General features: G+C 68.0%; 93 protein-coding genes, 2 tRNA genes and 1 rRNA gene. 43 read left to right on the top strand and 53 right to left on the bottom strand.

The window, feature by feature from the left end:
- Positions 1-18 precede the first annotated feature (18 nt).
- The 8 genes from rrf to H610_RS23175 all read left to right on the top strand — a co-directional run bounded on the left by rrf (position 19) and on the right by H610_RS23175 (position 9,075).
- Positions 19-134 (top strand): 5S ribosomal RNA (gene rrf / locus H610_RS0103350).
- A gap of 509 nt (positions 135-643) precedes the next feature.
- Positions 644-1,018: a MerR family transcriptional regulator gene (locus H610_RS0103345; protein WP_028238359.1), complete on the top strand. Its 375-nt coding sequence runs from the start codon at positions 644-646 to the stop codon at positions 1,016-1,018.
- A gap of 53 nt (positions 1,019-1,071) precedes the next feature.
- A complete protein-coding gene (locus H610_RS0103340) occupies positions 1,072-2,235 on the top strand; it encodes an isovaleryl-CoA dehydrogenase (RefSeq protein ID WP_028238358.1) in 1,164 nt (387 codons plus the stop codon).
- A gap of 89 nt (positions 2,236-2,324) precedes the next feature.
- A complete protein-coding gene (locus tag H610_RS0103335; RefSeq protein ID WP_028238357.1) occupies positions 2,325-3,932 on the top strand; it encodes a carboxyl transferase domain-containing protein in 1,608 nt (535 codons plus the stop codon).
- Positions 3,933-3,984: 52 nt separating this feature from the next.
- The gene (locus H610_RS0103330) at positions 3,985-4,785 is read left to right on the top strand and encodes a gamma-carboxygeranoyl-CoA hydratase (RefSeq protein ID WP_028238356.1); all 801 of its coding nucleotides are present in this window, start codon (positions 3,985-3,987) and stop codon (positions 4,783-4,785) included.
- Complete coding sequence (locus tag H610_RS0103325; protein WP_028238355.1) at positions 4,782-6,674, top strand: acetyl/propionyl/methylcrotonyl-CoA carboxylase subunit alpha; 1,893 nt, start codon at positions 4,782-4,784, stop codon at positions 6,672-6,674. The genes H610_RS0103330 and H610_RS0103325 overlap by 4 nt, the downstream gene beginning before the upstream one ends.
- A 16-nt stretch (positions 6,675-6,690) precedes the next feature.
- The gene (locus H610_RS0103320) at positions 6,691-7,590 is read left to right on the top strand and encodes a hydroxymethylglutaryl-CoA lyase (protein WP_028238354.1); all 900 of its coding nucleotides are present in this window, start codon (positions 6,691-6,693) and stop codon (positions 7,588-7,590) included.
- Positions 7,591-7,713: 123 nt separating this feature from the next.
- Complete coding sequence (locus H610_RS23175; protein ID WP_051231466.1) at positions 7,714-9,075, top strand: esterase-like activity of phytase family protein; 1,362 nt, start codon at positions 7,714-7,716, stop codon at positions 9,073-9,075.
- Positions 9,076-9,078: 3 nt separating this feature from the next.
- Here H610_RS23175 and H610_RS0103310 read toward each other — a convergent pair whose 3' ends face one another.
- Genes H610_RS0103310 through H610_RS25670 form a run of 3 tightly spaced genes read right to left on the bottom strand, consistent with a single transcriptional unit; the run spans position 9,079 to position 11,064 of the window.
- Positions 9,079-9,747, bottom strand: a complete 669-nt coding sequence (locus tag H610_RS0103310) for a type 1 glutamine amidotransferase (RefSeq protein WP_028238353.1) — start codon at positions 9,745-9,747, stop codon at positions 9,079-9,081.
- Positions 9,747-10,934, bottom strand: coding sequence for an aspartate aminotransferase family protein (locus H610_RS0103305; RefSeq protein WP_028238352.1), 1,188 nt, complete (start codon positions 10,932-10,934; stop codon positions 9,747-9,749). The genes H610_RS0103310 and H610_RS0103305 overlap by 1 nt, the downstream gene beginning before the upstream one ends.
- A complete protein-coding gene (locus tag H610_RS25670; protein WP_161630454.1) occupies positions 10,927-11,064 on the bottom strand; it encodes a hypothetical protein in 138 nt (45 codons plus the stop codon). Before H610_RS25670 ends, H610_RS0103305 begins: the two co-directional genes overlap by 8 nt.
- Before the next feature lie 237 nt (positions 11,065-11,301).
- Between H610_RS25670 and H610_RS0103295 the strand changes: the two genes are divergently transcribed.
- Positions 11,302-12,177: a LysR family transcriptional regulator gene (locus H610_RS0103295; protein WP_028238351.1), complete on the top strand. Its 876-nt coding sequence runs from the start codon at positions 11,302-11,304 to the stop codon at positions 12,175-12,177.
- A gap of 4 nt (positions 12,178-12,181) precedes the next feature.
- On the opposite strand, the gene H610_RS0103290 is transcribed toward H610_RS0103295, so the two are convergent.
- Positions 12,182-13,162: an aldo/keto reductase gene (locus H610_RS0103290; protein ID WP_028238350.1), complete on the bottom strand. Its 981-nt coding sequence runs from the start codon at positions 13,160-13,162 to the stop codon at positions 12,182-12,184.
- A 315-nt stretch (positions 13,163-13,477) separates the two neighbouring features.
- Here H610_RS0103290 and H610_RS23170 point away from each other — a divergent pair, with 315 nt between their 5' ends.
- The 3 genes from H610_RS23170 (at position 13,478) to H610_RS23165 (ending at position 17,843) form a co-directional block, all read left to right on the top strand.
- On the top strand, positions 13,478-15,724 hold the full coding sequence (locus H610_RS23170; RefSeq protein WP_051231464.1) for a DUF6351 family protein: 2,247 nt from the start codon (positions 13,478-13,480) through the stop codon (positions 15,722-15,724).
- A 718-nt stretch (positions 15,725-16,442) separates the two neighbouring features.
- Positions 16,443-16,892 carry a cyanase gene (gene cynS, locus H610_RS0103280; RefSeq protein WP_028238349.1) on the top strand — a complete coding sequence of 150 codons (450 nt, stop codon included), beginning with the start codon at positions 16,443-16,445 and terminating at the stop codon, positions 16,890-16,892.
- A gap of 114 nt (positions 16,893-17,006) precedes the next feature.
- Complete coding sequence (locus H610_RS23165; protein ID WP_236614262.1) at positions 17,007-17,843, top strand: MBL fold metallo-hydrolase; 837 nt, start codon at positions 17,007-17,009, stop codon at positions 17,841-17,843.
- 4 nt (positions 17,844-17,847) lie between these two features.
- Here the strand turns inward: H610_RS23165 and H610_RS0103270 are convergent, their stop codons facing one another.
- The 11 genes from H610_RS0103270 to H610_RS23155 form a co-directional block, all read right to left on the bottom strand.
- Positions 17,848-19,086 (bottom strand): Zn-dependent hydrolase, encoded by a 1,239-nt coding sequence (locus H610_RS0103270; RefSeq protein ID WP_043237484.1) that lies wholly within the window; start codon positions 19,084-19,086, stop codon positions 17,848-17,850.
- 21 nt (positions 19,087-19,107) lie between these two features.
- Positions 19,108-20,271, bottom strand: a complete 1,164-nt coding sequence (locus tag H610_RS0103265) for an amidase (RefSeq protein ID WP_028238347.1) — start codon at positions 20,269-20,271, stop codon at positions 19,108-19,110.
- Positions 20,272-20,320: 49 nt separating this feature from the next.
- Entirely contained in the window at positions 20,321-21,337 is a 1,017-nt protein-coding gene (locus H610_RS0103260) for an ABC transporter ATP-binding protein (RefSeq protein ID WP_028238346.1), read from the bottom strand.
- Positions 21,330-22,403 (bottom strand): ABC transporter ATP-binding protein, encoded by a 1,074-nt coding sequence (locus tag H610_RS0103255; protein WP_051231462.1) that lies wholly within the window; start codon positions 22,401-22,403, stop codon positions 21,330-21,332. The genes H610_RS0103260 and H610_RS0103255 overlap by 8 nt, the downstream gene beginning before the upstream one ends.
- A complete protein-coding gene (locus H610_RS0103250) occupies positions 22,400-23,284 on the bottom strand; it encodes an ABC transporter permease (protein ID WP_152529040.1) in 885 nt (294 codons plus the stop codon). The genes H610_RS0103255 and H610_RS0103250 overlap by 4 nt, the downstream gene beginning before the upstream one ends.
- Before the next feature lie 10 nt (positions 23,285-23,294).
- Complete coding sequence (locus tag H610_RS0103245; RefSeq protein WP_028238343.1) at positions 23,295-24,248, bottom strand: ABC transporter permease; 954 nt, start codon at positions 24,246-24,248, stop codon at positions 23,295-23,297.
- Positions 24,249-24,309: 61 nt separating this feature from the next.
- The gene (locus H610_RS0103240; RefSeq protein ID WP_236614261.1) at positions 24,310-25,983 is read right to left on the bottom strand and encodes an ABC transporter substrate-binding protein; all 1,674 of its coding nucleotides are present in this window, start codon (positions 25,981-25,983) and stop codon (positions 24,310-24,312) included.
- Positions 25,984-26,150: 167 nt separating this feature from the next.
- The gene (locus H610_RS0103235; RefSeq protein ID WP_028238341.1) at positions 26,151-26,963 is read right to left on the bottom strand and encodes an IclR family transcriptional regulator; all 813 of its coding nucleotides are present in this window, start codon (positions 26,961-26,963) and stop codon (positions 26,151-26,153) included.
- A gap of 118 nt (positions 26,964-27,081) precedes the next feature.
- Positions 27,082-27,309 (bottom strand): DUF2790 domain-containing protein, encoded by a 228-nt coding sequence (locus H610_RS0103230; protein WP_028238340.1) that lies wholly within the window; start codon positions 27,307-27,309, stop codon positions 27,082-27,084.
- Between the two features lie 88 nt (positions 27,310-27,397).
- Positions 27,398-28,387: a LysR family transcriptional regulator gene (locus H610_RS23160; RefSeq protein ID WP_043237483.1), complete on the bottom strand. Its 990-nt coding sequence runs from the start codon at positions 28,385-28,387 to the stop codon at positions 27,398-27,400.
- A gap of 347 nt (positions 28,388-28,734) precedes the next feature.
- Positions 28,735-29,073: a hypothetical protein gene (locus H610_RS23155; RefSeq protein ID WP_043237500.1), complete on the bottom strand. Its 339-nt coding sequence runs from the start codon at positions 29,071-29,073 to the stop codon at positions 28,735-28,737.
- A 218-nt stretch (positions 29,074-29,291) separates the two neighbouring features.
- On the opposite strand from H610_RS23155, the gene H610_RS0103215 reads away from it, so the two are divergent.
- Positions 29,292-29,483: a hypothetical protein gene (locus H610_RS0103215; RefSeq protein WP_028238339.1), complete on the top strand. Its 192-nt coding sequence runs from the start codon at positions 29,292-29,294 to the stop codon at positions 29,481-29,483.
- Positions 29,484-29,657: 174 nt separating this feature from the next.
- Here H610_RS0103215 and H610_RS0103210 read toward each other — a convergent pair whose 3' ends face one another.
- Positions 29,658-30,686: an AbrB family transcriptional regulator gene (locus H610_RS0103210; protein WP_051231476.1), complete on the bottom strand. Its 1,029-nt coding sequence runs from the start codon at positions 30,684-30,686 to the stop codon at positions 29,658-29,660.
- A gap of 446 nt (positions 30,687-31,132) precedes the next feature.
- Between H610_RS0103210 and H610_RS0103205 the strand changes: the two genes are divergently transcribed.
- From H610_RS0103205 to H610_RS0103190, 4 genes are all read left to right on the top strand, one after another.
- Positions 31,133-32,092 (top strand): TAXI family TRAP transporter solute-binding subunit, encoded by a 960-nt coding sequence (locus tag H610_RS0103205; protein ID WP_084166365.1) that lies wholly within the window; start codon positions 31,133-31,135, stop codon positions 32,090-32,092.
- A gap of 69 nt (positions 32,093-32,161) precedes the next feature.
- A complete protein-coding gene (locus tag H610_RS0103200; protein ID WP_028238336.1) occupies positions 32,162-34,039 on the top strand; it encodes a TRAP transporter permease in 1,878 nt (625 codons plus the stop codon).
- A gap of 111 nt (positions 34,040-34,150) precedes the next feature.
- Complete coding sequence (locus H610_RS0103195; RefSeq protein ID WP_043237470.1) at positions 34,151-35,035, top strand: LysR substrate-binding domain-containing protein; 885 nt, start codon at positions 34,151-34,153, stop codon at positions 35,033-35,035.
- Positions 35,036-35,076: 41 nt separating this feature from the next.
- Positions 35,077-36,435 (top strand): MmgE/PrpD family protein, encoded by a 1,359-nt coding sequence (locus tag H610_RS0103190; protein ID WP_028238334.1) that lies wholly within the window; start codon positions 35,077-35,079, stop codon positions 36,433-36,435.
- Between the two features lie 167 nt (positions 36,436-36,602).
- On the opposite strand, the gene H610_RS0103185 is transcribed toward H610_RS0103190, so the two are convergent.
- From H610_RS0103185 to H610_RS0103175, 3 genes are read right to left on the bottom strand one after another with little or no spacing between them, the layout of a single operon-like run.
- Positions 36,603-38,678, bottom strand: a complete 2,076-nt coding sequence (locus H610_RS0103185) for a 3-hydroxyacyl-CoA dehydrogenase NAD-binding domain-containing protein (protein ID WP_028238333.1) — start codon at positions 38,676-38,678, stop codon at positions 36,603-36,605.
- Between the two features lie 10 nt (positions 38,679-38,688).
- Positions 38,689-40,779, bottom strand: coding sequence for an acetate--CoA ligase family protein (locus H610_RS0103180; protein WP_028238332.1), 2,091 nt, complete (start codon positions 40,777-40,779; stop codon positions 38,689-38,691).
- 11 nt (positions 40,780-40,790) lie between these two features.
- A complete protein-coding gene (locus H610_RS0103175) occupies positions 40,791-41,945 on the bottom strand; it encodes an acyl-CoA dehydrogenase family protein (protein ID WP_028238331.1) in 1,155 nt (384 codons plus the stop codon).
- A 157-nt stretch (positions 41,946-42,102) separates the two neighbouring features.
- Between H610_RS0103175 and pcaF the strand changes: the two genes are divergently transcribed.
- Positions 42,103-43,305 (top strand): 3-oxoadipyl-CoA thiolase, encoded by a 1,203-nt coding sequence (gene pcaF, locus H610_RS0103170; protein ID WP_028238330.1) that lies wholly within the window; start codon positions 42,103-42,105, stop codon positions 43,303-43,305.
- Positions 43,306-43,525: 220 nt separating this feature from the next.
- On the opposite strand, the gene H610_RS0103165 is transcribed toward pcaF, so the two are convergent.
- Positions 43,526-43,601 (bottom strand) — tRNA-Thr (locus H610_RS0103165).
- Positions 43,602-44,495: 894 nt separating this feature from the next.
- Here H610_RS0103165 and H610_RS0103160 point away from each other — a divergent pair.
- From H610_RS0103160 to H610_RS0103140, 5 genes are all read left to right on the top strand, one after another.
- Entirely contained in the window at positions 44,496-46,619 is a 2,124-nt protein-coding gene (locus tag H610_RS0103160; RefSeq protein WP_043237469.1) for a TonB-dependent siderophore receptor, read from the top strand.
- Between the two features lie 79 nt (positions 46,620-46,698).
- Entirely contained in the window at positions 46,699-48,195 is a 1,497-nt protein-coding gene (locus H610_RS0103155) for an ABC transporter substrate-binding protein (protein WP_236614260.1), read from the top strand.
- Positions 48,192-49,130: an ABC transporter permease gene (locus H610_RS0103150; RefSeq protein ID WP_028238327.1), complete on the top strand. Its 939-nt coding sequence runs from the start codon at positions 48,192-48,194 to the stop codon at positions 49,128-49,130. The genes H610_RS0103155 and H610_RS0103150 overlap by 4 nt, the downstream gene beginning before the upstream one ends.
- A complete protein-coding gene (locus H610_RS0103145; protein ID WP_043237468.1) occupies positions 49,127-49,924 on the top strand; it encodes an ABC transporter permease in 798 nt (265 codons plus the stop codon). The genes H610_RS0103150 and H610_RS0103145 overlap by 4 nt, the downstream gene beginning before the upstream one ends.
- Entirely contained in the window at positions 49,921-51,324 is a 1,404-nt protein-coding gene (locus H610_RS0103140; protein WP_028238325.1) for an ABC transporter ATP-binding protein, read from the top strand. Before H610_RS0103145 ends, H610_RS0103140 begins: the two co-directional genes overlap by 4 nt.
- A gap of 11 nt (positions 51,325-51,335) precedes the next feature.
- Here the strand turns inward: H610_RS0103140 and H610_RS0103135 are convergent, their stop codons facing one another.
- From H610_RS0103135 to H610_RS26070, 7 genes are all read right to left on the bottom strand, one after another.
- A complete protein-coding gene (locus tag H610_RS0103135) occupies positions 51,336-52,544 on the bottom strand; it encodes a methyltransferase (protein WP_028238324.1) in 1,209 nt (402 codons plus the stop codon).
- Positions 52,545-52,584: 40 nt separating this feature from the next.
- A complete protein-coding gene (locus tag H610_RS0103130; RefSeq protein ID WP_028238323.1) occupies positions 52,585-53,274 on the bottom strand; it encodes an ABC transporter permease in 690 nt (229 codons plus the stop codon).
- Positions 53,271-53,966, bottom strand: coding sequence for an ABC transporter permease (locus tag H610_RS0103125; protein ID WP_028238322.1), 696 nt, complete (start codon positions 53,964-53,966; stop codon positions 53,271-53,273). Before H610_RS0103125 ends, H610_RS0103130 begins: the two co-directional genes overlap by 4 nt.
- 50 nt (positions 53,967-54,016) lie before the next feature.
- The gene (locus H610_RS0103120; protein ID WP_028238321.1) at positions 54,017-54,769 is read right to left on the bottom strand and encodes an ABC transporter substrate-binding protein; all 753 of its coding nucleotides are present in this window, start codon (positions 54,767-54,769) and stop codon (positions 54,017-54,019) included.
- 17 nt (positions 54,770-54,786) lie between these two features.
- The gene (locus H610_RS0103115) at positions 54,787-55,560 is read right to left on the bottom strand and encodes an ABC transporter ATP-binding protein (protein WP_028238320.1); all 774 of its coding nucleotides are present in this window, start codon (positions 55,558-55,560) and stop codon (positions 54,787-54,789) included.
- 395 nt (positions 55,561-55,955) lie between these two features.
- Entirely contained in the window at positions 55,956-58,022 is a 2,067-nt protein-coding gene (locus H610_RS0103110; RefSeq protein ID WP_028238319.1) for a BCCT family transporter, read from the bottom strand.
- Between the two features lie 138 nt (positions 58,023-58,160).
- Positions 58,161-58,289: a hypothetical protein gene (locus H610_RS26070; protein WP_256380895.1), complete on the bottom strand. Its 129-nt coding sequence runs from the start codon at positions 58,287-58,289 to the stop codon at positions 58,161-58,163.
- Between the two features lie 132 nt (positions 58,290-58,421).
- Between H610_RS26070 and H610_RS0103100 the strand changes: the two genes are divergently transcribed.
- Positions 58,422-59,789, top strand: a complete 1,368-nt coding sequence (locus tag H610_RS0103100) for a GntP family permease (protein ID WP_028238318.1) — start codon at positions 58,422-58,424, stop codon at positions 59,787-59,789.
- A 288-nt stretch (positions 59,790-60,077) separates the two neighbouring features.
- On the opposite strand, the gene H610_RS25665 is transcribed toward H610_RS0103100, so the two are convergent.
- From H610_RS25665 to H610_RS0103070, 6 genes are all read right to left on the bottom strand, one after another.
- Positions 60,078-60,230: a hypothetical protein gene (locus tag H610_RS25665; protein WP_161630453.1), complete on the bottom strand. Its 153-nt coding sequence runs from the start codon at positions 60,228-60,230 to the stop codon at positions 60,078-60,080.
- 97 nt (positions 60,231-60,327) lie between these two features.
- Positions 60,328-62,298 (bottom strand): BCCT family transporter, encoded by a 1,971-nt coding sequence (locus H610_RS0103090; RefSeq protein WP_028238317.1) that lies wholly within the window; start codon positions 62,296-62,298, stop codon positions 60,328-60,330.
- An 815-nt stretch (positions 62,299-63,113) separates the two neighbouring features.
- Positions 63,114-64,109: a TRAP transporter substrate-binding protein gene (locus tag H610_RS0103085; RefSeq protein ID WP_028238316.1), complete on the bottom strand. Its 996-nt coding sequence runs from the start codon at positions 64,107-64,109 to the stop codon at positions 63,114-63,116.
- A gap of 130 nt (positions 64,110-64,239) precedes the next feature.
- Positions 64,240-65,169: a ketopantoate reductase family protein gene (locus tag H610_RS0103080; protein WP_084166363.1), complete on the bottom strand. Its 930-nt coding sequence runs from the start codon at positions 65,167-65,169 to the stop codon at positions 64,240-64,242.
- A complete protein-coding gene (locus tag H610_RS0103075) occupies positions 65,162-66,247 on the bottom strand; it encodes an isocitrate/isopropylmalate dehydrogenase family protein (RefSeq protein WP_028238314.1) in 1,086 nt (361 codons plus the stop codon). Before H610_RS0103075 ends, H610_RS0103080 begins: the two co-directional genes overlap by 8 nt.
- 85 nt (positions 66,248-66,332) lie before the next feature.
- Positions 66,333-67,046 carry a GntR family transcriptional regulator gene (locus tag H610_RS0103070; RefSeq protein WP_028238313.1) on the bottom strand — a complete coding sequence of 238 codons (714 nt, stop codon included), beginning with the start codon at positions 67,044-67,046 and terminating at the stop codon, positions 66,333-66,335.
- Positions 67,047-67,102: 56 nt separating this feature from the next.
- Between H610_RS0103070 and H610_RS0103065 the strand changes: the two genes are divergently transcribed.
- Positions 67,103-68,809, top strand: coding sequence for a sensor domain-containing diguanylate cyclase (locus tag H610_RS0103065; protein WP_330216809.1), 1,707 nt, complete (start codon positions 67,103-67,105; stop codon positions 68,807-68,809).
- Between the two features lie 75 nt (positions 68,810-68,884).
- Here H610_RS0103065 and H610_RS0103060 read toward each other — a convergent pair.
- From H610_RS0103060 to H610_RS0103040, 5 genes are all read right to left on the bottom strand, one after another.
- Positions 68,885-68,960, bottom strand: a tRNA-Phe gene (locus H610_RS0103060).
- Positions 68,961-69,045: 85 nt separating this feature from the next.
- Positions 69,046-69,318 carry an oxidative damage protection protein gene (locus H610_RS0103055; RefSeq protein WP_028238311.1) on the bottom strand — a complete coding sequence of 91 codons (273 nt, stop codon included), beginning with the start codon at positions 69,316-69,318 and terminating at the stop codon, positions 69,046-69,048.
- Positions 69,315-70,382 carry an A/G-specific adenine glycosylase gene (gene mutY / locus H610_RS0103050; RefSeq protein ID WP_028238310.1) on the bottom strand — a complete coding sequence of 356 codons (1,068 nt, stop codon included), beginning with the start codon at positions 70,380-70,382 and terminating at the stop codon, positions 69,315-69,317. Before mutY ends, H610_RS0103055 begins: the two co-directional genes overlap by 4 nt.
- The gene (locus H610_RS0103045) at positions 70,379-72,601 is read right to left on the bottom strand and encodes an AsmA family protein (protein ID WP_028238309.1); all 2,223 of its coding nucleotides are present in this window, start codon (positions 72,599-72,601) and stop codon (positions 70,379-70,381) included. Before H610_RS0103045 ends, mutY begins: the two co-directional genes overlap by 4 nt.
- Positions 72,602-72,728: 127 nt before the next feature.
- The gene (locus tag H610_RS0103040) at positions 72,729-73,127 is read right to left on the bottom strand and encodes an acetyl-CoA sensor PanZ family protein (protein ID WP_028238308.1); all 399 of its coding nucleotides are present in this window, start codon (positions 73,125-73,127) and stop codon (positions 72,729-72,731) included.
- A gap of 122 nt (positions 73,128-73,249) precedes the next feature.
- On the opposite strand from H610_RS0103040, the gene hisB reads away from it, so the two are divergent.
- The 5 genes from hisB (at position 73,250) to H610_RS0103015 (ending at position 77,995) form a co-directional block, all read left to right on the top strand.
- A complete protein-coding gene (hisB, locus tag H610_RS0103035) occupies positions 73,250-73,843 on the top strand; it encodes an imidazoleglycerol-phosphate dehydratase HisB (RefSeq protein ID WP_028238307.1) in 594 nt (197 codons plus the stop codon).
- Positions 73,843-74,481, top strand: coding sequence for an imidazole glycerol phosphate synthase subunit HisH (gene hisH / locus H610_RS0103030; protein ID WP_028238306.1), 639 nt, complete (start codon positions 73,843-73,845; stop codon positions 74,479-74,481). The genes hisB and hisH overlap by 1 nt, the downstream gene beginning before the upstream one ends.
- 126 nt (positions 74,482-74,607) lie before the next feature.
- Positions 74,608-75,351, top strand: a complete 744-nt coding sequence (gene hisA / locus H610_RS0103025; protein WP_028238305.1) for a 1-(5-phosphoribosyl)-5-[(5-phosphoribosylamino)methylideneamino]imidazole-4-carboxamide isomerase — start codon at positions 74,608-74,610, stop codon at positions 75,349-75,351.
- Between the two features lie 109 nt (positions 75,352-75,460).
- A complete protein-coding gene (hisF, locus tag H610_RS0103020; protein ID WP_028238304.1) occupies positions 75,461-76,231 on the top strand; it encodes an imidazole glycerol phosphate synthase subunit HisF in 771 nt (256 codons plus the stop codon).
- 1,017 nt (positions 76,232-77,248) lie between these two features.
- Positions 77,249-77,995, top strand: coding sequence for a substrate-binding periplasmic protein (locus tag H610_RS0103015; RefSeq protein ID WP_028238303.1), 747 nt, complete (start codon positions 77,249-77,251; stop codon positions 77,993-77,995).
- A 33-nt stretch (positions 77,996-78,028) separates the two neighbouring features.
- Here the strand turns inward: H610_RS0103015 and H610_RS0103010 are convergent, their stop codons facing one another.
- The 3 genes from H610_RS0103010 to gpmI form a co-directional block, all read right to left on the bottom strand.
- Positions 78,029-79,378, bottom strand: a complete 1,350-nt coding sequence (locus H610_RS0103010; protein ID WP_028238302.1) for a S41 family peptidase — start codon at positions 79,376-79,378, stop codon at positions 78,029-78,031.
- 23 nt (positions 79,379-79,401) lie between these two features.
- On the bottom strand, positions 79,402-80,655 hold the full coding sequence (locus H610_RS0103005) for a murein hydrolase activator EnvC family protein (RefSeq protein WP_028238301.1): 1,254 nt from the start codon (positions 80,653-80,655) through the stop codon (positions 79,402-79,404).
- A gap of 196 nt (positions 80,656-80,851) precedes the next feature.
- A complete protein-coding gene (gene gpmI / locus H610_RS0103000; RefSeq protein ID WP_028238300.1) occupies positions 80,852-82,387 on the bottom strand; it encodes a 2,3-bisphosphoglycerate-independent phosphoglycerate mutase in 1,536 nt (511 codons plus the stop codon).
- A gap of 138 nt (positions 82,388-82,525) precedes the next feature.
- Between gpmI and H610_RS0102995 the strand changes: the two genes are divergently transcribed.
- The 3 genes from H610_RS0102995 to secB are packed head-to-tail and all read left to right on the top strand — an operon-like array spanning position 82,526 to position 83,730.
- Positions 82,526-82,939, top strand: coding sequence for a rhodanese-like domain-containing protein (locus tag H610_RS0102995; RefSeq protein WP_028238299.1), 414 nt, complete (start codon positions 82,526-82,528; stop codon positions 82,937-82,939).
- Between the two features lie 2 nt (positions 82,940-82,941).
- Entirely contained in the window at positions 82,942-83,196 is a 255-nt protein-coding gene (grxC, locus tag H610_RS0102990; protein ID WP_028238298.1) for a glutaredoxin 3, read from the top strand.
- Between the two features lie 36 nt (positions 83,197-83,232).
- Positions 83,233-83,730 carry a protein-export chaperone SecB gene (secB, locus tag H610_RS0102985; RefSeq protein WP_028238297.1) on the top strand — a complete coding sequence of 166 codons (498 nt, stop codon included), beginning with the start codon at positions 83,233-83,235 and terminating at the stop codon, positions 83,728-83,730.
- Positions 83,731-84,445: 715 nt separating this feature from the next.
- Here secB and egtD read toward each other — a convergent pair.
- The gene (egtD, locus tag H610_RS0102980) at positions 84,446-85,414 is read right to left on the bottom strand and encodes an L-histidine N(alpha)-methyltransferase (RefSeq protein ID WP_028238296.1); all 969 of its coding nucleotides are present in this window, start codon (positions 85,412-85,414) and stop codon (positions 84,446-84,448) included.
- Between the two features lie 349 nt (positions 85,415-85,763).
- On the opposite strand from egtD, the gene H610_RS0102970 reads away from it, so the two are divergent.
- Complete coding sequence (locus H610_RS0102970; RefSeq protein WP_028238295.1) at positions 85,764-86,219, top strand: DUF305 domain-containing protein; 456 nt, start codon at positions 85,764-85,766, stop codon at positions 86,217-86,219.
- A gap of 198 nt (positions 86,220-86,417) precedes the next feature.
- Here H610_RS0102970 and H610_RS0102965 read toward each other — a convergent pair whose 3' ends face one another.
- Positions 86,418-88,724, bottom strand: coding sequence for a xanthine dehydrogenase family protein molybdopterin-binding subunit (locus H610_RS0102965; protein ID WP_028238294.1), 2,307 nt, complete (start codon positions 88,722-88,724; stop codon positions 86,418-86,420).
- A gap of 234 nt (positions 88,725-88,958) precedes the next feature.
- On the opposite strand from H610_RS0102965, the gene H610_RS0102960 reads away from it, so the two are divergent.
- From H610_RS0102960 to H610_RS0102950, 3 genes are all read left to right on the top strand, one after another.
- The gene (locus tag H610_RS0102960) at positions 88,959-89,384 is read left to right on the top strand and encodes a DUF2267 domain-containing protein (protein ID WP_236614259.1); all 426 of its coding nucleotides are present in this window, start codon (positions 88,959-88,961) and stop codon (positions 89,382-89,384) included.
- Positions 89,385-89,424: 40 nt separating this feature from the next.
- On the top strand, positions 89,425-89,838 hold the full coding sequence (locus tag H610_RS0102955) for a CBS domain-containing protein (protein WP_028238292.1): 414 nt from the start codon (positions 89,425-89,427) through the stop codon (positions 89,836-89,838).
- 232 nt (positions 89,839-90,070) lie between these two features.
- Positions 90,071-92,221, top strand: coding sequence for an FAD-dependent oxidoreductase (locus H610_RS0102950; protein WP_028238291.1), 2,151 nt, complete (start codon positions 90,071-90,073; stop codon positions 92,219-92,221).
- A 9-nt stretch (positions 92,222-92,230) separates the two neighbouring features.
- On the opposite strand, the gene H610_RS0102945 is transcribed toward H610_RS0102950, so the two are convergent.
- Positions 92,231-93,706 carry an FAD-dependent oxidoreductase gene (locus tag H610_RS0102945; RefSeq protein ID WP_028238290.1) on the bottom strand — a complete coding sequence of 492 codons (1,476 nt, stop codon included), beginning with the start codon at positions 93,704-93,706 and terminating at the stop codon, positions 92,231-92,233.
- A 177-nt stretch (positions 93,707-93,883) separates the two neighbouring features.
- Here H610_RS0102945 and grxB point away from each other — a divergent pair, with 177 nt between their 5' ends.
- A complete protein-coding gene (grxB, locus tag H610_RS0102940; protein ID WP_028238289.1) occupies positions 93,884-94,528 on the top strand; it encodes a glutaredoxin 2 in 645 nt (214 codons plus the stop codon).
- A 185-nt stretch (positions 94,529-94,713) separates the two neighbouring features.
- Here grxB and H610_RS26100 read toward each other — a convergent pair whose 3' ends face one another.
- Positions 94,714-95,784 (bottom strand): phosphoribosyltransferase, encoded by a 1,071-nt coding sequence (locus H610_RS26100; protein WP_330216808.1) that lies wholly within the window; start codon positions 95,782-95,784, stop codon positions 94,714-94,716.
- Between the two features lie 131 nt (positions 95,785-95,915).
- On the opposite strand from H610_RS26100, the gene H610_RS0102930 reads away from it, so the two are divergent.
- From H610_RS0102930 to H610_RS23150, 3 genes are all read left to right on the top strand, one after another.
- Entirely contained in the window at positions 95,916-96,578 is a 663-nt protein-coding gene (locus H610_RS0102930; RefSeq protein ID WP_028238287.1) for a dienelactone hydrolase family protein, read from the top strand.
- A gap of 97 nt (positions 96,579-96,675) precedes the next feature.
- Positions 96,676-97,449: an SDR family oxidoreductase gene (locus H610_RS0102925; RefSeq protein WP_028238286.1), complete on the top strand. Its 774-nt coding sequence runs from the start codon at positions 96,676-96,678 to the stop codon at positions 97,447-97,449.
- A 214-nt stretch (positions 97,450-97,663) separates the two neighbouring features.
- The gene (locus H610_RS23150; protein WP_043237464.1) at positions 97,664-98,689 is read left to right on the top strand and encodes an L-dopachrome tautomerase-related protein; all 1,026 of its coding nucleotides are present in this window, start codon (positions 97,664-97,666) and stop codon (positions 98,687-98,689) included.
- 151 nt (positions 98,690-98,840) lie between these two features.
- Here the strand turns inward: H610_RS23150 and H610_RS25660 are convergent, their stop codons facing one another.
- The 5 genes from H610_RS25660 to H610_RS0102895 all read right to left on the bottom strand — a co-directional run bounded on the left by H610_RS25660 (position 98,841) and on the right by H610_RS0102895 (position 104,471).
- Positions 98,841-98,993, bottom strand: coding sequence for a hypothetical protein (locus H610_RS25660; protein WP_161630452.1), 153 nt, complete (start codon positions 98,991-98,993; stop codon positions 98,841-98,843).
- 531 nt (positions 98,994-99,524) lie between these two features.
- Positions 99,525-100,007, bottom strand: a complete 483-nt coding sequence (locus tag H610_RS0102910) for a DUF1641 domain-containing protein (RefSeq protein ID WP_028238285.1) — start codon at positions 100,005-100,007, stop codon at positions 99,525-99,527.
- Positions 100,007-102,967, bottom strand: coding sequence for a formate dehydrogenase subunit alpha (gene fdhF, locus H610_RS0102905; RefSeq protein ID WP_028238284.1), 2,961 nt, complete (start codon positions 102,965-102,967; stop codon positions 100,007-100,009). The genes H610_RS0102910 and fdhF overlap by 1 nt, the downstream gene beginning before the upstream one ends.
- 221 nt (positions 102,968-103,188) lie before the next feature.
- Positions 103,189-103,467: a hypothetical protein gene (locus H610_RS0102900; RefSeq protein ID WP_152529039.1), complete on the bottom strand. Its 279-nt coding sequence runs from the start codon at positions 103,465-103,467 to the stop codon at positions 103,189-103,191.
- Between the two features lie 14 nt (positions 103,468-103,481).
- Positions 103,482-104,471, bottom strand: a complete 990-nt coding sequence (locus tag H610_RS0102895; protein WP_028238282.1) for a bile acid:sodium symporter family protein — start codon at positions 104,469-104,471, stop codon at positions 103,482-103,484.
- 188 nt (positions 104,472-104,659) lie between these two features.
- On the opposite strand from H610_RS0102895, the gene H610_RS0102890 reads away from it, so the two are divergent.
- Positions 104,660-105,331: an HAD family hydrolase gene (locus tag H610_RS0102890; RefSeq protein ID WP_028238281.1), complete on the top strand. Its 672-nt coding sequence runs from the start codon at positions 104,660-104,662 to the stop codon at positions 105,329-105,331.
- Between the two features lie 7 nt (positions 105,332-105,338).
- Here H610_RS0102890 and H610_RS0102885 read toward each other — a convergent pair whose 3' ends face one another.
- The 3 genes from H610_RS0102885 to H610_RS0102875 all read right to left on the bottom strand — a co-directional run bounded on the left by H610_RS0102885 (position 105,339) and on the right by H610_RS0102875 (position 107,745).
- A complete protein-coding gene (locus H610_RS0102885) occupies positions 105,339-105,656 on the bottom strand; it encodes a DMT family transporter (protein ID WP_028238280.1) in 318 nt (105 codons plus the stop codon).
- 118 nt (positions 105,657-105,774) lie between these two features.
- Complete coding sequence (locus H610_RS0102880) at positions 105,775-106,596, bottom strand: AraC family transcriptional regulator (protein WP_028238279.1); 822 nt, start codon at positions 106,594-106,596, stop codon at positions 105,775-105,777.
- Positions 106,597-107,238: 642 nt separating this feature from the next.
- A complete protein-coding gene (locus tag H610_RS0102875) occupies positions 107,239-107,745 on the bottom strand; it encodes a tRNA (cytidine(34)-2'-O)-methyltransferase (protein ID WP_028238278.1) in 507 nt (168 codons plus the stop codon).
- Here H610_RS0102875 and H610_RS0102870 point away from each other — a divergent pair.
- The gene (locus H610_RS0102870) at positions 107,744-108,196 is read left to right on the top strand and encodes a hypothetical protein (RefSeq protein WP_028238277.1); all 453 of its coding nucleotides are present in this window, start codon (positions 107,744-107,746) and stop codon (positions 108,194-108,196) included. The two genes, H610_RS0102875 and H610_RS0102870, sit on opposite strands and share 2 nt — an antisense overlap.
- Positions 108,197-108,745 lie beyond the last annotated feature (549 nt).

The following is a 108,745-nucleotide window of genomic DNA, read 5'->3' as shown; positions in this document are numbered from 1 at the left end:
GGGTCCCCAACCGAATTGCTTGACGATCATAGAGCGTTGGAACCACCTGATCCCATCCCGAACTCAGTAGTGAAACGACGCATCGCCGATGGTAGTGTGGGGCTTCCCCATGTGAGAGTAGGTCATCGTCAAGCTCCTATCCCAAACGCCCTGGCCCGAAACGGCCGGGGCGTTTGCTTTTGCGCGGTGGAAAAGTGGATGGCTGCGCCCGGCATCCCTGGAGCGGGCCGGCCCTCAGGCGTGCGGCCGGGCGGCGGCGTGGCCCCCACTGGGCCCCGGCGCAGGCCGGGGCGACGGGATGGGGGTAAGGAGTCTGGACGCTGCGCCAGAGCCCGTCACGCCGGCGCAGGCCGGTATCCACGGAGGGCGGCTGAGTGCCAGGCCAATGGGCGCCGGCTTCAGGCCTTCACAATATGCTCGCTGCAATCCGGTTGACCTTCGGCCCGAGGTAGCGGGCAGATCCGGATCTGCCTGTCAGCGCCTCCGCCGTTTCCAGGGCGGGTCCCTCTCTCCGGCTGCTTCTCCGACTCGACCATCCGATACATGACGCCTTCGGGCGGGTCGATTCCCGTGTACCGATCGCCCGGGCGGTTGACCAATAGTCATCGCTGGCTTACGTTAACGTAAACGTAAGAGGTGGCGCATGCCGTACAGCATTTCCGACCTGGCCCGCGAGTTGGACATCACGCCCCGGGCGATCCGCTTCTATGAGGAGCAGGGCATGCTCAGCCCCGAGCGGCGTGGGCAGGAGCGTGTCTACTCGGGCAAGGACCGGGTCACGCTCAAGCTCATCCTGCGCGGCAAGCGCATCGGTTTCTCGCTGGCCGAGTGCAAGGAGCTGATCGAGTTGTACGACCCGGAAGGCGGCAACCGCAAGCAACTGGAGACCTTCATGCACAAGATCGCCGAACGCCGCGAGCAGCTCGAGCAGCAGCTGCTCGATATCCGCCAGATGCAGCTCGAGCTCGATACGGCCGAAGAGCGCTGTCGCGCCGCGCTGGAGGCCACCACCGTCTAGCCTCCAGGTAGCCCGTCCACTCGCACCCGACAAGAACAAGCACAGGTGACCGAATGAACTACCCCAGCCTCAACTTCGCCCTCGGCGACACCGTCGACATGCTGCGCGAGCAGACCCGCGCCTTCGTCGCCAGCGAACTGGCGCCCCGCGCTGCCCAGATCGATCGAGACAACGAATTTCCCCAGGACCTCTGGCGCAAGTTCGGCGAGATGGGCCTGCTGGGCATCACCGTCGAGGAGGAATACGGCGGCTCGGCCCTCGGCTACCTCGCCCATGCGGTGGCCATGGAGGAGATCAGCCGCGGTTCGGCCTCGGTGGCGCTGTCATACGGGGCGCATTCGAACCTCTGCGTTAATCAGATCAGGCGCAACGGGAGTCCCGAGCAGAAGCGCCGCTACCTGCCCGGGCTGGTCAGCGGTGAGCAGGTGGGGGCGCTGGCGATGAGCGAACCCAACGCCGGCTCCGACGTGGTCGGCATGAAGCTGCGTGCCGAGCGGCACGGCGATCGCTATGTGCTCAACGGCAGCAAGACCTGGATCACCAACGGTCCCGACGCCCATACCTACGTGATCTACGCCAAGACGGAGCCCGAGAAGGGCGCGCACGGGATCACCGCCTTCATCGTCGAGCGCGACTGGAAGGGTTTCAGCCGCAGCAACAAGTTCGACAAGCTCGGCATGCGCGGATCGAACACCTGCCAGCTGTTCTTCGATGACGTCGAGGTGCCGGAAGAGAACGTGCTCGGCGTCGTCGACGGCGGGGTGAAGGTGCTGATGAGCGGGCTCGACTACGAGCGCGTGGTGCTCGCCGGCGGGCCGGTCGGCATCATGCAGGCATGCATGGACGTGGTGGTGCCCTACATCCACGACCGCAAGCAGTTCGGCCAGAGCATCGGCGAGTTCCAGCTGATCCAGGGCAAGGTCGCCGACCTCTACACCCAGCTCAATGCCAGCCGCGCCTATCTGTACGCAGTGGCACAGGCCTGCGACCGTGGCGAGACCACCCGCAAGGACGCCGCCGGCGTCATTCTCTACACCGCCGAGCGCGCCACCCAGATGGCGCTGGAGGCAATCCAGATCCTCGGCGGCAACGGCTACATCAACGAATTTCCCACCGGGCGCCTGCTGCGCGACGCCAAGCTGTACGAGATCGGTGCCGGCACCAGTGAAATCCGCCGCATGCTGATCGGCCGCGAGCTGTTCAACGAGACCCGATAGCCAAGGCACTGGAGGCTCGAGGCTTGAGGCTGAACGGAAAGACAGCCGCAGCCTCGCCCAACCTCAGGCGTACTTTTCGAGGAGCTTTGATGGCCATCCTGCATACCCAGCTCAACCCACGCTCGCCGGAATTTGTCGCCAACCGCGAGGCGATGCTCGCCCAGGTGAACGAACTGCGCGGCCTGCTCGAGCGCATTCAGCAGGGCGGCGGCGAGAAGGTGCAACAGCGCCACCGCGCGCGCGGCAAGCTGCTGCCTCGCGAACGGATCGACGCGCTGCTCGACACCGGCTCGCCCTTTCTCGAGATCGGCCAACTGGCGGCTCACGACGTCTACGGTGAAGACGTCCCGGCTGCGGGGCTGATCGCCGGCATCGGGCGCATCGAAGGTGTCGAGTGCATGGTCATCGCCAACGACGCCACGGTGAAGGGCGGCACCTACTACCCGCTGACGGTGAAGAAGCACCTGCGGGCGCAGGCGATCGCCCTGGAGAACCGCCTGCCCTGCATCTACCTGGTCGACTCCGGCGGGGCCAACCTGCCGCGCCAAGACGAGGTGTTTCCCGACCGCGAACACTTCGGGAGGATATTCTTCAACCAGGCCAACATGAGCGCGCGCGGCATCCCGCAGATCGCCGTGGTCATGGGCTCCTGCACCGCCGGCGGCGCCTACGTGCCGGCGATGAGCGACGAGACCATCATGGTGCGCAACCAGGCGACCATCTTTCTCGCCGGGCCGCCGCTGGTGAAGGCGGCGACCGGCGAGGTGGTCACCGCCGAAGAGCTGGGCGGCGCCGACGTGCACTGCCGCACCTCCGGCGTCGCCGACCACTATGCCGAGAACGACGAACACGCGCTGGCCATCGCCCGGCGCTGTGTGGCCCATCTGAACTGGCGCAAGCTCGGCCGGCTCGAGCAGCGCCAACCGCTGCCGCCGCGCTATCCGGTCGACGAGCTGTACGGGGTGGTCCCCGCCGACCCGAAGCAGCCCTTCGAGGTGCGCGAGGTGATCGCCCGGCTGGTGGACGATTCGGCCTTCGACGAATTCAAGGCACTGTTCGGGACCACCCTGGTCTGCGGCTTCGCCCACCTGCACGGCTACCCGGTGGCGATCCTGGCGAACAACGGCATCCTCTTTGCCGAGGCCGCGCAGAAGGGCGCGCACTTCATCGAGCTGGCCTGCCAGCGCGGCATTCCGCTGCTGTTCCTGCAGAACATCACCGGCTTCATGGTCGGGCAGAAGTACGAGGCCGGCGGGATCGCCAAGCATGGCGCCAAGCTGGTCACCGCTGTGGCCTGCGCGCGGGTACCCAAGTTCACCCTGATCATCGGCGGCAGCTTCGGCGCGGGCAACTACGGCATGTGTGGCCGCGCCTACGACCCGCGCTTGCTGTGGATGTGGCCGAACGCCAGGATTGGCGTGATGGGCGCGCAGCAGGCCGCCGGGGTGCTGGTCCAGGTCAAGCGCGAGCAGGCCGAGCGGGCCGGCGAGCCGTTCGGCGACGAGCAGGAGGCGCGGCTCAGGCAGCCCATCGTCGAGCAGTACGAGCGCCAGGCCCATCCCTGGTACGCCAGCGCCCGGCTGTGGGACGACGGCGTCATCGACCCGGCGCAGACCCGCGAGGTGCTGGCCCTGGCGATCTCCGCCAGCCTCAACGCAGCGGTCGAAGAGAGCCGTTTCGGCGTGTTCAGAATGTGATGCGGCGCCCTCTCCGTGGAGAGGGCGCAAAAGGCCTGCCTGGGAGTCCCCGATGAGCGATTTCACCACCGTCCAACTGGAATACGAACCGCGCGGCTTCGCCACGCTCTGGCTGAACCGCCCGGAAAAGAACAACGCCTTCAACGCGCAGATGATCCGCGAACTCATCCTCGCGCTGGACGAGGTCAAGGAGAATCGCGACCTGCGCTTTCTGGTCCTGCGTGGGCGCGGGCGGCATTTCTCCGCGGGCGCCGACCTGGCCTGGATGCACCAGGCCGCCGGGCTCGACTACAACGCCAACCTCGACGACGCCCGCGAGCTCGCCGAGCTCATGTACAACCTCTACCACCTCAGGCTGCCGACCCTCGCCGTGGTGCACGGGGCGGCCTACGGCGGCGCGCTCGGGCTGATCGCCTGCTGCGACATGGCCATTGGCGCGGCCGACGCGCAGCTGTCCCTGTCCGAGGTGCGCATCGGCCTGACGCCGGCGGTGATCAGCCCCTTCGTCGTCCAGGCGATCGGCGAGCGCGCGGCCCGGCGCTATGCGCTGACCGCCGAGCGCTTCTCCGGCGAACGTGCGCACCAGCTCGGGCTGTTCGCCGAATGTGCCAGCGCCGAGGCCCTGGAGGATGTCTTCGCCGACTGGGTGGACAACCTGCTGCTGAACAGCCCGCAGGCGATGCGCACCACCAAGGACCTGTTCCGCGAGGTCGGCAGCGGCGCGCTGACTCCGGCCCTGCGCCGCTACACCGAAAGCGCCATCGCGCGCATCCGCGTCAGCGCGGAAGGCCAGGAGGGCCTGCGCGCCTTCCTCGACAAGCGCAAGCCCGGCTGGCAGGAGCCGCGCTCATGAGCACCATCAGCCGCCTGCTGGTGGCCAACCGCGGCGAGATCGCCTGCCGAGTGATGCGCACGGCGCGCGCCCTGGGCCTCGAGACGGTCGCCGTCTACAGCGAGGCGGACCGCCAGGCGCTGCACGTGCACGAGGCCGATCAGGCACTGCCGCTGGGCGGCACCAAGCCGGCCGACAGCTACCTGCGCATCGAGCGCATCCTCGAGGCGGCCCGGCGCAGTGGCGCGCAGGCGGTGCATCCGGGCTACGGTTTTCTCTCGGAGAACGCCGGGTTCGCCCGTGCCTGCGAGGACGCCGGGCTGATCTTCCTCGGTCCGCCGGCGTCGGCGATCGAGGCGATGGGCAGCAAGTCGGCCGCCAAGCGCCTGATGGAGGCGGCCGGCGTACCGCTGGTACCGGGCTACCACGGCGAGGCGCAGGACCTCGAGACCTTCCGCCAGGCGGCTGAGCGCATCGGCTACCCGGTGCTGCTCAAGGCAGCCGCCGGCGGTGGCGGCAAGGGCATGAAGATCGTCGAGGACGAAGGCGAACTGGCCGAGGCCCTGGCATCGGCGCAGCGCGAGGCCCAGGCAGCCTTCGGCGACGCGCGCATGCTGGTGGAGAAGTACGTGCTGCGCCCGCGCCACGTGGAAATCCAGGTGTTCGCCGACCGCCACGGCCACTGCCTGTATCTGAACGAGCGCGACTGCTCGATCCAGCGCCGCCACCAGAAGGTGGTCGAGGAAGCGCCGGCCCCCGGGCTGAGCGCCGAACTGCGCCGCGCCATGGGCGAGGCGGCGGTGCGCGCGGCCCAGGCGATCGGCTACGTCGGCGCCGGCACCGTGGAGTTCCTGCTCGACGAGCGCGGCGATTTCTTTTTCATGGAGATGAACACGAGGCTGCAGGTCGAGCACCCCGTCACCGAGGCGATCACCGGTCTCGACCTGGTGGCCTGGCAGATCCGTGTGGCGCAGAGCGAGCCGCTGCCGATCACCCAGGCGCAGGTGCCGCTGCACGGGCATGCGATCGAGGTGCGGTTGTACGCCGAGGACCCGGACGGTGGCTTCCTGCCGGCCAGCGGCAGCCTGCGGCTGTACCGCGAACCGGCGCCCGGGCCGGGGCGGCGGGTCGACAGTGGCGTGCGCGAGGGTGACGCCGTGTCGCCGTTCTACGACCCGATGCTGGCCAAGCTGATCGCCTGGGGCGAGAGCCGCGAGGAGGCGCGCCTGCGGCTGCTGGCCATGCTCGGCGAGACGCGGGTGGGCGGGGTGAAGACCAACCTCGCCTTCCTGCGCCGCGTGCTCGGCCATCCAGCCTTCGCCGCCGCCGAGCTCGACACCGGTTTCATCGCTCGTCACCAGGCGGCGTTGCTGCCGCCGCGCCCGGCGCTGTCCGAAGCGTTCTGGCAGGCCGCCGGGCGCGCCTGGCTGGCGCAGCTGCCGACGCAGGGTCGCGACGACGATCGCCACTCGCCCTGGGCTGCGGGCAGCGGCCTGCGCCTCGGCCTGCCGGCGACGGTCAGCCTGCACCTGTGCTGCAGCGGCGAGGACCGGCGCCTGTCGCTCAGGCTGCCGACGGACGCCGCGCCGCCGGCAATCCGCCAGGGCGAGCTGCTCTACGTCGAATGGGAAGGCGAGACCCTGGCGGTGAGCGCCTTCGACCCCATCGCCTCGGCCGAGGCCGCGCACGCCCACTCCGGCGGCCTGAGCGCACCGATGAACGGCAGCATCGTCCGCGTACTGGTCTCCGTCGGGCAGGCGGTGGAGGCCGGCACGCCGCTGGTGGTGCTGGAAGCAATGAAGATGGAGCACAGCATCCGCGCCGCCACGGCGGGCACCGTCACCGCGCTGAACTGCCGCGAGGGTGACCTGGTCGGTGAAGGCGCCGTGCTGGTGGAGGTACAAGACTGATGAACGGAGGTCGCCGATGAGCCTGCCCGAGCGTGTCCGCCTGGTGGAGGTCGGCCCGCGCGACGGGCTGCAGAACGAGCAGACGCCGATCGCCGTCGCCGACAAGGTGCGGCTGGTGGACGAGCTCGGCGAGGCCGGGCTCGGCTATATCGAGGCCGGCGCCTTCGTCTCGCCCAAGTGGGTGCCGCAGATGGCCGGCAGCGCCGAGGTGTTCGCCGGCATTCGGCGCAGGCCGGGCGTGGTCTACGCGGCCCTGGCGCCGAACCTCAAGGGCTTCGAGGCGGCCCTGGCGGCGGGCGTCGAGGAGGTGGCGGTGTTCGCCGCGGCGTCCGAGGCCTTCTCGCAGAAGAACATCAACTGCTCGATCGCCGAAAGCCTGGAACGCTTCGCGCCGGTCGCCGAGGCCGCGGCCCGGCACGGGGTGCGCGTGCGCGGTTACGTCTCCTGCGTGCTCGGCTGCCCCTACGACGGCGAGGTGGCGCCGGAGCAGGTCGCCAGCGTGGCGCGCGAGCTGATCGGGATGGGCTGCTACGAGGTGTCGCTGGGCGACACCATCGGCGTCGGCACCGCCGGCGCCACCCGCCGGCTGATCGAGGCGGTCGCCCGCGACATCCCGCGCGAGCGTCTGGCTGGGCACTTCCACGACACCTACGGGCAGGCGCTGACGAACATCTATGCCAGCCTGCTGGAAGGCCTCGCGGTGTTCGACAGCTCGGTCGCCGGCCTCGGCGGCTGCCCCTACGCCAGGGGCGCCAGCGGCAACGTGGCCACCGAGGACGTGCTCTACCTGCTGCAGGGGCTGGGGATCGCCACCGGCGTCGACCTGGACCGGCTGATCGCCGCCGGGCAGCGCATCTGCGCGCTGCTCGGCCGGCCCAACGGCTCGCGCGTGGCCCGCGCGCGGATCGACCGTTGATCGGTTGGGGCCTGCTGGCCTGGCTGTCGCCACGGCGCTGACACACGCGCTGCGTAAGGTTCGGGTTGCCGCAGTACCGGCGTGCCCGTCGGTGGCATTGTCCCGAATGGATGGAGACTTCCGATGCGACGCGCGAACCACGCCCATACCCTGGCCCTCACCCTGGCCCTGGCGGCCGGACTCTCGAACGAGGCCCTGGCGGCCGGCGGCACCCTCGTCGGCTGGGCCGTCATGGCCCCCGACACCTTTTCCGACGGCCCCACCTCCGGCCAGATGATCAGCGGCAATCCCTACGGCACCCACCTGCCGCCTTACCCGGACCGCCAGCCGGTGCAGGGATTCTCCGCCGTGCTACCGGGCGAGAACGGCAGCTTCCTGTTCCTCAGCGACAACGGCTTCGGCGCGCGGGGCAACTCCGCCGACGCGCTGTTGCGGCTGTACAGCCTGCGCCCGGACTTCCGCACCGCCGAGGGCGGCACCGGCACCGTCAGTGCCAGCGGCCTGCTCACCGGCCTGCCGCTGGCGCGCTTCACCGAGCCGGCGCGGATCACCCTCAACGATGCCAACGAAAGGCTCGGCGTGCCGATCCAGGCCGAGCACGCCTATTACTACGACAGCGCGGCCAACCCGGAAGTGGCCCCGTCGATCCGCTTCGGGCGCCTGCTCACCGGCGCCGATTTCGACGTCGAATCGGTGCGTCAGGATGCCAACTGCAACTTCTGGTTCGGCGACGAATTCGGCCCCTATCTGATCAAGACCGACCGCGCCGGCACCGTGCTGCGCAGCGAAATCCCGCTGCCGGGCGTCTATGCGCCGGAGCACCGCGACGTGGTCGCCGGCCGCGCCCGCGCCAACCTGGCCGGCTCCGGCGGCGTCGAGGGCATGGCGATCAGCCCGCGCGGCGACCGCCTATACACCTTGCTGGAGAAGCCGGTGGCCGGCGACCCGGTCGACCGGCTGCGCATCGACGAATTCGACATCGAACAGGAGCGCTACACCGGGGTGCGCTACTTCTACCGGCTGGAGGCGCCGGAGCATGCCATCGGCGACATGACCGCGGTGGACGACAGCCGCTTCCTGGTCATCGAGCGCAACGGCTCGACCGCTACCAGCGGCGTGCCCTTCAAGAAGATCTACCTGATCGACACCCGCCGTGTGGTGTCTGGCGGCCTGGTGAGCAAGACCGAGCTGGTCGACCTGATGAACATCGCCGACCCGCACGACCTGAACGCCGACGGCAGCACCCTGTTCACCTTCCCCTACGTGACCATCGAGAGCGTGCTGCCGCTCGACCCCTGGACGCTGCTGGTGGCCAACGACAACAACTTCCCCGGCGGCGGCGGGCGAGAGCTGGCCGCCGACGCCACCGAGCTGCTCAAGGTGCGCCTGGCCGCGCCGCTGGCCGGCCTGCGCCTGGAAGGCCCGGCCGAACGCCAGCGGCGGCTGATGCGCTGCGCACGTGTCGAGCCCGAGACGCGGTCCTGACGCTCAGCGCAGCAGCGCGTGCGGCCCGGAGACGTAGTCGAGGATGCGGTAGAGGCTCATGCGGCAGTCCGGCACCTGGGCCGCTTCGTTGCGCAACGGCGCCTCGCCCGAAGCCTGCCGCAGGGCCTCGAGGCAGTCCGGCGTGCTTTCCAGGTGGCACTGCAGGCCAATGGCGCGTTCGTTCCAGATGAACCCCTGGCAGGCGCCGCGCGCCGAGGTGTAGAGCGGCACCGCGCCGGCGGGCAGCTCGAAGCCTTCCCGGTACCAGTGCGGGGCCAGCAGCCGCTGCGGCAGCATGCGCCCGAGCGGCGAGCGCTTGGCCTGGGCCGCCAGCTCCAGGGCCAGCCAGCCGATGCCGGCGCTCTCCAGCCGTCGGCGCGCGCCCAGCGCCTCGGCCAGCAGGCGGGCGCCCAGGCCGATGCCGAGCAGGCGTTTGCCGTCGGCGAGCGCCGCGCGGATCAGCTCGCCTTCGGCCTCCAGCCAGGGATAGCCGGCGTCGTCCGCCTCGGCGGTGCCGCCGAGGATCAGCAGCAGGTCGAAGTCATCCAGCGCCGGCAGCGCCGCGTCCTCGTAAAGCGGATGGATCCGCGCTGGCAGGCCGCGCCAGGCGAGCCAGTCGCCGATGCGGCCGGGGCCGCTGAACGCGGCGTTGCGAAGAATGGCGATGCGCATCAGCGGGTCTCCGATGAAGGTTGCGTAACCTTGGCGAATGCCGGGGCCAGGCGCCTGAGCATTTCTTCCACGTTGGCGTGGCTGACCGTAAGCGCCGGGGTGAAGCGCAGGCAGCGGTCGGTCGGCGCGCTGATCAGCAGCCCCTCGGCCAGCGCCGCCCGCGCCAGCGCTGCGGCGTCCGGCGCATGCAGCGGCAGCCCGACCAGCAGGCCATGGCCGCGCAGCGGACCGTGGCCGTGCTGGCCAACCAGACCGGCGAGACCGCTGCGCAGATGGTCGCCGAGTTCCCGCACCCGCTCGATGAAGCCCGGCTCCAGCACCGCCTGCAGCACCGCCAGGCCGGCGCTGGCCATCAGCGGGTTGCCGTGCAGGGTCCCGCCCAGTTCGCCGGGCTCGAAGCAGCAGGCATTGCCGCGGGCGAGCAGGCCGGCCAGCGGTACGCCGCCGCCGAGCCCCTTGCCGAGGGTGACGATATCGGCGCGCACGCCGTAGAGCTCCTCGGCCAGCAGCGCGCCGCAGCGGCCCATGCCGGTCTGGACCTCGTCGAGGATCAGCAGCAGGCCGTGCTCGCGGCACAGGCGCTCGGCGCCCTGCAGGTATTCGAGGCTCGCCGGGATGATCCCGGCGTCGCCCTGCACCGGCTCGAGCAGGATGGCGGCGGTGTCGTCGTCCACCGCCGCCTGCAGGGCAACCAGGTCGTTGAAGGGCACCGAGCCGAAACCGGACACGGCCGGCGCGTTGCCGCCCGTCTGCGCTGGCAGCGACAGGGCGCCGAAGGTCAGGCCGTGGGAGCTCTGCCGGGCGCTGATCACCCGGCTGGCGCCGCCGCGATGCAGCCGGCCCCACTTGCGCGCCAGCTGCACGGCCGCCTCGTTGGCCTCCGCGCCGCTGTTGAGGAAGTAGGCCTGGTCGCTGCCGGTGGCCTGGCACAGGCGCGCGGCCAGCTTGATCAGGCTGCGGTTGTAGAAGTTCGGCCCCGGGTTGAGCAGGTTCTCCGCCTGGCGCTGCAGCGCCTCGACGATCACGTTCGGGCTGTGTCCGAGGCTGTTGGCCGCGCCGCCCTGGTTGAAGTCCAGGTAGGCGCGACCGCCGCTGTCCCACAGCCACGAGCCCTGGCCGCGCAGGAACACCTGCTCGGGGCGCTCGACGGTATTCATCAGCCGCAGGCGGGCCTGGATGTCACGCATGGAACAGCGCCTCCGGCAGGGCCGGCTCGCTGGCCGCGACCAGGGCGGCGGGCCGGTTGCGGTAGATGTGCAGCACGAAGCCCTGGTCCGCCGGGCAGCCCTGGCGCAGCAGCCGGCAGACTTTGGCCACGCTTGCCGCGCCGACGCGGAACTCCGCCAGGGTGCTGCCGTTGAGCTTGAGTTCGATGAGATACTGCTGCGTGCCCGCCGTCCTGGCCGAAGTTTCGCTTTCCCTATGGTTAGGCCCCGATCGGTGACCTGCTTCATTGCCGGCGCTCCACGCTGGTCATGCTGGTGAGCGCTACACTAAGCGCCCCGGTGCACCGGAACCATTTCGATTTTCCAGCTTTTTTGATAAGCGCAACTTATGGATTTTCGCCAGCTACGCTACTTCGTCGCGCTCTACGAGGAAGGTCACGTCGGCCGCGCTGCGGAACGCCTCAGCCTGTCCCAGCCGGCCCTGTCGCAACAGATCCGGCAGCTCGAGCGGGACCTCGACGTCAGCCTGTTCCAGCGCAGCGGCAAGCGTCTGCTGCCGACGCTGGCGGCGCAGACGCTCTACAGCCATGCGGTGCCGCTGCTCGACGGCCTCGAGCGCGCCCGCGAGGCGCTGCGCAGCTTCCGCGGACAGGCGCCGCGCAACCTGGCGATCGGCGTGCTGCAGACGGTCAACGCCAGCGTGGTGCCGCTGCTGCTGGAGCGGCTGCGCGAGGCCCAGCCGCAGATGGTGGTGCAGATCTACGAGCTGTCCGGCTTCGACATCGAGCGGCGCCTGCTGACCGGCAACCTGGACGTCGGCATCGGCTTCCTGCCGCCGCGCCAGCCGGGCCTGCACGCGCTGCCGCTGTACGAGGACGAGCTGCAGCTGGTGGTCGGCCTCGAGCATCCGCTCAAGGCGTTCAGGAAGGTATCCCTGGCGCAGGCCGCCGAGCTACCGATGCTGCTGCTCGGCGAGGAATTCAGGATCCGCCAGCTGTGGCAGGAGCAGCTCGCCGCGATCGGCCGCCGGCCGCAGGTGCAGGCCGAGCTCAACCACATGGGCGGGATCCTCGACAGCCTGCCGCACAGCACCCTGGCCACCGTGCTGCCGGGCCGGGCGCGGCAGCTGCACAGCAACCAGAACCTGCTGTGGAAGCCGATCAGCGAGCCGCGCATCCCGCTGCACGTGGGCCTGGTGTACCGCGACGCGCAGCGCCAGCAGGCGGTGATCGAACTGTTGCGCTCGCTGCTCGAGGGCGCCTGACAGGCTACTGGAAGCCCACCACCGGGTGCGGCACGTAGGGTGCTTCCAGCTCGGCGCGTTCCTCGTCGGAAAGCTGCAGGCTCAGCGCCGCCAGCGCGTCGTCGAGGTGCTCCGGACGCGAGGCGCCGACGATCGGCGCGGTGACCTCGGCCTTCTGCGCCAGCCAGGCCAGCGCCACCTGCGCGCGTGGCACGCCGCGGCGCTCGGCTACCCGCGCCACCGCCTCGACCACCTGCCGGTCGCTGGATTCGACCTGCCCGTACAGGCTCCGGCCGAAATCGTCGGTGCGCTCGCGCTCGCTGCCGGCCGCCCAGTCGCGGGTCAGGCGCCCGCGCGCCAGCGGGCTCCAGGGGATCACCCCGATGCCGCGATCGGCACACAGCGGCAGCATCTCGCGCTCCTCCTCGCGGTTCAGCAGGTTGAGGTGGTTCTGCATGCTGATGAAGCGCGTCCAGCCGTTCAGCTCGGAGGTGTGCAGGGCCTTGGCGAACTGCCAGGCGAACATCGAGGAGGCGCCGATGTAGCGTGCCTTGCCGGCCTTGACCACATCATGCAGGGCCTCGAGGGTTTCCTCGATGGGCGTGCGATAGTCCCAGCGGTGAATCTGGTAGAGGTCGACGTAGTCGGTGCCGAGCCGCGCCAGGCTGGCGTCGATGGCCTGCATGATCGCCTTGCGCGACAGCCCGCCCTGGTTCGGCCCCGGGCCCATCGGCATGTAGACCTTGGTGGCCAGGACGATCTCGTCGCGGCGGGCGAAGTCCTTCAGCGCGCGGCCGACGATCTCCTCGCTGGTGCCGTCGGAATAGGCGTTGGCGGTGTCGAGGAAGTTGATGCCCAGGTTCAGCGCCTTGCGCAGCAGCGGCCGGCTGGCCGCCTCGTCGAGGGTCCAGGGGTGCTTGCCGCGGTCGGGCACGCCGTAGGTCATGCAGCCCAGGCACAGGCGCGAGACCCGCAGCCCGCTGCGTCCGAGATTCACGTAGTCCATGCTGGCTCCGTTGGTGAGTGGCTGCAGCAAGCTTTGTCGGCGAATCGCCGCTGCGCAAGTTCTCGTCCAAATGCAATGCGGGCGGTTCGCGCAGGAGTGTTCGTCTGCCTGGGAGGGGGTGTGGCTCCGCCGCCCTCGATACTTCTTGCGTCGCCCGGAATTCTCCACGGCCAGCGCGCGATGCCGGCGGTCGGTCTTTTGGTCTGGCCGGCGCCTGGGTTCTACGCTGAACGACAGGCAGGCAGCCAGGCCTTTCGGCCAATCGGTGCAGGGACGCCACAGCGCACTTCCCTAGCAGGAACCGAGGACACACCCATGAAAACAACAAAAAAGGGCGAACGCCCCCTGCGCACTACCCATGCCTTGCAATTCGGTCTGGCTGCACTGGCGCTGGCCGTTTCGGCGGGCTCCGTCCAGGCGGCCCAGCGCCTGAGTATCGAAAGCCTGTCGAACCGGCCCGACAAGCTCAGCGGCGGCGATGCACTGATCCGCATCAACCTGGCTGACCGGGCCAGCGCCGAGGAGGTCAGCATCACCCTCAACGGCACCGAGATCCGTTCGGTCTTCAGCCTGGCCGAGGACGGCCGTTCGCTGATCGGCCTGGTCGAGGGGCTGCAGGACGGCCGCAACAAGCTCATGGCCCGCGCCCGGGGCGCCGGCACCGCCAGCCTCGAGCTGGTCTCCCATCCGCTGTCCGGCCCGGTGTTCGCCGGGCCCAAGCAGGAGCCCTTCGCCTGCGAGACCAGCGAGTTCCAGGTCTACCCGGGCGGCGGTACCCTGGGCGCGCCGCTGGACGAGAACTGCACCGTGGCGCGCCGGGTCGACTACGTCTACCGCACCACCTCCGGCCAGTTCCGCAAATACGATCCGGCGCTGCCGCCGGGCGACCTGGCGATGACCACCACGCTCGACGGGGTGACCGTCCCCTACGTCGTGCGGCTGGAGACCGGCACCCTCAACCGCGCCATCTACCAGACCGCCGTGCTCGACAACCCGGCGCTGCCGGGGCCCGCGATCGATCGCCGCGACGGCGCCTGGAACGGCCGGCTGGTCTACAACTTCGGCGGCGGCTGCCGCTCCGGCTGGTACCGCCAGGGCAACGGCACCGGCGGCGTGCTCGACCACCGCGAGCTGTCGCGCGGCTTCGCCACCGCCTCGGCCTCGCTGAACGTGTTCGGCAACAACTGCGACGACCTGCTCGCCGCCGAGACCATGATGATGGTCAAGGAGCGCTTCATCGAAGCCTACGGCCGGCCGCGCTACACCATCGGCTGGGGCTGTTCGGGCGGCTCCTACCAGCAGCACCAGATCGGCGACAACTACCCCGGCCTGCTGGACGGCATCATCCCATCGTGCAGCTTCCCCGAGGTGGCCTTCGGCACCGCCCACACGCTGGCCGATTCGCGCCTGCTCTGGCACTACTACCAGAATCCCGGCGTGCCCTGGACCGAGGAGCAACTGCGCGCGGCCTCCGGCTTCGGCCTGTTCGCCACCATTCCCAACCTCGACAACGGCGCCGCGCGTCTCGACCCGGTGCCCGGGCGCACCGATCGCGCCTCGGCGGAATTCGACGCCTCGGTGCCGGCCTCGCTGCGCTACCACCTGCAGGACAACCCCGACGGCGCGCGGCCGACCATCTACGACCATGCGCTGAACAGCTTCGGCGTCGACCGCCAGACCGGCTTCGCCCGCCGTCCGCTGGACAACGTCGGCATCCAGTACGGCCTCGAGGCGCTGAACGCCGGGCAGATCAGCAAGGCGCAGTTCCTCGACCTGAACGAGAAGATCGGCGGCATGGACATCGATGCCAACTTCACCCCCGAGCGCATGGTCGCCGACCGCCAGGCCACGCGCGCCGCCTACGAGACCGGGCGCATGCTCAACGGCGGCGGCGGGCTGGCCGAGATGCCGATCCTCGACTACGACCAGATGTACACCGACCTGCAGGCCGGCGGCGACATCCACCTGAAGTTCCATCACTTCTCCACCCGCGAACGCCTGCGCGCGGCCAACGGGCACATCGACAACCACGTGATGTGGAGCGGCGGCGGCAACAATGTGGACAACGCCGCCTATCCGGGGCGCGTGGGCTACATCCAGGACCGCGCACTGGAGGCCATGGACCGCTGGCTGGCGCGCATCGAGGCCGACCCGAGCCTGGCGCCGAGGGCCGAGAAGGTGGTGCGCAACAAGCCCGCCGACCTGCAGGACGGCTGCTGGACGCGCGAAGCGACCCCGCAGTTCCTGCCCGAGCCGCAGCGCTTCGGCGGGCCCGGCAGCTCGGCCTGCAACGACCTCTACCCGGCGTTCCCCTCGCCGCGGATGGTAGCCGGCGGGCCGCTGGCGTCGAACGTCGTCAAGTGCCAGCTCAAGGCCGTCGACCCGCGCGACTACGTCGTGGCCTTCAGCCCCGAGGAATACGCACGGCTGACTCGCATCTTCCCCTCGGGCGTGTGCAACTGGGAGGTGCCCGGGGTGGGGCAGACCGGGCTGGTCGGCACCTGGCTGGAGTACACCGACGTCGGCCGCTACCGGCGCGACCGGCTGCCCGGCAGCCGCTGAGGCAGGCGCGTCCTTCCTCCGGTGGCCACACCGGGGGAGGGGTGGTTGGTAGGCGCGAGCCCTTGCAGGGCTGGCGACCACGTCAGGCACAAGCGCCTCGCACGCGTCGCTGTGATGGCTCAGCCTCGCTCCAGTCGCACCGGTCCGGTGCGGGCCATGTCGCACAGACCGGGCAGTTAGCACGCTTTCGGCGACAAATATTTTGCGAACCGGTCGGCAGGCCGGCCTGCGCTATCGAGTAGTCAACACGGGCGCTGATGAAGACGCTTGCGCTATCGACCGTCTTCCATGGCATGCGTCATGCGGGCTGCAATGTCAGGGTTATGCAGGTTGCGAGACTTTGTACCCATGGAACGACACATGCATGGCAATAGTGCGTCGCTAAGACAGGCGTATCGAAATGAATGAGCAACTGTCTTGATCAGGTGGTAGCGCCAGCGCCGTAGGGTGGGCTAAAGCCCACCCTGCGCGGAACGCCGCCCGGCCCGCCCTACTAGATCGGCACCGACTTCCTTCTCCCTCAGGAGAAGGGGGGAGGCCGGACAAGGGCACGGTCAAACGAGAGCCACGAACCAGAGCGATGAAATTTTTCGCCCCGATTTGATGCGACCTTCTTGCCTCTGCATCAGCAAACTGCGCGGCAGCCAGCGGATCTCTCCGAAAAAGCTGCCACCCGTAGGCGCATTCATGCCATCTAAGCCACCCACGGAGAAAGACAATGATCACCGATCGCGCGCAAGTCACCCAGATGATCGTCTCGGCGAAGGTCGCCAAGGGCATCAAGTGGAGCCAGGCCGCCGAGGCCATCGGCATGAGCAAGGAGTGGACCACGGCCGGCCTGCTGGGGCAGATGGCCTTCGACAAGGCCCAGGCGGAAACCCTCGGCAAGCTGTTCGAGCTGTCCGACGAGGCAGTGGCCTGGCTGCAGATCGTGCCGTACAAGGGCTCGCTGCCAACCGCCGTGCCGACCGACCCGCTGATCTACCGCTGGTACGAGATCGTCAACGTCTACGGCAGCACCATCAAGGAGCTGATCCACGAGGAATTCGGCGACGGCATCATGAGCGCCATCGACTTCTCCATGGACATCCAGCGCGAGCCCGATCCGAAGGGCGACCGCGTCAATGTCGTGCTCTCCGGCAAGTTCCTGCCGTACAAGAGCTACTGATGGATGCGGCCGTCCGGCCGCGACCTTTTCCTCTTCGCTGCGCAACCGCCCGAGGCCGCTAGGCCTCGCGGGGGTCGGCTGCGCGCCGCTTTCGTCATGCTGGAGGGCATCGGCATGAAACCGCTTCCGCCGGGCCATCCCTCGCCCGAGGCTTCGGCCATGCCTGCGACGGTGCGTTCGTTCTTCGATCCGGCCACTTCGTCCTTCACCCACGTGCTGCACGCCCGGGGCCAGGCGCCCTGCGCAGTGATCGACGCGGTGCTGGGCTACGACCCGGCCAGCGGCCGGACCGACACCCGCCTGGCCGACGCGGTGACGACCTACATCCGCACGAGCGGGCTGCGGCTCGACTGGCTGCTGGAAACCCACGTGCACGCCGACCATCTTTCCGCCGCCCGCTATCTGCGCGACCGGCTGGGCGGGCGCATCGGCATCGGCGCGCGGGTGTGGGAAGTGCGCCATGCCCTCGCCGGGCGCTATGGCCCGTTCGACGAGGAGCCGTACGATCACCTGTTCGGCGCGGACGAGCCTTTCCGCATCGGCTCGCTGGAGATCCGCGCCCTCGCGGTACCTGGGCACACGCCGGCGGACATCGCCTACCAGGTCGACGGCCAGCTGGTGTTCGTCGGCGACACGCTGTTCCCGCCGGACGTCGGCACGGCGCGCTGCGACTTCCCCGGCGGCAGCGCCCGGGCACTGTATCGCTCGCTGCGCAGGCTGCTGGAGTTGCCGCCGCAGACCCGGCTGTTCATGTGCCACGACTATCCGCCGCCCGGCCGCGCGCCGGTGTCCGAGTGCACCGTGGCCGAGCAGCTGGCGCACAACATCCACCTGCGCGCAGGCCTCGACGAGGAGGCCTTCGTGCAGATGCGCACCCGCCGCGACGCGACGCTGGCGGCACCGCGCCTGCTGGCGCCGTCGTTGCGAGCCAACCTCGGCGCGCGCCCCTGATGGGCTAGCGCGCCTGCCTGAGCACCGCGTTGAGCAGCACGTCGGCGCCGGCGGCGACGTGTTCCTGGGAGGCGTCCTCGATCTCGTTGTGGCTGATGCCGTCCTTGCAGGGCACGAAGATCATCGCCGTGGGCGTCACGTCGGCGAGGTAGACGGCATCGTGGCCGGCGCCGCTGACCACTTCCATGTTGCCCAGGCCGAGTTCCTCGGCGGCTTGGCGCACGCTGGCGATGCACGCCGGGTCGAAGCGGCAGGGCGGGAAGTAGACGACCTGCTCGACCTCGATGGCCAGGCGCTCGTCGGTCGCGGCCAGCGAGGCGCAGGCGTCGCGCAGGGCGGCGTCCATGGCGGCGAGGGCGTCGTCGTCCAGCGCGCGGAAGTCCACCGAGAACTTCACCGTGCCGGGGATGGTGTTGCGTGAGTTCGGTGAGACCTGCATGAAGCCCACCGTGGCCCGACCGTGCGGGGCGTGGTCGAGGGCGATGCGGTTGACCGTCTGCACCAGCTGCGACGCGGCCAGCAGGGCGTCGTGGCGCTGGTTCATCGGGGTCGGGCCGGCGTGGGCTTCCATGCCGGTGACGGTCATGTCGTACCAGCGCTGGCCGAGGGCGCCGGGAACCACGCCGATCGGCAGCTGGTGCGCCTCCAGCACCGGGCCCTGCTCGATGTGGGCCTCGAAGTAGGCGGCGAACATCCCGCCCGGCACCTCGCCGGGCGCCTGTGGGCCGGCGTAGCCGATGCGGTCGAGTTCGCCGGCGACGGTGAAGCCGTCGACGTCCTTCTGCGGCAGCACGTGGTCGAGGCCGAAGGCGCCGGTGAACACGCCCGAGCCCATCATCACCGGGACGAAGCGCGAGCCTTCCTCGTTGGTCCACACCACCACTTCCAGCGGTGCCTCGGTCTCGATGCCGTGGTCGTTGAGCGTGCGCAGCACCTCGAGGCCGGCGAGCACGCCGAAGTTGCCGTCGAACTTGCCGCCGGTGGGCTGGGTGTCGATGTGGCTGCCCATGGCGATGGCGCGCCGCGTCGGGTCGCGGCCCTCGCGACGGGCGAAGATGTTGCCGATGGCGTCGACGCGTACCTCCAGGCCGGCGTCGCGGCACCAGCCGACGAAGAGGTCGCGGCCCTGGCGGTCGAGCTCGGTCAGCGCCAGGCGGCAGACGCCACCCTTGGCGGTGGCGCCGATCTCGGCCAGTTGCATGAGGGATTGCCAGAGGCGGTTGGAATCGATGTGCAGGGTCATGGCGTTCTTCCCAAAAGACTTTCAGGCCATCAGGTGACGGGCGAAGGCGATCAGCGAGCGGTCGCTGCCGCGCGGGCCGACCAGCGACAGGCCCAGCGGCGCGCCGTCGATCCGCAGCAGCGGCAGCGACAATTGCGGGCAGCCGGACAGCACCGACAGGCAGAGCATGCGGATCGACTGATTGCGGTAGTCCTCGAGGTCGGCCTCGGGGCTTTCCAGCAGCGGCGCGACGTCCGGCATGGTCGGCATCAGCAGCACCGCGTCGCTGCCGAGCAGCGCGTCGAAGTGCGCGGTGAAGGCCTGGCGGATCTCCCGGTACGGCGCCACGCGGGCTTCGTCCAGCTGCGACGACCAGGCGAAGCGTTCCTTGACGCCGGGGCCGAGCTGCACGTCGTAGCGGCGCAGGAACTCGCCCTGGTTCTGCCAGGCCTCCAGGCCCTGGATGTGGCGGAAGGCCCAGTACAGGTCGTCGCTCGGCAGGCCCATGGCGGCCACCGGCTCGGGCTGCAGGCCCAGGTGCTGCAGGAGCGCGCCGGTGGCATCACGCACCGCCGGGGCGGTCAGCGGCAGCAGGTCCTCGGCCAGCAGCAGCCGCGGGCGCTCGGGCAGCGTCACGGCATCCTCGCCCAGCAGCACCGCGCCGACCCGGGCGAACACCTCGAGGTCGCGGGCGAACCAGCCGCAGGTGTCGAAGCCGTGGGCGAGTTTCATGCAGCCGTCCAGGCTGACGCGCCCGTGGGTCGGGCGCAGGCCGATGACCCCGCAGTGGCTGGCCGGGGCGCGCACCGAGCCGCCGGTGTCGGTGCCCAGGGCGAAGTCGCACAGGCCGTTGGACACCGCCGAGGCCGAGCCGGAGCTGGAGCCGCCGGGAATGCGCCGCGGGTCGCCGCCGTTGCGCGGCGTGCCGAAGTGGGCGTTCTTGCCGTTCATGGAGAAGGCCAGTTCGTCGGTGACCGTCTTGCCGGCGAAGCGCGCGCCGGCCTCCAGCAGGCGCTGCACCGCCGGCGCATGGGTGGTCTTGATGCCCGACTCGGCGAGCTTGTGCGGGTTGCCGCAGCCGGTCGGGTAGCCGGCGACGTCGAAGATGTCCTTCACCGCGAAGGCGAGGCCGGCGAGCGGGCCCTCGGCGGCGTTCGGCACCGGGCTGTCGGGGTAGGGGACGAGGCAGTGGGCGGGAGCGGTCATGGCGGTTCCTCGGCAGGTTCGCCGCCGGCGCCGGGCCGGCGGCTGGGATTCAGGACGGAAGGGCTTCGTCGGCCCGGACCGCGAGCAGCGCGGGCAGCTCGTCCAGGCGCCGGCAGGCGGCGGCATGTCGCGCGCCCAGTTCGCGTCGTTCGGGTACCGCGGCGCGGCAGGCGTCGTCGGCAAAGGCGCAGCGTGCGGCGAAGGCGCAGCCGGCCGGCAGGCGGGCCAGGTCCGGCGGGGCGCCGCCGATGGTGTCCAGCCGCCGGCCCTTGCGCAGCGCGCCTTCGTCGCGGCTGCCGAGCAGTGCGCGGGTGTAGGGATGCCGCGGCCGGGTGAGCAGCTCGCTGGCCGGCCCTTCCTCGACGATGCGCCCGGCGTACATCACCGCCATGCGGTCGGCAACTTCCGCCGCGGCGCCGATGTCGTGGGTGACGAAGACGATGGACAGTCCCAGCTCGCGCTGCAGGTCGCGCAGCAGCAGGAGGATCTGGATCTGCACGGTGGCGTCCAGGGCCGTGGTCGGCTCGTCGGCCAGCAACACCTGCGGATTGCAGGCCAGCGCCAGGGCGATCATCGCGCGCTGGCGCATGCCGCCGGACATCTCGTGCGGGTAGGCGTCCAGGCGCCGCTCCGGGCTGGGGATGCGCACCCGCTCGAACAGCTGCAGCGCGCGTGCGCGGGCCTCAGCCCGGCCCAGCGGCTCGTGCCGGCGGATCGCCTCGACGATCTGCTCGCCGAGGGTATACACCGGGTCCAGCGCCAGCAGCGGCTCCTGGAAGATCATCGCCACGCGCTTGCCGCGCAGCTGCGACAGGGCGCCGCCGCCCATGCCGAGCACGTCCTGCCCGGCCACTTCCAGTGCGCCCGAGTAGCGGGTGGTCTTCTCCGGGTGCAGGCGCATCATCGCCCGCAGGGTAACGCTCTTGCCCGAGCCGGATTCGCCGATCAGCGCCACCACTTCGCCACGGTCGACCGTCAGGTCGACGCCGTTGACCGCCTGGATGCGCTTGCCCGGCGGGTTGAATTCCACGTACAGCTCGCGCAGACGGATCATCGGGTCAGACATGCGCCACCTCCTGGACGGGGATCAGCCGCCGGTCGTAGCCGGACTCCGGCTCGTGCCGCAGGCAGGCCACGGCGTGCCCGGGCAGCGCCTCGTGAAAGCGCGGCGCGCGCTCGGCGCAGACCGGCTGGGCATAGGCGCAACGGGTATGGAAACGGCAGCCGGACGGCGGATCGATGGGGTTCGGCGGGTCGCCGGCCAGCGGCGCCTGCTCGGTGCGCTTGAGCGGATCGGTGCTCGGCATCGAGCGCAGCAGCGCCTCGGTGTAGGGGTGCAGCGGGCGCTCGAACAGCGCCTCGGCCTCGCCCACTTCCACCACCTCGCCGAGGTACATCACCAGTACCCGGTCGGAGACGTAGCGCACCACGCCGAGGTCGTGGCTGATGAACAGGTAGGTCAGGCCGAAGTCCTGCTTGAGGTCCTGCAGCAGGTTGAGCACCTGCGCCTCGACCGACTTGTCCAGCGCCGAGACCGACTCGTCGAGGATGATCAGCCGCGGCTCCAGCGCCAGCGCACGGGCGATGTTGACCCGCTGGCGCTGGCCGCCGGACAGCTCGTGCGGGTAGCGCCCGGCGAAGCGCGCCGGCTCCAGGCCGACCCGCGCCAGCAGGTCGTGGGCGCGGGCCAGCGCCTCGCGCCTGGACACGCCGTGCACGGTGGGGCCGAAGGCGATGGAGTCCTCGATGGTCATGCGCGGGTTGAGCGAGGAGTAGCTGTCCTGAAACACCATCTGCGTCTGCCGCCGGTACTCGCGCAGGCTCAGGCCGGCGCCCAGCGCCTGGCCGTCGAACACCAGCTCGCCGCTGTCCTGGGCGGTGAGCTGCATCAGCAGGCGCGCGGTGGTCGACTTGCCGCAACCGGACTCGCCGACCACGCCGAGGGTCTCGCCCTTGAGGATCTCGAAGCTCACGCCGTCGACCGCGCGCACCGCCAGGCGCTCGCGGCGCAGGCCGAAGCCGGTCTTCTTCAGCGGGAAGTGCTTCTTCAGGTCACGGACGATCAGCAGCGGCTGGCGCGGCCCGCCGAGGTCGCGGCGGTCCTTCGGCAGCACCTGAGGGGTAGGGTTCATTGCTTGACCTCCATCGCCGAGCGCAGGCCGTCGGCCAGCATGTTGAAGGACACCGAGGTGATGAAGATCATCACGCCCGGCAGCGCCGCGACCCAGGGCTGGGTGTAGATGGCGGTGCGCAGGGTGTTGAGCATCAGCCCCCACTCCGGCTCCGGCGGCTTGACGCCGAGGCCGAGGAAGGACAGCCCGGAGGCGAGGATCATCGACACCGAGATCAACCCGGTGGCGTAGACGAAGATCGGCCCGATGACGTTGCCCAGCACGTGGCGGCGCACGATCAGCAGCGCCGAGGCGCCGGATGCGCGGGCGGCATCGACGTAGTCGCTGCGGCGCACGCCGGTGGTCACGCTCTCGGCGATACGCGCGATCTGCGGGATGAACACCACGGTCAGCGACACCAGCGCATTGACGATGCCGGCGCCCAGCGCCCCGGACAGGGCGATCGCCAGCAGCACCGAGGGGAAGGCGTAGAGCACGTCGATGCAGCGCATGATCAGGCTGTTCGCCCAGCCGCCGACGTAGCCGGCGAAGATGCCGATGGCGCTGCCGATGACGAAGGCGATGATCACCGGCGCGATGCCCATGAACAGCGACAGCCGGGCGCCGAGGATCAGCCTCGAGAGCAGGTCGCGGCCCAGCTCGTCGCTGCCCAGCGGCAGGCCCTCGGTGCCGATCGGCTTGAGGCGCTTGAGCATGGAGGTGGCGAAGGGATCCTGCGGCATCAGCCAGGGGGCGAACACGGCCATCAGGATCAGCAGCAGGATCACTGTGGCGGCGATCATCGCCACCGGGTTGCGCAGCAGCCGGCGCAGCACGTTGGCGGCGTGGCCGCGCGAGCGCTGCACGGGTGCGCGCTCGACGGAGATGGTTTCGGGATGCATGGCAGTCATCTCAGCCCCTCTCGATGCGTGGGTCGAGGACGGTCTGCAGCACGTCCACCAGCAGGTTCAGCAGCACGAAGAACAGCGCCAGGATCAGGATCGAGCCCTGCAGCAGCGGCAGGTCGCGCTGGAAGATCGCCTGGTTGAGCAGAAAGCCGGTGCCCGGCCAGGAGAACACTGTCTCGATCAGGATCGAACCGCCGAGCAGGTAGCCCAGCTGCAGGCCGACCACCGCCAGCGCGGTGGGTGCGCAGTTCTTCACCACGTGGCGCAGCACGCCGAGCTCGCCGAGCCCGCGGGCGCGCAGGCCGACCACGAACTCCTGCGACAGGGTGTCGGCCACCAGCGCGCGCACGGTGCGCGCGACTATGCCCATGGGGATGAACGACATGGTCAGCGCTGGCAGGATCAGGTACTGCACGTGGGCCCAGTCCCAGGCCCAGTCGCTGGAGCCGCCGGGGCCCGCGCCGGTGGCCGGCAGCCACATCAGCTGCGCGGAAAAGACGATCACCAGCACCATGCCCAGCCAGTAGTTGGGCAGGCTGACGCCGATCACCGAGACGAACGAGGCCAGGCGGTCGGCCCAGGAGTTGCGGAAGTAGCCGGCGACGAAGCCGAACAGCGAGCCCAGGCTGAAGCCGATCAGGCTGGCCAGCACGGCGATCATCAGGGTGTTGCCCACGGCCCTGAACACCTCGCCGGTGACCGGGCGGCTGGTGGCGATGGAGGTGCCGAGGTCGCCGTGCAGGGCGCGCCACAGCCAGCGCAGGAATTGCTCGAGCAGCGGCCGATCGAAGCCGTACAGCTGCATCATCTGCCGCTGCAGCTCGGCCGAGGCGTCGGCCGGCAGGATCGACACCAGCGGGTCGCCGGGCGAGAGGTGCACGAGCATGAAACACAGGAAGGACACGCCGAGCATGATCGGCAGGGCGTAGCCGAGACGGCGCAGGAGGTAGCCAGTCATCGCGAAACCTCTGGGTGGGAGCGGCCCTGGCGCGGTCTCGCGCCAGGGCCGGGGTGCGGCGTTACTCCATCGTCATGGTGGCGATGTCGATGAACCAGCTCTTGGGCTGCACCACGTTGCCGATCTTCGCCGACAGCGCGCGCGGCCCGACGTCATGGGCGACGAACAGGAAGGGCGCCTGATCGACGATGTTCGCGTGCAGTTCGCCGAGGGCCTGGTTGCGCGCCTGTTCGTCGAAGGTGGTGCGCGCCTTCTCGACCAGGGCATCGGTCTCGTCGCTGGTGAAGTAGCCCCAGTTGTTGGAGACCGGCGGCAGCGCCTTGCTGCTGACGAAGCGCACCATGGCGAAGAACGGGTCCATCACCGCGGCGCTGACGTTGGTGGCGTGGGCGCCGTGCGCGGCCGGGTCCTTGGCGCCCAGGCGCCAGCTGGAGAACAGCGTGTTCCACTCGACAACGTCGAATTCCACGTCGAAGTAGCAGTCCTTGAGGTTCTGCTGGATGTACTCGTTCATCGGCAGCGGCTGCATCTGCCCGGAGCCGGAGGCCGAGGTCTGCACCTTGACCTTCGCCGGCTTGGAGGCGGAATAGCCGGCCTCGGCCATCAGCTTCTGCGCCGCGTCGACGTCGTAGCGCACCTGGAAGGTCGGCGAGCCGCGCCACGGGTCGCCCGGCTCCACCACGCCGGTGGCCGGTTCCATCAGGCCGCTGAGCAGCGCCTTGAGCTCCTCGCGGTTGACGCACAGGTTGGCCGCCTGGCGCACCTTGAGGTCGCTGAATGGCGACTCCGGCAGCAGGGAGAACTGCCAGGGCCACAGGTGCGGCTGCAGGTTCGAGTAGAGCTTGTAGCCGCGCGCCTGGATGGCGTCGAGCGAATCCGGCGCCGGCGCCTCGATCCAGTCCACCTGCCCGGACATCAGCGCGGCGGTCCGCGCGCTCGCCTCCGGCAGCGGCAGCAGCACCACGCGGTCGATCTTCGGCCGGCGCTTGTCGTCCCAGTAGCCGGCGTTGGCGACCATTTCCAGGCGCTCGCGTGGGACGAAGCGAGCCATCTTGAACGGGCCGGTGCCGGAGGCATCGGCGGCGAACGCGGCCCAGGCCTGGCGCGAGCGTTCGGCCGGGTCGCTGACCGAGGCGGGCACGGCGTCGAACTTGGCCTGCCAGTGCTTCGGCGAGGCCATGAACAGGTTGGTGAGGTTGTAGGGCAGGAAGGAATCCGGCTCGGAGGTGGTCAGCTCCACCGTCAGCGGGTCGATCGCCCGCGCCGAACGCAGGGTAGGCATGCGCGAGGCGGTCACCCCTACCTGCGAGGCGTCGTAGTGCGGGGCGTCCTTGTTCAGCACCTTCTCGACGTTCCACACCACCGCGGCGGCGTCGAGCGGCGAGCCGTCGTGGAAGGTCACCCCCTCGCGCAGCTTGAAGATCCACTTGGTCTGGTCCGCCTCATCGACCGACCAGGACTCGGCTAGCCCGGGGATCAGCTCGCTGGCCTTGTCGGCGGAGCTCAGGTCCCACTGGGTCAGCGCGTCGTAGAGAGTGATGCCGGTGAAGCGGTTGCCCTCGTAGCCCTGGTCCGGCTGCCCCAGCGTGCGAGGGATGTCTCCGGCCGTCATGGCGATGCGGAGGATCTTTTCCTGGGCCTGGGCGGCGCCGGTGTGACCCAGTGCCAGGGAAAAGGCCAGTGCGAGTCCGGCAATCGCGAACACCGGACGTTGTTTCGGCAGCTTCATGCTCATCGGAGACCTCATCACAGGGAATCTGCTCGAGTTCTGCAACCAGCATGCCATTCGATTTTTATGTATCGATAATCGATTCAAGCGCCGTTAAGCTGCTCTCATGACAACCATTCTTCGTTCGAATGGCGCCTGTCCCGCGTGACCCACGAGGCGGCACGTGCGCCTGATCAGTGCGCCAGCGACTCGGAAATGCCCCGCGCGCACTCCACCACCAGAGGCGCGAGACGCTGCGTCGCCTCTTCCAGGCTCCAGCGGCTGGTCGGCGGCGCCAGGTGCACCGCGCCGACGGCCTCGCCGTGGCGGTCGACGATGGCCGCGGCGATGCCCATGTCGCCGAGAAACAACTCCTCGCAGTTGACCGCGTAACCCACCTGCCGGCAGGTGCGGATGGCCTGCAGGATGTCGTCGACGCCGGTGAGCGTGGCCGGCGTGCGGGCTTCGCGGTGCGCCGCCTCGAGCAGCGCGCGGGCCTGCTGGTCGGTCTGACGGCTGAGGTAGGCGCGCCCCGAACTGGTGCAATACATGGGAATGCGCATGCCGACCGGCGTCAGCACCGGGATGGACTGGGTGGTCATGATCTGCGACATGTAGACCATGTACTGGCCCACCGGCTCGGTCAGGCTGGCGGTCTCCCCGCTGGTCCTGGCCAACTGCGCGAGATAGGGATGGGCCAGGCGCACCAGCGGATGGGACGCCAGGTAGTTGAAGCCGAGCTCGATCACCTTGGGCAGCAGCCGGAAGCGCCGGCTGCGCCGGTCGCGGCCGATGTAGCCGAGCACTTCAAGGGTGTGCACGGCGCGCTGCGCCGAGCCCTTGCTCATGTCGGCCAGGCGCGCGACCTCGGCCAGAGTCAGCGTGCGATGCGCGGGGTCGAACGCCCGCAGCACGGCCAGCCCCTTTTCCAGCGACTGATTGAAGAGGGGATCGGTCGCCTCGCTGCGTTCCTTGCCGGTCGCGCCGGTCGATCCGGATCCTGCCATGGGAGGTCGAGAGCTCAAGTTAAGCGGGGCTGAGCATCTTACCGGGAAAATCCGCCTTGTTCTGCCTGCGCCGACGGGGCTGGCGCAGGCGCTGGCCGGCTATGTCCGCTGCCAAGGGTCAGCCGTGGCAAAACTCGCCGATGCGCTCGTACACCAGGGTGTGCCGCTGGCCCTTGGAATCCTCGTAGACCATGGTCGCCTCGCCGACTTCGCAACCCTTCGGGTTTTCCATCGAGATCACCTTGGCGATGTCCAGCTTCTGGCCATAGTGGTAGACCTCGGGCTGGTCGGCCAGAGCTCCGGTGGAAGCCAGCAGCAGCGCGGCGAGGAATGTCATCTGTTTCATCTTGCACCTCCGGAATGAATCGGTGCGGGCAGGTTAGGGAAAGGTGCCGGGCGGAAAAATGGCGATCCGGCGAAGGCACCCTTGCCTGTCAGGTAACAGTCGGCCCCGGCGGGGCCCGGTCGCTCGTTCCGGCCTCGCTCGGCGTCGCCCAGTAGCGCGGGTCCTCCAGCGTCGCGCGCAAGCCGGCGAAAGCATGCGGGACCTCGTGCCTGAGGAACTCGACCCAGGTCTTGACCTTGGCATCGAGGAAGCGCCGTGACGGATAGAGCGCGTAGACCCCTTTCTCGTGCAGCCGGTGCCGCGGCAGCAGGCGGACCAGCCGACCCTGCTCGAGCAGGCCGGCGGCCGCGAAGTCGGGCAGCAGGCAGATGCCCATGCCCGCCGTGGCGGCCTGGGCGATGGCTTCGGCGACGTTCACCTGGAAGGCCACCGCCGGCCGGATCGTGTGCTCCACCCCGTCCTCCCTGAACACCCAGCCTTCCGGAAACGCGGGGTCCACCAGATGCAGGCAGCGGTGCTCGACCAGATCCTCCGGCGTGTCCGGCACGCCGTGTTCGCGCAGATAGTCGGGCGATGCGCAGACCACGCAGAACATCTCCCCGATGCGCTGGGCGATCAGCTCGGAGTCCGGCAGTTGCCGCGACAGGGTGATGACTACGTCATGGCCTTCCTCGAGCAGGTCGGGCTGACGCTGGGACAGGCTCAGGTCCAGTTGCACGTCCGGGCAGCGTTCGCGATAGCGCGCCGCCAGCGGGGCGAGCAGCTGCGTGCCGAAACCGATGATCGAATGCACCCGCAGCCGGCCCTTGGGCGTGAGGTGCGCGCCGCGCGCCTCGGCGGCGGCGTTCTCCAGCTCGAGCAGAATCGGCCGGCAGCGCTCCAGGTAATGCGCGCCGGCATCGGTCAGCCGCACCCGGCGAGTGGTGCGCTGCAGCAGGCGCGCCTGCAGGTGGCGTTCGAGGTCCGAGACCAGCCGCGACACGTGGGCGGTGGACAGGTTCGCCGACTCCGCCGCGGCGGTGAAACTGCCCATGTCCGCCACCCGCGCGAAGGTTCGTATGGCCTGTATGAGATCCAAGGATGCACCTGCGCGAACGAAAGATGCGGGCGATTATCTCTCGATAGGTAACAGTGCTTCACCTGTCTGCCGGTTTTTCCGACGAGGAGCCCCTCCTAGACTCCCGCATACCGCGCAGGCCACGCCTGCCGGGAACCTTTCTCCTGGCGCTGATGCGTGCTCCTTCGTCAGCGTTTTCCCAAGCCGCGCAGATTTCTGCGCGGTTTTTTTTGGAAGACGTCGTGACAGGAGCAAGATGCCAATACATGCAGGATGCCGGCAGCGGTTCACCAGGGCGGGGCGAATGGCTAGTGGCCTGGTGGGGGAGGGGGAAGGCAGCGTTAATGCCGTCGTGGATGGCCTGGCCACTAGTGGTCGGAGTTCGATACCACGATTTTCGGTCGCTCGCCAAGTTGGGAAGGCACCTGCTCGGCGCTGTCCATCGCCTTGTTCAACTGGGCCACGCACAGGTCCATGGCGGCCTGCCGGCGCGTGGCGTCGGGCCAGTCGGTGTCGGCCAGGATCTCGATCAGATCGGTGGCCCCGCTTTCGCCGACCAGCATGCCGTGGGCGACCGACAGCCGGCGCCCCTGGAAGAGCAGCGTCAACGGCTCCCGGGTGAGAATCGAGGCACCTGCGCTCAGTAGACATTCGAGGTGCGTTCGAAGGGCGTGGTACTGCCGGCGTTCGTCGTTCATTTCGCTCATCGCTTCGTCTTCATCCTTGAAGGTGGTCACATTACAGCGAACTGGCCTTCGTCAGTGAAGGCATTTTGATATCTGGTTCGTAGACGGCGCTGTAATTTATCGAGTCACGAATTTCCAGGATATTCTAAGGCGCGCCTCGGACTGACGGCAGCGCACGATCGCCGGCGCCTGGGCTCAAATGGAAAGAGGCCATTGGTGGCCTTACTGCGAGGTGACTTATGCCAGAAGAACGTGCGAACGATCTGATGGGGCAGGGCCAGGACCCCAACCAACCTGGACGCGAGGCGCCTTCCCGCGACGATCCGGCTGTAGGCGACCCGTCGGGAGCCGCCGGCAAACCGGACGACGGCGGGCTGACCGACGAGGACATCGACATGTTCGAGGATGACCCGAACATTCCCACCGAGTAGCCCAGGACAAGCCCCGCGAATGCGGGGCTTGTCCTTTATGCATAGTTTCTATTTGTGGGAAATGGGTCCAGGTGCGCCACTGAGCCGCCAGAGCATGAGGGATCAGTACCCTGTTTCCAGCCCCGGTGCCTGCGCCTCGATTGCCGTTCAGCGACGGCGACGGCTATCGGTCGGTCATTGATCCCGCGCAGCGCTGGACAACCGGGCGGCCAGAGTCATGGTGAGCTGCGCGAAAAGCTTTCCGGCCAGAACGATGCCGATGAGTCTCATCGTCTGCAGCGCAACGACGAAACTGGCATCGGCACCGGTCTCCACGGCAATGATCGCCATTGCATCCAGCCCGCCCGGGCTGGTCGCGAGGAATACCGAAAGGAAGTCCTTCCCAAACAGGTAGCTCAGTGGCCATGCCAGACAGGCGCAGAGCAGCACCAGGGCAATGTTGGCGATGACCAGGGTGGGAATCATGCCTGCCACGCGCATGATTGTGGCGCGGTCGAAACGCAGGCCGATATAGCTGCCTATGGCGCCATAGGCCAGGGCCATGAGCGTGTCGTTGAGGGTGATGTCCAGCCAGCCTGCCAGTTGCAGTGCGCTGCCCAGGATGATCGGAGTAAGCAGCGCGCCGGCCGGGATCAGGCTGCCGCTGCACGCTCCCAGCAAGGCCAGCGCTAGCGTGATCATGAACCCTAGCCAGGTGAAAGGGGGCGCGAGCGTTGCGCTGGTTGCGTGATGGGCGGTTGCCGCGAACAGGTGGGCAATCCAGGCGCCGAGCATGACCACACATACGACGCGCATGTACTGCATGCACGCAACCAGGCGTCCATCGGCGCCATGTTCCTCGCCCATGGCGATCATGGCCGACGCGGCGCCGGGCGCGGTGCCCCAGGCTGCGGCATTGGCCGGAATCCTGGCCAGTGCCAGACACAGTCCGACACCGGCGCTGAGCAATATGGTCAACGCCGTTACCAGCAGCATCAGGTGCCAGTCCTTGCTCAGGGCCAGCAGCACGCCGAGCGTCACGGATTTGGCCACCATCAGCCCGACCACGCCCTGCCCTGAACGGAAGAACATCGGCGAAACCCGGACTCGGGTACCCATGATGCCCATGCACATCGCGACGGCCATCGGCCCGAGCAGAAGGGAGGCCGGCAGCCCCAGGTGGTGCAGCGCGAAACCGGCCAGCCCGCCTCCGATGATGAGCATCGCCCACTGCGCGACGAGGGGAAGCGAGGACAGCTGAGGGGGGTAAAGACGTTTCACAGAGCCCTTCGGCACACCTTTGTGTCATTGCGGTGGATGGCATGCAGCCGATGAAGCGGTGCCCGTCCGGATCGAAAGCGGCAGCGCCGAGGCACAAGCGCTCGTTTCAACTCTGCCATGGTTGGAACTGTTTGGGTTGCGCGGCGCGCGTTTTCCCGGCCGGGTCACTTTAAACAGGCGCTGCGCTGGCTAGTTTTCAAATAACTCATCAAGCCATGATTTTTGGTAAAACCGCGGCCGAGACGGTTCGTTATGATGGATTCAAGTGAAAACGGGGACGTGGTGTCGCTGCCTGGCAGCGGGATGCAGGCCTGACGCAGCCGGTATCTGAACACCCGCAAGATCCGGATCCACGGGGTATCCATTAATAAGAATCATAGGAGTCTCACATGCATAACAATAAGTTGAGAGCGCTTGCGTTCGTCGGCGTCACCAGCGTAATGAGTGTCCTGGGCTCTGCCGCCCACGCCGCGCAACTTTCGATAGCCACCGCCGGTACCACGGGCGTCTTCTATGCGTATGGCGGAGCCATGGCCAACGTGGTGAGCAAAAAGGTACCGGGCATCTCCATGGTCGCCGAGTCCACCGGCGGCACTGTCGAAAACATCAAGATGCTGGCCAAGGGGCAGGCGGACCTGGCCACCGCTTCCGCCGATGTGGTGCACGAGGCCTATGTCGATTTCGACAAGTCCAAGCACTTCAAGGAAAAGGTCGAACTCTACGGGCTGTTCAACATGTATCAGCAGCCCCACCACATCGTCACGCTCAAGGGTAGCGACATCAAGGATGTGACGGATATCCGCGGCGAGCGCATCGTCGTCGGTGCGCCGGGCTCCGGGACCGAGGTCAAGACGCGGATGATGCTGGAGTCGCTGGGCATCACCTACCGTGATTTCAGCCCGGAATTCCTGACCTTCGCCGAGGGTGTGGAAGCACTGCAGGACGGTACTGTCGAAGCTGTCTTTTTGGGCGTGAACTATCCTGCGCCGGCCGTCATGAGCCTCGCCATCACCAATCCCATCGAGCTTCTGTCCCTGTCGGACGAACAGATCGGAACCATCCAGAAAGCTTATCCGTTCCTCGAACGTGCGGTGATTCCGGCGGAGACGTACAAGGGCGTTTCCCATGATGCTCAAACGGTTTCCGTACAGACGCTCGTGGTGTCCAACACCAAGTTGTCCGAGGACGATGCCTACAACATCGTCAAGGCCGTTTTCGAAAACAAGGCCGAGCTGGAAAACATCAACCACGCTTTCAAGATGACCAAGCTGGAGGAAGCCGCCACTACCTCGGTGCCCCTGCATCCGGGCGCGGCTCGCTACTTCCGCGAGGTCGGCGTTCTGAAATGACGAAAGGAGGCGTTCGCGCCTCCTCTGGTTGATTGACCGTGCCTGTTTTCCGGCCGAGGAAAAGCTGCCATGACATCGAGGAAAACCTTGGGCGCGGCGATTATCGCCGTCTCCCTTCTGTTCACTACCTTTCAGGTCTATACCGCGAGTGCCGGCTTGATGACGGCATTGCTGCAGCGCAGTGTCCATCTGTCCTTCGTGCTGGTACTGGTATTCATGTTCTTCCCGGCAATCAAGGATTCTAAACGAACCTTCCTTGTCGATATTCCGCTCATGATCGCTGCCGCCGCCAGCGGGATCTACCTGTATCTGTCCTTCGACGACCTGATCTATCGCATCGGTGATCCGACCCATACCGATATGCTGGTCGGCTGCCTGACGCTGGTCGTGTTGCTCGAGGCCACTCGCCGCACCGTCGGCTGGGTGATGACCTTGCTGGCCTTGATCTCGCTGCTCTATAGCTACTTCGGCCAATACCTGCCTGCTCCGTTCGGGCATTCCGGCCGTGATCTCGAGCGTATCGTCACCCAGATGTTCTTCTCCACGGAAGGCATCTACGGCGTGCCGCTGGGCGTGGCCGCCACCTATGTATTTCTGTTCATTCTTTTCGGATCCTTCATGGAAAAGAGCGGGGTGGGCGCGATTTTCATCAACCTTGCCAACGCGTTCGCCGGCAAGTATCAAGGCGGCCCGGCCAAGGTGGGCATCATTTCCACCGCGACGGTGGGGATGGTTTCCGGTAGCCCTGTTTCCGATGCGGCGACTACCGGCGCCTTCACCATTCCGATGATGAAACGGGTCGGCTACAAGGCGCGTACCGCCGCGGCGATCGAGGCGGTGGGTGCGTCCGGTGCTTCGCTGATGCCACCGGTAATGGGCGCTGGCGCGTTCGTCATGGCCGACATGACGGGGGTGCCGTACAGCGAAGTCATCCTGCACGCGATCATTCCCGCGCTGCTGTTCTACGTCGCGCTGATGTGCGTGGTCGGCAACGAGGCGCGCAAGCATGACCTGAAGTCGCTTCCGGCCGCGGAAATCCCGGCCAGGCGTGATGCGCTGATGAAGAGTTTGCGGCTGCTCATCCCATTGAGCGTGCTCATCGTCTCACTGGCCGTATTGCGGGTTTCACCCTTGCGTGCCGCGCTGTTCGCCACTGGCGTGATTCTGGTCACCACCTTCATCTACAACTTCTTCAAGCCAGAACTGAAGGTTCCGGTGAAGAATCTAATCGAGGCACTGATCGAAACGCCTCGCAAGGTCCTGGTGGTATCGGTCGCTTGTGCAACGGCCGGCATCATCATCGGCATGCTGGGCATGACCGGCCTGGGACTCAAGCTGTCGGACATTCTCATGTCCGCATCCCATGGCTACCTGCCACTGGCGCTGCTGTTCGCCATGGTGATTTCCATCGTCCTGGGCATGGGCCTGCCGCCGACTGCAGCCTATATCGTGATGGCCGTGACCGCCGCGCCCTTCCTGGTGCAGATGGGCGTACCGGTGATCGTCGCGCACTTCTTCGTGTTCATCTATTGCTGCTACGCGCCCATCACCCCGCCTGTGGCGCTGGCCGCCTATACCACCGCGGGTATTGCAGGGTGTGACCCGTTCAAGGCGGGTATCGAAGCGTTCCGGATCAGCCTGACCGGGTTCGTTCTTCCGGTGATGGTGGTCTACAACCATGCACTGCTTGGGATCGGCGATTGGCAACAGGTACTGTCCGCCTGCGTATTGGGATTGTTCGCGGTGTGGATGATGTCCATCGCGCTGGTCGGCTGGTTCCAGCGGCGCGTGAACCTGGTGTGGCGGTTGCTGCTGGCCGCCGCGGCGCTGGGATGCCTGGTTCCGGTGCTGTGGGCCAATGTCTCCGCGCTGATCGTGCTGGCCAGCTTCGTTCTGACGCAGACCGCGCTGCTCAAACGGCGTGGTCCGGTCGCCAGCCTCTCGTGAGGTACCGCAACGCATGGCCCGTTATAGGGGCCATGCGTTGCGCTTAGCTACCGGCGTTGGGCTGCTTTCTCTAGTAGGCTTGCTGCAATCAAGCCAGCAAAGATCATGCATATGCACAATATCGTCCCGCCTCTGAACGCGCTGCGAGTTTTCGAGGCTGTCGCTCGGCTCAGGAGCTTTTCCAAGGCGGCGGATGAGCTCCATGTCAGCCAGTCGGCTGTCAGCAGGCAGATCAGCCTGCTGGAAAGCTATCTGGACGTGCAGTTCTTCCATCGCGATCGCGCCGGTATCCGCCTGACCGAGCTTGGCCAGCAGTACTTCGATGGTGTGCAGCCCGCATTCAACCAGATCATCGAAGCGACCAGAGGACTGACGGAAAAGCTCGAGGACGAGCCGCTGCGGATACGCGTCTATTCGACCTTCGCGGCCCGCTGGCTCATGCACCGCCTGCCCAAGCTGCAAAAAGCTCACCCGGATCTTCGCATCCGCATCATGACGGCCGTCGCACCGGTGGATTTCGCCAGCGAACGGGTGGATGGCTCGATACAGCTTGGCAAGGGGGACTGGGAGGGGCTGCGTTGCGATTTCCTGTTCGGCGACGAACTGCGACCGGTCTGCAAGCCAAGACTGGTATCCGGAATGCCGTTTGGGAGAAAGCCGGAGGACGTGCTCAAGTACCCGCTCATTCACTCGCATTACCGCAAGCAGGACTGGCAGGACTGGTTCGCCTCGGCGGGCATCGAATACAGCATCGAAAAGGAACCCTTCATGCTGCCCAGCTCGCTGCTGGCATACCAGGCGGCGCAGGACGGCCTGGGCATCGCCATCGCCCAGACGCGCATGGTGGAGCAGGAGCTGCGTTCCGGCACGCTGATCTACTTCTGCGAGCACACCTTCGCGCGAGATCTCGGCTACTACCTCGTCAGCCAGCCGAACTCGCCCTTCGAACCCAAGATCGCCCGTTTCCGGGATTGGCTGATGGAGGAGATCGGCTGACATGTCCGGGCTGGCCGCTACCCACGAACGATAGGATTTCCATGGCCACATTAATAGAACAACTAGCCGACTACAGCGCTTGCGAGGCGCGCTCCACCTTGCGCAGCGACGTACGCCATCACGCCAAGCGCGCGGTACTGGACTGGTTCGCCGCGCTTTATCCGGGCACCCGCGAACCGGTTGCCGAGCGCCTGGCCAAGGCCTATGCCGACCAGCGCGGCCTCGGCAGGAGCAGCCTGCCGGGATTCGGCTCCACTTCGACGCCCGAGTCGGCGGCATGGATCAACGGTACCTCGTCCCATGCGGTGGAATTCGACGACATCTTCAGGGACGCGGTGTATCACCCGGGCGTTCCGGTCATCGCGGCGGCGCTGGCGGTAGGCGAGCACGTCGGCGCCTCGGGCGAGGACTTCCTGCGTGCGGTGGTGGTCGGCTATGAGATCTCCACCCGCATCGGCGCTGCGGTGCAGCCATCCCATTACCATTTCTTCCACACCACCGGCACCATCGGCTGCTTCGCCAGCGCGGCCGCGGCCGCTTATCTGCTGGCGCCCGGAGACCGCGACGTGACCGGGCATGCGCTGGCGACTGCCGGCTCGTTCGCCGCCGGCCTGCAGCAGGCGTTCCGCTCCGACTCCATGACCAAGGCCTTGCATGGCGGTCATGCCGCGTCCGCAGGGGTGACGGCCGCGCGGGTGGCTGCCAATGGCATCACCGGCGCGCTGGATATCCTGGAAGGGGAGGTCGGCTTCGGCGCGGCCATGAGCAAGGGGCCGCAGTGGCACAAGGTCACCGAAGGCCTCGGCGAAACCTACAACATCACCCGGATCACGCAGAAGGCCCATTGCTGCTGCGGCCACACCTTCGCCGCGATCGATGCGGTGCAGGCGTTGCGCGCTCAGCTGAGCGAGGCCGAGCGCGAGCGCGTGGCGCGGATCGAGGTCGATACATACCAGACGGCTCTGGACGTGACGGGCAACCACCATCCGGTCTCCGCCTACCAGGCCAAATTCAGCATGCCTTACGTGCTGGTCCAGGCCCTGCGTTACGGCAGCGTGCGTCTCGAAGCCTTCTCCGAGGCGCGTCTGAGGGAAGCCGAAAGTCGCAGCATGATGCAGCGGGTCGTGCTGAACGCCGCTGCCGAGCTAACGGCGCAATTCCCGCAGGCGCGGGCGGCGCGGGTGCGCCTGGTGCTCGAGGATGGCCGTGTGCTCGAACACTTCTCTCCGTTCCGCAAAGGGGATCCGGAAGCTCCGCTCAGCGATATCGAGCTGGAAGACAAGTTCGCCGAACTGGTCACCCCGGTGACGGGCGCCGAATCCATGCGCTGGCTCAGCGGGCAGATCCGGAAGCTGGAGCAGCTGCAGCTGTCGGACCTGAATCTCGTCTCGCTTGGCTGAGGCATTCGGCCGAGACTCATTTGAGCCAGGGCCCTGTACAGGGCCCTGGCTCATCGCATCGACGACGACAGTGACGGTGGACAGGGTTCCGCGAGTACCTGCTCGATGAAACGACACGAGGCCCCGTGCGGTCAGCTGCGCGGGGCCTCGTGCTCTGCGGGCTGGTTTCAGGCGGTGGCGGCGTCGCTCTGCGAGAATGCGTTCAGGTGGTGGAACATCGCCAGATCGCCCTTGATGAAGCCTGCGCCAGTCACGGCAGCCAGCTGCTGCTGGAGGGCCTTCAGGCTGGCCAGTGGCTGTCGGGCCGACCAGAACGCCGGGCCCCCTTCCCATTTGGGAAAGCCGAAACCATTGACCAGTACCAAGTCGATGTCGCTCGCCCGTGTGGTGACCCCCTCGGTCATGAGCAGGGCGGCTTCGTTGGCCATGGTCGTCAGCACGCGCTCGACGATGTCGCCGGGGCTGAAGGTCCGGCGTGCGATGCCCTTGCGCGCGGACTCCCGCTCGATCAGTTCGGTCACGCGTGGATCCTCGTTGCGACGACCTTGCTCGTCGTAGCGGTAATAGCCCGCGCCGGTTTTGCGACCGAGACGGCCCTGCTCGCAAAGCAGATCGGGGATATCGACATAGCGCATGTTGACATCGCGTAGGTGGGAGCGGGCCTGGCGCATGCGCCAGGCGATATCCAACCCGGACAGGTCGGCCACGGCGAAGGGGCCCATGGCCATGCCGAAAGTCTCCATCGCCTCGTCGATCTGCGCTGGCAGAGCGCCTTCTTCCAGCATCAGTTCGCACTGCTGGCGATACGCGGCGTAGATACGGTTACCGATGAAACCGAATGCGTTGTTGGTCAGTATCGGCAGCTTGCCGAGCCGTCTCACCAGGGCGAAGCCGGTGCTGATGGTTTCCGGCGCGGTGTACATCCCACGCACCACTTCCACCAGGCGCATGACGTTGGCCGGGCTGAAGAAGTGCAGGCCCATGACACGTTGCGGGTGCTTGGCCGCCTCGGCAATCTGGTCGACATCCAGGTAGGAGGTATTGGTGGCGAAGATGGCCTCTTCGTCGAGCAGTGGCTCGACCTGGCGCAGAAGCTCCTGCTTGACGGTCAGGTCCTCGAAAACGGCTTCGATGACCAGTTGCGCCCGGGATACCTGTTCCCAGTCCATGCTGGCATGCAGCCGTGCAAGGTCGGCCTCGGCGCGAGCCTCGTCGATGCGGCCGGTAGCAACGCGCCGATCGTAGTCGGCCCGGATGCGCTCCATGCCTTTGTTCAGTGCCGCCTCGTCTCGCTCCAGCAGCACGACCGGGAGCCCGGCCTGCAGGATGGCCAGGGCAATGCCGCTGCCCATGGTGCCGGCACCGATGACGGCAGTGCGTTCTATGCTTCGCGGCTCGATGCCATCGAGCTCGATCCGCTTGGCGGACTGGCGTTCAGCGAAAAACAGGTGGCGCAGTGCGAAGGCTTCGGTGGACAGGCGCAACCGCTGGAAGACTTCGCGTTCGGCGGCCAGCGCGAGGTCGATGGGCTGTGTGGCCGCATCCAGCACCGCATCGATGGCCGCACTGACCTGCGGTCGGTTGCGGCCGGCCTTGAGCGCCTTGGCGCGGGCCTGCTCGATTTGCGCCGAGTCGCTTGCCGGCGTGTTCATGTCACGAATGCGTCGCTTGTCCGGCAGGCGTCGCACGTAATCCACCGCGAAGCTGGCCAGGTCACCCTCGGCGACGGCGTCGACCATACCCAGCGCCAGCGCCTCGGAGGCTTCCACCCGGGCGCCGCTGCAGATCAGTTCGATGGCCTTGGGAATGCCGACCAGACGAGGCAGGCGCTGGGTCCCGCCAGCGCCTGGAATCATGCCCAGGGTCACTTCCGGCAGGCCCAGCAGACAGCCTGGCGCGGCGACTCGGGCATCGCAGCCCAGCGCCAGCTCGAAACCGCCGCCCAGCGCCGCACCGTGCACGGCCGCGATGATCGGTTTGCTGCACTGCTCGATGGCGCGGATCACTTCCGGCAACTGCGGCTCTTCCAGCGGCTTGCCGAACTCGTTGAGGTCGGAGCCGGCGATGAACATCTTGCCCGCGCCTATCAGTACCGCTCCGATCAGCTGTGAATCGCTTTCCACCTGCTTCACCGCCCGCAGCAGCCCCTCTCGGACCTCCAGCGAGCCGGCATTGACCGGAGGGTTATCGATGTATATCAGCGCGACGGGGCCGTTGCGCTCCAAGGTGATGCGCTGGTTCATTGAATGCTCCTCAGGCAATTCGTATCAGTGCGTCGACGGCGACCACACCTTCGCCTTTGGCCTTCACCAGTAGCGGGTTGATTTCGGCATCGAGCACCGTGCAGTCTTCCTGCAGGGCCAGCCTGGAAAACGCGCTGACGGCCTGGGCGATGGCTTCCAGGTCGCCTTCCTCGCGGCCACGGTAACCCGCCAGGGCCTTGAGCGCCTTGACCTCGCCGACCATTTCCCGGGCCTGTTCGAGGCTGACCGGGGCCAGGCGCATGGCTCGGTCGCAATAGATCTCGGTCAGAATTCCGCCAGCGGCCAGCATCACCAGCGGGCCGACGTCCGGATCGCGGCGATAGCCCACCAGCACCTCACCCAGCCCCTTGCCCATGGCCTGCACCAGGACCTTGTCCACGCTCAGCTCAGGCAGGTGGGTGGCGACATTATCCGCGATGTGCCGCATGGCTTCGGCCAGTTGCCGTGCGTCACGGACCGGCAGCACCACTCCGCCGACGTCGGTCTTGTGGGCGATTTCGCTGTGTAGCACCTTGACCACCACCGGATAGTCGAAGGGCAGTTCGGGCACCGGCTGGTTCACGTCGAGCACAGTGTACGGGGCATGGGTGACGCCAAGCGGAGCCACCATCGCGTAGGCATCCGCCTCGTTGAGCATGCGCTCCCCTCGCGGTGCCGCCTGGACGCTGGTCGGCTCGCTGGGCACGCGTCGGGCGAAGGCGGCGGCGATGACGTCACCGCATGCCTCCGGCGTGCGGAAGCACGGCACGCCGGCTGCAGTCAGCAGCTCGAGGGCGGAGGACGCCTCGGGGACGACGAAGCACGCCAGTGGCTTGTCGCCGAAGCCGAAGGAGTCGACCACCGGTTTGACCGCCAGCTCCGGGTTGTAACGGGCCGAGGAGCCAACGGTGGCGACCACCATGTCGAACTCCGGCGCAGTCAGCATGACTTCCAGCGTCGCCTTCATCACGTCATAGCGGGTGCCGGCGAGCGTCAGGTCGACGATTCCGCCATGGTTTACCTCGATGCCGCGCTCGGCTAGGCGGGCACGCGTTTCCGCGGTCGGCGGTACCACCGAAACGTCGCGCACGCCCAACTGGTCCACCGCCATGGCGGCGCCCCCGCCGGTGGTGGTGACCACGCCAACGGTGGGCCTGCGCCCGGCCTGCTTGCGCAGCCCCTCGACCGGCAGGCGCGAGAGCAGCGGCAGGGCTTCGAGAAATCCCTCCAGGGTTTCCACCCGGGCAATGCCGCAATCACGGAAAAAGGTTTCGGCGACGGCATCCTCGCCGGCCAGCGCCCCGGTGTGGGAGACGGCCAGTTCCGCCGCGACGTCGGAGCGGCCCAGCTTGTACGCGACCACCGGCTTGCCGCGCCTGGCCGCGCCGATGGCAAAACGGCGCAGGACGTCGGCATGGTTCAGGGATTCGAGAAACAGCATGTAACCGGTGATATTTGGATCATCCAGGGTGCTTTCGCAGATTTCACCGATGCACAGGTTGGTTTCGCTGCCGACCGAAACCAGCCCGGAGAAGCCGATGCCCTTGGCCCGGCCGCGGGACGCCAGAGCCCCCAGCATGCTGCCGCTATGCGAGGCGCAAAATATGCCGCCGAGCGGCAGGTCCGGCTCGGCGAAGGCGGCGTTGGCGGTCAGCACCAGTCTTTCGCGCAGGTTGACCACACCGAGGCTGGACGGGCCGAGCACGCGAACCCCGGTTTCCTCGGCGATCTGCCGCAGGCGCTGTTCACGGGCACAACCCTCGGGGCCCGATTCGGAAAAGCCGCCGGCCAGGATCGTCGCTACGCGGATGCCCAGGCGGCCGCATTCGGCGACGGCTTCCACCGCGAGGTCGGAGTTGGTCAGGATGAAGGCGTGGTCCGGCGCCTCGGGCAGAGCGGCAAGCGACGGATAGGCCTGTTCGCCCTGCACCTCGGCACGGGTCGGGTTGACGTTGTAGATCTTGCCGGCGTACCCGGCTGCTCGCAGAAAGCGCAGCGGGCGGGCGGCCGTCTTGCTGGCGTCGTCGGAAATGCCGACCAACGCGATGCTTTTGGGGCGCAGCAGCGCCGCGGCCACGGCGGGGTCCATTCTCTCATGCATGATCGCGCTCCTCAGGCCTTGGGCCGACGCTGGTCGAAACGGCGGCCGAAGACGTCTTCGGCAATGCGATTTTTCAGGATCTCGATTGAACCGCCTGCAATCATCCACCCGCGGGTGCGCTTGACGCAGTACTCGACCAGCGCCTCGGTGGAGTAACCATAGGCCCCCATTGCCTGCAAGGCTTCGTTGGCCACTTCCCAGCCTGCGAGGTTGCAGGCCATCTTGGCCACGCTGGTCTCGTAGGCCGAGGGCATCCCGTCGTCGGCATTCACGGCGGCCCGATACAGCAGCAACTGCGCCGCCTCGAGCTTGACCGCCATTTCCGCGAACTTCCATTGCAGGCCCTGGAATTCGCACAGCGGTCGGCCGAACTGCTCGCGCGTCAGGCAATGCTCGCGCGCGACGTTGAAGGCGTGGCGTCCCAGCGCCAGTGCGCGTGACGAGTTGCCAATACGCTCGATGTTGAAGCCGCTGATCTGCTTCTTGAAGCCGCCCGGGCCGAGCAGAAGATTTTCCTTTGGAATACGGCAATCGGCGAAGTACAGCTGGCTCCAGGCCTCGCCGCTCATGAATGCGGAGGGCTGGCCTATTTCGAAACCGGGGGTGCCGCGTTCGACGATCACCGAGCCGATGCCGTCAAGGCCCGGCCCGAAGCGGACGTAGATCAGAAAGGTATCTGCGTGAGGGCTATGGGTGGAGAAGACCTTCGAGCCGTTGATGACGTAGTGCTCGCCATCCTCTACCGCGTGGGTCCTCAGTTCGGTGACCGCGGAGCCCGCTCCCGGCTCGCTCATGCCAAGCGCCAGCAGGCTCTTGCCGGCGATCAGGTCCGGCAGAAAGCGCTCCTTCAGCTCGGGGGAGGCATATTCGGCGAAGGTACGGATGGGGCCGAAGTTGCCGGCCTGTACGACGTCGGCGCTCTTTGGGCAGACCAGGCCCAATTCCTGGATGGCGATCACCGCATCCATCAGCGTTCCCCCGATGCCCCCATCCTCTTCCTTGATGGTGATGCCCAGTAGGCCGTTATGCGCCAGCTTGGCCGCGACATCCCGCGGATAATCAGGAGAGTGGGCACGCTCCAGCGCCCCATCGGCCAGTTCGCGCTGAGCGAAGCGGCGGACGGAATCGGCGAATGCTTGTTGTTCTTCTGTGAGATGGAAATTCATGCTGAGATCCGCTGGTTTGATGAACTTGGAACGATGCTAGCCAAACAGGCAGGAACGCTGGTTTCCAAAAAATCATCCTCACATGACATATTCGAAACCGCGCCTGCGGGTAGGTCTGGCTAACATTCCGGCGTTTCCTACTTCTGGAGCGTTATCGATGCAGGCCTTTATTTGTGACGCGATACGAACACCCGTTGGCCGCTTTGGCGGCGCGCTGGCTTCGATTCGCACCGACGACCTGGCGGCGATTCCCATCCGCGCCTTATTGGAAAGGAACCCCGACGTCGACTGGGCCGCCGTGGACGACGTCATTCTCGGCTGTGCCAACCAGGCGGGCGAAGACAACCGGAACGTCGGGCGCATGGCGTTGCTGCTCGCCGGCCTGCCGCAAACCGTACCGGGCAACACCATCAACCGGCTCTGTGGCTCGGGCCTGGACGCCGTGGGTACGGCGGCACGGGCCATCCGTTCGGGCGAATGCCGGATGCTGATCGCCGGTGGCGTCGAGTCGATGAGCCGCGCGCCCTTCGTCATGGGCAAGGCGGAGGCTGCCTATTCGCGCAACATGTCCCTTCAGGACACCACCATTGGCTGGCGCTTCGTCAACCCGCTCATGGAAAAGCTGTACGGGGTCGATGCCATGCCCGAAACAGCCGAGAACGTCGCCGAAATGTTCGGTGTTTCCCGGGTGGATCAGGATCTTTTTGCCCTGCGCAGCCAGGAAAAAGCGGCTGTCGCCCAGGCAGAAGGGTTGCTCGCTGCCGAGATCGTGCCGGTGCAGGTCCCGCAGCGTAAGGGACCCACGCTGGTGGTGGCCCAGGACGAGCATCCACGCGCGACCTCCCTGGAGGCGCTCGCCGCGCTGAAGCCTGTCGTACGTCCCCGGGGAACGGTGACCGCAGGCAATGCCAGCGGGGTGAACGATGGTGCTTGCGCACTGCTGCTGGCCAGCGCAGAGGCTTGCCAGGCGTACGGATTGAAACCCCGCGCGAAGGTGATCGGCACGGCCACCAGCGGCGTCGCCCCACGCATCATGGGCATGGGGCCGGTGCCGGCGACCCGTAAAGTGCTCGCGTTGACCGGGCTCGGACTGCAGGACATGGACGTTATCGAACTGAATGAAGCCTTCGCCAGCCAGGGCCTGGCGGTGATGCGCGAGCTGGGCCTGGCCGACGATGACGCGCGCGTGAATCGCCAAGGCGGAGCCATTGCACTGGGGCATCCACTGGGCATGAGCGGGGCGCGCCTGGTCACCACGGCGCTGAATCAGCTGGAACGCATGCAGGGCCGCTACGCCCTGTGCACCATGTGCGTGGGCGTGGGGCAAGGGATTGCGCTGATCATCGAGAGGGTTCGTTGAGGCCGTCGCAACGAAGTCGGTAGCAGGTCTTATCGATTACAGGGAGTTCGCTCCGCATAGGGTGGAGGAGTCTTCTTGGATGTTCTGTGAATCTCTGACGCTGGCTGGGTTGGAGATACGGCAGGACGATGGCGGCTCCCGTTCGAGTGCCAGCAATCTGCCTGCGTTGAGCAGAAACACAAAGGCCCGCTTCGCAGCGGGCCTTTGTGTTTGGATTTGATGGTGCCGGCACCAGGAGTCGAACCCGGGACCTACTGATTACAAGTCAGTTGCTCTACCAGCTGAGCTATACCGGCATGGGGGCGCCATTATATCGACTGGCAGGGCCCTGTAAACCGATCGCTGGCGGCAGTTCGCACATGGCGCTGTCGGATGCCGATTGCACACCTTGATTGCCTGTTTATCGCCCCTATGGCCCCCGTCGTGACGCACATGCTCGTGCAACTCGGCCTTGCCGGCGGCCGGGTGTCGACGCGCAGGCGTTCGGTACCGTCATCTCGTTGCGAATGTTGAAAATAGACCGCTGCGGTGGGTCGGTCGGCGGCATTTCCCGTGACCAGGGCGGCTCGACGTGCAGGTCGGCTTCGTGCGCCGCCGAGGCCAGTAGCGGCGGGGCTCAGCAAGGCCAGGATGGTCAGGGCGTGGGGCGGCTTCATGGTGTTTCTCCTTGCGATGAGCGAACGGAGGTCCTGGCCGAGCGGCGCGGGTTGCGGCGGAGGCGGCGCCAGCCGAGCACAACGCCGGTGACACTGACCGCCAGGCCCCCGAGGCTGTAGGCGATGATCAGCGCTTCGCGCAGGCGCAGACGCTCCTGCAATGATACCGGGCAGACCCAGCACACCACCCTTCCGTTCGGTTGCCCGCTGTGCTCGCCGTTCGGCGTCGCGGTGGCCGTTAACTCCAGTGCCTGGGGCCTTGGATTATTTCCCGGCCCTTACCATGGCGCCGATCGCCACGCAGCCAGGCGCAACCGCCGCCGCTTTATCTCCGCCCCTCGCTCGGCTTTGAAACCGAGGCTTACATCGGTCGAAGGCCCGAGCTAGAGCCTGTCAGATGACAGAGTTACTGAATCGAGAGATGTTATAGTATATCTTTACGCACTTTCGCCGAGGCCGGTGCGCTCCCACCTGGCCAAGCGACAGCGGCAGGGTCCTGCCGCTGTTTTCTTTTTCAACCGGATTCGACGGCCTATGCAAATACGGAAGTTGGGCCTGCTGGCTGCCGGCCCCCTGCTTGGCATCCTGATCGAAGACACCCATGCCGAAACCGAAAATCCCGCAACGCTAGACGATGTGATTGTCGAAGCCAGCCGGGAGGTCGGCCACGGACCGGTACAGGGCTACCGTGCCCTGCGCTCGGCCAGCGCCACACGCAACGACACGGCCCTGGCGGAGGTTCCGCAATCTCTCAGCGTGGTGCCGGCTCAGGTGTTGCAGGACCTGGACAGCTCCCGTATCGAGCGGGCCCTGGATTTCGCCGGGGGCGTCGCGCGGCAGAACGACTTCGGTGGGCTCACGCTCTACGAGTACAGCGTGCGCGGCCTGACCACCTCGGAGTTCTACCGGGATGGCTTCAGCGCCAACCGCGGCTACATGAACGCGCCTGATGCCGCTAACCTGGAGCGGGTCGAGGTACTCAAGGGGCCGGCGTCGAGCCTGTATGGCCGGGGTGACCCGGGAGGCACGGTGAACCTGGTCAGCAAGCGCCCCCTCCCCGAAGCGTTCGCCCGTCTCGACCTGAGCGCCGGCCGCTGGGACCGCTACCGCAGTACGCTGGACATCAGCACCCCGCTCGACGACCAGGGCGACATGCTGCTGCGCACCAACCTGGCGATCGAGGACAACGACAGCTTCCGCGACTACCGCTCGGGAGAGCGGCAACTCTTCGCGCCTTCGTTCAGCTGGAGCCTGGCCCCCGAGACCCGGCTGCTGGTCCAGGCCGAGGTGGTCCGCAACCGCCAGGTCTTCGACCGCGGCGTGGTCGCCCCCGGCAAGCGCCTGGGCGGCGTCTCCCGCTCGGACTTCTTCGGTGAACCGGGGAACGGCGACATCCGCAACAACAACGAGACGATCCAGGCCGAGCTCGAGCACGACCTGAATCCGGACTGGACCCTGCGCATGGCCAGCCACTACAAGCAGGGTCGGCTGAACGGCTATGCCACCGAGGCCAGCAGCCTGGCGGCCGACGACCGGACCCTCAACCGCGAGCTTCGCTACCGCGATTTCGATTGGCAGGACGCGATCACCCAGCTCGAACTGCACGGCCATGCCATGACTGGCCGGGTCGAACATCAGTTGCTGATCGGCACCGAATACGAGCGATACGCGAAGGACGAGCGACTGCTGCGCTCCCAGCCGATCTCCCGCATCGATATCCACGATCCCGTCTACGGGGCGCCGCGCGTACCGTTCAGCACCGGGCCAGGCGGCCGCAGCAGCGATCGCCGTGAACTGGTGCATGGCCGGGCGCTGAACCTGCAGGACCAGATGCACCTGGGGGAACGCCTGTTTTTCCTGCTTGGCGCCCGCTACGACCATTACCGCCAGCGCCTGGACAACGAAGTCAATGGCTCGCGCGCCAGGCAGACGCAGGAAGCGCTCACCCCGCGGATCGGCGCGCTCTATCAGTTGACCCCGACGGTCGGGGTGTTCGCCAACGCCTCCCGCTCCTTCAAGCCTAACGCTGGGGCGGATGCGGGCGGCGATGCCTTCGACCCGGAAGAAGGCATCGGCTACGAGGCGGGCCTGAAGCTGGACCTGCTCGACCGCCGCCTCGGCTTGACGGTCGCGGCCTTCCATCTGCACAAGGAGAACGTGCTGACCGCCGATCCCAACGACTCGGCATACAGCATCGCCGCCGGCGAAGTGCGCAGCCGTGGCGTGGACCTGCAACTGAGTGGCCAGGTCACCGATGCGTTGCGCGTCATCGGCGCCTATGCGTACGTCGAAGCCGAGGTGGTCAGGGACAATACCCTGGCGCGAGGCAGCCGGTTGCTCAATGTGCCCCGGCACAGTGGCAGCCTGATGGGCGTCTACGCGTTCCAGGGTGATCTGTGGCGCGGCCTCGAGCTCGGCGGGGCGGTGAACGCCGTCGGCCAGCGCTCCGGGGAGGTCTCGGACGGAGGCTTCGAGCTGCCCGGCTACACCACCGTGGATCTGTTGGCGCGCTACCGGTTCTCCGAGCAGCTCACCATCGGGCTGAACCTCAACAACGTCTTCGACCGCACGTATTATGAGCGCTCCTACAGCGCGGTCTGGGTCATGCCGGGAGAGCCACGCAACCTGACCGCCAGCCTGTCATGGCACCTCTGGTAGGTGCCGGAATCATCCACGACGCGCCCCGCCGACGACCTGACGAGGAGGCTTCCGCTTGAGGAGCGCCTGCAGTTTCCTGTTGCTTTTTCTGCTGGCCGGTTGTTCGCCCAACCAGGACCCCGAGGTGCTCACCCTCGGCGGGCCCTTTGAATTCACCAGCCAGGAACCCTCCCGTGACGGTTACCTCTATACCCGCCTGCAGGTAGCGGAAACCCTGCTGGAAGTCGATGAGCAGGGACGCCTCCAGCCGGGGCTGGCCGAGCGCTGGGAAACCAGCGAGGACGGCCTGGTCTGGCGCCTCTACCTGCGCGATGGCGTGCGTTTCCACGACGGAACGGCATTGGATGCGCAGGTGGCGTTGGCTGCCCTGCGAGTCGCCCGCAGCAAACCAGGGGTGATCCGCGCCGCGCCCATCGAGGAACTGCGCAGCGAAGATCGCCTGACCCTGGCCGTCCGCCTGAGCCGCCCCTACAGCCCGCTCGGCGCGGTGCTCGCGCACTACACCACGGCCATGCTCGCGCCGGCGTCCTACCGGGCCGACGGCAACGTCGGCTGGATGCAGGGAACCGGGCCGTACCGGCTGGAGGACTTCGACCCGCCACACCGCCTGGGCGTGGCCCGCTTCGAGGACTACTGGGGCACCCCGGCGCGCATCCCGCGGGTGGTCTACCTGACCGGGCACCGCGCCGAGAGCCGGGCCCTTCAGGTCATGGCGGGACAGACCGACATCATCTACACCCTCGATCCGGCCAGCGTCGACCTGTTGCGCCGGCAGCCGGACGTGCAGGTGCATTCCAACCCTATCCCACGGACCATCCAGATCAAGCTCAACGCCAGCCATCCGTTCCTGGCCCCGCTCCAGGCACGACAGGCGCTCAGCCTGGTCCTGGACCGAACGGCGATCGCCCGGCACGTGATGCGCGTCCCCGGCAGCGAAGCCAATCAACTGATTCCGCCTGGCCTGGCGGCCTGGCGCCTCGAGCAACTGCCGGCCGCGCGGCGCGACCTGCCCCGCGCCCGGGCCCTGCTCGCCGGGCTGGGCTGGGAACCCGGCGCCGACGGTGTGTTGCAGCGGGACGGACAGCGCTTCGCCCTGAGCATGATCACCTACGCCGACCGCCCCGAATTGTTCGTGGTGGCGACCGCGATCCAGGCACAGATGCGCGAGGCAGGCATCACGCTGGATGTCTCGGTCGTCAACTCCAGCGGCATTGTCTCCGGCCATCACGACGGTACTCTGCAGCTGGCCCTGGTGGCGCGCAACTACGGCAACATCGCCGATCCGCTGGGCCTGCTCGACGCCGACTACGGTGACGGTGGCAATGGCGACTGGGGCGCCATGGGCTGGCACAACGAGGAATTGCCCGCGCTGCTGCGGCGCCTCGAGGCGGAGCGAGACCCGCTCCGCTACCGGGCGGGGGCGCAACGCATCGCCGGACTGCTCAGCGAACAGCTGCCGGTGATCCCGGTGCTCTACTACACCCAGCAGACGGCGGTCTCGTCACGTATACAGGGGTTCGTCTTCGATCCCTACGAGCGCAACTACCACCTGTCCCGAATGAGTTTCCAGCCATGATGACCCTGGTTGCGAAGAGGTTGCTCCAGGCGGCGTTGATGATCTGGAGCATCGGCACGCTGAGCTATGTCCTCATGCGTTTGCTGCCGGGCGACATGGCCTTTCGCATCGCCGCCGGGCGGTACGGCTACGACAATGTGAACCTCGCCGCCAGCGAGGCGGTGCGGGCCGAACTCGGGCTGGACCGGCCGGCCTGGCAGCAATACCTGGCTTGGCTGGCGGATCTGGTGCGCTTCGACCTAGGGGATTCCCTGGTGAGCGGGCTCCCGGTGGCCCATGAGGTGAGCCACCTGGTGCTGCACACGCTGCAACTGGCAGTCGCGGCATTCGCCTGCGCCGTGCTGCTGGCGCTACCGGTGGGCCTGTTCGCGGCATTCCGCGCTGGCGGTTGGTTCGACAGGTGTTCGCTGGTGGCGTCGGCCTTCCTCCGCGCGCAACCGGTATTCGTCATCGGCCTGGCACTGGTGCTGCTCTTCTCCCTGCACCTCAAGCTGTTCCCGGTGGCCGGCTTCAACGGCTCGAAGTACCTGGTGCTGCCCGCCGTCAGCCTGGCGCTGGTGATGGCCGCGGTGTCCAGCCGGGTGATCCGGCACAGCGCGGTCGGCGTGATCCGCTCGGCCTTCTTTGACTTTTCCCGGGTGAAGGGGCTGAGCTTCGCCCAGTCGTTCTGGCGCCACGGCGTGCGCAACGCGGCGCTGCCGGTGGTGGCCTTCCTCGGTATTCAGTTCGCCGGGGCGATCGAAGGAATCGTGATGATCGAATCCCTGTTTTCCTGGCCAGGTGTCGGCCACGGGCTGGCACATGCGGTCTTCAACCGCGACGTCCCCATGATCCAGGCCGCCGCCATGGCCCTGGGCCTGATCTTCGTCGGGCTCAACCTGTTGGTGGACATCGCCTGCTATCTCATCGACCCGCGCGAAAGGACCGAACCATGACGCGCAGGCTGCTGGGGTTGCGTCGCGGCCAGCTCGCCGGCCTGGTGCTCATCGCTGCGCTGGTCTGCTTCGCCCTGCTCGAGGGGCTGCTGCATGGCGCCGATCCGGCCAGCCAGGACCTGGCGAACCCGTTCGCCGGTCCTAGCCTTTCCGAACCATTGGGCACCGACCAGTACGGCCGCTCGATGCTGGCCCGGCTGGCTGCCGCGGTGCGCCTGTCGCTGGCGCTGAGCCTGTTGTGCGTGGTGACTTCGGCGACCATCGGCGTGGCCATGGGCGTGGTCGCCGGCTGGCGCCAGGGTCTGCTCGACAAGTGCATGTCACTGCTGCTGAACATCGCCCTGGCGCTGCCGGGGCTGGTGCTGGTCCTGCTCTTCGCCAGCCTCGCCCCGGGCTCGTTCCTGATGCTCTATGTCGGCATCTCGGCGGTGCTCTGGGTGGAGTATTTCCGGGTGGTGCGGGCCATTACCCGGCGGGTCGCGGCGTCGCCACAGGTACAGGCATCACGCATGCTCGGTTTCGGCGCGCTCTACTGCGTGCGCCGCCATCTGTGGCCGGCGATCGTTGGTCCGGTGCTGACGCTCGCTGCCTTCGGCGCCTCTGCCTCGATCCTGGCACTGGCGGCGCTGGGCTTCATCGCGGTCGGCTTGCGCCCGCCCACCGCCGAGCTGGGGCTGATGATGGTCGAGCTGTTCCCTTACTACAACGAGGCGCCCTGGGTGCTGGCGCAGCCCATCCTCGCCGTGTTCCTGCTGGTGCTGGGGCTCAACCTGCTTGCCGGAGGCGAGGAATGAGCGTGCTGCTGCAGGTCGAGGCGTTGTCCGTCAGCGCCAATGACGTGACACTCCTCGAGCCGCTGTCGCTGAGCCTGAAGACCGGCGAAGCACTGACCATCCTCGGCGAGACCGGCGCCGGCAAGAGCCTGTTGGTGCAGGCCATCATGGGCCTGCTGCCATCGCCGTTGCAGGCCCGCGGCCGGGTCCTGCTGGACGGGCAGGACATTGGCCGGCTCAAGCCGGCGCTGCGGGCCCGGTTGTGGGGGCGACAACTGGCGATGCTCCCGCAGGAGCCCTGGCATGCGCTTGACCCGCTGATGCCGGCCGAGCAGCAGGTTGCCGAAGTCTACCGCTACGTGGGCGGGCTCTCGGCCCCGGACGCCCTCGAGCGATCACGGCAGGACCTCGCCGGGGTGGGCCTCGCCGGGGCCGCCGAGCGCCTTCCCGGTCATCTGTCCGGCGGCATGGCCCAGCGCCTGGCCTTCTGCGCCGCCACTGCAGGCGGAGCGCCGATCGTACTGGCCGACGAGCCGACCAAGGGCCTCGACGCCAGTCGCCGCGATCAGGTCGCCGCCCTGCTGCGTCGCGCCCGGGAGCGCGGTGCGGTGCTGACCGTCACGCACAACATCGAAGTGGCGCGCCAGCTCGGCGGGCACATCCTGGTGATGCGCGACGGCCGCCTCGTCGAACAGGGCGAGGCGGAGGAATTGTTGGCCCGGCCCAAGGATGGCTACACGCGGGCGCTTATTGGGGCCGATCCGCAGCACTGGCCGGATATAACGCCAACCGACGGTGCCGCCCGGGAGCCGGTGCTGACGGTGCGTGGCCTGCACAAGTCTCGCGGTGGCAGGTTGCTGTTCGAAGGGCTGCACATGACCGTGGGGCGCGGCGAAATCATCGGTATCAGCGGCGACAGCGGTTGTGGCAAGAGCAGCCTGGGCGACATCCTGCTGGGCCTGCTGCCGGCCGATGGCGGCGAAATCCGCCGTGCTCCGCAGATCGCGCGCCATCGTTATCTGAAGCTCTACCAGGACCCGCCCGCAGCCTTCGCCCCGGGGATACCCCTCGGCCGACTGTTCGACGACCTGATCGGCTTGCACCGCCTCGACCGGCGGCGCCTGGCGCCGTTGCTGCAGCGCTTGAGGCTGGATCCCGGCCTGCTCCAGCGTACCTCCGTAGCGGTATCCGGCGGCGAGCTGCAGCGCCTGGCCATTGCCCGCGCCCTGCTGCTCGAGCCGCTGCTGCTGTTCGCCGACGAACCGGTTTCCCGGCTCGATCCAATCACTGCAAGGGAGGTGATTGCGCTTCTGGTGCAGAGTGCCACCGAGCAGGACTGCGCGGTGCTGCTCGTCAGTCATGACCTCGAACTGCTGCGCAAGACCTGTCACCACGTCGTTTCATTGGGCGGCAGGGCGTAGCCGGCAGCCGTTCAGCCGGCCACGCGCTGGGCGAGCAGCAGCGCGTTGCGTGGGGTCAGGGTCGGTTCGCAGAAGGTGCCGAGGGTGACGCGGTAGCCCTGTTCTTCCAAGTAGAGCGCACGGTCCAGCAGCAGCCAGGTTTCCAGCGGGCGGCGGAACAGGGCGCGGAGCAGCTCCAGGTTGCGCACCTGGGCCAGGCGCGTCCAGCCCTGTTGCTCGAGTGCGGCCCAGTCGCGCTCTGCGGGGCATGGCAGGCCCTTGAGTTCGGCGAGGTGGCGGCAGTAGGCGGCGAAGGGCTCGTGCAGCCAGGCGCTGGGCAGGGAGGGCGTCGGGAGATAGTCGTCTTCGCCGCGCAGCTCGCGCTGCAGCAGGTCGAACGCCAGGCGCCGGGCCATGGAATGGTCGCGCTGGCGGCGTTCACGGGTGCCGGCGGTGACGGTCTCGGTCAGCGGCAGGGCCAGGTCGTCGATGTCCAGGCGCAGGGCGCTGGCCCGCGCGGCGGAGGAGAGGGGCCGGTAGTCGCGCCCGGCGATGCGGTTGTAGCAGCAGGGCGCGACCGCGATGGCCGGGCAGCCGGCCTCGGCAGCGAGCTGCAGCAGGCGGATGTGCAGGTCGCCGCAGGCGTGCAGGGCGACGGCGCTGTGCCCGGCGGTGAGGTGCGCGGTGGCCCCTTCGGTGAGCACGTCGACGCAATGGTGTTCGGCCTCGATCGCTGCTCGCGCGCTGAGCTGGCGGCCGGCCTGCGCCAGCGCCGGGTCCCATTCCAGGGCGCTGAGGCGATCGCCCGCCTGCGTCAGGTAGCGGCCGAGGTGACCCTTGCCCGCGCACCAATCAAGCCAGTGGCGCGGCTGTTCGGACGGCGGCAGGCAGTCGGCGAAGGCCTGGATCTGCGCCAGCTTGCGGCCGGGAATGTCGCGCAACTGGCGTGAGGAAAGGTGCCGGTAGCGCGCAGCGGCCAGGCGCGGCAGCGTGGACAGCGCCTCCGCCTCGCGCGCCAGTTCGGGAAAGGGCGCTGGTGCCTGCAGCTCGGCCGGCCGGTTGTGCGCCTCTTCGGCCTGCTCCAGGCTGCGCTGGCGCAGCCAGTCGGCGAGGTCGGAGTGCTGCGCTTCCCAGGGCAGTTCGCGGCGGGTGAAGGGGCGCGGGCGCCACAGCGCCGCGTGCTCGAGCAGGAAGCGGTCGAGGGCCTGGAATCGCTCGGAAAGGGCCGCAGGTTCGTTCATCGGAAGACGGGCCGCGAGCGGCCCGTAAGGGTGAGTGGGTTCAGCGACCGTGCAGCGCGTCGACGCGCAGCCAGCGCTCCAGCAGCTTGAAGCCCTGCATCAGGACGAAGGCGATGACCAGGTAGATCACCCCGGCGATGAGGAACATCTCTTCGTGCATGTAGGTGCGGGCGGCGATCTTGCGCGCCATGCCGGTCAGTTCGAGCAGCGTGATGGTGCTGGCCAGTGCACTGGCCTTGAGCATCAGGATCACCTCGTTGCTGTAGGCTGGCAGGCCGATGCGCGCCGCGCGCGGCAGGATGATGTGCAGCAGCGCCTGGCTGCGCGACATGCCCAGTGCCCGTGCCGCCTCGATCTCGCCCGGCGGCACCGCCTGGATGGCGCCGCGCAGGATCTCGGCGATGTAGGCGGCGGTGTGCATGGTCATGGTGATGATGGCGCACCAGTATGGATCACGCAGGTAGGGCCAGAGCGCACTTTTGCGCACAACGTCGAACTGCGCCAGCCCGTAGTAGACGAGGAACAGCTGCACCAGCAGCGGCGTGCCGCGGAAGAAGAAGATGTAGCCGTAGGGCAGCGCGCGAACCGCCAGGTGTCGCGAGGAGCGGGCGATGCCCAGCGGCAGGGCGAGGATCAGCCCGGTGATGACCGAGACGCCGACCAGTTGCAGGGTCAGCCAGGCGCCGTCGAGGAACTGGGGCAGCCATTTGATCAAGAGTTCCCAGCTCATGCGGCGCTCCGGGTGAAACCGCGCCCAGCGCGTCGTTCGAGGAAATGCATGCCGATCATCGCGACGATGGTCAGGCCGAGGTAGATGAAGGCGGCGACCAGGAAGAAGGTGAAGGGCTCCTTGCTGGCGGTCACGGCGATCTGCGAGCGGCGCATGATCTCTTCGAGGCCGATCACCGAGACCAGCGCGGTGTCCTTCATCAGGATCATGAACAGGTTGCCGAGCCCGGGCAGGGCGATGCGCCACATCTGCGGCAGGATCAGCCGCCAGAAGATGCGCCGCTTGCCGAGGCCCAGCGCCAGGCCGGCCTCGCGGTGCCCGCGGGGGATGGCCAGCAGCGCGCCGCGGAAGACTTCCGTGGCATAGGCGCCGAAGCACAGCCCGAGCGCCACGGTGCCGGCGGCGAACGGGCTCAGGGCCAGGTTCTCGATGCCGACGGTCTCGCCGATCACGCGTACGAGGTTGACGGTGCCGAAGTAGATCAGCAGCACCCAGAGCAGCTCCGGCACGCCTCGCACGATGGTCGAGTAGGTGCCGCCGAGCCAGCGGAAGAAGGCGTAGGGCGAAGTCTTGGCGAGGGCGCCGAGCAGCCCGAGCACCAGCCCCAGCGCCAGCGAGGCGAGGGCCAGTTGAATGGTCATCCAGGTCCCGGCGATCAGCGCCGGACCGAATCCGTGAAGGTCAGGAATCATGTGAACTCAAGGCATCGGCGCCCGGACATGCCGGGCGCCGATCGGGCGGGTCATCGAATGCTGAAGGGGAAGTACTTGTCGTTGATCTGCTTGTAGGTGCCGTCTGCGATGATTTCCTCGAGCGCCTTGTTCAGGTTGTTGCGCAGCTCGTCGTCGCCCTTGCGCACCGCGATGCCGATCTTGTCGTTGTCGAACACCGGGTCGCCCTTGAATTCGAAGTCCTTGCCGGTCTCGCTCTTGAGCCATTCCCACTGCACGAAGGTATCGGCGAGAATGGCGTCGACGCGGCCGGAGGCGAGGTCGAGGTAGGCGTTTTCCTGGGTGTCGTAGAGCTTGATGTCGACGGTGTCGCCCAGGTTGTCCTCCAGCCAGGTGCCGGCGATGGTCGCGCGCTGGGCGCCGATCGACTTGCCTTTCAGGCTGGCTTCATCGGTCTTGAAGTCCACCGACTTGGGGGCCACGAACTGCAGCTTGTTGGTGTAGTAGGGCTCGGTGAAATCCACCGCCTGCTGGCGCTCCTCGGTGATCGACATCGAGGCGATGATGAAGTCGAACTTCTTCGCATTCAGGGCGGGGATGATGCCGTCCCAGTCGGAGGTGACCACTTCGCACTCGGTCTGCATCTTGGCGCAGAGGGCGTGGGCGATGTCCAGGTCGAAGCCGACCACCTTGCCGGAGGCGTCGATCAGGTTGAAGGGCGGATAGGCGCCTTCGGTGCCGATGCGCAGCTTTTCCGCGGCGAACGAGCTGCCGCAGGCCAGGGTCAGGGCGGCGGCAAAGAGAAACTTGGGCAGGCTCTTCATGAGTTTTGGATGCTCCGTTATCGATGGCTTGACATGAATTGTTTGCAGCGCGCCGACTGAGGGTTGTCAAACACCTGTTCAGGCGTTCCCTGCTCTTCCACCTGTCCCTGATGAAGGAACACCACTTCGCTGGAAACCTGTTTGGCGAAGTTCATCTCATGAGTGACAAGCAGCATGGTGCGGCCCTCATCGGCCAGTGACCGGATGACGGCAAGCACTTCTTGTACCATCTCGGGGTCGAGCGCCGAGGTGGGTTCGTCGAAGAGGATGACCTTGGGCTGCATGGCCAGCGTCCGGGCGATGGCCGCGCGCTGCTGCTGGCCGCCGGACAGCTGCGCCGGGTAGGCGTGGCGCTTGTCGGCGATGCCCACCTTGGCCAGCAGCGCCTCGGCCATCTCGGTGGCCTCGGCCTTGCTGCGCCCGCGCACGCGCCGCGGCGCCTCGATGATGTTGTCGAGCACGGTCATGTGCGGCCAGAGGTTGAAGTTCTGGAACACGAAGCCGATTTCGCTGCGCATGCGGTTGATCTGCCGGGCATCGGCGGCGACCAGCTCGCCGCTGCGCGCCTGCTTGAGCTTCATCGGCTCGCCGGCGACGACGATCTCGCCCTCGTTGGGGTTTTCCAGCAGGTTGATGCAGCGCAGGAAGGTCGATTTCCCCGAGCCGGACGAGCCGAGGATGGAGATGACGTCGCCATCGCGGGCGCTCAGCGAGATGCCCTTGAGCACCTCGAGTGCGCCGTAGCGCTTGTGCAGGTTGCGGATTTCCAATGCGGGCATGGCGTCAGCCATGGACGTACCTCTTCTGACCTTCGACTAGATTAGCAGGGCTCGGCCGGGAGCATCGTCATCGCCCAGATGCCCGGCCGGGCGACACCGGCGCGCCCGGTGCAGCCCATGGCGGTACGTCCAGCGTCAGGCGACGACAGGCCGTGAAGCCGCTGCGCTCGGCTGCGCTGGCGAATTTCATGCGACCTGTGGAAGGCTGGTACCCTGGGGTTTGCGTGCGGATTTCATGCAAGCGGGATGCCCAGCCACGGCTCGCCCTCCTGGCGAGGCGCAAAGCTAGCATGGGCGAGCGCGAGCGCCAAGCCGCGAGCCATGCGGTTCGGCGGCTGACCGGCCGGTCGCGCCGGGCTGTCGGATCGGCGGGCGCGTGCCAGAGCGGCCGGGGCGGGATCGAGCAATCAGGGCGCCGGACGCGAGGCCTGGTCGCCGCCTTCGGGAGCGGGCTCGGTGTTGAGCAGTTCGTCGTGTTCGTCCATGCGCCAGGGCAGGCTGCCGGGCGAGATGTGCAGGAAATGCAGGTACTTCTCGAACTGGTCGAGTATGTCGCTGATGATGTCCTGCTGCTCGTAGCCATAGACGTCGTAGGACTGCCCGCCGCGGCGCAGGAACACCTCCGCGCGGTAGTAGTGCGCGTCGCCGTCGGCGCTGGCCGGCTGGGCGAACGCCGGCATGGCGTACTGCATCAGGCGGATCTCGTAGACGAAGTCCAGCTGTCCCTCGCGCTGGACCTCCAGGTACAGCCGCGAGTTGGCCTCGTCGACATGCACCTCGGCTGGCCAGTCCTGCTCCTGCAGGCCGCGCTGCACGCGGCGCATGGCCTTCAGCACGGTGGTGGCCATGAAATTCTCCACCGCCTCGCGGTCGGGGAAGGTCACCAGCCCGGCCAGGCGCTTCTTCCACAGCCCGAGGCCGGCGTTGCTCGCCAGCCGGGTGCTCTGCATGTGGTTCTGCAGGCTCAGCTGGTGCCCCTCGATCACCAGCGCGCGCCACATGCCCAGCGCCATGAGCATCATCAGCACGCAGAACGGCAGGCCGCTGGTGATGGCCATGGTCTGCAGGGCGCTGAGCCCGCCGGCCAGCAGCAGGGCGGCGGCGACCACCCCTTCGATGCTGGCCCAGAACACCCGCTGCCAGACCGGCGTCTGGATGGCGCCGCCGGCGGCGATCGAGTCGATCACCAGCGAGCCGGAGTCCGACGAGGTGACGAAGAAGGTGACGATCAGCAGCACCGCCAGCACCGAGGCCAGCGAGGACAGCGGCAGCAGCTCGAACATCTGGAACAGCGCGATGGCGTGGTCGGCCTGCACTTCGGCGATGAGCTCGGTGTAGCCCTCGACCATGATCAGGTGCAGCGCGGTGTCGCCGAACACCGAGAACCAGAAGAAGGTGAACAGGGTCGGCACGATCAGCACGCCGAAGACGAACTGGCGGATGGTCCGCCCGCGGCTGATCTTGGCGATGAACAGGCCGACGAAGGGCGACCAGGAGATGGTCCAGCCAAAGATGAACAGCGTCCAGTTGCCGATCCAGTCGCTGCGGCTGTAGGCCTGAAGGTTGAAGGTGCGCTCGATGATGTTGTTCAGGTAGCTGCCGGTGTTCTGCAGGAAGGTCTCGAGGATGAACAGGGTCGGCCCGACCACCAGCACGAAGGCCATCAGCAGCGTGGCGAGCACCATGTTCAGCAGCGAGAGGTTCTTCACCCCCTTGTCCAGCCCGGCGACCACCGAGCAGACGGCCATGGCGGTGATCACCACGATGGCGATGATCTGCACGCCGACGCTGACCGGCACGTCCCACAGGTAGTTGAGGCCGGCGTTGATCTGGGTGACCGACAGCCCGAGCGTGGTGGCGATGCCGAACAGCGTGCCGAGGATCACCAGCACGTCGACGCAGTGCCCGATCGGCCCGTGGATGCGCTCGCCGATCAGCGGGTAGAGCGCCGAGCGCAGCGACAGCGGCAGGCCGTGGCGGAAGGAGAAGTACGCCAGCGCCAGGCCGACGATGCCGAAGATGCCCCAGATGTGGAAACCCCAGTGGAAGAAGGCGATCTGCATCGCCTGCTTGGCCGCGTCCACCGTTTCCGGCGCGCCGTCCGGCGGCGTCGAATAGTGCAGCACCGGCTCGGCCACCCCGAAAAACAGCAGGGCGATGCCGTAGCCGGCGGAGAACAACATGGCGAACCAGGCCGGGAAGCTGTACTGCGGCTCGGCGTGGTCGGGGCCGAGCTTGATGTTGCCCCACTTGGTCAGCGCGATGCCGACGATGAAGACCAGGAAGAAGGCCACCGACAGCATGTAGAACCAGCCGAAGCTGCGCGTGATGTAGGCCAGCACCGCGTCGAACAGTTCGCCCGCCAGCTGCGGGTTGCTCATGGTGCCGACCACCAGCAGTACGGTGATGACGACCGCCGGGACGAACACCGGCACGAGGATGATGGCCCTGGGCAGTTTCGCGGTATGGGGCATGCGCACGGCTCTCGGTGGGTTGTTGGATGAAGCGGCCTCCAGGCCACCGGCTCCTTTCATAGACTCGCGGGCGGCGAAAAGACTTCGTCGGATTTGACGGCGGCGGCCCTGCCGGCGCCGGGGGCGGACTGGGGCGGGTCAGTCGTTGCCGTCGGCCTCGGCGTCGTCCGGCAGCGCCTCCGGCTCCCTGGCGTTCTTGCCGTCGCTTTCGAGGTCGTCGGGGCTGTCGAGCGGGTCTTGGTCGGTGGGCTCTGCGTTCGGGTTCATGGCCTGGCTCCGGTGGCTTCTTCCGTTCGAGCCCGGGCGTGGCGTATCGTTCGTCGCAGCCCGGGGCCAGTGTCGAGCCGGTCGGCTCGTGTCTCGCCCGCGCGGCTGTCCCACAACGACAAGGAGCTCGACATGAGCCTCGTTCTGATCCTGCTGGCGTTGGTCGCCTTCATCGTGCTGGCGACCACCTGGCTGAAGCTGCATCCCTTCCTCGCCCTGCTGCTCGCCGCGCTCCTCGCCGGCTTCGCCTACGGCCTGCCGTCGGCGGACATCCTCAAGACCGTGGCCACCGGCTTCGGTGGCATCCTCGGCTACATCGGCATCGTCATCGTGCTCGGCACCATCATCGGGGTGATCCTCGAGCGCAGCGGGGCGGCCATCACCATGGCCGAGAGCGTCATCCGCCTGCTCGGCGAGCGTTTTCCCACGCTGACGCTGACCATCATCGGCTACCTGGTGTCGATCCCGGTGTTCTGCGATTCCGGCTACGTGATCCTGAACTCGCTGAAGAACGCCCTGGCCGCACGGATGAAGGTCTCGGTGGTCGCCATGAGCGTGGCCCTGGCCACCGGCCTGTACGCCACCCACACCTTCGTCCCGCCGACGCCGGGGCCGATCGCCGCGGCCGGCAACCTCGGGCTCGAGCAGAACCTCGGCCTGGTCATCGGCGTCGGACTGCTGGTCGCGCTGGTCACCGCGCTGGCCGGCATGCTCTGGGCCAACCGCTTCCTGCGCCAGGACGACGCCGAGCTGCTGGAGGAGGCGCCGAGCGAACTGCTGGCCAAGAACGAGGACTTCGAGACCCTCAAGCGCTCCTACGGCCAACTGCCGGGGGCCTGGCAGGCGTTCGCACCGATCTTCGTGCCCATCGCGCTGATCTGCCTCGGCTCGATCGCGGCCTTCCCGACCCGCCCGCTGGGCGATGGCCTGCTGTTCACCCTGCTCGGCTTCCTCGGCCAGCCGGTCGCCGCGCTGCTGGTCGGCCTGGCGCTGGCCTGCACGCTGCTCAAGGGCGAGAACAAGCGGCAGCAGTTCCATGACCACATCGCCGACGGCATCGTCGCGGCGGCGCCGATCCTGCTGATCACCGGCGCCGGCGGCGCCTTCGGCGCGGTGCTCAAGGCCTCGCCGCTGACCGACTACCTCGGTCAGAGCCTGTCGACGCTGGGCATCGGGCTGTTCATGCCGTTCCTGGTCGCCGCCGCGCTGAAGACCGCGCAGGGCTCCTCGACGGTGTCGCTGGTGACCACCTCGGCGATGGTCGCGCCGCTGCTGCCGAGCCTCGGGCTGGACAGCGAAATGGGCCGGGTGCTCACCGTGATGGCCATCGGCGCGGGCGCGATGACGGTCTCGCACGCCAACGACAGCTACTTCTGGGTGGTCAGCCAGTTCAGCCGGATGAAAGTGGCCACCGCCTACCGCGCACAGACCCTGGCGACCCTGATCCAGGGCATCGCCGGCATGATCACCGTGTGGGTACTGGGGCTGATCCTGCTGTGAGTCGTTCGGACAGGCGCCCGGGGTGGCGACTGTCCGGCAAAGCGATCGCCCCGGGGGCGGGCTCCCACAAATGCTTTCGGTCGCGCGAAGCCGTGGGAGGCCGCGCCCGTTCCCGACGGGCTTGCGGCATTCAGCCCATCCCGGTTGTAGGAGCGACCTTGGTCGCGAATGGATCCAACGCCGGAGCGGCGCTGCGCTCCAGCCCACCGGGCACGGGGCGTTCGGCCTCTGGTGGGTTGAAGCGGAACGCCGCCCGGCCCACCCTACGGCTGCACGGTCGGTGGGTTCTCAGCGCTGATCGTCGCTGTTGACCGCCGGGTCTTCCGGGAGCGTTTCCGGACCGGTGTACGCATCGTCCTCGAGGTCCGGCGTGGTGGCGTCCTCGATGTCCTCGGGCGTGTTGATCGGCGTCACGCGCTCGCCCTCGGTCGGCTGTTTCATCCGGCACCTCCTCAAACGTGGGGCTTGTCAGCGTTCGAGCGAGCCCGGCACCACCCGTTCGACCGGCATGCGGCCGGCCGTCGGGTGGTCGGCTGGCTCAGCGCACCAGGTGCAGGAAGTGCAGGTGCTTCTCGTACTGGTCGAGGATGTCGCCGATCACCTCGTCGCGGCGCCAGCCCATCAGGTCGTAGTTCTGGCCGCCTTCCTTCAGGTACACCTCGGCGCGGTAGTACTGCTCGTCCGGCTGCTGCTCGGTGCCGTCGGGTGCGTAGCTCGGCCGGTCGTAGGGGCGTGGGCGCACCTCGTAGACGAAGTCGACCTCGCCCTCGTGGGTGATCTCCAGCCGTACGCGGCCGTCCTCGCCGCGCGTCACCTGGGTCTCGAAGCCTTCCTCGTTCAGTTCCTTCTGCACCGCCTCGCAGGCCGGTTGCGCCACCTCGTCGAGGAAGCGCGCCACTTCCGGGCGCTGCGGGAATCGCACCAGGTTGTGCAGCCGGCGCTGCCAGCCGCCGGTCGCGCTCGGTGCGCTGGGGGAGATGTTCGGCGCCAGGTAGCGCAGGTCGCGCTTGGTGGCATCCAGCCGCAGCGCCTTGATCAGCCCCCACATCGACAGCAGCAGGACGAGGGTGAAGGGCAGGGCGCTGGCGATGGTCGCGGTCTGCAAGGCGGTCAGGCCGTCGGCCAGCAGCAGCGCGATGGCCACGACGCCCATCGACGACGCCCAGAACACCCGCTGCCACACCGGGGTCGGCTCGCGCCCGCCGGAAGCCAGCAGGTCGACCACCAGCGCGCCGGAGTCGGCCGAGGTGACGAAGAACACCACCACCATCAGGATCGCCACCACCGACAGCGCCGAGGCGAAGGGGAAGTGCTCGAGGAAGGCGAACAGCGCCAGCGAGCTGTCCTGGGAGACGGCGGCGCCGAGGTCGGTGATCTGCTCGATCATGATCATGTGGATCGCCGCGTCGCCGAACACGGTCATCCACAGCAGCGTGAAGCCGGCCGGTACCAGCAGCACGCCGGTGACGAATTCGCGGATGGTGCGCCCGCGCGAGATGCGCGCGATGAACAGGCCGACGAAGGGCGACCAGGCCAGCCACCAGCCCCAGTAGAACAGGGTCCAGCCGCCGATCCAGTCGTTCGGCTCGTAGGCGTAGAGGTTGAAGGTCTTGTTCACCAGGTCCGACAGGTAGTTGCCGGTGTTCTGCACGAAGGTCTGCAGGATGAACACCGTCGGCCCGACGATCAGCACCAGTGCCATCAGCAGCAGGCCGAGCGACAGGTTGAGCTCGGACAGGCGGCGCACGCCCTTGTCCAGCCCGGTCACCACCGACAGGGTCGCCAGCGCGGTGGTGCCGATGATCAGGGCGATCTGCACCGGCGCCGAGATCGGCACGCCGTAGAGATGGTTCAGGCCGGTGTTGATCTGGGTGACGCCGAAGCCGAGCGAGGTGGCGACGCCGAGCACCGTGCTGATGACGGCGAACATGTCCACCGCGTGGCCGATCGGGCCATGGATGCGTTCGCCGATCAGTGGGTAGAGCGCCGAGCGCAGCGTCAGCGGCAGGCCCTGGCGATAGCTGAAATAGGCCAGCACCAGCGCGACGATGGCGTAGATCGCCCAGGCGTGCAGGCCCCAATGGAAGAAGGTGACGTTCATCGCCTCGCGGGCGGCCGCGACGGTACCGCCGGTGCCGGTGGGCGGGTCGAGAAAATGCATCACCGGCTCGGCGACGCCGAAGAACATCAGGCCGATGCCCATGCCGGCGGAAAACAGCATGGCGAACCAGGTGGTGTTGTTGTAGTCCGGCTCGCTGTGATCGGGGCCGAGCTTGATGTCGCCGTAGCGGGTCAGGGCAAGCAGCACCACGGTCAGCAGGATGATCGCGACGGCCAGAATGTAGAACCAGCTGACGTTGGCGATGATCCAGGTCTGCAGGTCACTGAACAGGGCCTGGGCCTGGTCCGGCAGCAGCGCGCTGTAGAGCACCAGGGCGAGGATGATGATGGCGGACCCGTAGAAAACGGGCGGATTGAGGGTCGGCGGGGATGGCTGTCCGGCCTGCATGCAGCTCTCCTGTTTCTTGCGATTCGAGGGGGGCGCCTGTGGCGAACGGCACAGCCTAACACTGATGGCAGTCTAATGGCGACTGTACCGGTTGGTGCTCGGGCGTGCCTCGCGCCTGGATCCCTGGCGAAGAGCGCGTTGGACAACTGGTCTGGCGCAGAAAAAATGGTCATGCGAACGATGGTTAGGGCCCTGGCGCGCGGTCAAAGTTCAGCCGCGTGTTCGCCGACGATCGGCTCGAATCGCGCACGCTGGGAGCGGCGATGGCCGGAACTGCGCCAGCGCCGCGGCAGCCTTCCCCTCACTGCCAGCGCCATCCCCCTGCAAGCCACCTGGGCCCCTAATGCCGTTCACTTAGGCAAGCTCGCCCCGAGGTCGGGCCTCCCACAAAAGCGGAGCTGCCCGCCGAGCCCTGCGGGAGGCTGCGCCGGTTCCTACGGGCTCGCGGCATCCATCACATCCCCGTGGGAGGCGCGCCCTCGCGGCGATGCAGGCCGTAGGCCTGCCCGAGGCCAAGGGTCCATCACTTAAGTGAACAGCATTGACCTGGGCCCCGGCCTGCATCGGGCGACGGGAACAGGCGTTTCGGTGCTCGTCCGTGCTGAAACGGGGCGTTGGGGCGCAGCCATGACCGGGCCGGACCAAGGCACGAACCCCCAGTCTCACTCCCACCTGTCGTACCGGCGCAGGCCGGTACCCAGAGGGGGAGACCACCGAACCTCGGCCAACGTATACGGGTGCCAGGCCCACGCCATTCGCTGGCCCGGCGGGACTCGAACGAACGGCCCGGGCGCCGAGGCCCGGGCCGGCAGCGCTCAATGCGCCTTGTTGGCGGCCAGCGCCGCTTCGATCAGGTCGGGGCCGATCTCCGCCTCGTACTGCTTCCACGCCGGCTGCACCGCTTCGCGCCAGGCCGCACGCTGTTCCGGGGTGAGCTCGATGATCTCGCTCTTGCCGGTGGCCACCACGCCCTGCTTGGCCTTGTCGTTCAGCGCCTGCGCCTGGCGGTTCACTTCCAGGCTGACCTCCTCGACGATCTTGTCCAGTTCGCCGCGGATGTCGTCCGGCAGGCCGTTCCAGAAGTTGGCGTTGGCGATCAGCACGTAGTTGCCGATGGCGTGGTCCGACTCGGTCATGTACTTCTGCACCTCGAAGTACTTCTGGCTGTAGATGTTCGACCAGGGGTTGTCCTGGGCATTGACCACGCCGGTCTGCAGCCCCTGGTAGACCTCGGCCATCGCCATCTTGCGCGGCACCGCATTGAGCGCCTGGAACTGGGCCGCCTGCAGGTTCGACGGTTGCACCCGGAACTTCAGTCCGCGGGCGTCCTCGGGTTCGCGCAGCGGCTGGTTGGCGGTCAGCTGGCGCATGCCGTTGAGCCAATAGGCCAGGCCCTTGATGCCCTTGTCCTCCATCGAGGTCAGCAGGGCGCGGCCCTTGGGCGAGTTCTGGAAGCGGGTCGCGGCTTCCATGTCGTCGAAGAGGAACATCAGGTCGAAGATCTGCAGCTTCTTGGTGTACTGCTCGAGCTTGGTCGGTGCCGGCGCGATCAGCTGCACGTCGCCGAGCAGCAGCGCCTCCATCTCCTTGCCGTCGCCGTAGAGCGACGAGTTCGGGTAGACCTCGACCGTGACCTTGCCCGGCAGGCGCTCCTCGACGAGCTTCTTGAACAGCAGGGCGCCCTGGCCCTTGGGCGTGCTTTCGGCGACCACGTGGGAGAACTTGATGACGATCGGGTCCTGTGCCTGCGCGAAGCCGGCGAAGAGCAGGGACAGGGCGCAGAAGAGCGCCCGGATGCGGGGTTTCGACATGTTCGGCTCACCTCATTGTTATTGTTGGATCAGTGATGGAAACGGTACGTACGCAAGACGGTGCTGTCGGCAGGGCTCCTCATGGTGGTGGGTGGATGGCCGACCCCTGGAAGCAGGAGCCGGGCCCGTATCACTTGCTGAAAGTCGATTCGCGGGCCTTGATCAGTGCGAGCACGGTGTCGTTGACCGGCGTAGGGACGCCCAGTTCGGCGCCCAGGCGCGGGATCGAGCCGTTGATCACATCCACCTCTCCGCGCAGGCCGGCAAGGTGGTCGAGCAGCATGGACGGCCGCGCATGGGGAATCTTGCCGCCCAGCTCGCGGATGTGCCCGAGCGGGTCGTCGAGCGCCAGGTTGACGCCCAGCGCCTGCGCCACCGCGACGGCTTCCTTCGCGCAGCCGCTGGCCACGCGCCAGGCATGCGGGTCGGCCATGACCTGGCCGATGGTCAGTCCGGTCAGGCAGGTGCTGCCGGAGAAGGTCACGTTCATGATCAGCTTCTGCCAGACCATCTGCCGCGTATCATCGAAATGCCGCACGCGGAAGCCGGCCGACTCCCAGATGCGCGTGGACGCTTCGAGCTTCTCGCGAGGCAGCCCGGCGTAGGCGCCGAACCAGGTGATCTCCATGCCGTTGTGATGCACGTGGCCTGGCGCCCGCCGCGAGGCGCCGAAGCCGCCGACCACGCCGATGGCCAGCCGGTCGGGGCCGACGATGGGCGCCACCCGGTCCGCCGAACCCAGGCCGTTCTGCAGCGTCTGCACCACGGTGTCCGGGCCGAGCAGCGGCAGGCAGGCCTCGGCCGCCGCTTCGACGTCGAAGGCCTTGGTGGCGATGATCACCAGGTCGCAGACGCCGATGCCTTCGGTGCGGGTCGAGGCGCTGGCCAGGCGCACCGTGCGGTCGCCGCTGACGCCCTCGACCCGCAGGCCCTTTTCGCGAATGGCCGCCACATGGTCTTCCCACAGCGTCACGCAATGCACTTCGTGGCCGGCGTCGGTCATCAGCCCGGCGTAGACGGAACCCATGGCCCCGCATCCGACGATCGCTACCTTAGCCATGCGCTGCCTCCAGTTGCTCGAGCACCGCGCGGGTGACGTCCGTGGTGGTCGCCTGGCCGCCGAGGTCGCGGGTCAGCACGCCGGCCTTCAGCGCCTGCTCGGTGGCCTGGCGGATGTCCGCCGCCGCCCTGGCGCAGCCGGGGTCTTGGTGCCGCTCGGACAGCCAGTCCAGCATCATCGCCGCCGACAGGATCATCGCCACCGGATTGGCCAGCCCCTGGCCGGCGATGTCCGGCGCGGTGCCGTGGCTGGGCTGGAACACCCCGTGGCGCTCGCTGACGTCGGCCGAAGGGGCTACGCCCAGCCCGCCGACGATGCCGGCGCCGATCTCGGAGGTGATGTCGCCGAACACATTTTCGGTGACCACCACGTCGTAGCGCTCGGGGTTGGTCACGAACATCATCGAGCCGGCATCGATGTAGATACGGCTGGTGCCGATATCCGGATGGCGCTCGGCCACTTCGTCGAACACCTTGCGCAGGAAGGCGTTGCTGCGCAGCACATTGGCCTTGTCCAGCAGCGTCACGTGGCCCGGCGTGCCCTGGCGCTCACGGCGGGTGCGGGCCTGGGCGAAGGCCAGCTCGAAAAGCTTCTCGCTGGTCCTGCGGGTGATGGTCAGGCGGTCGCTGACGCTCTCGTCGCTGGGCTCGAGCCTGTCGTGGCGGCCGGCGAACAGGCCCTCGGTGGTCTCGCGGATGACCAGCAGGTCCACCTTGTCGGCCTTCAGGCGGGTCGGCACGCCGGCCATCAGCCTGCAGGGGCGCAGGCTGGCGAACAGCCCGTAGTGCTCGCGGATGTCGATCTGCGGGGCGATCTCGGTGCCGTCCGGCTTGCGAATGTCCGGCAGGCCCATGGCGCCGAGCAGCACCGCATCGGCCTGGCCGATCTCGTCCATGGTCTGTGGCGAGATGGACAGACCGGTGCGGCGGTAGTAGTGGGCGCCCGCCTCGTGATGGCTGTACTGCATCTCGACGGCCTGCGGCGCGATGGCCCGGTCGAGCACCGAGAGGGCGGCCTCGACCACCTCCGGGCCGATGCCGTCGCCGGGCATGATCGCGATTCGGTACGCACGCGACATAGGGAAACTCCTGACATTGTTGTTATTGGAGTTATTTCTATAGTCGGCGATTCACTTGCATGCAAGTGACGCATGCAAAAACACGCTACTTCAGTATGCGGTTGCTGGCGAGCTGCTCCAGCAGCGGCAGCAGGGTGGCCATTCCCCGGGTCCTGTGGGCTTCCAGCGCTTCCCGCGCGGCCAGCGGATCGCGCGCCAGGATGGCATCGAGGATCGCCTTGTGATCGACGTTCGACGCCACCGGCGTGGGACGCAGGCGCAGGGTGAGCAGGCGCGCCCGGTGGGCCTGTTCGCGGACGTTGCGCGCCAGGCGGGAGAGATGCGGATTGCCGCTGCTGTCGACGAACAGGGTGTGGAAGCGGTCGTCCGCCTCGGCCCAGGCATCCAGGTCGTCGCGCTCCAGGGCGCGCTCGCCCTCCCGGCGCGCCTGGTCCAGCGCCTGGTCGATGCCGTCCGCGGCATGTGCCTCGCGCGAGGCCAGGCGCATCACACCGAGGGCCTCGAGACTCATCAGCACCTCGTAGACGTGCCGCATCTCGTCGGCGGTGACGCTGGAGATCTGTACCCCCTTGCGCGGCAGGAAGCGCAACCAGCCCTCCTGCTCGAGCTTGACCACCGCTTGGTGCACCGGTGTGCGGCTGACCTGCAACAAGGAGGCGATCTGCTGTTCAGAAAAGCGCGAGCCCGGTGGCAGTTCGCAATGCAGGATGGCGGCCTTGATCTTCTGGTAGGCGGTATCGGTGAGCGAATCCTTGACGGCGCAATCCGGGTTCGGCTCGGCGGGAAGGGTCTGCGGCATGCCGGATCGTCCGGTGGGATGATCGCCTCATGGTACGCGCTGCTCGCGAGTCTTGCATGCGAGCGATGCATGCCAGCGATCGGGCCCGCTGCAACGCGCAGGTTGGCGTCCGGTCGCATGGGGGAGCCGTTCAGCTCGGGATATCGAACGGCGGTGATATCATTTTGATGTTTTTTTTTGCTGGAAGCCCGGGTAGGCGCGAGGCGCGCGCAGGGGCGGCAGGCGAGGGCGTACGGAATCTGGAGGGTTTGGGTTTGACGCAGCGTTATGGTTCCACCAAGGCGAAAGCCGGTGTCCTTTCCGTCGTCGCGCTGGTGGCCATTCTGATGCCGATGTGGCTGTTGCTGCTGCTCTGGATCCGGCACGAACACGCGCTGGTGGAGCAGGCGGCGCGCAACGACGCGATGAACCTCGCCACCGCCTTCTCCGGGCACGTTCGCAGCGTCATCCAGTATGCCGATACCTTGATCCTCGACCTGCGCGACGATGCGGCGCACAACAACCCGAGGGGCTTCGAAGACTTCGCCAAGCGCAAGTTCTCGGTGTACGGCGATCTGGTCGCCCTGTTCGGGATGATCGATGCCCGTGGGCGGCTGGTCTACACCGACCACGGGCCGGTCGAGGAACCGGTCGACCTGAGCGACCGCGAGCATTTCCGCATTCACCGCGACAACCCCGGCCAGGACCGGCTGTACATCAGCAAGCCGGTCCTGGGGCGGGTGTCCGGCATCTGGGCGATCCAGGTGACCCGGCCGGTCTTCGACCAGGGCCGGTTCGCCGGCGTCTTCAGCCTGTCGGTACCGGTCAGCTACTTCACCGATTTCTACAAGCAGATCAACGTCGGCGATGCGGGGCTGATCGCCCTGGTCGGCCTGGACCGCGCGCCGCGCGCCATCGCGTCGGGCAATCCGCTTCCTCGCAAAGAGACCACGTTGCTGCCTGCGGACCGGCCCTATTTCGACAGGGCCCGACCCGACCAGGGCTTCTACACCGGGATGAACGTACTCAACGATCAGCAGAGCCTCGTGGCCTACCGTCGTCTGAACGACCTGGGGCTGGTGGTCCTGGTGCAACTGGCGCCCGCCGACTACCTGGCCGCGTTCAAGGACCGGGAGCAGCTGCTGGTGCTCTCGGCGGGGGTGGTCTCGGCCCTGCTCCTCGCGGTCGCCCTGCTGGGCTTCTATGCCGCCAGGCGGCATCTCGACAACACCGCCGCGTTGAAGGCGGCGCATGAAAAGCTGCGCCAGTTGGTCAGTATCGACCTGCTGACCGGCGCGCAAAGCCGGCGCGCCTTCCTCGAGGTGCTGGACGCGGAACTGATGCGCGCGCATCGCCACCGGCAGCCGCTCGCATTCCTGATGCTGGACATCGACCACTTCAAGCGGGTGAACGACACCTACGGGCACCCGGTCGGCGACGTCGTGCTGAAGGAATTCGTAGCGATCTGCCGAGGCGCCCTGCGCGCCCACGACGTGCTCGGGCGCCTTGGCGGCGAGGAGTTCGCCGCACTGCTGCCGCACACCGACGCGGACGGCGCCGTGCGGGTGGCCGAGAAGCTCCGCCTGGCCGTCGCCGAGGCGACCATCGCCACGGCCAAGGGCGACCTGCGGATCATCACCAGCGTCGGCGTGGCGACCGCCTTGCCGGCAGGCGACGACCCGGAGCATCTGCTCGGCAGGGCCGACGAAGCCCTGTACGCGGCCAAGCACAGCGGTCGTAATCGCGTCAGCGTGACCCCGGCCGGTTCCGTCGAGTATGTCTGAAGCCCTAAAGCTCCGGCGCTGGCCCTGAAACGACGAAGCCCCTGAGTCCTTGCGGAATCAGGGGCTTCTATGTGGTGGTGCCCAGGGACGGAATCGAACCGCCGACACGGGGATTTTCAATCCCCTGCTCTACCAACTGAGCTACCTGGGCAACGGGGCGCCATTAAACGGATTTGGCTTTCGACTGTCAAGCGGAGCCCGGAAAAATATTTAGCCAGGACGGGCGTTTAGCGTCGTCACTGGCTCGGCGGCACGTAGCCTTCGGCCTGTGCGTAGTCTTCGCCGGAGAGGAACTTGTCCATTTCCGCCTGGAGGAACTTGCGGTCCTCGGCGTTCATCATGTTCAGCCGGCGCTCGTTGATGAGCATGGTCTGGTGCTTCTGCCAGTCGTCCCAGGCCTGCTTCGACACGTTGTTGTAGATGTCCTCGCCTTTCGGGCCGGGGTACGGCGGACGGTCCAGCCCGGGCAGTTCTTCCTTGTACTTGCGGCAAAGCACGGTGCGGGTCATGGCAGGTCTCCAGCAATGAGTTCGGTGGCCGCGCGGGCCAGCAGTGTCTTGACCGGGGCGGCCAGGCCCAGGCGCGGCGGGGTGGCGAGGTTATACCAGAGCCAGTCCGCTTCGGTCACGGCGGGGGCGGCGCCCTGGACCTCGACCAGCCAGGGCTCGATGGCCAGCTGGAAATGGCTGAAGGTGTGGGTCAGCGCCGGCAGTTCACGGCGTTCGCCGAGCCGCAGGGCATGGCGGGCGGCGAGCGGGTCGAGGCCGGTCAGGTCGTCCAGCTCGGGCAGGCTCCAGAGGCCGCCCCAGAGGCCGGTCGAGGGCCGCCGGTAGAGCAGCACCGCGCCGTCGCGGTTGGTCAGCAGCGGCATCAGCGTGCGTTTGCGCGGCAGTGCCTTGCGCGGCTTGGGCGCCGGGAAGGCGCCCTCGCGGCCCAACTGGTGGGCGCGACAGCCCTGCTGCAGCGGGCAGAGCAGGCAGGTCGGCTTGCTTCGCGTGCAGAGCGTGGCGCCGAGGTCCATCATCGCCTGGGTGTAGTGGTTGACCCGCTGCTGCGGGGTCAGGCGCTCGGCGGTTTCCCACAGCTGGCGCGCCACCTTCGGCTCGCCGGGATAGCCCTCCTGCGCCACGTAGCGGGCCAGCACGCGCTTGACGTTGCCGTCGAGGATGGGCGCGCGCAGGCCCATGCTGAGGCTGGCGATGGCGCCGGCGGTGGAGCGGCCGATGCCCGGCAGTTCGGCGAGCGCCTCGACGTCGCGAGGGAACTCGCCGCCGTGCTGTTCGACCACCAGCTTCGCGGTGCACTGCAGGTTGCGCGCGCGGCTGTAGTAGCCCAGCCCCGTCCACAGGTGCAGCACTTCGTCTTCCGAGGCGGCGGCGAGCGCCTGCACGGTGGGCAGCGCGGCCATGAAGCGGTCGAAATAGCCGAGCACGGTGGCGACCTGGGTCTGCTGCAGCATGATCTCCGAGACCCAGACGCGGTACGGCGTGATGTCCTGCTGCCAGGGCAGGTCCTTGCGGCCGTGGCGGTCGTACCACTGCAGGACCGCCTGGCCGAACTGCTCGGGGCTCATCGGTTGAACAGCCCCTTGAGCGCGTCCTTGAGGTCCGGGGCCACCTTGTCGCCGAATTCCTTTTCCAGCTTCTCGGTGAGCTTCTGCCCGGTGAGGGTGGCGGCGATCTTGCCGAGGCCGTCCTGGTCCAGGCGGCAGGCGCGCGCGCCCAGTTCCAGCGGGCCGCGACAGCGCAGCGGCCATTCCAGACCGACGTAGCGCTCGTTGACCTGGCAGGCCGGATCGGGCATCTCGCCCTTGTCGCCCTCGATGACGATGCCGACGCGGTAGTCCATGCCCAGCGTGCGCAGGTCGAGGTCGCCGGCGCCGTTGACCGTCAGCCCGGGAATGCTGGCCCGCAGGTCGGGATTCTGCGCCACGCCGTTGGTCAGCCGCAGGCTGCCGCGCAGGCTGCGGAACGGCGTGTCGCGCCCGCGCGGCTCGCTTTCCAGCGTCTTGCGGTTGAGCGTGGCGATGGCCCGGCACAGCTGCTGTTCGAGGTTGGCGTCGACCAGCACGCCGTTGTCGACCACGAAGGCGAGCTTGCCGTTGAGGTTGTCGACCCAGGCGCGCTGGCTGTCGCCGCGGGTCTGCAGGTCGGCGTCCATGTTCAGCAGGCCCTTGACCACCGGCTTCTGCTCCAGGCTGGTCAGCAGGCGCTCGACCGGCGCGCGGGCGATGCGCGTCTGCAGCGACAGCAGCGGCAGCGCCTGGCGCACGTCGAGCTGGCCGTTGGCGTCCAGGCGCCCGCCGAACAGGTTGGCGTGCGCCTCGTCGAGGTTCAGCAGCCCGCCCTTGCTGCCGGCGCGCAGGGCGAAGGCCTCCAGCGGCAGCTTCTTCAGCGTCAGCTGGTCGAGGTTGACCGCCAGCTGGCTGTCGAGCCGGCGCAGGGTGTCGACCGGCAGCACCTTCTCGTCGCTCCAGGCCATCGCGGTGGGCTTGTCCGGCAGCGGCGTGGTGCCGCTGCCGACGGCCGCTTCGGCGCTGGATACGTCGCGCTGGCGCGCCGCGCTGCTGGCCTTGTCCTCGGCGCTCGGCGGCGGCAGGTAGCGGTCCAGGTCGAGGCGGTCGCCCTTGAGCGTGACGCGCAGCGCCTGGCTGGCGAAATCGGCGATGCCGAGGTTGCCGGTGAGGGTGGTGTCGTCGACCTTGAGGGTCATTTCCTCGAAGGTCAGGCTCTTCTGCGTGCCGGCCAGGCGGGTGACCAGCTCGACCCGGCCCAGCGCGTTCTGGTCGGCCATCGGCGGCAGTTGCTGGCCGACGCCCTGGAGGAACTCGCGGCCGTTGAACTGGGCGATGGTCAGCGCCCCGGCCAGCTTGGGCTCACTTTGCAGCTCGCGCAGTTTCAGCTCGCCGAGGCCGCGCAGCTGGTTGGCGGTGAACTTCAGGCCGTTCCATTCGGCGATCTGCGCCGCCAGGTCGACCAGCAATTCGCCCTGGGCGGTGAAGGCCAGGGTCTTGCCGTCGAGCGGTTCGCCCGAGGCCTCGCCGGAAAGGCGCGCGTTCTCGAACTGGTAGCGGCGCAGGCCGTTGTCGAAGCGCAGCGTGCCCTGCAACTCGGTGTGGGCGCGCATGACCGGCTGGTTGCTGCCGAAGTAGGCGTCCAGCTTGACCGGCACCGGCGCGCCCTCGCGGATGGCGCCGGTGGTCAGGTGGATGCCCTCGGCGCTGAGCTGCTGGCCGCTGCGCGCGTCGCTGTAGGTGACCCGGGCGTCGCTCACGGTCAGGCTGTCGATGTCCAGCCGCAGCGGCCGGCGCCCGGTGTCCGCGGTTTCCTCGCGCACCTCGGGCTGCTCGGCTGGCGCGGGTTCGCTGGCGGTGCCCTCGGCCGGCTGCGGCGGTTCGCCGATGCCTTCCCAGTTGCCGCGGCCCTGCTCGTCGCGGGCGAGCGTCAGGTTCAGGCCGTTGACGGTGATGTCGCTCATCTGCACTTCGCGGCGCAGCAGCGGCATCACCCGCACCGACAGGCCGAGCATGCGCAGGTCAGCGAACGGCTGGTCCGGCGTGCGGCTGGCGGCCAGGGTGGTGTCGTGCAGTTCGAGGCCGAGCCAGGGGAACAGGCTCCAGCCGATGTCACCGTTGATGGTCAGCTCCAGCCCGGCCTTGTCGCGGGCGAGCTGGCGGATTTCGTCCTTGTAGTCATTGGGGTCGAAAAGATGGGTCAGGGCGAAGCCGAGCGCCACGATGATCAGCAGCAGCCCGAGTAGGACGAGGCCCAGGATCTTGCCGAGCGCTTTCATGACGGATCCTTGTGTTGAATGTTTTTTGAGCGGGCCGAGTATAGCCTCGGCTCTCCTTTGCACGCGCTTGATGGCAGATTGCTTTGAGCTGGTGTGCGCCGCACGGTTCCCGTCTGTGCCTGCGTGCTCAAAGCGGCTCGAGCGGCAGGCCGGTGCGTGCGGCCAGGGCACGGGCTTCCAGGTGGTCGGGCGGGGCGGCGAGCGCCAGCGTGCTGCCCCCTTCGTTCGCCAGGCGCCGGGCTTCGTCCAGCAGGCGCCGGCCGACGCCGCGATGCCGGGTGATCCGGCGCACGCACAGGTGCGACAGCCGCCAGCAGTCGTCCCCCCGCTGCAGCCGCGCGGCGCCGAGCAGGCGGTCGTTGAAGCGCCCGGCGAGCAGCGAGCCGTCGGCCAGCGCGGCCTCGATCAGCGCCTCGGCGTCGGGGTAGGGCGTCAGCAGCCAGGCCGGCGCGTCGGCGTAGATCTTCGCCAGGTCGACCCGATCCTGGGCGGACGGTGCGGTGACCGTTTCGACGAAAACGGGCATGGGCGGGCTCCGGTGGGCGGGCCGGCCAGTGTAAACCCGGCGGCGGCCCGCCGGTAGCCGGGGCCTGTGCGCGGGGCCTATAATGGCAGCCTTTTTCCCGATCGCTTTTTGTGGAGCAGGTGATGGCCGATCGTACGGCGTTCGTCGAGCGCAACACGCTGGAAACCCAGGTCAAGGCCTCGATCAATCTGGATGGCACCGGCAAGGCGCGGTTCGCCATCGGCGTGCCCTTTCTCGAGCACATGCTCGACCAGATCGCCCGCCACGGGCTGATCGACATCGACCTCGAATGCAAGGGCGACCTGCACATCGACGACCACCACACCGTCGAGGACGTCGGCATCACCCTCGGCCAGGCCTTCGCCAGGGCCATCGGCGACAAGAAGGGCATCCGCCGCTACGGGCACGCCTACGTGCCGCTGGACGAGGCGCTGTCGCGCGTGGTGATCGATTTCTCCGGGCGTCCGGGCCTGCACATGAACGTGCCCTACACCCGTGCGGTGGTCGGCAACTTCGATGTGGACCTGTTCCAGGAATTCTTCCAGGGCTTCGTCAACCATGCCCAGGTGACCCTGCACATCGACAACCTGCGCGGGCAGAACACCCATCACCAGATCGAGACGGTGTTCAAGGCCTTCGGCCGGGCGCTGCGCATGGCCGTCGAGCACGACGAGCGCATGGCCGGGCAGATGCCGTCGACCAAAGGGTGCCTGTGATGCAGACGGTCGCCGTCATCGACTACGGCATGGGCAACCTGCACTCGGTGGGCAAGGCGCTCGAGCACGTCGGCGCCGGCCGGGTGCTGATCACCAGCGACGAGAAGACCATTCGCGAGGCCGACCGCATCGTCTTTCCCGGCGTCGGGGCGATCCGCGACTGCATGGCGGAGATCCGCCGCCTGGGCTTCGACCGCCTGGTGCGCGAGGTCAGCGTCGACCGCCCGTTCCTCGGCATCTGCGTCGGCATGCAGGCGCTGATGGAGCGCAGCGAGGAAAACGGCGGGATCGACTGCATCGGCCTGTTCCCCGGCCAGGTGCGCTTCTTCGGCAAGAACCTGCACGAGGACGGCGAGCACCTGAAGGTGCCGCACATGGGCTGGAACGAGGTCCGCCAGGCGATCGACCACCCGCTCTGGCACGCCATCCCGGAGGCCGGGCGCTTCTATTTCGTGCACAGCTACTACGTCGAGGCGGGCAACCCGCGCCAGGTGGTCGGCCGCGGCCACTACGGCAAGGATTTCGCCGCGGCCCTGGCCGACGGCTCGCGCTTCGCCACCCAGTTCCACCCCGAGAAGAGCCATACCCACGGGCTGCAGCTGCTGCAGAACTTCGCGGCGTGGGATGGGCGCTGGTAAGGACGGCGCTGCGCGCGAGGCTGAACGCTGGAAGGCTGGACGTCGATCGAGCCGCTTTTCGTCCAGCCTCCAGCCTATGGCCTCCAGCGAATCAGACAGTCCCGATTTTTTGAGGAAGAAGTTCCGATGTTGATCATCCCCGCAATCGACTTGAAGGACGGCGCCTGCGTGCGTCTGCGCCAGGGCCGGATGGACGAGTCCACGGTATTCTCCGACGATCCGGTGAGCATGGCCGCGCGCTGGGTCGCCTCCGGCTGCCGGCGGCTGCACCTGGTCGACCTCAACGGCGCCTTCGAGGGCCAGCCGGTCAACGGCGAGGTGGTCACCGCGATCGCCGAGCGCTACCCGGACCTGCCGATCCAGATCGGCGGCGGCATCCGCTCGCTGGAGACCATCGAGCACTACGTGCGCGCCGGGGTCAGCTACGTGATCATCGGCACCAAGGCGGTGAAGGAGCCGGAGTTCGTCGGCGAGGCCTGCCGCGCCTTCCCCGGCAAGGTGATCGTCGGGCTGGACGCCAAGGACGGCTTCGTCGCCACCGATGGCTGGGCCGAGGTCAGTCAGGTACAGGTGATCGACCTGGCCAGGCGCTTCGAGGCCGACGGCGTGGCCGCCATCGTCTACACCGACATCGCCCGCGACGGCATGATGCAGGGCTGCAACGTGCCGGCCACCGCGGCCCTGGCCAATGCCACGAAGATCCCGGTGATCGCCTCCGGCGGCATCCACAACATCGGCGACATCCAGGCCCTGCTCGACGCCAACGCCCCCGGCATCATCGGCGCCATCACCGGCCGCGCGATCTACGAGGGCACGCTGGACGTGGCCGAGGCGCAGGCGGTCTGTGATCTTCGGATGAAAGACGAGTAAAAGCGTTGGAGGCTGAAGGCTGGACGAGGAGCGTGCTGCTCTTTCGTTCAGCCTTCAAGCCTCTAACCTCCAGCGATTTGCTGGCAATAGGGCTAACGGAGATCCACCCATGGCGCTGGCCAAGAGAATCATCCCCTGCCTCGACGTGGACAACGGCCGCGTGGTCAAGGGCGTCAAGTTCGAGAACATCCGCGACGCCGGCGACCCGGTGGAGATCGCCCGGCGCTACGACGAGCAGGGCGCCGACGAGATCACCTTCCTCGACATCACCGCCAGCGTGGACAACCGCGACACCACGCTGCACACGGTCGAGCGCATGGCCAGTCAGGTGTTCATCCCGCTGACCGTCGGCGGCGGCGTGCGCACCGTGCAGGACATCCGCAACCTGCTCAACGCCGGAGCCGACAAGGTCTCCATCAACACCGCCGCGGTGTTCAACCCCGAGTTCGTCGGCGAGGCCGCGCAGCGCTTCGGCTCGCAATGCATCGTCGTCGCCATCGATGCGAAGAAGGTCTCGGCGCCGGGCGAAACGCCGCGCTGGGAAATCTTCACCCACGGCGGACGCAAGCCCACCGGGCTCGATGCGGTGGCCTGGGCGAAGAAGATGGAAGACCTCGGCGCCGGCGAGATCCTGCTCACCAGCATGGACCAGGACGGCGTCAAGAGCGGCTACGACCTGGGTGTGACCCGCGCCATCAGCGAAGCGCTGGGCATCCCGGTGATCGCCTCGGGCGGAGTCGGCAACCTGCAGCACCTGGCCGACGGCATCCTCGAAGGCAAGGCCGACGCCGTGCTGGCGGCGAGCATCTTCCACTTCGGCGAATACACGGTGCCGGAAGCCAAGGCCTTCATGGCGGCGCGCGGCATCGTGGTGCGCTGAAGCACTCCTCGGGCCGAACTGCGTCCTTGGCGTCGCAGCTACGCGAATTGCACCCGTAGGGTGGGCTTCAGCCCACCAACGGGCGAAATGAAAATGTGACGGGAGTCCCGACGGACCGCTGCCGGCGCGGTCGCAGGCAGAGCCTGCTCCTACAGGGCGCCGGCCGCCGTGCCTTCCCTTCTCCTCCCGGGAGAAGGTGGCCCGCAGGGCCGGATGAGGGAAGCCTGCGCCAAATCAACGAACTGTTCGGCTGACCATAGGCACCGGGTGGGCTTCAGCCCACCAATGCTGGCTAGCGCCGTGCGATTCAATCCAGCCTGGGTGGGTGTAGTGCCGGCGCGGTCGCAGGCAGGGCCTGCTCCTACAGGGCGCCGGCCGCGGTGCCTTCCCTTCTCCCCCGGAGAAGGCCCGCAGGGCCGGATGAGGGAAGCCCGCGCCAAACCAACGAACTGTTCGGCTGACCATAGGCACCGGGTGGGCTTCAGCCCACCAATGCTGGCTAGCGCCGTGCGATTCAATCCAGCCTGCGTGGGTGTAGTGCCGGCGCGGTCGCAGGCAGGGCCTGCTCCTACAGGGCGCCGGCCGCGGTGCCTTCCCTTCTCCCTCGGAGAAGGCCCGCAGGGCCGGATGAGGGAAGCCTTCGCCAAACCAACGAACTGTTCGGCTAAACGTAGGGGCACCGTAGGGTGGGCTTCAGCCCACCAATGCTGGCTAGCGCAGGCGCAACATGGTGCGCTGAAGCGGAACGCCGTCCGGCCCCACCTGCGTCTTGGGAGCTCCGCTCGTCGGTGCGCCTTCGGGGTGCACCCTGGTTCTTCGGCAGGCCGCGCTGGCGCACAGTCGGCGCGCGGCGGGGTTCCCGGCGCCCGTTCCGGCCCGCGCCACAAAGGAGCTGTAGCAGCCACAGGCGGCCCGAATACAGCCATGGTTCGCATCTTGCTTTGCACGAGCGGCGCTCGCGGCACCCAGCGGAGGGGGTGACGCCGAGCGGCGAAGTGAACTCACAAGGAGCGTTCCATGCTGAAACCGATCTTCACGGCAGCCCTGCTGCTGCTCTGCATCCAGGCGCACGCCGAACTGCCCGTCGATTACCGGGTGGTGATGCAGACGGAGAACTTCCCACCCTTCAACATGGCCGAGGATGCGAAAAACTTCGCCTACGAACGGAACATTACCGGCATCAACACCGAGATCGTGCAGGAGATGTTCAGGCGTTCCGGCGTGCCCTACCAGATGGCGCTGCGTTTTCCCTGGAGTCGCATCTACAACCAGACCCTGCAGCAGCCCAACCACGCGCTGTTCTCCACCACCTTCACCGAGGAGCGCAAGCCGCTGTTCAAGTGGGTCGGGCCGCTTGCCGGCACCGGCTGGGTGCTGCTCGCCAAGCCGGGTAGCGGCATCCGCCTGGGCAGCCTCGCCGAGGCGGCCACCTACCGCGTGGGCGCCTACAAGAACGACGCCGTCAGCCAGCACCTGGAGAGCCAGGGCCTGCAGCCGGTGAACGCCCTGCAGGACCAGATGAACGTCGGCAAGCTGGTCAGGGGGGAGATCGACCTGTGGGCGACCACCGATCCGGTGGGGCCCTACCTGGCCAGGCAGGAAGGGGTGAGCGGGCTGGAGACGGCGCTGCGCTTCAGTGACGCCGAGCTTTACCTGGCCTTCAACAAGGACACCCCGGACGAGGTGATCGAGCGCCTGCAGACCGCGCTGAACCAGATGCGCGCCGACGGCACCGTCGAGCAGATCAAGCGCCGCTACCTCTGAGTCGCCGGGCGCCGTCAGGCGCCCGTCAGCCGGTCACTGCCCGCGGGTGAGGTTCAGGCCCTTGAGCAGGGTCAGCGCCTGGCCGAGCTGGTAGTCGTCGTCCTGCGGGCGCGGCGAGTCGCTGACCACCTGGGTGGCGCTCGGGCGGTCCGGGGCGCCGTTGCCATTGCCCAGGTGCCCGGTCAGGTCGGCTTCGCGCACGCCCTGCGCGCCGCCTTCCTCGCGGGTCAGGCGGGCGCGCTCGACGCGGATGTCCGGGTCGATGCCCTGGGCCTGGATCGAGCGGCCGTTGGGGGTGTAGTAGAGCGCGGTGGTCAGCTTCAGCGCGCGATCGTTGTTCAGCGGCAGCACGGTCTGCACCGAGCCCTTGCCGAAGCTCTCGGTGCCCATCACCACGCCGCGCTTGTGGTCCTGCAGGGCGCCGGCGACGATCTCGGAAGCCGAGGCGCTGCCGCCGTTGATCAGTACCACCAGCGGAACGCCCTCGCTGGCGTCGGCCGGGTCGGCGGAGAAGCGCAGCTCGGAGTTGGCGATGCGGCCCTTGGTGTAGACGATCAACCCCTTGGTGAGGAAGTGGTCGGCGACTTCCACCGCCGACTGCAGCACGCCGCCGGGGTTGTTGCGCAGGTCCAGCACCAGCCCCTCGAGCTTCTTGCCGCCGTTCTCCTTGCGCATGCTCGCCAGCGCCTTGGCCACTTCCTCGCCGGAGGCGACCTGGAACTGGGTGATGCGCAGGTAGCCGTAGTTCGGCTCGAGCAGCTGGCTCTTGACGCTCTTGACCTTGATGTTGGAGCGGGTGAGGGTGACGTCGAACGGCTTGCCGCCCTCGCGTACCAGGGTCAGCGACACCTCGGTGCCGGGCTTGCCGCGCATCTGCTCGACCGCCTGCATGATGGTCATGCCCTTGGTCGGGTGGCCGTCGATCTTGACGATCAGGTCGCCGGCCTCGAGGCCGGCCTTGGATGCCGGCGTGTCGTCGATCGGTGCGACCACGCGGATGAAGCCGTCCTCCTCGATGCCGACTTCGATGCCCAGCCCGCCGAACTCGCCGCTGGTGGTCTCCTGCAGGTCGGCGAAGGCCTCGGGTTCGAGGTAGGCCGAATGCGGGTCGAGGTTGCTGAGCATGCCCTTGATGGCGTTCTCCAGCAGGGTTTTGTCGTCCACCGGTTCGACGTAGGCGGCCTTGATCCGATCGAGCACCTCGGTGAAGGTGCGCAGCTCGTCGAGCGGCAGCGGCGCCTTGTTGCCCGGCGACGCCAGCGCCGGTGGCGCCGGGATATCCGCGGGCACCGCCTCCTCCTGGGCGTGGGCGCCGCCGTGCAGGGCGGCGAGCAGGGCCAGGGCAAGCGAGGATGGACGGGCAAAGCGACGCAAATGCTGCATGTCGAACTCCAAGTATGGGCGCGCTAACCCTGCGCGCGGCACCATTGCGCCGGGTCGCTGGGGCGGCCCTGCTGGCGAATGGCGAAATACAGTGCGGCGGTTTCCTGGCCACCGCTGGTCCCCACGGTGGCGATCGGATCACCCGCCTTGACGATCTCTCCGGCGTCGCGCAACAGGCTCTGGTTGTGCCCATAGAGGCTCAGGTAGCCGTTGCCGTGATCGAGGATGACGAGCAGCCCCGCCCCGCGCAGCCAGTCGGCGAACACCACGCGGCCCCCGTGCACGGCGCGCACCGGGGTGCCGGCGGCGGCGCCGATCAGCACGCCGTCCCATTTGCTTCGAGCGTCGCCGCCGCGCGGAGTGCCGTAGCGCGCCACCAGGCGGCCGTCGACCGGCCATGGCAGGCGGCCCTTGGCCTCGGCGAAGGGGCCGCCGAACACCGCGCCGCTGCCGCTCACCAGCGGGCCGGAGGCAGCCGGCGCAGCGGCGCTCTGGCGCCGCTGCTCGGCCTCGCGCGCCGCGGCCAGCGCGCGCTGGCGGGCCAGTTCTTCCTCGCGTGCCTGGCGCGCCAGGGTTTCCTCGATGGTCTTGAGCACCCGCTCGAGCTCGGCGCGCTCCTGCTGGCGCGCCTGCAGCTTGCGCTCGCGGCTGGACAGGTTCTGCTCGAGCTTGGCCAGCGCCAGCTTGCGCTCCTGGCGGACCTCGGCCAGGCGCGCCTGGCGGTCCTCGAGGCCGGCCTTCTGCTCGGCCAGGGCGTTGCTGCGGGCCTGGATCTCGGTCTCCACGACGGCCAGCTGGTCCAGCGTCTGGTTGAAGGCGGCGACCTGCTCGAAGCGCGCCTTGCTCAGGTAGTCGTAGTAGGTGACGGTGCGGCTGAATTTCTCGGGGCTCTGCTGGTTCAGCAGCAGCTTGAGGTATTCCTGCCGGCCGCTCTGGTAGGCGGCGCGGGCCTGGATGCCGATCAGTCGCTGCTGCTCGAGCCGGGCGCCCTCGAGGGTGGTCTTCTCTTCCTCCAGCCGGTCGAGCTCCTGCTCGTTCTTGCGCAGTTCGAGCTGCAGCTCGTCGACCTGCTTTTCCAGCTGGCCCATCTCGGTTTCGGTGCTTTTCAGCTCCTTCTGCACGCCGGACTTCTCGCGCTCGATCTGCTTGAGCAGCTTCTGCAGCTCGGCGATGTCCTTGCGCGCGGCCTCGATCTGCTGGCGCGTGGCATCGCGGTCATCCGCCGCGGCCGGGCCCAGCAGGCAGGCCAGGAAGAGTGCGAGTAACAAGCGGGACATGGGGGCGTACCGGGAAACTGGACGGCGGTAGTATGCCGAAAAACATCGAGGAAAAGCGCTGGAAGGCTATAAGGCGGGACGGGTTGCGCAACTAACGAAGCCCGTGGCCTCGCTTGGCTCGGAAGGCTGGCACGCCACCACCTCGTCCAGCCTCCAGCCTCCAGCCTCCAGCCTCCAGCCTCCAGCCCTACAGCCTTCAGCCCAGCTCGACGATCGTCCTGCCGGTCATTTCCTCCGGCACCGGCAGGCCCAGCAGCGTCAGCATGGTCGGGGCGACGTCGGCGAGCACGCCGCCTTCGCGGATGCGCACCGGGCGCTGGCCGACATAGATGAAGGGCACCGGCTCGCAGGTGTGCGCGGTGTGCGCCTGGCCGGTGGATTCGTCCGACATCTGCTCGACGTTGCCGTGGTCGGCGGTGATCAGCGCCTCGCCGCCGACCTTCGCCAGCGCCTCGGTGATGCGGCCGATGCAGCCGTCCAGGCACTCCACGGCCTTGACCGCGGCCTCGAACACGCCGGTGTGGCCGACCATGTCGCCGTTGGCGTAGTTGACCACGATGACGTCGAAGCGCTGCTGCTCGATCGCTTCGACGATGCGGTCGGTGACCTCGGGCGCGCTCATCTCCGGCTGCAGGTCGTAGGTGGCGACCTTCGGCGACGGGATCAGGATGCGTTCCTCGCCCTCGAACGGCTCCTCGCGGCCGCCGGAGAAGAAGAAGGTCACGTGCGCGTACTTCTCGGTCTCGGCGATGCGCAGCTGGGTCTTGCCGTTCTTCGCCAGGTATTCGCCGAGCACGTTGTGCAGTTCCGAAGGGCCGAAGGCGCAGGGCGCCGGGATGGTCGCGGCGTACTGGGTGAGCATGACGAAACCGGCCAGCTGCGGGCGGCGCTTGCGGGTGAAGCCGGTGAAATCGTCCTCGACGAAGGCGCGGGTCAGCTCGCGGGCGCGGTCGGCGCGGAAGTTCATGAACACCACGGCGTCGCCATCCTCGACCCGGACCGGCTCGCCGATCACCGTGGCCTTGACGAACTCGTCGCTCTCGCCGCGCTCGTAGGCGGCGATCAGCCCGTCCACCGCGTAGTCCGAGCGGTACTCGGCCTGGCCGTCGACGATCAGGTTGTAGGCCTGCTCGACACGATCCCAGCGGTTGTCGCGGTCCATCGCGAAGTAGCGGCCGATGAGGCTGGCGACCTTGCCCTTGCCGAGGCGGCCGAAGGTAGCCTGCATCAGCTCGATGGAACTCTGCGCGCTCTTCGGCGGCGTGTCGCGGCCGTCGAGGAAGGCATGCAGGTAGATCTTCTCGGCACCGCGCCTGGCGGCCAGTTCGGCCATCGCCACCAGGTGGTCCTGGTGGCTGTGCACGCCGCCGTCTGACAGCAGGCCGAGGATGTGCACGGCCTTGCCGTTGCCCACCGCCTTGTCCACCGCCTGGCAGATGGTCGGGTTGTCGAAGAACTCGCCGTCGCGGATGGCCTTGGTCACCCGGGTGAAATCCTGGTACACCACGCGGCCGGCGCCGAGGTTCATGTGGCCGACTTCGGAGTTGCCCATCTGTCCGTCGGGCAGGCCGACGTCCATGCCGCTGCCGGAAATCAGGCCGTGCGGCTGGGTCGCCAGCAGACGGTCGTAGACCGGCGTGCGGGCGGCGTGAATGGCGTTCGATTCGGGGCTGTCGCTATGCCCGAAGCCGTCGAGGATGATCAGTACCAGGGGTTTGGGCGCGGCAGGCATGGTTCTGGCTCCTTGCTGGGGGTCCGAAGAGGGCGGCAAGTCTACTGGCAGACCGCCGGAGCGTCATCCGCCCCAGGGTTCGCCCGGCCGGGGGCGCTGTGTATACTGGCCGGCATTTTATTCCCCGGACATCCGTTAATGCTCTCGCAACTGATTGAATTTGCCATTAACCACTATGTACTCAGCAGCCTGTTCGTGGTCCTGCTGATCCTGCTGCTGGTCACCGAGCTGCTCAAGGGCGGCAAGAGCCTGAGCAATCGCGAGCTGACGCAGAAGGTCAACAGTGGCGAAGGCGTGGTGTTGGACGTACGGGCGAAGAAGGAGTTCGACGGCGGGCATATCGTCGACGCATTGAACATTCCCCACGACAAGCTGGTCAGCCGAATTGCGGAGCTGGAAAAGCACCGTGGCAAGACCCTCATCGTGGTCGACGCCATGGGCCAGCACGCCGGAACCGCCTGCCGGGAGTTGCAGAAGGCAGGCTTCACGGCCGCCAAGCTGTCCGGAGGGATTGCCAGCTGGCGCGGTGACAACCTTCCCGTGGTCAAGTGAACATGTCCAGAGTCGTCATCTATACCACTGCCTGGTGTCCCTACTGCATCCGGGCCAAGAGCCTGCTCGAGAAGAAGGGCGTGGCCTACGAAGAAATCAAGGTCGACGGCAAGCCCGACCTGCGCGCGAAGATGACCGAGATGGCCGGGCGCACCTCGGTGCCGCAGATCTGGATCGACGAGCAGCATGTGGGCGGCTGCGACGATCTCTACGCGCTCGAACGCGCCGGCCGGCTCGATCCGATGCTCGCCGGCTGACGCCACCCAACATCTGCACGACAAGAAGGCAAGGAAATGACTGAACAAGCTACCAACGGCGCCGCGGCCAACGAGCAGCAGGGCCCGCAGTTCTCGCTGCAGCGGATCTACGTGCGCGACCTGTCGTTCGAGGCTCCGAAGAGCCCGGAAATCTTCCGCCAGGACTGGAACCCGAGCGTCTCGCTCGACCTGAACACCCGCCAGAAAGGGCTGGAGGGCGACTTCCACGAGGTGGTGCTGACCCTTTCGGTGACGGTCAAGACCGGTGACGAAGTGGCCTTCATCGCCGAGGTACAGCAGGCCGGCATCTTCCTGATCAAGGGTCTCGAGGCCCCGGCCATGAGCCACACGCTCGGCGCCTTCTGCCCGAACATCCTGTTCCCCTATGCCCGCGAGGCGCTGGACAACCTGGTCACCCGCGGCTCTTTCCCGGCGCTGATGCTGTCGCCGGTGAACTTCGACGCGCTCTATGCCCAGGAAATGGCCCGCGCCCAGCAGCAGGCCACCGCCGCGCCGACGCCGTCGCAGCACTGAGCCCGCGTTCAGGTGCCAGACGAACCCCGCTGACTGGCGCAATGCTGTTCACTTAAGTGATGGACCCTTGGCCTCGGGCAGGCCTACGGCCTGCATCGCCGCGAGGGCGCGCCTCCCACAGGGCTCGGCGGGCAACTCCGCTTTCGTGGGAGGCCCGACCTCGGGGCGAGCTTGCCTAAGTGAACGGCATTACGCCGACTGGCGGGGTTTTCGTTATGGCATCGGAGTCCGCCGCGAACCGGGCGCGCACGTTGCCGCGTACCAACGCTGAAAAACACCCTCTACTTCCGGAGAGGGTTGGGGGTGAGGGCGCTGTGCACGCTTCCCTCATCCGGCCCTGCGGGCCACCTTCTCCCGGAGGGAGAAGGGAAAAGCCCGCCGCCAGGCGCTGCGACGAACACCTGCAGGAGCAGGCTCTGCCTGCGACCTGGCGGGTATCGTCCGCGGTCAAGCCCCCCCAAAGAAGTGCATTCGCGAGCAAGCTCGCTCCTACGAGAGGCGTTTGGCCATGCCGACGCAGCCATTCGATATCGGCGCTCACGCACATTCCCGTCGCCCCGGCGCAGGTGGCTTGCAGGGTGATGGGGGCTGGCGGTGAAAGGGCTGTGCTGCGGAGGCCGTGATCGCGATCAAGACCCCACACACAAAAGCGCGTGGCGCGCCCTGCTTTCGCGAGCAGGAGCTCGGCGTCCCTCGCTCCTGCAAGGCGCCGTGTTCAGGCCTGGCGGCGACGCAGGTAGTGCACGCTGAACAGCGCATCCGGGTCGGTCCACTGCGCGACGCTGTCGAAGTCGGCGCTGCGGGCCAGGGCGGCGAAGGCGTCGAGGCTGTACTTGTAGGAGTTCTCGGTGTGCAGGCTCTCGCCGGCGGCGAAGCGGAACCGCCGGCCCTCGAGGGTGACGACCTGTGGCTCGGGGCTGACCAGGTGCATCTCGATGCGCGACTGCGCCTGATTGAAGAACGCCCGGTGGACGAAGCGTGACGGCTCGATGTCGCAGTCCAGCTCGTGGCGGATGCGTTCCAGCAGGTTCAGGTTGAACGCCGCGGTGACGCCGGCGGCGTCGTTGTAGGCGGCCTCCAGCACGGCCCGGTCCTTCACCAGGTCGACCCCGACCAGCAGGCCGCCGCCCGGCGGCAGCAGGCTGTGCAGGCGGGTGAGGAACTGCTGCGCCTGGGTCGGGGTGAAGTTGCCGATGCTCGAGCCGGGGAAGAAGGCCAGCGGGCAGGCACTGTCGAAGCCCCGGGGCAGGTGCAGTTCGGTACAGAAGTCGGCGCACAGGGCGTGCACGTCCAGCCAGGGGTAATCCGCCGCCAGCCGCTGGGTGCTGCTGCGCAGGAAGTCCTCGGAAATGTCGATGCCCAGGTAGCTGGCCGGCTGCAGGGCCTCGAGCAGCAGGCGCACCTTGCGGCTGGCGCCGCTGCCGAACTCGATCAGGTCCGCCTCCGGCCCGGCGATGGCGGCGATCTCGTCGGCGGCCCGGGTGAGGATCAGCTCCTCGGTGCGCGTCGGGTAGTACTCGGGCTGGCGGGTGATGGCTTCGAAGAGTTCCGAGCCGCGCTGGTCGTAGAAGAATTTCGGCGAGGTCCACTTCGGGGTGGCGGCGAAGCCGGCGAGGGTTTCGTCGCGCAGCGAGGACTGACTGGTTCCGGCGAGCTGGTCATGGAAGCGAATGGCGAGGGCCATGCTCGGGTTTCCTTGGCAAGTGGAGGCGAGCGCCAGCCTGCCGGGCAGGCTGGACATTATGGTTTGCCCACTGCATCGAGAGCATGTTGGGTACGACCGGAAGCATCCGGAGGAGGTTCAGGCCGCATGACCGCCGGTCGCCCTCCGGCGGCGAGCGCTTCCATCGCCGTTCTCGGGGGGCGGGGGCCTTTCAGGCATCGTCGCGCTCGCCTGCCAGATTGCGATTTCATAACGCTCGAATGCGCTGCACCCTGAAGCTGTCGCCAGGTCCATCCATAACGATGCAATCGCTCGACAGGCGGCACCGGAGCCTGGTCGAGGCGTTTCCCCACGATGGAAAAGGATCGACATGCACATGTCCTATTGGCGCTTTGCCGCCATGATCGCTACGTCCACGCTGGTCATGTTCGGCCTGATGTACCTCAACACCTATGCGCTCGAGCATGTTCTCTGGAGCGAAACGCGGAGCTGGATGGCGCTGGTGATGGGCTCGGTCATGGCGGTGATCATGCTCGCCTTCATGTCGGGCATGTACAGGAACACCCGGCTCAACATCGCCATCTACGCCGGGAGCGCCCTGGTTTTCGTGCTGGCGCTGTGGCTGGTCAGGAGCCAGGCCACGGTTGGCGACGTGGAATACATGAAGGCGATGATTCCGCACCATTCCATCGCGATCATGACCAGCGAGCGCGCGCGAATAAGCGATCCGCGGGTCCGCAAGCTCGCCGATGGAATCATCGAGGCGCAGCGGCGGGAGATAGCGGAAATGAAGGCGCTGATCGACGATCTCGAGAGGCGTGACTGATGGGCCGGCGCCGGTGTGCGTACACCGCGGGAAGCCCACCGGTCGCGGCCTTCGCAGACTCGGGCCAGGCCGCGGCAGGGGCTGCGGGTCGGTTACCTGGCAACGGTTGCGCCGGCGCTTGCCGCTGAGCGACCGTGCGCCCGCCTTGCATGGGGCACCGATCCTGCCGTTGAGCCGGGACCAGGCCCGTGGCCGAGCCTAGCGTTCAGCCCTGGGCATGAAGGTTGCGTCGAGCAAGTTGTCCGGCGACAGCGGCAGCGAGCGGATGCGCTTGCCGGTAGCATGGAACACCGCATTGGCGATCGCCGCCGCCACGCCCACCACACCGATCTCGCCGAGGCCCTTGACGCCCAGGGGATGGCCGCGGCGGTCGTCTTCCTCGATCGTCAGCACCTCGATGTCGGGCACGTCGGCCTGGGTCGCGACCAGTGCCTCGGCCAGGTCCGCGTTCATCCAGCGGCCGTTGCGAGGATCGAGCCGGCTTTGTTCGAACAATGCCTGGCCGAGTCCCCAGACCATGCCGCCCATAAGCTGGCTGCGCGCCAGCAGCGGATTGATCAGCCTGCCGCAGGCGAAGGCGCCGACCAGGCGCTGAACGCGAATCTCTCCGGTCAGCGGCTCGACTGCGACCCTGGCGAACTGCGCGCCGAAGGCGCCACGACCGAACACCGGCTTGCCGATCTGCGAGGCCGTACTGGCCTGGGCCTCGAGCCCGTCGAGCCCCTGGCGGCGCAGCAGTTCGCTGACCTTCTCCCGCCGACCGTCGCCGGCCTGCAGTGCGCCGTCGTGCAGCCTCAGGCTCTCGGCCGGCAGGCCGTGCAGCGGGGAGGCGGCATCCTTCACCGCCCGCTCGGCGAGCTGCTGGCGCAACTGGTCGGCCGCGGCGCCAATGGCCGCGCCCAGGCTGAGGGTGGTCGAGGAACCGGCCGTCAGCGAGCTGTAGGGCAGGCGCGTGTCGCCCCACTCCAGCGTCACCCGTTCCAGCGGCAGCCCCAGCGCCTCGGCGGCGATCTGGGTTAGCGCGGTCGCGCCTCCCTGGCCGATTTCATGGGTCGAGGAAGCGGCCACTGCCGTGCCGTCGGCATTCAGTCGCACCCGTGCCGAGGCCGGCATCTGCGCCACATGGTAGACGGCGGTGGCCATGCCGTAGCCGATGCAACGACCGTTCTCGCGCATCGCGCCGATGCCTCTGGCCCGTGCGTTCCAGCCGATCCGCTCGGCGGCCAGCCGGTAGCATTCACTCAAGGACTTGCTCGACCAGGGCTGGCCGCCCTGCGGCTCCACTTCGGCGTAGTTGCGCAGGCGCAACTCCAGTGGGTCGAGGCCAAGGCGATGGGCCCATTCGTCCATGGCGCTCTCGATGGCGAACTGACTGACCGCCACGCCCGGTGCGCGCATCCAGCTCGGCGCGTTGATGTCCATTTCCACGGCCCGGTGCGAGGTACGCAGGTGCTCGCAGGCATACAGCTTGGGGGTCATCTCGCCCACCGGCTCGATGAAATTGGAGAGCGTCGAGTTCTGGATCAGGGCGTCCTGCATCAGCACCGAGAGACGCCCGTCGGCGTTGCCGCCGAGCCTGATGCGCTGACGGGTGCCGCCGCGAAACGGCATGAGCGAGAACGTCTGGCGCCGGGTCAGTTCGAGCGAGACCGGCCGTCCCGCGCGCCTGGCGGCCATCGCCGCCAGCAACGGGTGCAGATTGCCCTTCTTGCCGCCGAAGGCGCCTCCGGTGAACGGGACGATCAATCGTACCTTGCCGTCGAGGCCGGACTCGGCCTCGCCACTTTTCATCACCTCGGCAAAGGGCTTCCGCAAGCCGAGGTCGAAGGCCTGGCCGAGCGCGTAGGCGTCGCCGTAGGAGTACTGGGTGGCGGTGTGCACGGTGAGCCGGCCCTCAGCATCCCAGGCGGCGACGGCGGCGCCCGGTTCCAGCGCGTTGTGATGCTGCGGCACCGTCTCGTAACTTTCGTCGAGCCGCTCGGCAGCCTGGGCGAAGGCGGCATCCGGATCGCCCCGTTCGGTGACGCCCGGCTCGCCGGCTCCGACCTTCTCGGGCCGTTCGGCATGCGCCTCGTCGAGCGCGAACAGCGGCTCGCGCTCGGCCGGGCCGTAGCGGACCTGGACTTTCGAGGCGGCGTAACGCGCCTGCTCCCGGGTGTCGGCGACGACCACGGCGAGCGGCTGGCCGTTGTAGTGCAGGTGGATGTCCTGAAGCGGCAGGAAGCGACCGAGCTCGCCGCCCGGCAGGGTCTGGATCGGTTTGAGACGCGGCGCGTCCAGGTGCGTCATCACCAGCAGCACGCCGGGCATGGCGCAGGCAGCGGCCGTGTCGATGGCGAGAATGCGGCCGCTCGCGCGCGTGCTCTGCACCACGGCGGCATGGGCGGTTCGCTTTTCTTCGGCATTGGCGGCGTCGTCAGCGAGGTCGGCGGCGTAGCGTGCCTGGCCGGTGACCTTGGCGCGCCCATCCAGGCGGCGTGGGGAGCTGGGTGACGGGCGCGTCATGGGCGGCGGTCTCCGTGGCGGGGGCGGATCGACGATGGAACGACGGCGGGTTGCGCCATTGATCGGTTTTCATTCGGCCATGCGGGACTGACGGCGTTCCAGGAAATCTCCGGGGCGGATGAGCGGCGGGCAGTTCTAGCGCTCATCGGGAAGGTCGCCGGCCCGCTCGAACGTCACCGAAGGCACCGGGTCCATCGGCCTGCCCTTCACAAAAGAGGAGTCGAGACGATGCCCATGAACGTCGAAGTGCTGGGCAGGACGGTCCAGCAGACCGAAATCTGGCTCAACGAAATCAGCGAGCGGCTGGGAACGGGCAGCGAGGAAGAGGCCTACCAGGCTTTGCGCGCGGTGCTGATCAGCCTGCGAGATCGCATCGGCACGGACAACGCGGCGCATCTTTCCGCGCAGTTGCCGGTGTTGATCCGTGGAATCTTCTACGACGGCTTCCATCCCGCCGAGACGCCGAGCAGGGAGCGTACGCGCGAAGCCTTCATGGCCAAGGTCCATGGTGCGGTGACCAACCTCGAGGTCGATCCGGAACAGGCGGCCAAGGCGGTGTTCGAGGTGTTGGCTCGCCATATCGAGCCGAGGGAATCGGAAAAGCTGGCCGGGATGTTTCCGGCCGAGATGCGCGACCTGTGGCCCAGACAGGCCGCGTAGCCACTCATCAACGGCGCTGCGCGGCGCCCGGAGGTCACCTATGAAAGTCGCTGAATGCATGACCCGCGAAGTGAGGATGGTCCGCCCCGAAACCACGATCCGCGATGCGGCGAAAATGATGACTGACGGCGACGTCGGCTCGCTGCCGGTCAGCGATGGCGAGCGGCTGGTCGGCATGGTCACCGATCGCGACATCGTCACGCGGGCCGTCTGCGAAGGGAAGGGTCCCGATACCAATGTCCGTGAAGTCATGACCAATGACGTCAAGTACTGCTTCGATGACCAGGACATTCAGGAGATCGCCCACAACATGGCGGACGTCCAGTTGCATCGCCTGCCGGTAGTGAACCGGGACAAGCGCCTGGTGGGCATCATCGCGCTGGCCGACGTCGCCGTCGCAGCCAACGACCAGACGGCCGGAAAGGCGGTCTCGGGTATTTCCCAGGGCGTCTGATCGACGCCAGACTCGGCGGGCCGGTCGCTCGCCGAGCCTCTGTCCCGTCGCTTCCGGGCGCCTGGCCAGACTGAACGCCGGTGGCGACCGGTCCGGTCGGAACGCCGGCACGCTTCCAGGCTCCAACGCTTGAACCGCATGAGAGCCGCCCCGCGATGCACCCCAGCCGTAGAACCCGACGTCATCCCGTCCCGTACCGTCCCGCGCTTGGGCCGAGCCGGTTCGCGCACGAATGAACGCCTCCCGGCTGATTCTCCTGGCCGTGCTGGCCGCGGCGGTGGCGGCCTTCTTCACCTTCGACCTCGGCCAGTACCTGACCCTCGAATCGATCAAGGCCAACAGCGGCGCCCTGCACGCGCAGGTGCAGGCCTATCCCTGGTGGGCGCGCAGCGTGTTCTTCGTGGTCTACGCGCTGCTCACCGCGCTGTCGTTTCCCGGCACCGTGGTGCTGACCCTGCTGGCCGGGGCGCTGTTCGGGCTGGTGGAAGGCACGCTGCTGGTGTCCTTCTCCTCCAACATCGGCGCCGTGGCGGCGATGCTGATCAGCCGCTTCATGCTGCGCGACTGGATCCAGCGGCGTTTCGGCAAGCAGATCACCGGCATCAACAAGGGCCTGGCGCGCGACGGCAGCTTCTACCTGATCTCGCTGCGGCTGATCCCGCTGGTGCCCTTCGTGCTGCTGAACCCGGCGCTGGGGCTGACGCGCGTGGGCCTGTGGACCTTCTGGTGGACCACCCAGCTGGGCATGCTGCCCGGCCACGCCATCTACGTGAATGCCGGGCGCCAGCTGGTACGCATCGATTCGCTGTCGGGCATCCTCTCGCCGGGCATGATCAGCACCCTGGTGCTGCTGGCGGTGTTCCCACTGCTGGCGACCCGCCTGCTGACCTCTTACAAGGCGCGCCAGGCCTACCGCGGCTGGCAGCGGCCGAAACGCTTCGAGCGCAACCTGGTGGTGGTCGGCGGCGGCACCGGCGGGCTGTCCACGGCGCGCATCGCCGCCTCGCTGAAGGCGCGGGTGAGCCTGGTCGAACGCCAGCGCCTGGGTGGCGTGGCGGTGCACGAGGGTGGCCTGCCGGCGCGCGCGCTGTGCCGTTCGGCGAACCTCGCCCACGCGCTGCGCCACGGCCAGCGGCTGGGGCACGGGCAGCGGATCGGGGAGGCGGACTTCGCCGAGGTGATGACCGAGGTGCGGCGTCTCGCCGAGCAGGCGATGGGCGGCGTCTCGGCCGAGCACTACACCCGTCTGGGCGTGGAGGTGGTCATGGCCCATGCCCGGCTCGGCTCGCCGTGGACGGTCGAGGTGGACGGTCGCACCCTGACCACCCGCGCCATCGTCATCGCCACCGGCAGCCGCCCGTGGGTGCCGCCGATTCCCGGGCTCGACGCCATCGAGCCGCTGACCTGCGACAACCTCTGGGACCTGCGCGAGCGCCCCGGGCGCCTGCTGGTGCTCGGCAACGGCGCCGGCGCCTGCGAGTTCGCCCAGGCCTTCCAGCGCCTTGGTTGCCGGGTCACGCTGGTCAGTGAGCGGGAGGCGCTGCTCGAGGAAGAGGATCCGGAAGCGGCCCAGGCGGTGACCGCCGCGCTGCGTGCCGATGGCGTCGAGCTGCGGCTCGGCCTCTCGCCGCTGCGCGTCGAGCCCGGCGAGGGCGGGCACCGGCTAGTCTGCCGTGACGGCGACGAGGGCGAGCCGGCGCTCGCGTTCGACCGGGTGGTGCTGGCGCTCGGGCAGAACGCCGACATCGAAGGGCTGGGCCTGGACGCACTGGGCCTGGGCTGCGCCGACGACGGCACCCTGGAAGTCGACGAATACCTGTCGACCCGCTACCCGAACATCTATGCGGTGGGCAGCGTGGCCGGCCCCTACGGCGCGCCCCACGTGGCCGAGCACCAGGCCTGGTACGCCGCGGTCAATGCCCTGTTCGGCGAATTCAAGCGCTTCGCGGTGAGCGAGCGGGTGATCCCGCGCGCGGTGTTCACCAGCCCGGAAGTGGCCACGGTCGGGCTGACCGATGTCGAGGCGAAGGCGCAGGGGGTCGAATTCGAGGTGATCCGGCTCGACCTCGGGGCGCTGGCCGGGGCGATCGCCGAGGGCGCCGACCAGGGCTTCGTCAAGGTGCTCATCGAACAGGGCGGGGACCGCATCCTCGGCGTCACCATCGTCGGCGAGCAGGCCAGCGAGACCCTGGCCGGCTTCGTCGTGGCGATGAAGCACAAGCTCGGGCTGAACAAGCTGGCCGACACCGTGCAGCTCGGCGCCACCCTGGGCGAGGCCAGCCGGGCGGTGGCCGACGTCTGGCGCCAGCAGCGCCGCCCGGCGCGCGCCCTGCGCTGGGCCGAGCGCCTGCACCGCTGGCGGCTCGGCGGCGGGCGGCGCTGACGGCGCTAGCTAAACTTCGCGCCTGGCCAGCGGCTCGCGCGCCGGGCCGTGGATGACGTCGCCGTCGGCCTGGAAGATCGAGCCGTGGCAGGGGCAGTCCCAGGTGCGGTCGGCATTGTTCCAGGTGACCGTGCAGCCCATGTGCGTGCAGGCGGCCGAGACCGCATGCAGGGTGCCGGCGTCGTCGCGCCAGACGGCGATCTTCTCGTCGCCGCGGCTGATCACTCCGCCCTGGCCGAGGCCGAGCGCCTGCAGGTCGTCCACCTGGGACTGGCTGTCGCCGCTCTGGTTGAAGTCGTCCGGCATCGGCCGCCTGGGGTCGTAGAGCGAGGCCCAGGGGCGGCGGCCGGTGACGATCTGGCGGGCGATACCCAGGCCGGCGGCAGTCCCGTTGCTGATGCCCCAGGCGTTGAAACCGGTGGCGACGAAGTAGCCGGGCGCCTGCTCGGGGTCCGGCTCGCCGACGTAGGCCATGCGGTCCGCGGTGTCGTAATCCTCGTTGCACCAGCGCCAGACCGGCTCGGTCACCAGCAGGTTGTCGCGCGCCCAGGCTTCCAGCTCGACGAAGCGCCGCGCCACGTCGCCGTCCTGGCCGGTGTTGAAGCGCGGGCCGAGCACCACCATGAGCGGGCCCTCGGCGTCGCGGCCCATGCGGATCGAGTGGGTCGGCTCGTCAACCGCGATGAACATCCCTTCGACCTGCGCGCCCTCCTGCGGGCGGAAGGCGATCGCCACATGGCAGCGCGGCTGCGAGGGGCTGATGTAGTCGACCGGCGTCTGCACCGGCATGTGGGTGGCGACAACGACCTTGTCGGCGCTGACCGTGCCGCCCTCGAAGCCGACCTGCCAGCGCCCGCCGTGCTCGAAGCTCTGTGCCCGCGTGTGCTGGTGGATGCGCCCCCGGCGGGCCTGCACCGCGGCTGCCAGGCCCACCAGGTAGCTGGCCGGGTTGAACTGCGCCTGGTCGGGAAACTCCAGCGCGCCGGTGGTCGCGAAGGGCAGCGGCGCACGCATCAGCACCCGCGCCGGGAAGCCCAGGCAACGGGCCGCCTCGGCCTCGCGCTCGATGGCCGAGCGCCCTTCCACGGTGCAGGCGTAGGCGTAGGCCGACTGGCGCTGGTAGTCGCAGGCGATGTGGTGTTCGTCGATCCAGCGGCGGATCTTCTCCACCGCCTCGCGGTTGGCATCGGCGTAGCACTGCGCCAGGTCCTGGCCGAAGGTGTCGATCAGGTGCCGGTAGATCAGCGCGTGCTGGGTGGTGATCTTCGCCGTCGAGCGGCCGGTGACCTGGCGGCCCACCTCGCGGGCCTCCAGCACCACGACGGACTTGCCGGCCTCGCACAGGGTCAGGGCGGCGGTCAGCCCGACGATGCCGGCGCCGACCACCACCACGTCGCAGTCGTTGACGCCGGTCAGGCGCGGAAAGTCGTTGCGTGGGGCGCTGGCGGTCCAGCAGCAGTCGGGGGTTGCGGATAACGCGACCATGATGCCTCCTCGGCTGACGGGATGACTGCCTCAGTAGAACGGCGGCACCCACCCGGGTTCGGGCGCAACGGCCCGAATGGGCGCGGCGATTTCCGCCGGTCCGTGCCCCGCCCGGCGCCCGAAACCCCTGCCGCCTGCACGGGTCACTCTCGGTAAGCCCTGCCTGGAGGCCAGACCATGAAGCTCTACTACTACGAACACTGCCCCTTCAGCGCCCGCGTGCGCATGTTGCTGAACCTCAAGGGAATCAAGGCCGCGCAGGAGGTGCTGCCGGCCGACGACGAGCAGACCATCGCCCGCCTGATCGGCAAGCACCAGATCCCGGTGCTGGTGCTCGACGACGGCACGCCCATGGCCGACAGCATGGAGATCGCCCGTTACCTCGACCGGCTGGACGGCCAGCCGCTGATCCGCGAACCCGACAGCCCCGCCGTGAACGAATGGCTCGAGCCCTTCGTGCCGACCCTGCAGTACCTCGGCTACCCGCGCTGGACCCGCATCGGCCTGGCCGAATTCGCCACCCCCTCGGCCTACCAGCACTTCCGCGAGAAGAAGACCCACACCATCGGCGACTTCGACGAGGCCCTGGCCAATACCGAGGCCAAGGCGCGCGAGGTGGATGCGCACCTGCAGCGTCTGCCGCAGATCATCGACCTGACGCCGACCCACAAGCACCCGCGCTGGGACGACGTCACGCTGTTCCCCATGCTGCGCAGCCTGAGCGTGGTCAAGGCGGTGCAGTGGCCCGAGGAGGCGCGTGCCTACACCGTGACCCTGGCGCAGCGCTGCGGGCTCGACACCTTCTTCGACCGCGCCCTCTGACTGGCCGTTGAAAAACCTCGGCGAGGTAGGCTGCGCAAGGCCGGTGGCGGCCCTGCAAAAGCAGGCGAAGAAGCGCAGTTTACGAGTTGTAAATGAGCATTTGGATCGGACTCGCGCCCGGGCCTGTTTTTAACGCCGCGATGGCAACGCAGGTGGTTTTCAACAGCCTGCCAACTTGCGTGGCGTCAGCCGCGCCAGGCATCGGCGCGGTTCAGCAGCTCGATGACCTCCTCGTCGCTGGTCTGGTCGAAGCGCTGGTAATGCCGGCCGACCGCGCGAAAACCCTCCGGGGCGAACGGGCAGGCCAGCTCGTCGGCCAGTGGGCGCAGTTGCGCCAGCGACTCCGGCGCGCCGACCGGTGCGGCGAAGATCAGCCGGCTGGGCCCGGCATCGGCCAGCGCCATGAGCGCCACGCGCGCGGTGCTGCCGGTGGCCACGCCGTCGTCGACCACCACCACCTCGCGCCCGGCCACCGGCACCGGCGGTCGCCCGGCGCAGTATTTCGCGCGTCGGCGCTCGATCTCCTCGAGCTGGCGCGCCTTCTCCTGCTCGAACCAGCCGGGCGGCGTGGCGAAGTAGTCCAGCGCATCCTGGTCGACCACCCAGCGCGGGCTGGGGCCGTCGACCACCGCGCCGACCGCGTACTCCTCGTGCCCGGGCGCCCCGATCTTGCGCACCATGATCAGATCCAGCGGCGCCTGGAACGCCTCGGCGATCTCGAAGGCCACCGGCACGCCGCCGCGCGGCAGGGCGAGCACCACCGGCGTTTCCGTGAGCATCGGCCGCAGCACCTTGACCAGCACCTGGCCGGCTTCGCGGCGGTCGGCGAACAGGGGCGAGGAAGCGGGGGAGATGTCCATGGTCAGACTCCGAAGGGAAAGGTGTCGTCTTCGTGATCGCTCGCCGGCCGGCCCGGCAGTGGTACATGGCCCAGAACTGCGGGCGTCGCCGTAGCGGTCGAAAAGCGCGCCGAACGCCTCGTCGCCGAGTGCCGGCAGCGGCTCGGCGTACTCGCGCAACGCGGCGGCGATGTCCTCGCGCGGGGCGATCGCCTGCTGGCGGGCGAACTGTTGCAGGCGTTCTCTGGCGATGCATGCATGAAGGGCGCTCCGACGCACGGACGCGAGGATCCGGCGCCCGATGAGCAGGAGACCGGCCGCCGGCGACGCATGTTCCCCGCCGGCGACGGGGAGGGCGATGCCTCGGGCATTGCCCTTCTGCGTACCGGCCTGCGCCGGTACGACGGTTGGATGCATGGCGGCAGTCCGCTGGGTTACCGGCCTTCCTGGTACGACGGCTGCTACGAACGACCGTCCGTCAAACCCGGGGAATGCCCCCGATCATCGAACAGTCACTTCTCATGAGCGTTCGTCGGAGGAGGCAGGCCATGTCCGCATCATCCAGCCAGTCGCTGAGGTTGCCGGTCGAGGGCGTCGAACTCGGGGCCGAGCTGTGTCTTCGCCAGGACGACCCCGGTATCGTCGTCTTCGTCCACGGCAGCGGCAGCAGCCGGCACAGCCCGCGCAACCAGCAGATGGCGCGCTATTTCAACGAGCACGGGCTGGCGACGCTGCTGTTCGACCTGCTCACCGAAGAGGAACACCGCGAGGACGTGGTCACCCGTGCCTGGCGCTTCGACATCCCTCTGCTGGCGCGGCGCCTGGGCGGTGTCATCGACTGGCTTGGTACGCAGCCGGCCGCAGCCCGCTTGCGCATCGGCCTGTTCGGTGCCAGCACCGGTGCCGCGGCTGCGCTGATCGCTGCTGCGCAGAAGCCCGAGCGGGTGCAGGCGGTGGTTTCGCGCGGTGGACGCACCGACCTGGCCGGCGAGGCGCTGGCCGAGGTCCGCGCGCCGACGCTGCAGATCGTCGGGGCCGAGGACGAGGTGGTGCTGCGCCTGAACCGCGAGGTCAGCGACCGGCTGCGCTGCGAACAGGCGCTGGCGGTGATCCCCGGCGCCACCCATCTGTTCGACGAGCCCGGCACGCTGGAACTCGCCGCCGAGGCGGCGCGCGACTGGTTCGGGCGCCATCTGAAAGGCGCGGGCTGAGCCGTTCGTTGCAGTGCGCGACGAAAGGCGAGCGCTGCCGGCCTCCGGTGCCGGTCCCAGTCGTTACCTGTTTCGATTCATTCTTCCGGAGGTACACATGGGCAAGCTCAGCGGCAAGATCGCGATCATCACCGGCTCGGATTCCGGCATGGGCCAGGCCATGGCGGCCGCCTTCGCGCGCGAGGGCGCGGACGTGGCGGTCACCTGGCATACCGACGAAGCCGGCGCGCAGGCCACCGCCGAACGCGTGCGCCAGGCCGGCGCGCGCAGCCTGGTGTGCCAGCTCGACGTCACCGACGAGGCCAGCGTGCAGGCGCTGTTCCGCGCCGTCGACGAGCAGCTCGGCACGCCCGACATCCTCGTCAACGACGCCGGCGTCGGCAAGAGCAAGGCCTTCACCGAGCTGACCTACGAAGATTTCGACCGGGTGGTGAAGACCGACCTCTACGGCCCCTTCCTCTGCGCCCGCGAATTCGTGCGTCGGCGCCAGGACGCCGGTGGCGGCGGCAAGCTGCTGAACATCACCTCGGTGCACGACGCCATTCCCAGTCCGAACAACGTCGCCTACGGCGCTGCCAAGGGCGGGCTGCTGCTGATGACCCGCAGCCTGGCGATGGAACTGGCGCCGCTGAAGATCAACGTCAACGCCATCGCCCCCGGCCTGATCCGCACGCCGATGACCATGCAGCGGGTCGATGACCAGCAGCAGCGCGAGCAGGAGATGCCGCACATTCCCTGGCACCGCCCGGGCCAGCCGGAGGAGGTCGCCGAGCTGGCGCTGTACCTGGTGGGCCCCGACGCCGACTACGTCACCGGCCAGGACTTCGTCATCGACGGCGGGCTGGAGATGAACTGGGGCCAGGGCGCGTAGGGTGGACAACGGCGCAGCCTTCCTTGTCCATCGTTTTTGGCCGGCTCGCCGTGCAGTCCCTTGGTGGAAAACGCGTTGCGGTTTTCCACCCTACGCCCAACCCGTGCGTAGGGTGGACAACGGCGCAGCCTTATCCACCCGCTTTTTGCCGGCCTTCCGCGCAGCTCTCTGGCGAAAAACGCATAGCGGTTTTCCACCCTACGAGGACACCGACATGACCGGACTGCAACTGATCGCCGAATTCGAGCACCAGGTCACCGGCATCGCGGTAACCCCGGAGGACCGCGTGTTCGTCAACTTCCCGCGCTGGACCGAGGATTCGCCGATATCGGTCGCCGAGCGCTTGGCCGACGGCACGCTCAGGCCCTATCCGGACGAGGCGTGGAACGCCTGGCGCAACGAGACGGCCTTCGAGAAGCCCATGGGCGAGCACTTCGTCTGCGTGCAGGCGCTGCTCGCCGACACCCGCGGCGGGCTCTGGGTGCTCGACCCCGGCGCGCCGGGCAATGAGCGGGTGATGCCGGGCGCGGCCAAGCTGGTGCACATCGACCTGGGCAGCGACCGGGTCACCAAGGTGATCCCCTTCCCCGAGAACGTCGCCCTGCAGGGCAGCTACCTCAACGACATCCGCCTGAGTCCGGACGGGCGTACCGGCTACATCACCGACTCGGGCAGCAAGGGCGCGATCATCGTCGTCGACCTGGACACCGGGCAGAGCTTCCGCGCGCTCGACGGGCATCCCTCGACCCAGCTCGAGCAGGACGTGATCGTCGAGGTCGACGGCGCGCCGCTGCGCCGGCCGGACGGCCGCCAGCCGATATTCGCCTCGGACGGCATCGCCATTTCCAATGACGGCGCGACCCTCTACTGGCAGGCACTGACCGGCCGCACGCTGTACCGCATCCCCACCGACAGGCTGGGCCGCAACGTCGGCGAGGACGAATGCCGGGCGGCGGTGGAGAAGGTCGGCACCACCCATGTCGCCGACGGCCTGCTGATCGCCCGTGACGACACGCTCTACCTGACCTCGCCGGGCGACAATGCGGTCAGGCGCTGGTCCGGCAACGGCACGGAAATCGTCGTGCAGGACGAGCGGCTGCGCTGGCCGGATACCCTTTCCCAGGGGCCGGACGGGGCGATCTACGTCACCGCCTCGCACATCCAGGACACCTATTGGTTCAAGCCTGGCGCGCCGGCGGCGGTGCGCACCGCGCTGTTCCGCTTCCAGCCGCCCGGTTGAGGCCTGGGCTTCGCTTGGTGCGGGAGCGGTCGGGACCGCGAAAGGGCACGCTCGTTGGGCTTCGCTGCGCTCAACCCAACCTACCCAACCGACATGCCGGCTGGGCGGGATGGCATGGCACGGGCCGAAGCCCCTGCCATGCGGGTCCGGCTCAGCGCCGCTTGTCCTCCTGCCGGCCGGACTTGCCGGAGCGTTCGGCCTGCTTGCCCTCCTCGACCAGTTCGCGCTCCCGTTGGCCGCCCTTGTGGCCGCCTTTCTGGCCTGCTTCGCGCACGCTCATGTCGCCTTTCTTCTGATCAGCCATGGTCTTTCTCCCGTTTGCTGGATTGGGGCAGCTACCGGGTCGGCCGGGCTGGCCGCCCGTAGCCCTCATGTCGAAGCCCCCCGGACGCGGGAGTTCGAACCACCGGACGGGTGGGGCCAGTGCCCGAAAAGCGATCGCCCCGAGGTCGGCCTCCCACGGAGCGGGCAGGCCCGGCGCTTTTGTGGGAGGCGCCCCTGGCGGCGACGGCGGGCACCGCCTGCCGAAGAGCGATCGCCCCGAGGTCGGGCCTCCCACAGAGCGGGCAGGTCCGGCGCTTTTTTGTGGGAGGCTCCCCCTGGCGGCGACGGCGGGCACCGCCTGCCGAAGAGCGATCGCCCCGAGGTCGGCCTCCCACGGAGCGGGCAGGCCCGGCGCTTTTTGTGGGAGGCGCTCCCTGGCGGCGACGGCGGACACCGCCTGCCGAAGAGCGATCGCCCCGAGGTCGGCCTCCCACGGAGCGGGCAGGCCCGGCGCTTTTTTGTGGGAGGCGCCCCCTGGCGGCGACGGCAGGCATCGCCTGCCCAAAAGGACCTACTGGTCGGTCTTCTTCCCGCTGAAGGCCGTGATCGGCTTATCCACCTCGGTGTCGAGCTCGCGGGCGAAGGTCTTCAGGCCCTCGATCAGCGGCATCAGCGCCGCCCAGAGGTCGTCGTCGTGCAGCATCCGGTAGGCGCCGGTGACGCCCGGCGCCTCGTCGTGCTTGCGGTCGGGCTGGTAGCCGCCGAGGGCATCGAAGGCCGCGCGCAGCGCGAATGCCACCTTGTAGAACTGCGCCGGCTCGATGCGCGACAGTGCCATGCCGAGAATCGACAGGTTCTGGATCGCGTTCAGCGAGCCCTCCTTGTTCAGCCCGTCCACCAGCACCTTGAGCACGCGGTCGTTGGCCCCGGCCAGGTCGTTGGCGAAGCGCAGCAGGCCGCGCTGGTGCAGGGTTTCCAGCAGGGTGTCGAGCTCTTCGCGGGCGCTGGGGCCAATCGGCGTCGGCTTGACCTCGTAGTTCAGTCGCTGGGCCATCAGAATCTCTCCGGGTGCGGGGCTTCGGCCGGCGGGGCCACGTAGTCGTCGCTGTACCACTTGACTTCGACCGGCACGCCCTCGTTGGGCGTACGCTCGCCGTAACGGAAGCTGTTGCGTGGCAGCGGGTTCAGGCCCTGGCCGAGTACCTCGAGCCTGACCGCGGTTTCCTTGTAGGCGGGCGTATTGACGTCCGGGTCGTGGTGTTCGCCGGTGAGCAGGTTGATGCCGGGCTTGCCCTGGTGGATCGGCATGAACAGCGTGTTGCCGGCGACGCGCTCGGTGACCAGCGCGCGCACCTCGACCGAACCGCGCCGCGAGGCGATCCGCAGCCAGGTGCCGTCCTCGATGCCGCGCTCGGCAGCCAGCTCGGGGCTGACCTCGACGAACCAGTGCGGCGCCTGCGACCACAGCCGCGGGCCGCGCCCGGTCTGGTTGGCGCCCTGGAACTGCTCGAGCATGCGCCCGTTGTCGAGCATCAGGTCGTACTCGCCGTCGGTGTCCTCGTCCGGCGCCTTCCACTGCAGCGGGTAGAGCACCGCCCGGCCGTTCTCGGTGTGGAAGCCCCGGGTATAGAGCAGCGGGGTGTCGCTGCCGTCGGCGTTCATCGGCCAGAGCAGCGATTGCCAGCCTTCCAGCCGCTCGTAGCTCACACCCTTGAAAATAGTGGCGATGCCGGCCACTTCGTCCATGACCTGCGAGGGGTGCGTGTAGCCCCAGTCGTGGCCCATGCGCGCGGCCAGCTCGGTGAGGATTCGCCAGTCCGGCCGGCTGTTCCCCAGCGGCGGCAGCACCTGATGGAAGCGCTGGATGCGCCGCTCGGTGTTGACGAAGGTACCGTCCTTTTCCACCGAGGGGCAGGCCGGCAGCACCACGTCGGCGAACTCGGCGGTGCGGCTCATGAAGATGTCCTGCACCACCATGAATTCCAGCTTCTCGAAGCCGCTGTGCACGTTGGTGGTGTTGGAGTCGGAGAAGGCGGTTTCCTCGCCGATGATGTACATGGCCTTGACCGCGCCCTCGTCGGCGCCCTGGACCATGGTGAAGTTGTCCCGGCCGGCTTCCAGCGGCAGGCGGTCCGCCGGCACGCCCCAGGCCCGGGCCCACTTGTCGCGATGCTTCTCTTCGGTGACCTTCTCGTAGCCGGGATACATGTTCTTCAGGCAGCCGAAGTCGCTGGCGCCCTGCACGTTGTTGTGCCCGCGCATGGGATAGCCGCCGGTGCCGGGCCGGCCGTAGTTGCCGGTGACCAGCAGCAGGTTGGACAGCGCCGTGCTGGTGTCGGCGCCGTGGCTGTGCTGGGTGATGCCCATGGCCCAGAGCAGGCAGACGCTTCTGGCCCGGCCGATCATCTCGCCCGCCTCGATCAACCGCTCGCGGGGGATGCCGGTGACCTCGGCGGCGAACTCCAGGGTGAAGGGCTCGAGCGATCGGCGGTATTGCTCGACGCCGTCGACCTGGCCGGCGAGGAATTCCAGGTTGGCATGGCCGTGCTCGAACATGTAGCGCGACAGCGCCGAGGCCCACACCAGGTCGGTGCTGGCGCGCGGGCGCAGGTAGAGGTCGGCGCGCTCGGCCATCTCGTGCCGGCGCGGGTCGACCACCAGCAGCTTCTGCCCACGCAGCTTCTTCGCCGCCTTGATCTTCGAGGCGATCACCGGGTGGTTCTCCGACAGGTTGCTGCCGACGATCACCACCAGCTCGGCCGCGGCAATGTCGGCGATGGTGCCGGCGTCGCCGCCGTAGCCCACGGTGCGGAACAGCCCCTCGGTGGCCGGGTTCTGGCAGTAGCGCGAGGAGTTGTCGACGCTGTGGGTTCCGATGATCGCGCGGGCGATCTTCTGGGTGAGGTAGGCCTCCTCGTTGCTCGCCTTGCTCGAGCCGATGAAGCCGATGGCGTCCGGCCCGTGGGTGTCGCGGATCTGCAGCAGGCGCCGTGCCACCAGTTCCAGAGCCTCGTCCCAGCCGGCCTCGCGGAAGCGGCCGTTCTCGCGGATCAGCGGGGTGGTCAGGCGCTTGGGATCGTTGACGAAGTCCCAGGCGAACTTGCCCTTGATGCAGGTGGAGATGCCGTTGGCCGGCGCATCCACCACCGGCTGCACCTTGAGGATATGCCGGCCGCGGGTCCACATCTCGAACGAGCAGCCGACCCCGCAGTAGGTGCACACGGTCTTGGTGCGCCTGATCTCCGGCTGCCGCCAGTGCATGTCCATCTTCGAGATGGCGGTGATCGGCGGCGCGCCTATGGTGCGTTCGAGCTTCTTGGCGATGTCGATCAGCGGCCGCTTGAGGTCCTGCGGCAGCGCGGTGAGCGGCCCGGCGTCGGGCTGCATGGTCTTTTCCAGCAGCGCGTTGCACGGGCAGACGGTGACGCAATGGCCGCAGCTGACGCAGCTCGATTCGTCGATCGGCTTGCCGCCGTCCCAGAGCACGCGCGGGCGCTCCATGGTGAAGTCGATCGACAGCGTCTCGTTGACCTCGACGTTCTGGCAGGCCTCGACGCAGCGGCCGCAGAGGATGCACTGGTCCGGATCGTAGGTATAGAAGGGGTTGGACTGGTCCTTCTCGTAGGGCTTGCGCTGGAACTCGTAGCGCTGGATCGGCAGGTGCATGTCGGCGAAGGTGTTGTGCAGCGTGCAGTCGCCGGTGTTGTGCTCGCACAGCGTGCAGTACAGCTCGTGCTTGGCCAGCAGCCGGTCCATGCCCTCCTCGCGTGCGGCGCGGGCCGGCTCCACCTGGCTGGTGACCTTCAGCCCCGGACGGGCCTTGAGCGTGCAGCCGCGCACCAGCTCGCCGTCCACCTCGACCCAGCAGACATCGCAGGTCTGCAGCGGGCCTAGCGCGCGGTGGTAGCAGACGTGCGGCAGGTGGATGTCGTGGCGGGCGAGGAAATCGATCAGCGGCAGGTCGGCCTTGCCGGTGAGGGCCCTGCCGTCGAAGTGGATCGTGCAGTCGGTCATCAGGCCTCCGTCTTTCGTCATCGGAAGGGGAGCGGGGGCGGCATGTCCCTGGCCTGGGTGCCGGCACGGTCCGGCGGATGCATTCCTGGCGGCCGGCGTTCTCGTCGTGGTGGGCAGGGCCGGCGGCTCGTTGTCCTAAGGGGACTGACGGCCGCGGCAAAACGTTCCCCCTGCCTTTGTAAGGATTTCTCCCGGGCTGGATCGGCGGGTGGCGCCTGTGGCTAGGTCTTGCCCTGGCGCCTTGGCGACCCGCCGTCGTGCCGCAGCCGCCGGCGCAGGGCCGATGCGTCATGCGCGAGGCCCTGCCGGACGAGCAGGCCCAGCTGTTCCTGGGCGACCAGCCTGGCGGTGGCGTCGATGCCCTGCGCCCGCTGCCAGGCGCGCGCGATCCTGGCCTCCCAGCCGGCATGCGGCGCGGCGCTCGTGTCGATGCCATAGAGATGGCGCAGCACGATCGCCACTTCCTCGTGGAGGTAGCGGCGCTCGTTGAACCGGGCCACGGCCGCGGCCCCGCTCACGGCAGCGCCGGCCCGGCGGCGGGCTCGTCGCGCTGCGCGTAGCGCTGGGCGAGCACCGCGCAGACCATCAGCTGGATCTGGTGGAAGATCATCAGCGGCAGGAGCACGGTGCCGACCATGCCCCCGGCGAACAGCACCTGGGCCATCGGCACGCCGGTGGCCATGCTCTTCTTCGAGCCGGCGAACAGCAGGGTGATGCGGTCCTCGACCTCGAAGCCGAGCCAGCGCCCCAGCAGGTGCGTGCAGCCGAGGATCAGCGCCAACAGCAGGCAGCAGACCAGCGTCAGCAGCACCAGCCGCTGCGGCGGCACCGTCTGCCAGAGCCCGCCGACCACCGCGCCGCTGAACGCGGTGTAGACCACCAGCAGGATCGAGCCCTGGTCGACCTTCTTCAGCCAGGCGCCGTTGCGCGCGACCCAGCCGCCCAGGTACGGGCGCGCCAGTTGCCCGAGGACGAAGGGCAGCAGCAGCTGCACGAGGATCTGGCCGACCGCCTCCAGGCTGGAGCCGCCGTCGCCGCTGCGGCCGAGCAGGGCGAGCACCAGCAGCGGGGTGACGAACACCCCGAGCAGGCTGGAGGCCGCCGCGCTGCACACCGCCGCCGGCACGTTGCCGCGCGCCAGCGCAGTGAAGGCGATGGCCGACTGCACCGTGGCCGGCAGGGTGCAGAGGAACAGCACGCCGACGGCGAGCTCGGCGCCCACCAGCGGTACGACCAGCGGCTCGAGCGCCAGGCCGAGCAGCGGGAAAAGGACGAAGGTGCAGGCGAACACCAGCAGGTGCAGGCGCCAGTGGCCGGCGCCGGCGATGACCGCCTCGCGCGACAGCCGCGCGCCGTGCAGGAAGAACAGCAGGGCGATGGCGGCATGGGTGAGCCCGTCGAAAAACGCCGCGCCGCGGCCCTCGCAGGGCAGCACGGTGGCCAGCGCCATCACCGCCAGCAGCGCCAGGGTGAAGTTATCGAACAGCGTTCGCAGGTGCTTCATATCGGTGCGATCTCGAACCATTTTGGGGCAAGACCATAAGGCGCCTTCCGGAGACTGACTAGCGCCGATTCCCATCTGGCTGTCGCCGAACGGACATCGGCCGCTTCCGCTGCGGGCCGCCATGGCGCAGCGGCGGGCCGTCCGCTACCCTGGCCGCCCGCCCTGACCTCCACAGAGAAAGCCTTCCGATGCAATGGACCCACGTGCTGTTCGACCTGGACGGCACCCTGACCGACCCGAAGGTCGGCATCACCCGCTCGATCCAATACGCACTGGCGCAGATGGGCATCCACGAGCCGGACCCGGACACCCTGGTGCACTTCATCGGCCCGCCGCTGCACGGCGTCTTCATGAGCGAGTACGGCTTCGACGAGGCCGAAGCCTGGCAGGCGGTGGAGCACTACCGCGTGCGCTTCCGCGCCGAGGGCCTGTACGAGAACGTTCCCTATCCCGGCATCCACGCGCTGCTGCAGGCGCTCGTCGAGTGCGGCCTGAAGCTCTACATGGCCACCTCCAAGCCGTGGGTGTTCGCCAACGAGATCAGCCGCCATTTCGATATGACCGGCTATTTCCAGGCGATCTACGGCAGCGAGCTGGACGGCGTGCGCACCGACAAGTCCGAACTGATCGGCCACCTGCTGGCCATCGAGGGCCTGCGCGCCGAGGATTGCCTGATGATCGGCGACCGCCGCCACGACCTCATCGGCGCCCGCGCCAACGGCGTCGCCGCGGGCGGCGTGCTGTACGGCTACGGCAGCCGCGAGGAGCTGGAGCGGGAGGCGCCGGCGTACCTGTTCGAGTCGGTCGCCGACCTGCAGATGCGGCTCTGCGGCGAGCGCCCGGCCGTGCAGCAGGGCTGACCGGCGCTCAGGGCGAGAGCGTCTTCAGCCCGACCACGCCGGCGACGATCAGGCCGACGCACAGCAGGCGCGCGCCGCCCAGCGGCTCGCCGAACACCAGGATGCCGAGCGCGACCGTGCCGACGGTGCCGATCGCGGTCCAGATCGCGTAGGCCGTGCCCACCGGCAGCACGCGCACGGCCAGGCCCAGCAGCACGAAGCTGGCGAGCGCCAGGGCGAGGGTCAGGGCAGTGGGGAGCGGTCGGGTGAAGCCGTCCGTGTACTTCAGGCCGATCGCCCAACCGATTTCCAGCAGGCCGGCGAGCGCAAGAACGAACCAGGCCACAGGTCACCTCCTCTGGCAGGGTCGTCCCTGCTGATCGAACGGATGGCGAGGTCGTCCACGCGCGGCCGAATCTAGCACTTGCACCAAGCTGGTGCAATTCTGGGCGGCGAGATGTGGGTCAGCCGGCGTCTTCCTCGGCGGTTCGCCGCCGGGGCCGCAGGAAATCGCCCGGCGGGCTGCCGAAGTGGCTGCGGAAGGCGGCGATGAACGCCGAGAGCGAGTCGTAGCCGCAGCCCAACGCGATGTCGGTGATCCGCTCGCCGCCCTCCAGCGCCGGCCAGGCGCTGAGCAGGCGCATGCGCTGGCGCCAGGTGCGGAAGGTCAGCCCGGTGTCGCGCTGGAACAGCCGGCTCAGGGTCTTCTCCGACACGCCGATGCGCCGGCTCCAATCGCCGAGGCTGGTGCGGTCGTCCGGGTGCGCCTGCAGCCGCCGGCAGATGCGGCGCAGGCGCGGGTCGGCCGGCAGCGGTAGCATCAGCTCCTCCTCGGCCGCCGCGCGCAGCTGATCCAGCATCACCTCCACCAGCCGACCGTCGGGGCCGTCCAGGCGATAGAGGACCGGCAATTCGCTGAAGGCGCGAATCAGCTCGCGCAGCAGCGGGCTGATGCCCAGCACCCTGCAGCGGCTGCCCTCGCGGATGGCGAGGGCCTGGTCGATGTACAGGCTACGGATGCAGGTATCCGGCGGGCAGAACACGCGGTGGTAGGTATTGGCCGGAATCCACACGGCGCGCTGCGGCGGGATCACGAACAGACCGCCGTCGGTGCGCACCTCGAGCACCCCGCGAACGGCATAGGCGAGCTGGCCCCAGGGATGCCGATGGCGATAGCCGAGCGGAATGTTAGGCAGGGTGTCGGCACGGCCATAGACCGGGCGAGGCAGGTGCTGGAGTTCGTCCAGGCGCTGAAGAATGCGGGTTTCGGTCGGCAGGGCAGCCATGTTGCAGCTCGTGGGCGAGTCTTGTGAGGCACACGGTACGTGAAGGCGGGGTGGCTGTCAGCCGGAGGCCGGGTAGGGCCTGGTCACTGAATCAGACAATCGCCCGGAGCTGGCGGCTCGTTCGCGGTCAAGACCCCACCGAGGTGGTGGTCGCAGGCAGAGCCTGCTCCTATAGGGGTAGGTGCCCAGCCTTCAGCTTTTTCCCTTCTCCCTCCGGGAGAAGGTGGCCCGCAGGGCCGGATGAGGGGGCCGGAGGCCGTGCGGTATTTCAGGCCCTCACCCCGGCCCTCTCCCGAGGGAGAGGGAGTAGCTCGGTGCCGGCGCGCGGAGCGGGTTCCTGGTCGCAGGCAGAGCCTGCTCCTACAGGTGCCTATCGAGGCCGCAGGCTTTTTCCCTTCTCCCTTCGGGAGAAGGTGGCCCGCTGGGCCGGATGAGGGGGCCGGAGGCCGTGCGGTATTTCAGGCCCTCACCCCGGCCCTCTCCCGAGGGAGAGGGAGTAGCTCGGTGCCGGCGCGCGGAGCGGGTTCCTGGTCGCAGGCAGAGCCTGCTCCTACAGGTGCCTATCGAGGCCGCAGGCTTTTTCCCTTCTCCCTTCGGGAGAAGGTGGCCCGCAGGGCCGGATGAGGGAGCTCCGCCAGGCCGTTACCCCTGTGGGTCCTTCATCGGAAACCCCAGCTGTCGCCAGCCTTCGTAGACCGCTACCGCCACGGTGTTGGACAGGTTGAGGCTGCGGCTTTCCGGCTGCATTGGCAGGCGTACCCGTTGTGCGGGCGGCAGTGCGTCGCGGATGTCAGCCGGCAGTCCGCGGCTTTCCGGTCCGAACAGGAAGGCGTCGCCCGCCTGATAGCGGACTTCATGGAAGGGCTGCGAGCCCTTGGTGGTGAAGCCGTAGAGCCGCGGCCCGGCGCCCGGCGGCTCCTGGCCCGGCAGCGGCAGGCCGAGCCGCGCGAGGCAGCTCGGCAGATCGACATGCCGTTGCAGGGTCGCGTACTCGTGGTAGTCAAGCCCGGCGCGGCGCAGACGCTTGTCGTCCAGTTCGTAGCCCAGCGGTTCGATCAGGTGCAGCCGGCAGCCGGTATTGGCGCACAGCCTGATAATGTTGCCGGTGTTCGGAGGGATCTCCGGCTGGAACAGGATGACGTGAAACATGCAGGGTACCGAGGCGAACGAAGGCGGGCATTCTAACGCCGCCGAAGCCGCGCGGCGGCGGATGCGCCGGCGCTTCTTCGGTTCGCTGGTGCTGCTGGGCCTCCTGGTTGGCCTGATGATCGGCCGGCTGACCGCGCCCGAGCCGGTACGGCTGCTGGGGGTCGAGGTGGTGGCCGGCGGCGTCGACCTGCGCTTGAGCGGAGCACCGGCCCTGCGCGAGGCCTATCGCGATGGCAGCTACGCGGTGCTGATCGAGGCGCAGGCGCGCGGCGAGCAGATGCGCGGGCAGACCCGCATCGATGGCCAGCCGGCCAACTGGCGGCTGCAGAACACCGACGAGGGGCTGGTGCTCAGCCTGGTGGCGGCACGGCCGCTGCGTGGACGTTGGAGGGGGGGGACGGGTGACGGCGACTGGTGGCTCCGGGTGCGGGCGGAGACGGCGCGGCCCTGAGCCTCGGGCAAACAAGCCAGCTGGCCCCGGCCTGCGCCGGGGCGACGGGGATCTGAGTCGATGCACCCGCTGGAATTTCATGCGGATGCATCGCTCGCCCAGCCGCCACCGAGGCAGGTTGCATGCGCGGAGTGCGGGTCATCCTGTGGGAGGCGCCCCCTGGCGGCGATCCTGTGCAGGGCCTGCCGGCCGCCCGCCCGCGCGCTTGTAGGCGCGAGCTTGCTCGCGAATGGGTTAACGCCATCTTTTCAGGCATAGCGCTAGACCTCGTGCAAGCCAACTGGGCCCAGGCCTGCGCCGGGGCGACGGGGATCTGAGTCGGTGCACCCGCTGGAATTTCATGCCGGTGCATCGCTCGCCCAGTCGCCTGCCGAGGGCAGGTTCCATGCGCGGCGTGCGGGTCATCCTGTGGGAGGCGCCCCCTGGCGGCGATCCTGTGCAGGGCCTGCCGGCCGCCCGCGCGCTTGTAGGCGCGAGCTTGCTCGCGAATGGGTTAACGCCATCTTTTCAGGCATAGCGCTAGGCCTCGTGCAAGCCAGCTGGGCCCCG

The organism is Stutzerimonas azotifigens DSM 17556 (assembly GCF_000425625.1).
In the GTDB taxonomy this organism is placed as follows: Bacteria; Pseudomonadota; Gammaproteobacteria; order Pseudomonadales; family Pseudomonadaceae; genus Stutzerimonas; species Stutzerimonas azotifigens.
Note: the sequence above shows the minus strand (reverse complement) of the source record. Positions and strands in the feature narration are given on the sequence as shown.

What these genes read in the sequence shown, in the direction of transcription:
- H610_RS0103345 (WP_028238359.1), top strand. Translation starts at nt 644, where the DNA reads ATGCCGTACAGCATTTCCGACCTGGCCCGCGAGTTGGACATCACGCCC.
- H610_RS0103340 (WP_028238358.1), top strand. Translation starts at nt 1,072, where the DNA reads ATGAACTACCCCAGCCTCAACTTCGCCCTCGGCGACACCGTCGACATG.
- H610_RS0103335 (WP_028238357.1), top strand. Translation starts at nt 2,325, where the DNA reads ATGGCCATCCTGCATACCCAGCTCAACCCACGCTCGCCGGAATTTGTC.
- H610_RS0103330 (WP_028238356.1), top strand. Translation starts at nt 3,985, where the DNA reads ATGAGCGATTTCACCACCGTCCAACTGGAATACGAACCGCGCGGCTTC.
- H610_RS0103325 (WP_028238355.1), top strand. Translation starts at nt 4,782, where the DNA reads ATGAGCACCATCAGCCGCCTGCTGGTGGCCAACCGCGGCGAGATCGCC.
- H610_RS0103320 (WP_028238354.1), top strand. Translation starts at nt 6,691, where the DNA reads ATGAGCCTGCCCGAGCGTGTCCGCCTGGTGGAGGTCGGCCCGCGCGAC.
- H610_RS23175 (WP_051231466.1), top strand. Translation starts at nt 7,714, where the DNA reads ATGCGACGCGCGAACCACGCCCATACCCTGGCCCTCACCCTGGCCCTG.
- H610_RS0103310 (WP_028238353.1), bottom strand. Translation starts at nt 9,747, where the DNA reads ATGCGCATCGCCATTCTTCGCAACGCCGCGTTCAGCGGCCCCGGCCGC.
- H610_RS0103305 (WP_028238352.1), bottom strand. Translation starts at nt 10,934, where the DNA reads ATGCGTGACATCCAGGCCCGCCTGCGGCTGATGAATACCGTCGAGCGC.
- H610_RS0103295 (WP_028238351.1), top strand. Translation starts at nt 11,302, where the DNA reads ATGGATTTTCGCCAGCTACGCTACTTCGTCGCGCTCTACGAGGAAGGT.
- H610_RS0103290 (WP_028238350.1), bottom strand. Translation starts at nt 13,162, where the DNA reads ATGGACTACGTGAATCTCGGACGCAGCGGGCTGCGGGTCTCGCGCCTG.
- H610_RS23170 (WP_051231464.1), top strand. Translation starts at nt 13,478, where the DNA reads ATGAAAACAACAAAAAAGGGCGAACGCCCCCTGCGCACTACCCATGCC.
- cynS (WP_028238349.1), top strand. Translation starts at nt 16,443, where the DNA reads ATGATCACCGATCGCGCGCAAGTCACCCAGATGATCGTCTCGGCGAAG.
- H610_RS23165 (WP_236614262.1), top strand. Translation starts at nt 17,007, where the DNA reads ATGAAACCGCTTCCGCCGGGCCATCCCTCGCCCGAGGCTTCGGCCATG.
- H610_RS0103270 (WP_043237484.1), bottom strand. Translation starts at nt 19,086, where the DNA reads ATGACCCTGCACATCGATTCCAACCGCCTCTGGCAATCCCTCATGCAA.
- H610_RS0103265 (WP_028238347.1), bottom strand. Translation starts at nt 20,271, where the DNA reads ATGACCGCTCCCGCCCACTGCCTCGTCCCCTACCCCGACAGCCCGGTG.
- H610_RS0103260 (WP_028238346.1), bottom strand. Translation starts at nt 21,337, where the DNA reads ATGTCTGACCCGATGATCCGTCTGCGCGAGCTGTACGTGGAATTCAAC.
- H610_RS0103255 (WP_051231462.1), bottom strand. Translation starts at nt 22,403, where the DNA reads ATGAACCCTACCCCTCAGGTGCTGCCGAAGGACCGCCGCGACCTCGGC.
- H610_RS0103250 (WP_152529040.1), bottom strand. Translation starts at nt 23,284, where the DNA reads ATGCATCCCGAAACCATCTCCGTCGAGCGCGCACCCGTGCAGCGCTCG.
- H610_RS0103245 (WP_028238343.1), bottom strand. Translation starts at nt 24,248, where the DNA reads ATGACTGGCTACCTCCTGCGCCGTCTCGGCTACGCCCTGCCGATCATG.
- H610_RS0103240 (WP_236614261.1), bottom strand. Translation starts at nt 25,983, where the DNA reads ATGAGCATGAAGCTGCCGAAACAACGTCCGGTGTTCGCGATTGCCGGA.
- H610_RS0103235 (WP_028238341.1), bottom strand. Translation starts at nt 26,963, where the DNA reads ATGGCAGGATCCGGATCGACCGGCGCGACCGGCAAGGAACGCAGCGAG.
- H610_RS0103230 (WP_028238340.1), bottom strand. Translation starts at nt 27,309, where the DNA reads ATGAAACAGATGACATTCCTCGCCGCGCTGCTGCTGGCTTCCACCGGA.
- H610_RS23155 (WP_043237500.1), bottom strand. Translation starts at nt 29,073, where the DNA reads ATGAGCGAAATGAACGACGAACGCCGGCAGTACCACGCCCTTCGAACG.
- H610_RS0103215 (WP_028238339.1), top strand. Translation starts at nt 29,292, where the DNA reads ATGCCAGAAGAACGTGCGAACGATCTGATGGGGCAGGGCCAGGACCCC.
- H610_RS0103210 (WP_051231476.1), bottom strand. Translation starts at nt 30,686, where the DNA reads ATGCTCATCATCGGAGGCGGGCTGGCCGGTTTCGCGCTGCACCACCTG.
- H610_RS0103205 (WP_084166365.1), top strand. Translation starts at nt 31,133, where the DNA reads ATGCATAACAATAAGTTGAGAGCGCTTGCGTTCGTCGGCGTCACCAGC.
- H610_RS0103200 (WP_028238336.1), top strand. Translation starts at nt 32,162, where the DNA reads ATGACATCGAGGAAAACCTTGGGCGCGGCGATTATCGCCGTCTCCCTT.
- H610_RS0103195 (WP_043237470.1), top strand. Translation starts at nt 34,151, where the DNA reads ATGCACAATATCGTCCCGCCTCTGAACGCGCTGCGAGTTTTCGAGGCT.
- H610_RS0103190 (WP_028238334.1), top strand. Translation starts at nt 35,077, where the DNA reads ATGGCCACATTAATAGAACAACTAGCCGACTACAGCGCTTGCGAGGCG.
- H610_RS0103185 (WP_028238333.1), bottom strand. Translation starts at nt 38,678, where the DNA reads ATGAACCAGCGCATCACCTTGGAGCGCAACGGCCCCGTCGCGCTGATA.
- H610_RS0103180 (WP_028238332.1), bottom strand. Translation starts at nt 40,779, where the DNA reads ATGCATGAGAGAATGGACCCCGCCGTGGCCGCGGCGCTGCTGCGCCCC.
- H610_RS0103175 (WP_028238331.1), bottom strand. Translation starts at nt 41,945, where the DNA reads ATGAATTTCCATCTCACAGAAGAACAACAAGCATTCGCCGATTCCGTC.
- pcaF (WP_028238330.1), top strand. Translation starts at nt 42,103, where the DNA reads ATGCAGGCCTTTATTTGTGACGCGATACGAACACCCGTTGGCCGCTTT.
- H610_RS0103160 (WP_043237469.1), top strand. Translation starts at nt 44,496, where the DNA reads ATGCAAATACGGAAGTTGGGCCTGCTGGCTGCCGGCCCCCTGCTTGGC.
- H610_RS0103150 (WP_028238327.1), top strand. Translation starts at nt 48,192, where the DNA reads ATGATGACCCTGGTTGCGAAGAGGTTGCTCCAGGCGGCGTTGATGATC.
- H610_RS0103145 (WP_043237468.1), top strand. Translation starts at nt 49,127, where the DNA reads ATGACGCGCAGGCTGCTGGGGTTGCGTCGCGGCCAGCTCGCCGGCCTG.
- H610_RS0103140 (WP_028238325.1), top strand. Translation starts at nt 49,921, where the DNA reads ATGAGCGTGCTGCTGCAGGTCGAGGCGTTGTCCGTCAGCGCCAATGAC.
- H610_RS0103135 (WP_028238324.1), bottom strand. Translation starts at nt 52,544, where the DNA reads ATGAACGAACCTGCGGCCCTTTCCGAGCGATTCCAGGCCCTCGACCGC.
- H610_RS0103130 (WP_028238323.1), bottom strand. Translation starts at nt 53,274, where the DNA reads ATGAGCTGGGAACTCTTGATCAAATGGCTGCCCCAGTTCCTCGACGGC.
- H610_RS0103125 (WP_028238322.1), bottom strand. Translation starts at nt 53,966, where the DNA reads ATGATTCCTGACCTTCACGGATTCGGTCCGGCGCTGATCGCCGGGACC.
- H610_RS0103120 (WP_028238321.1), bottom strand. Translation starts at nt 54,769, where the DNA reads ATGAAGAGCCTGCCCAAGTTTCTCTTTGCCGCCGCCCTGACCCTGGCC.
- H610_RS0103115 (WP_028238320.1), bottom strand. Translation starts at nt 55,560, where the DNA reads ATGGCTGACGCCATGCCCGCATTGGAAATCCGCAACCTGCACAAGCGC.
- H610_RS0103110 (WP_028238319.1), bottom strand. Translation starts at nt 58,022, where the DNA reads ATGCCCCATACCGCGAAACTGCCCAGGGCCATCATCCTCGTGCCGGTG.
- H610_RS26070 (WP_256380895.1), bottom strand. Translation starts at nt 58,289, where the DNA reads ATGAACCCGAACGCAGAGCCCACCGACCAAGACCCGCTCGACAGCCCC.
- H610_RS0103100 (WP_028238318.1), top strand. Translation starts at nt 58,422, where the DNA reads ATGAGCCTCGTTCTGATCCTGCTGGCGTTGGTCGCCTTCATCGTGCTG.
- H610_RS25665 (WP_161630453.1), bottom strand. Translation starts at nt 60,230, where the DNA reads ATGAAACAGCCGACCGAGGGCGAGCGCGTGACGCCGATCAACACGCCC.
- H610_RS0103090 (WP_028238317.1), bottom strand. Translation starts at nt 62,298, where the DNA reads ATGCAGGCCGGACAGCCATCCCCGCCGACCCTCAATCCGCCCGTTTTC.
- H610_RS0103085 (WP_028238316.1), bottom strand. Translation starts at nt 64,109, where the DNA reads ATGTCGAAACCCCGCATCCGGGCGCTCTTCTGCGCCCTGTCCCTGCTC.
- H610_RS0103080 (WP_084166363.1), bottom strand. Translation starts at nt 65,169, where the DNA reads ATGGCTAAGGTAGCGATCGTCGGATGCGGGGCCATGGGTTCCGTCTAC.
- H610_RS0103075 (WP_028238314.1), bottom strand. Translation starts at nt 66,247, where the DNA reads ATGTCGCGTGCGTACCGAATCGCGATCATGCCCGGCGACGGCATCGGC.
- H610_RS0103070 (WP_028238313.1), bottom strand. Translation starts at nt 67,046, where the DNA reads ATGCCGCAGACCCTTCCCGCCGAGCCGAACCCGGATTGCGCCGTCAAG.
- H610_RS0103065 (WP_330216809.1), top strand. Translation starts at nt 67,103, where the DNA reads ATGCGAGCGATGCATGCCAGCGATCGGGCCCGCTGCAACGCGCAGGTT.
- H610_RS0103055 (WP_028238311.1), bottom strand. Translation starts at nt 69,318, where the DNA reads ATGACCCGCACCGTGCTTTGCCGCAAGTACAAGGAAGAACTGCCCGGG.
- mutY (WP_028238310.1), bottom strand. Translation starts at nt 70,382, where the DNA reads ATGAGCCCCGAGCAGTTCGGCCAGGCGGTCCTGCAGTGGTACGACCGC.
- H610_RS0103045 (WP_028238309.1), bottom strand. Translation starts at nt 72,601, where the DNA reads ATGAAAGCGCTCGGCAAGATCCTGGGCCTCGTCCTACTCGGGCTGCTG.
- H610_RS0103040 (WP_028238308.1), bottom strand. Translation starts at nt 73,127, where the DNA reads ATGCCCGTTTTCGTCGAAACGGTCACCGCACCGTCCGCCCAGGATCGG.
- hisB (WP_028238307.1), top strand. Translation starts at nt 73,250, where the DNA reads ATGGCCGATCGTACGGCGTTCGTCGAGCGCAACACGCTGGAAACCCAG.
- hisH (WP_028238306.1), top strand. Translation starts at nt 73,843, where the DNA reads ATGCAGACGGTCGCCGTCATCGACTACGGCATGGGCAACCTGCACTCG.
- hisA (WP_028238305.1), top strand. Translation starts at nt 74,608, where the DNA reads ATGTTGATCATCCCCGCAATCGACTTGAAGGACGGCGCCTGCGTGCGT.
- hisF (WP_028238304.1), top strand. Translation starts at nt 75,461, where the DNA reads ATGGCGCTGGCCAAGAGAATCATCCCCTGCCTCGACGTGGACAACGGC.
- H610_RS0103015 (WP_028238303.1), top strand. Translation starts at nt 77,249, where the DNA reads ATGCTGAAACCGATCTTCACGGCAGCCCTGCTGCTGCTCTGCATCCAG.
- H610_RS0103010 (WP_028238302.1), bottom strand. Translation starts at nt 79,378, where the DNA reads ATGCAGCATTTGCGTCGCTTTGCCCGTCCATCCTCGCTTGCCCTGGCC.
- H610_RS0103005 (WP_028238301.1), bottom strand. Translation starts at nt 80,655, where the DNA reads ATGTCCCGCTTGTTACTCGCACTCTTCCTGGCCTGCCTGCTGGGCCCG.
- gpmI (WP_028238300.1), bottom strand. Translation starts at nt 82,387, where the DNA reads ATGCCTGCCGCGCCCAAACCCCTGGTACTGATCATCCTCGACGGCTTC.
- H610_RS0102995 (WP_028238299.1), top strand. Translation starts at nt 82,526, where the DNA reads ATGCTCTCGCAACTGATTGAATTTGCCATTAACCACTATGTACTCAGC.
- grxC (WP_028238298.1), top strand. Translation starts at nt 82,942, where the DNA reads ATGTCCAGAGTCGTCATCTATACCACTGCCTGGTGTCCCTACTGCATC.
- secB (WP_028238297.1), top strand. Translation starts at nt 83,233, where the DNA reads ATGACTGAACAAGCTACCAACGGCGCCGCGGCCAACGAGCAGCAGGGC.
- egtD (WP_028238296.1), bottom strand. Translation starts at nt 85,414, where the DNA reads ATGGCCCTCGCCATTCGCTTCCATGACCAGCTCGCCGGAACCAGTCAG.
- H610_RS0102970 (WP_028238295.1), top strand. Translation starts at nt 85,764, where the DNA reads ATGCACATGTCCTATTGGCGCTTTGCCGCCATGATCGCTACGTCCACG.
- H610_RS0102965 (WP_028238294.1), bottom strand. Translation starts at nt 88,724, where the DNA reads ATGACGCGCCCGTCACCCAGCTCCCCACGCCGCCTGGATGGGCGCGCC.
- H610_RS0102960 (WP_236614259.1), top strand. Translation starts at nt 88,959, where the DNA reads ATGAACGTCGAAGTGCTGGGCAGGACGGTCCAGCAGACCGAAATCTGG.
- H610_RS0102955 (WP_028238292.1), top strand. Translation starts at nt 89,425, where the DNA reads ATGAAAGTCGCTGAATGCATGACCCGCGAAGTGAGGATGGTCCGCCCC.
- H610_RS0102950 (WP_028238291.1), top strand. Translation starts at nt 90,071, where the DNA reads ATGAACGCCTCCCGGCTGATTCTCCTGGCCGTGCTGGCCGCGGCGGTG.
- H610_RS0102945 (WP_028238290.1), bottom strand. Translation starts at nt 93,706, where the DNA reads ATGGTCGCGTTATCCGCAACCCCCGACTGCTGCTGGACCGCCAGCGCC.
- grxB (WP_028238289.1), top strand. Translation starts at nt 93,884, where the DNA reads ATGAAGCTCTACTACTACGAACACTGCCCCTTCAGCGCCCGCGTGCGC.
- H610_RS26100 (WP_330216808.1), bottom strand. Translation starts at nt 95,784, where the DNA reads ATGCATCCAACCGTCGTACCGGCGCAGGCCGGTACGCAGAAGGGCAAT.
- H610_RS0102930 (WP_028238287.1), top strand. Translation starts at nt 95,916, where the DNA reads ATGTCCGCATCATCCAGCCAGTCGCTGAGGTTGCCGGTCGAGGGCGTC.
- H610_RS0102925 (WP_028238286.1), top strand. Translation starts at nt 96,676, where the DNA reads ATGGGCAAGCTCAGCGGCAAGATCGCGATCATCACCGGCTCGGATTCC.
- H610_RS23150 (WP_043237464.1), top strand. Translation starts at nt 97,664, where the DNA reads ATGACCGGACTGCAACTGATCGCCGAATTCGAGCACCAGGTCACCGGC.
- H610_RS25660 (WP_161630452.1), bottom strand. Translation starts at nt 98,993, where the DNA reads ATGGCTGATCAGAAGAAAGGCGACATGAGCGTGCGCGAAGCAGGCCAG.
- H610_RS0102910 (WP_028238285.1), bottom strand. Translation starts at nt 100,007, where the DNA reads ATGGCCCAGCGACTGAACTACGAGGTCAAGCCGACGCCGATTGGCCCC.
- fdhF (WP_028238284.1), bottom strand. Translation starts at nt 102,967, where the DNA reads ATGACCGACTGCACGATCCACTTCGACGGCAGGGCCCTCACCGGCAAG.
- H610_RS0102895 (WP_028238282.1), bottom strand. Translation starts at nt 104,471, where the DNA reads ATGAAGCACCTGCGAACGCTGTTCGATAACTTCACCCTGGCGCTGCTG.
- H610_RS0102890 (WP_028238281.1), top strand. Translation starts at nt 104,660, where the DNA reads ATGCAATGGACCCACGTGCTGTTCGACCTGGACGGCACCCTGACCGAC.
- H610_RS0102880 (WP_028238279.1), bottom strand. Translation starts at nt 106,596, where the DNA reads ATGGCTGCCCTGCCGACCGAAACCCGCATTCTTCAGCGCCTGGACGAA.
- H610_RS0102870 (WP_028238277.1), top strand. Translation starts at nt 107,744, where the DNA reads ATGCAGGGTACCGAGGCGAACGAAGGCGGGCATTCTAACGCCGCCGAA.
- H610_RS0102875 (WP_028238278.1), bottom strand. Translation starts at nt 107,745, where the DNA reads ATGTTTCACGTCATCCTGTTCCAGCCGGAGATCCCTCCGAACACCGGC.